This is a genomic window from Schinkia azotoformans LMG 9581, assembly GCF_000307855.1.
In the GTDB taxonomy this organism is placed as follows: domain Bacteria; phylum Bacillota; class Bacilli; order Bacillales; family Bacillaceae_J; genus Schinkia; species Schinkia azotoformans.
Map to the genome: position 1 here is coordinate 1 of NZ_AJLR01000042.1, position 115,343 is coordinate 115,343.

The 115,343-nt window shown below is 35.6% G+C and carries 131 protein-coding genes, 1 tRNA gene and 4 pseudogenes (1 of these 136 running past the window's edge); 121 read left to right on the forward strand and 15 right to left on the reverse strand.

Going from position 1 to position 115,343, the window contains the following annotated elements; translation table 11 throughout:
- The first annotated feature begins 253 nt into the window (after nt 1-253).
- The 27 genes from yfmF to glnA all read left to right on the forward strand — a co-directional run bounded on the left by yfmF (nt 254) and on the right by glnA (nt 30,751).
- Nucleotides 254-1,528 (forward strand): EF-P 5-aminopentanol modification-associated protein YfmF, encoded by a 1,275-nt coding sequence (yfmF, locus tag BAZO_RS05675; RefSeq protein WP_039957073.1) that lies wholly within the window; start codon nt 254-256, stop codon nt 1,526-1,528.
- A gap of 2 nt (nt 1,529-1,530) precedes the next feature.
- Nucleotides 1,531-2,814, forward strand: a complete 1,284-nt coding sequence (gene yfmH, locus BAZO_RS05680; protein WP_003330375.1) for an EF-P 5-aminopentanol modification-associated protein YfmH — start codon at nt 1,531-1,533, stop codon at nt 2,812-2,814.
- Between the two features lie 52 nt (nt 2,815-2,866).
- Entirely contained in the window at nt 2,867-3,586 is a 720-nt protein-coding gene (gene ymfI, locus BAZO_RS05685) for an elongation factor P 5-aminopentanone reductase (protein ID WP_003330376.1), read from the forward strand.
- 58 nt (nt 3,587-3,644) lie between these two features.
- Nucleotides 3,645-3,893 (forward strand): DUF3243 domain-containing protein, encoded by a 249-nt coding sequence (locus BAZO_RS05690; protein WP_003330377.1) that lies wholly within the window; start codon nt 3,645-3,647, stop codon nt 3,891-3,893.
- Between the two features lie 174 nt (nt 3,894-4,067).
- On the forward strand, nt 4,068-4,862 hold the full coding sequence (locus BAZO_RS05695; RefSeq protein ID WP_003330378.1) for a DUF3388 domain-containing protein: 795 nt from the start codon (nt 4,068-4,070) through the stop codon (nt 4,860-4,862).
- Between the two features lie 26 nt (nt 4,863-4,888).
- Complete coding sequence (locus BAZO_RS05700; protein WP_235786709.1) at nt 4,889-5,824, forward strand: helix-turn-helix domain-containing protein; 936 nt, start codon at nt 4,889-4,891, stop codon at nt 5,822-5,824.
- Between the two features lie 133 nt (nt 5,825-5,957).
- On the forward strand, nt 5,958-6,536 hold the full coding sequence (gene pgsA / locus BAZO_RS05705; protein ID WP_003330380.1) for a CDP-diacylglycerol--glycerol-3-phosphate 3-phosphatidyltransferase: 579 nt from the start codon (nt 5,958-5,960) through the stop codon (nt 6,534-6,536).
- A gap of 17 nt (nt 6,537-6,553) precedes the next feature.
- Nucleotides 6,554-7,795 carry a competence/damage-inducible protein A gene (locus tag BAZO_RS05710; RefSeq protein WP_003330381.1) on the forward strand — a complete coding sequence of 414 codons (1,242 nt, stop codon included), beginning with the start codon at nt 6,554-6,556 and terminating at the stop codon, nt 7,793-7,795.
- 179 nt (nt 7,796-7,974) lie between these two features.
- Nucleotides 7,975-9,018, forward strand: a complete 1,044-nt coding sequence (recA, locus tag BAZO_RS05715) for a recombinase RecA (RefSeq protein ID WP_003330382.1) — start codon at nt 7,975-7,977, stop codon at nt 9,016-9,018.
- Nucleotides 9,019-9,312: 294 nt separating this feature from the next.
- Nucleotides 9,313-10,872 (forward strand): ribonuclease Y, encoded by a 1,560-nt coding sequence (gene rny, locus BAZO_RS05720; protein ID WP_003330384.1) that lies wholly within the window; start codon nt 9,313-9,315, stop codon nt 10,870-10,872.
- A gap of 105 nt (nt 10,873-10,977) precedes the next feature.
- The gene (locus BAZO_RS05725; RefSeq protein WP_003330385.1) at nt 10,978-11,778 is read left to right on the forward strand and encodes a TIGR00282 family metallophosphoesterase; all 801 of its coding nucleotides are present in this window, start codon (nt 10,978-10,980) and stop codon (nt 11,776-11,778) included.
- Nucleotides 11,779-11,888: 110 nt separating this feature from the next.
- Nucleotides 11,889-12,149: a stage V sporulation protein SpoVS gene (spoVS, locus tag BAZO_RS05730; protein WP_003211281.1), complete on the forward strand. Its 261-nt coding sequence runs from the start codon at nt 11,889-11,891 to the stop codon at nt 12,147-12,149.
- A 146-nt stretch (nt 12,150-12,295) separates the two neighbouring features.
- Nucleotides 12,296-13,228 carry a dipeptidase gene (locus BAZO_RS05735; protein WP_003330386.1) on the forward strand — a complete coding sequence of 311 codons (933 nt, stop codon included), beginning with the start codon at nt 12,296-12,298 and terminating at the stop codon, nt 13,226-13,228.
- Between the two features lie 220 nt (nt 13,229-13,448).
- Nucleotides 13,449-15,188 carry a 2-oxoacid:acceptor oxidoreductase subunit alpha gene (locus tag BAZO_RS05740; protein WP_003330387.1) on the forward strand — a complete coding sequence of 580 codons (1,740 nt, stop codon included), beginning with the start codon at nt 13,449-13,451 and terminating at the stop codon, nt 15,186-15,188.
- 1 nt (nt 15,189) lies between these two features.
- Complete coding sequence (locus BAZO_RS05745; RefSeq protein WP_003330388.1) at nt 15,190-16,056, forward strand: 2-oxoacid:ferredoxin oxidoreductase subunit beta; 867 nt, start codon at nt 15,190-15,192, stop codon at nt 16,054-16,056.
- A 210-nt stretch (nt 16,057-16,266) separates the two neighbouring features.
- Nucleotides 16,267-17,814, forward strand: a complete 1,548-nt coding sequence (gene miaB, locus BAZO_RS05750) for a tRNA (N6-isopentenyl adenosine(37)-C2)-methylthiotransferase MiaB (RefSeq protein WP_003330389.1) — start codon at nt 16,267-16,269, stop codon at nt 17,812-17,814.
- Nucleotides 17,807-18,274, forward strand: coding sequence for a YlbF/YmcA family competence regulator (locus BAZO_RS05755; protein ID WP_003330390.1), 468 nt, complete (start codon nt 17,807-17,809; stop codon nt 18,272-18,274). The genes miaB and BAZO_RS05755 overlap by 8 nt, the downstream gene beginning before the upstream one ends.
- A gap of 214 nt (nt 18,275-18,488) precedes the next feature.
- Nucleotides 18,489-19,052, forward strand: a complete 564-nt coding sequence (locus tag BAZO_RS05760) for an outer spore coat protein CotE (RefSeq protein ID WP_003330392.1) — start codon at nt 18,489-18,491, stop codon at nt 19,050-19,052.
- Nucleotides 19,053-19,247: 195 nt separating this feature from the next.
- A complete protein-coding gene (mutS, locus tag BAZO_RS05765; RefSeq protein WP_003330393.1) occupies nt 19,248-21,869 on the forward strand; it encodes a DNA mismatch repair protein MutS in 2,622 nt (873 codons plus the stop codon).
- A gap of 8 nt (nt 21,870-21,877) precedes the next feature.
- The gene (mutL, locus tag BAZO_RS05770; RefSeq protein WP_003330394.1) at nt 21,878-23,752 is read left to right on the forward strand and encodes a DNA mismatch repair endonuclease MutL; all 1,875 of its coding nucleotides are present in this window, start codon (nt 21,878-21,880) and stop codon (nt 23,750-23,752) included.
- 108 nt (nt 23,753-23,860) lie between these two features.
- Nucleotides 23,861-24,817, forward strand: coding sequence for a tRNA (adenosine(37)-N6)-dimethylallyltransferase MiaA (gene miaA / locus BAZO_RS05775; protein WP_003330395.1), 957 nt, complete (start codon nt 23,861-23,863; stop codon nt 24,815-24,817).
- Nucleotides 24,818-24,849: 32 nt separating this feature from the next.
- On the forward strand, nt 24,850-25,086 hold the full coding sequence (hfq, locus tag BAZO_RS05780) for an RNA chaperone Hfq (protein ID WP_003330396.1): 237 nt from the start codon (nt 24,850-24,852) through the stop codon (nt 25,084-25,086).
- Nucleotides 25,087-25,219: 133 nt separating this feature from the next.
- Entirely contained in the window at nt 25,220-26,170 is a 951-nt protein-coding gene (gene spoVK / locus BAZO_RS05785) for a stage V sporulation protein K (RefSeq protein WP_003330397.1), read from the forward strand.
- Nucleotides 26,171-26,278: 108 nt separating this feature from the next.
- Nucleotides 26,279-27,574 carry a GTPase HflX gene (hflX, locus tag BAZO_RS05790; RefSeq protein ID WP_051015774.1) on the forward strand — a complete coding sequence of 432 codons (1,296 nt, stop codon included), beginning with the start codon at nt 26,279-26,281 and terminating at the stop codon, nt 27,572-27,574.
- A gap of 18 nt (nt 27,575-27,592) precedes the next feature.
- The gene (locus BAZO_RS05795) at nt 27,593-28,861 is read left to right on the forward strand and encodes a methionine gamma-lyase family protein (protein WP_003330399.1); all 1,269 of its coding nucleotides are present in this window, start codon (nt 27,593-27,595) and stop codon (nt 28,859-28,861) included.
- A gap of 106 nt (nt 28,862-28,967) precedes the next feature.
- On the forward strand, nt 28,968-29,363 hold the full coding sequence (locus tag BAZO_RS05800; RefSeq protein ID WP_003330401.1) for a MerR family transcriptional regulator: 396 nt from the start codon (nt 28,968-28,970) through the stop codon (nt 29,361-29,363).
- A gap of 53 nt (nt 29,364-29,416) precedes the next feature.
- Complete coding sequence (glnA, locus tag BAZO_RS05805) at nt 29,417-30,751, forward strand: type I glutamate--ammonia ligase (RefSeq protein ID WP_003330402.1); 1,335 nt, start codon at nt 29,417-29,419, stop codon at nt 30,749-30,751.
- Between the two features lie 25 nt (nt 30,752-30,776).
- Here glnA and BAZO_RS05810 read toward each other — a convergent pair whose 3' ends face one another.
- Together BAZO_RS05810 and lexA are read right to left on the reverse strand one after the other, a co-directional pair.
- Complete coding sequence (locus BAZO_RS05810; protein WP_003330403.1) at nt 30,777-31,067, reverse strand: hypothetical protein; 291 nt, start codon at nt 31,065-31,067, stop codon at nt 30,777-30,779.
- 94 nt (nt 31,068-31,161) lie between these two features.
- Entirely contained in the window at nt 31,162-31,785 is a 624-nt protein-coding gene (gene lexA / locus BAZO_RS05815; protein ID WP_003330404.1) for a transcriptional repressor LexA, read from the reverse strand.
- 167 nt (nt 31,786-31,952) lie between these two features.
- On the opposite strand from lexA, the gene BAZO_RS05820 reads away from it, so the two are divergent.
- From BAZO_RS05820 to BAZO_RS05855, 8 genes are all read left to right on the forward strand, one after another.
- On the forward strand, nt 31,953-32,195 hold the full coding sequence (locus BAZO_RS05820) for a DUF896 domain-containing protein (protein ID WP_003330405.1): 243 nt from the start codon (nt 31,953-31,955) through the stop codon (nt 32,193-32,195).
- A 126-nt stretch (nt 32,196-32,321) separates the two neighbouring features.
- Nucleotides 32,322-34,328 (forward strand): transketolase, encoded by a 2,007-nt coding sequence (gene tkt, locus BAZO_RS05825; protein WP_003330406.1) that lies wholly within the window; start codon nt 32,322-32,324, stop codon nt 34,326-34,328.
- Between the two features lie 171 nt (nt 34,329-34,499).
- The gene (sirA, locus tag BAZO_RS05830) at nt 34,500-34,952 is read left to right on the forward strand and encodes a sporulation inhibitor of replication protein SirA (RefSeq protein ID WP_003330407.1); all 453 of its coding nucleotides are present in this window, start codon (nt 34,500-34,502) and stop codon (nt 34,950-34,952) included.
- Between the two features lie 88 nt (nt 34,953-35,040).
- A complete protein-coding gene (locus tag BAZO_RS05835; RefSeq protein WP_003330408.1) occupies nt 35,041-35,253 on the forward strand; it encodes a YneF family protein in 213 nt (70 codons plus the stop codon).
- Nucleotides 35,254-35,375: 122 nt separating this feature from the next.
- On the forward strand, nt 35,376-36,446 hold the full coding sequence (gene mnmH, locus BAZO_RS05840; protein WP_003330409.1) for a tRNA 2-selenouridine(34) synthase MnmH: 1,071 nt from the start codon (nt 35,376-35,378) through the stop codon (nt 36,444-36,446).
- Between the two features lie 305 nt (nt 36,447-36,751).
- Nucleotides 36,752-37,459 carry a cytochrome c biogenesis CcdA family protein gene (locus BAZO_RS05845; RefSeq protein ID WP_003330410.1) on the forward strand — a complete coding sequence of 236 codons (708 nt, stop codon included), beginning with the start codon at nt 36,752-36,754 and terminating at the stop codon, nt 37,457-37,459.
- Nucleotides 37,460-37,552: 93 nt separating this feature from the next.
- A complete protein-coding gene (locus BAZO_RS05850) occupies nt 37,553-37,915 on the forward strand; it encodes a response regulator (RefSeq protein ID WP_003330411.1) in 363 nt (120 codons plus the stop codon).
- A 72-nt stretch (nt 37,916-37,987) separates the two neighbouring features.
- A complete protein-coding gene (locus tag BAZO_RS05855) occupies nt 37,988-38,479 on the forward strand; it encodes a CcdC family protein (protein WP_233276076.1) in 492 nt (163 codons plus the stop codon).
- A gap of 45 nt (nt 38,480-38,524) precedes the next feature.
- On the opposite strand, the gene BAZO_RS05860 is transcribed toward BAZO_RS05855, so the two are convergent.
- On the reverse strand, nt 38,525-38,950 hold the full coding sequence (locus tag BAZO_RS05860) for a DUF2621 family protein (protein WP_003330414.1): 426 nt from the start codon (nt 38,948-38,950) through the stop codon (nt 38,525-38,527).
- Between the two features lie 146 nt (nt 38,951-39,096).
- Between BAZO_RS05860 and BAZO_RS22650 the strand changes: the two genes are divergently transcribed.
- The 5 genes from BAZO_RS22650 (at nt 39,097) to BAZO_RS05875 (ending at nt 41,065) form a co-directional block, all read left to right on the forward strand.
- The gene (locus BAZO_RS22650; RefSeq protein ID WP_169315873.1) at nt 39,097-39,249 is read left to right on the forward strand and encodes a hypothetical protein; all 153 of its coding nucleotides are present in this window, start codon (nt 39,097-39,099) and stop codon (nt 39,247-39,249) included.
- A gap of 128 nt (nt 39,250-39,377) precedes the next feature.
- A tRNA-Sec gene (locus tag BAZO_RS22280) sits at nt 39,378-39,474 on the forward strand.
- A gap of 172 nt (nt 39,475-39,646) precedes the next feature.
- Nucleotides 39,647-40,621: a tyrosine-type recombinase/integrase gene (locus tag BAZO_RS05865; RefSeq protein WP_003330415.1), complete on the forward strand. Its 975-nt coding sequence runs from the start codon at nt 39,647-39,649 to the stop codon at nt 40,619-40,621.
- 13 nt (nt 40,622-40,634) lie between these two features.
- The gene (locus tag BAZO_RS05870) at nt 40,635-40,868 is read left to right on the forward strand and encodes a hypothetical protein (RefSeq protein WP_003330416.1); all 234 of its coding nucleotides are present in this window, start codon (nt 40,635-40,637) and stop codon (nt 40,866-40,868) included.
- Nucleotides 40,868-41,065 carry a hypothetical protein gene (locus BAZO_RS05875; RefSeq protein WP_003330417.1) on the forward strand — a complete coding sequence of 66 codons (198 nt, stop codon included), beginning with the start codon at nt 40,868-40,870 and terminating at the stop codon, nt 41,063-41,065. The genes BAZO_RS05870 and BAZO_RS05875 overlap by 1 nt, the downstream gene beginning before the upstream one ends.
- A gap of 257 nt (nt 41,066-41,322) precedes the next feature.
- Here the strand turns inward: BAZO_RS05875 and BAZO_RS05880 are convergent, their stop codons facing one another.
- On the reverse strand, nt 41,323-41,865 hold the full coding sequence (locus tag BAZO_RS05880; RefSeq protein WP_003330418.1) for a helix-turn-helix domain-containing protein: 543 nt from the start codon (nt 41,863-41,865) through the stop codon (nt 41,323-41,325).
- Nucleotides 41,866-42,098: 233 nt separating this feature from the next.
- Between BAZO_RS05880 and BAZO_RS05885 the strand changes: the two genes are divergently transcribed.
- The 35 genes and pseudogenes from BAZO_RS05885 to BAZO_RS06055 all read left to right on the forward strand — a co-directional run.
- Nucleotides 42,099-42,569, forward strand: a complete 471-nt coding sequence (locus BAZO_RS05885; protein ID WP_003330419.1) for a hypothetical protein — start codon at nt 42,099-42,101, stop codon at nt 42,567-42,569.
- Between the two features lie 43 nt (nt 42,570-42,612).
- Nucleotides 42,613-42,927, forward strand: coding sequence for a hypothetical protein (locus BAZO_RS05890; protein WP_003330420.1), 315 nt, complete (start codon nt 42,613-42,615; stop codon nt 42,925-42,927).
- Nucleotide 42,928: 1 nt separating this feature from the next.
- Nucleotides 42,929-43,645 carry a helix-turn-helix domain-containing protein gene (locus tag BAZO_RS05895; RefSeq protein ID WP_003330421.1) on the forward strand — a complete coding sequence of 239 codons (717 nt, stop codon included), beginning with the start codon at nt 42,929-42,931 and terminating at the stop codon, nt 43,643-43,645.
- A 78-nt stretch (nt 43,646-43,723) separates the two neighbouring features.
- Nucleotides 43,724-43,939, forward strand: coding sequence for a hypothetical protein (locus BAZO_RS05900; RefSeq protein ID WP_003330422.1), 216 nt, complete (start codon nt 43,724-43,726; stop codon nt 43,937-43,939).
- A 60-nt stretch (nt 43,940-43,999) separates the two neighbouring features.
- Complete coding sequence (locus tag BAZO_RS05905) at nt 44,000-44,200, forward strand: hypothetical protein (RefSeq protein WP_003330423.1); 201 nt, start codon at nt 44,000-44,002, stop codon at nt 44,198-44,200.
- An 18-nt stretch (nt 44,201-44,218) separates the two neighbouring features.
- Entirely contained in the window at nt 44,219-45,928 is a 1,710-nt protein-coding gene (locus tag BAZO_RS05910; protein WP_003330424.1) for a DUF3987 domain-containing protein, read from the forward strand.
- 641 nt (nt 45,929-46,569) lie between these two features.
- On the forward strand, nt 46,570-48,225 hold the full coding sequence (locus BAZO_RS05915) for a hypothetical protein (RefSeq protein ID WP_003330425.1): 1,656 nt from the start codon (nt 46,570-46,572) through the stop codon (nt 48,223-48,225).
- A 281-nt stretch (nt 48,226-48,506) separates the two neighbouring features.
- Nucleotides 48,507-49,112, forward strand: coding sequence for a hypothetical protein (locus BAZO_RS05920; RefSeq protein ID WP_003330426.1), 606 nt, complete (start codon nt 48,507-48,509; stop codon nt 49,110-49,112).
- A gap of 256 nt (nt 49,113-49,368) precedes the next feature.
- A complete protein-coding gene (locus tag BAZO_RS21115) occupies nt 49,369-50,025 on the forward strand; it encodes a type II toxin-antitoxin system PemK/MazF family toxin (RefSeq protein WP_003330427.1) in 657 nt (218 codons plus the stop codon).
- A gap of 808 nt (nt 50,026-50,833) precedes the next feature.
- Nucleotides 50,834-51,307, forward strand: coding sequence for a hypothetical protein (locus tag BAZO_RS05930; RefSeq protein WP_003330429.1), 474 nt, complete (start codon nt 50,834-50,836; stop codon nt 51,305-51,307).
- Nucleotides 51,308-51,407: 100 nt separating this feature from the next.
- Nucleotides 51,408-51,614 carry a hypothetical protein gene (locus BAZO_RS05935; protein ID WP_003330430.1) on the forward strand — a complete coding sequence of 69 codons (207 nt, stop codon included), beginning with the start codon at nt 51,408-51,410 and terminating at the stop codon, nt 51,612-51,614.
- Between the two features lie 131 nt (nt 51,615-51,745).
- Nucleotides 51,746-52,018: a hypothetical protein gene (locus tag BAZO_RS05940; protein ID WP_003330431.1), complete on the forward strand. Its 273-nt coding sequence runs from the start codon at nt 51,746-51,748 to the stop codon at nt 52,016-52,018.
- 166 nt (nt 52,019-52,184) lie between these two features.
- Complete coding sequence (locus tag BAZO_RS05945) at nt 52,185-52,472, forward strand: hypothetical protein (RefSeq protein ID WP_003330432.1); 288 nt, start codon at nt 52,185-52,187, stop codon at nt 52,470-52,472.
- A gap of 196 nt (nt 52,473-52,668) precedes the next feature.
- Nucleotides 52,669-52,902 carry a hypothetical protein gene (locus BAZO_RS22925; RefSeq protein WP_235786707.1) on the forward strand — a complete coding sequence of 78 codons (234 nt, stop codon included), beginning with the start codon at nt 52,669-52,671 and terminating at the stop codon, nt 52,900-52,902.
- A gap of 120 nt (nt 52,903-53,022) precedes the next feature.
- Entirely contained in the window at nt 53,023-53,514 is a 492-nt protein-coding gene (locus tag BAZO_RS05955; RefSeq protein ID WP_039957058.1) for a phage terminase small subunit P27 family, read from the forward strand.
- A complete protein-coding gene (locus BAZO_RS05960; protein ID WP_003330435.1) occupies nt 53,507-55,201 on the forward strand; it encodes a terminase TerL endonuclease subunit in 1,695 nt (564 codons plus the stop codon). Before BAZO_RS05955 ends, BAZO_RS05960 begins: the two co-directional genes overlap by 8 nt.
- A gap of 17 nt (nt 55,202-55,218) precedes the next feature.
- The gene (locus BAZO_RS05965) at nt 55,219-56,451 is read left to right on the forward strand and encodes a phage portal protein (RefSeq protein ID WP_003330436.1); all 1,233 of its coding nucleotides are present in this window, start codon (nt 55,219-55,221) and stop codon (nt 56,449-56,451) included.
- Nucleotides 56,441-57,058 (forward strand): HK97 family phage prohead protease, encoded by a 618-nt coding sequence (locus tag BAZO_RS05970; protein ID WP_003330437.1) that lies wholly within the window; start codon nt 56,441-56,443, stop codon nt 57,056-57,058. The genes BAZO_RS05965 and BAZO_RS05970 overlap by 11 nt, the downstream gene beginning before the upstream one ends.
- A 66-nt stretch (nt 57,059-57,124) precedes the next feature.
- Nucleotides 57,125-58,234 carry a phage major capsid protein gene (locus BAZO_RS05975; RefSeq protein WP_003330438.1) on the forward strand — a complete coding sequence of 370 codons (1,110 nt, stop codon included), beginning with the start codon at nt 57,125-57,127 and terminating at the stop codon, nt 58,232-58,234.
- Between the two features lie 9 nt (nt 58,235-58,243).
- Entirely contained in the window at nt 58,244-58,585 is a 342-nt protein-coding gene (locus tag BAZO_RS05980; protein ID WP_235786708.1) for a head-tail connector protein, read from the forward strand.
- Nucleotides 58,582-58,902, forward strand: a complete 321-nt coding sequence (locus BAZO_RS05985) for a phage head closure protein (protein WP_003330441.1) — start codon at nt 58,582-58,584, stop codon at nt 58,900-58,902. The genes BAZO_RS05980 and BAZO_RS05985 overlap by 4 nt, the downstream gene beginning before the upstream one ends.
- Nucleotides 58,903-58,913: 11 nt before the next feature.
- A complete protein-coding gene (locus tag BAZO_RS05990) occupies nt 58,914-59,261 on the forward strand; it encodes an HK97 gp10 family phage protein (RefSeq protein ID WP_039957079.1) in 348 nt (115 codons plus the stop codon).
- On the forward strand, nt 59,258-59,569 hold the full coding sequence (locus tag BAZO_RS05995) for a hypothetical protein (protein WP_003330443.1): 312 nt from the start codon (nt 59,258-59,260) through the stop codon (nt 59,567-59,569). Before BAZO_RS05990 ends, BAZO_RS05995 begins: the two co-directional genes overlap by 4 nt.
- Entirely contained in the window at nt 59,569-60,135 is a 567-nt protein-coding gene (locus BAZO_RS06000) for a major tail protein (protein WP_003330444.1), read from the forward strand. The genes BAZO_RS05995 and BAZO_RS06000 overlap by 1 nt, the downstream gene beginning before the upstream one ends.
- Nucleotides 60,136-60,138: 3 nt before the next feature.
- A complete protein-coding gene (locus BAZO_RS06005; RefSeq protein ID WP_003330445.1) occupies nt 60,139-60,495 on the forward strand; it encodes a hypothetical protein in 357 nt (118 codons plus the stop codon).
- A gap of 216 nt (nt 60,496-60,711) precedes the next feature.
- Entirely contained in the window at nt 60,712-63,042 is a 2,331-nt protein-coding gene (locus BAZO_RS06010; protein ID WP_003330447.1) for a phage tail tape measure protein, read from the forward strand.
- Complete coding sequence (locus tag BAZO_RS06015; protein WP_003330448.1) at nt 63,035-63,580, forward strand: distal tail protein Dit; 546 nt, start codon at nt 63,035-63,037, stop codon at nt 63,578-63,580. Before BAZO_RS06010 ends, BAZO_RS06015 begins: the two co-directional genes overlap by 8 nt.
- Before the next feature lie 3 nt (nt 63,581-63,583).
- Nucleotides 63,584-63,991 (forward strand): phage tail fiber protein, encoded by a 408-nt coding sequence (locus tag BAZO_RS06020; protein WP_003330450.1) that lies wholly within the window; start codon nt 63,584-63,586, stop codon nt 63,989-63,991.
- Nucleotides 63,992-64,006: 15 nt separating this feature from the next.
- Complete coding sequence (locus BAZO_RS06025; protein WP_003330451.1) at nt 64,007-65,095, forward strand: hypothetical protein; 1,089 nt, start codon at nt 64,007-64,009, stop codon at nt 65,093-65,095.
- Between the two features lie 12 nt (nt 65,096-65,107).
- Nucleotides 65,108-66,427: a phage tail family protein gene (locus BAZO_RS06030; RefSeq protein WP_003330452.1), complete on the forward strand. Its 1,320-nt coding sequence runs from the start codon at nt 65,108-65,110 to the stop codon at nt 66,425-66,427.
- Nucleotides 66,427-66,639 carry a phage distal tail protein gene (locus BAZO_RS06035; RefSeq protein WP_003330454.1) on the forward strand — a complete coding sequence of 71 codons (213 nt, stop codon included), beginning with the start codon at nt 66,427-66,429 and terminating at the stop codon, nt 66,637-66,639. Before BAZO_RS06030 ends, BAZO_RS06035 begins: the two co-directional genes overlap by 1 nt.
- Nucleotides 66,639-67,463 carry a phage tail spike protein gene (locus BAZO_RS06040; RefSeq protein ID WP_003330455.1) on the forward strand — a complete coding sequence of 275 codons (825 nt, stop codon included), beginning with the start codon at nt 66,639-66,641 and terminating at the stop codon, nt 67,461-67,463. The genes BAZO_RS06035 and BAZO_RS06040 overlap by 1 nt, the downstream gene beginning before the upstream one ends.
- Before the next feature lie 134 nt (nt 67,464-67,597).
- Nucleotides 67,598-67,795 carry a hypothetical protein gene (locus BAZO_RS06045; protein WP_003330456.1) on the forward strand — a complete coding sequence of 66 codons (198 nt, stop codon included), beginning with the start codon at nt 67,598-67,600 and terminating at the stop codon, nt 67,793-67,795.
- Nucleotides 67,796-68,005: 210 nt separating this feature from the next.
- Complete coding sequence (locus BAZO_RS06050) at nt 68,006-68,365, forward strand: phage holin family protein (protein ID WP_039957083.1); 360 nt, start codon at nt 68,006-68,008, stop codon at nt 68,363-68,365.
- Nucleotides 68,362-68,763, forward strand: a pseudogene (locus BAZO_RS06055) (M15 family metallopeptidase); the annotation flags it as partial. The gene BAZO_RS06050 and the pseudogene BAZO_RS06055, both read left to right, overlap by 4 nt.
- A gap of 273 nt (nt 68,764-69,036) precedes the next feature.
- On the opposite strand, the gene BAZO_RS06060 reads toward BAZO_RS06055, so the two are convergent.
- The 3 genes from BAZO_RS06060 to BAZO_RS06070 all read right to left on the reverse strand — a co-directional run bounded on the left by BAZO_RS06060 (nt 69,037) and on the right by BAZO_RS06070 (nt 70,779).
- Complete coding sequence (locus tag BAZO_RS06060; protein ID WP_003330460.1) at nt 69,037-69,414, reverse strand: PH domain-containing protein; 378 nt, start codon at nt 69,412-69,414, stop codon at nt 69,037-69,039.
- A gap of 54 nt (nt 69,415-69,468) precedes the next feature.
- Nucleotides 69,469-70,263: a hypothetical protein gene (locus tag BAZO_RS06065; protein ID WP_003330461.1), complete on the reverse strand. Its 795-nt coding sequence runs from the start codon at nt 70,261-70,263 to the stop codon at nt 69,469-69,471.
- A gap of 312 nt (nt 70,264-70,575) precedes the next feature.
- Entirely contained in the window at nt 70,576-70,779 is a 204-nt protein-coding gene (locus BAZO_RS06070) for a helix-turn-helix domain-containing protein (RefSeq protein ID WP_003330462.1), read from the reverse strand.
- A gap of 158 nt (nt 70,780-70,937) precedes the next feature.
- On the opposite strand from BAZO_RS06070, the gene BAZO_RS06075 reads away from it, so the two are divergent.
- The 8 genes from BAZO_RS06075 to BAZO_RS22295 all read left to right on the forward strand — a co-directional run bounded on the left by BAZO_RS06075 (nt 70,938) and on the right by BAZO_RS22295 (nt 73,836).
- A complete protein-coding gene (locus BAZO_RS06075) occupies nt 70,938-71,189 on the forward strand; it encodes a hypothetical protein (RefSeq protein WP_003330463.1) in 252 nt (83 codons plus the stop codon).
- A 1-nt stretch (nt 71,190) separates the two neighbouring features.
- A complete protein-coding gene (locus BAZO_RS06080; protein WP_003330464.1) occupies nt 71,191-72,414 on the forward strand; it encodes an FtsK/SpoIIIE domain-containing protein in 1,224 nt (407 codons plus the stop codon).
- Nucleotides 72,399-72,521: a hypothetical protein gene (locus BAZO_RS23175; RefSeq protein ID WP_268869813.1), complete on the forward strand. Its 123-nt coding sequence runs from the start codon at nt 72,399-72,401 to the stop codon at nt 72,519-72,521. The genes BAZO_RS06080 and BAZO_RS23175 overlap by 16 nt, the downstream gene beginning before the upstream one ends.
- Before the next feature lie 18 nt (nt 72,522-72,539).
- Entirely contained in the window at nt 72,540-72,998 is a 459-nt protein-coding gene (locus BAZO_RS06085; protein ID WP_003330466.1) for a hypothetical protein, read from the forward strand.
- A gap of 132 nt (nt 72,999-73,130) precedes the next feature.
- Complete coding sequence (locus BAZO_RS22285) at nt 73,131-73,301, forward strand: hypothetical protein (protein WP_157382075.1); 171 nt, start codon at nt 73,131-73,133, stop codon at nt 73,299-73,301.
- Nucleotides 73,298-73,450 carry a hypothetical protein gene (locus BAZO_RS22290; protein WP_157382076.1) on the forward strand — a complete coding sequence of 51 codons (153 nt, stop codon included), beginning with the start codon at nt 73,298-73,300 and terminating at the stop codon, nt 73,448-73,450. The genes BAZO_RS22285 and BAZO_RS22290 overlap by 4 nt, the downstream gene beginning before the upstream one ends.
- A gap of 40 nt (nt 73,451-73,490) precedes the next feature.
- Nucleotides 73,491-73,685, forward strand: a complete 195-nt coding sequence (locus BAZO_RS06090) for a hypothetical protein (RefSeq protein ID WP_003330467.1) — start codon at nt 73,491-73,493, stop codon at nt 73,683-73,685.
- Nucleotides 73,672-73,836, forward strand: coding sequence for a hypothetical protein (locus BAZO_RS22295; protein ID WP_157382077.1), 165 nt, complete (start codon nt 73,672-73,674; stop codon nt 73,834-73,836). The genes BAZO_RS06090 and BAZO_RS22295 overlap by 14 nt, the downstream gene beginning before the upstream one ends.
- A 315-nt stretch (nt 73,837-74,151) precedes the next feature.
- Here BAZO_RS22295 and BAZO_RS06095 read toward each other — a convergent pair whose 3' ends face one another.
- Nucleotides 74,152-74,370 (reverse strand): helix-turn-helix domain-containing protein, encoded by a 219-nt coding sequence (locus tag BAZO_RS06095; protein WP_003330468.1) that lies wholly within the window; start codon nt 74,368-74,370, stop codon nt 74,152-74,154.
- Nucleotides 74,371-74,731: 361 nt separating this feature from the next.
- Between BAZO_RS06095 and BAZO_RS22300 the strand changes: the two genes are divergently transcribed.
- On the forward strand, nt 74,732-74,881 hold the full coding sequence (locus BAZO_RS22300) for a hypothetical protein (RefSeq protein ID WP_157382078.1): 150 nt from the start codon (nt 74,732-74,734) through the stop codon (nt 74,879-74,881).
- A gap of 545 nt (nt 74,882-75,426) precedes the next feature.
- Here BAZO_RS22300 and BAZO_RS06100 read toward each other — a convergent pair.
- The 4 genes from BAZO_RS06100 to BAZO_RS21595 all read right to left on the reverse strand — a co-directional run bounded on the left by BAZO_RS06100 (nt 75,427) and on the right by BAZO_RS21595 (nt 76,906).
- Nucleotides 75,427-75,918, reverse strand: a complete 492-nt coding sequence (locus BAZO_RS06100) for a tyrosine-type recombinase/integrase (protein ID WP_003330469.1) — start codon at nt 75,916-75,918, stop codon at nt 75,427-75,429.
- Nucleotides 75,909-76,040, reverse strand: coding sequence for a hypothetical protein (locus BAZO_RS23180; protein ID WP_268869814.1), 132 nt, complete (start codon nt 76,038-76,040; stop codon nt 75,909-75,911). The genes BAZO_RS06100 and BAZO_RS23180 overlap by 10 nt, the downstream gene beginning before the upstream one ends.
- 115 nt (nt 76,041-76,155) lie before the next feature.
- Nucleotides 76,156-76,335: a helix-turn-helix domain-containing protein gene (locus BAZO_RS06105; protein WP_003330470.1), complete on the reverse strand. Its 180-nt coding sequence runs from the start codon at nt 76,333-76,335 to the stop codon at nt 76,156-76,158.
- 466 nt (nt 76,336-76,801) lie between these two features.
- The gene (locus BAZO_RS21595) at nt 76,802-76,906 is read right to left on the reverse strand and encodes a YjcZ family sporulation protein (protein ID WP_081585647.1); all 105 of its coding nucleotides are present in this window, start codon (nt 76,904-76,906) and stop codon (nt 76,802-76,804) included.
- 1,125 nt (nt 76,907-78,031) lie between these two features.
- Between BAZO_RS21595 and BAZO_RS21600 the strand changes: the two are divergent.
- From BAZO_RS21600 to BAZO_RS06260, 32 genes and pseudogenes are all read left to right on the forward strand, one after another.
- Nucleotides 78,032-78,750, forward strand: a pseudogene (locus BAZO_RS21600) (group II intron maturase-specific domain-containing protein).
- A 707-nt stretch (nt 78,751-79,457) separates the two neighbouring features.
- A pseudogene (gene ltrA / locus BAZO_RS22935) lies at nt 79,458-80,153 on the forward strand (group II intron reverse transcriptase/maturase); the annotation flags it as partial.
- Nucleotides 80,151-80,540: a group II intron maturase-specific domain-containing protein gene (locus BAZO_RS22940; RefSeq protein ID WP_268869815.1), complete on the forward strand. Its 390-nt coding sequence runs from the start codon at nt 80,151-80,153 to the stop codon at nt 80,538-80,540. The pseudogene ltrA and the gene BAZO_RS22940, both read left to right, overlap by 3 nt.
- A 229-nt stretch (nt 80,541-80,769) precedes the next feature.
- Nucleotides 80,770-81,403: pseudogene (gene ytaF, locus BAZO_RS22945) on the forward strand (sporulation membrane protein YtaF).
- 136 nt (nt 81,404-81,539) lie between these two features.
- A complete protein-coding gene (locus BAZO_RS06130; protein ID WP_003330474.1) occupies nt 81,540-81,899 on the forward strand; it encodes an LCP family protein in 360 nt (119 codons plus the stop codon).
- A gap of 32 nt (nt 81,900-81,931) precedes the next feature.
- Complete coding sequence (locus BAZO_RS06135) at nt 81,932-82,618, forward strand: DUF1232 domain-containing protein (RefSeq protein ID WP_051015776.1); 687 nt, start codon at nt 81,932-81,934, stop codon at nt 82,616-82,618.
- 23 nt (nt 82,619-82,641) lie between these two features.
- Nucleotides 82,642-83,238, forward strand: coding sequence for an undecaprenyl-diphosphatase (locus BAZO_RS06140; RefSeq protein WP_003330476.1), 597 nt, complete (start codon nt 82,642-82,644; stop codon nt 83,236-83,238).
- Nucleotides 83,239-83,270: 32 nt separating this feature from the next.
- Complete coding sequence (locus tag BAZO_RS06145; protein ID WP_003330477.1) at nt 83,271-83,705, forward strand: FtsW/RodA/SpoVE family cell cycle protein; 435 nt, start codon at nt 83,271-83,273, stop codon at nt 83,703-83,705.
- A 26-nt stretch (nt 83,706-83,731) separates the two neighbouring features.
- Complete coding sequence (locus tag BAZO_RS23380) at nt 83,732-83,977, forward strand: hypothetical protein (protein ID WP_411844590.1); 246 nt, start codon at nt 83,732-83,734, stop codon at nt 83,975-83,977.
- 785 nt (nt 83,978-84,762) lie between these two features.
- On the forward strand, nt 84,763-85,350 hold the full coding sequence (locus tag BAZO_RS06150; protein WP_003330480.1) for a TetR/AcrR family transcriptional regulator: 588 nt from the start codon (nt 84,763-84,765) through the stop codon (nt 85,348-85,350).
- Between the two features lie 156 nt (nt 85,351-85,506).
- Nucleotides 85,507-86,298: an enoyl-CoA hydratase/isomerase family protein gene (locus BAZO_RS06155; protein ID WP_003330481.1), complete on the forward strand. Its 792-nt coding sequence runs from the start codon at nt 85,507-85,509 to the stop codon at nt 86,296-86,298.
- Between the two features lie 43 nt (nt 86,299-86,341).
- Nucleotides 86,342-87,520 carry an acetyl-CoA C-acetyltransferase gene (locus BAZO_RS06160; RefSeq protein ID WP_003330482.1) on the forward strand — a complete coding sequence of 393 codons (1,179 nt, stop codon included), beginning with the start codon at nt 86,342-86,344 and terminating at the stop codon, nt 87,518-87,520.
- A gap of 67 nt (nt 87,521-87,587) precedes the next feature.
- A complete protein-coding gene (locus BAZO_RS06165) occupies nt 87,588-88,424 on the forward strand; it encodes a 3-hydroxyacyl-CoA dehydrogenase family protein (protein ID WP_003330483.1) in 837 nt (278 codons plus the stop codon).
- A 61-nt stretch (nt 88,425-88,485) separates the two neighbouring features.
- On the forward strand, nt 88,486-89,634 hold the full coding sequence (locus BAZO_RS06170; protein ID WP_003330484.1) for an acyl-CoA dehydrogenase family protein: 1,149 nt from the start codon (nt 88,486-88,488) through the stop codon (nt 89,632-89,634).
- 99 nt (nt 89,635-89,733) lie between these two features.
- Nucleotides 89,734-91,248 (forward strand): class I adenylate-forming enzyme family protein, encoded by a 1,515-nt coding sequence (locus tag BAZO_RS06175; RefSeq protein WP_003330485.1) that lies wholly within the window; start codon nt 89,734-89,736, stop codon nt 91,246-91,248.
- A gap of 405 nt (nt 91,249-91,653) precedes the next feature.
- On the forward strand, nt 91,654-92,385 hold the full coding sequence (tatC, locus tag BAZO_RS06180; protein WP_003330486.1) for a twin-arginine translocase subunit TatC: 732 nt from the start codon (nt 91,654-91,656) through the stop codon (nt 92,383-92,385).
- 3 nt (nt 92,386-92,388) lie between these two features.
- A complete protein-coding gene (locus BAZO_RS06185; RefSeq protein ID WP_003330487.1) occupies nt 92,389-93,147 on the forward strand; it encodes a gluconate 2-dehydrogenase subunit 3 family protein in 759 nt (252 codons plus the stop codon).
- A 16-nt stretch (nt 93,148-93,163) separates the two neighbouring features.
- The gene (locus BAZO_RS06190; protein ID WP_003330488.1) at nt 93,164-94,879 is read left to right on the forward strand and encodes a GMC family oxidoreductase; all 1,716 of its coding nucleotides are present in this window, start codon (nt 93,164-93,166) and stop codon (nt 94,877-94,879) included.
- A gap of 23 nt (nt 94,880-94,902) precedes the next feature.
- On the forward strand, nt 94,903-95,112 hold the full coding sequence (tatA, locus tag BAZO_RS06195; protein WP_003330490.1) for a twin-arginine translocase TatA/TatE family subunit: 210 nt from the start codon (nt 94,903-94,905) through the stop codon (nt 95,110-95,112).
- Between the two features lie 559 nt (nt 95,113-95,671).
- The gene (gene purL / locus BAZO_RS06200; RefSeq protein WP_003330491.1) at nt 95,672-97,894 is read left to right on the forward strand and encodes a phosphoribosylformylglycinamidine synthase subunit PurL; all 2,223 of its coding nucleotides are present in this window, start codon (nt 95,672-95,674) and stop codon (nt 97,892-97,894) included.
- Nucleotides 97,895-98,033: 139 nt separating this feature from the next.
- A complete protein-coding gene (locus tag BAZO_RS06205) occupies nt 98,034-98,222 on the forward strand; it encodes a hypothetical protein (RefSeq protein ID WP_003330492.1) in 189 nt (62 codons plus the stop codon).
- 884 nt (nt 98,223-99,106) lie between these two features.
- A complete protein-coding gene (locus BAZO_RS06210; RefSeq protein ID WP_003330494.1) occupies nt 99,107-99,709 on the forward strand; it encodes a 50S ribosomal protein L25 in 603 nt (200 codons plus the stop codon).
- Nucleotides 99,710-100,159: 450 nt separating this feature from the next.
- Nucleotides 100,160-100,609, forward strand: coding sequence for a DinB family protein (locus tag BAZO_RS06220; RefSeq protein ID WP_003330495.1), 450 nt, complete (start codon nt 100,160-100,162; stop codon nt 100,607-100,609).
- 203 nt (nt 100,610-100,812) lie between these two features.
- Complete coding sequence (locus BAZO_RS06225) at nt 100,813-101,922, forward strand: ABC transporter ATP-binding protein (RefSeq protein ID WP_003330496.1); 1,110 nt, start codon at nt 100,813-100,815, stop codon at nt 101,920-101,922.
- The gene (locus BAZO_RS06230) at nt 101,912-102,715 is read left to right on the forward strand and encodes an ABC transporter permease (protein WP_003330497.1); all 804 of its coding nucleotides are present in this window, start codon (nt 101,912-101,914) and stop codon (nt 102,713-102,715) included. The genes BAZO_RS06225 and BAZO_RS06230 overlap by 11 nt, the downstream gene beginning before the upstream one ends.
- A gap of 1 nt (nt 102,716) precedes the next feature.
- On the forward strand, nt 102,717-103,520 hold the full coding sequence (locus BAZO_RS06235) for an ABC transporter permease (RefSeq protein ID WP_003330498.1): 804 nt from the start codon (nt 102,717-102,719) through the stop codon (nt 103,518-103,520).
- Entirely contained in the window at nt 103,517-104,590 is a 1,074-nt protein-coding gene (locus BAZO_RS06240) for an ABC transporter substrate-binding protein (protein WP_003330499.1), read from the forward strand. The genes BAZO_RS06235 and BAZO_RS06240 overlap by 4 nt, the downstream gene beginning before the upstream one ends.
- A gap of 302 nt (nt 104,591-104,892) precedes the next feature.
- Nucleotides 104,893-105,033, forward strand: a complete 141-nt coding sequence (locus BAZO_RS22310; protein WP_157382080.1) for a hypothetical protein — start codon at nt 104,893-104,895, stop codon at nt 105,031-105,033.
- Nucleotides 105,034-105,050: 17 nt separating this feature from the next.
- Entirely contained in the window at nt 105,051-105,512 is a 462-nt protein-coding gene (locus BAZO_RS06245) for a cytochrome c oxidase subunit II (protein WP_003330500.1), read from the forward strand.
- A 14-nt stretch (nt 105,513-105,526) separates the two neighbouring features.
- Entirely contained in the window at nt 105,527-107,233 is a 1,707-nt protein-coding gene (locus tag BAZO_RS06250; protein ID WP_003330501.1) for a cbb3-type cytochrome c oxidase subunit I, read from the forward strand.
- A gap of 86 nt (nt 107,234-107,319) precedes the next feature.
- Nucleotides 107,320-107,955 carry an SCO family protein gene (locus BAZO_RS06255; RefSeq protein ID WP_003330502.1) on the forward strand — a complete coding sequence of 212 codons (636 nt, stop codon included), beginning with the start codon at nt 107,320-107,322 and terminating at the stop codon, nt 107,953-107,955.
- Complete coding sequence (locus BAZO_RS06260; RefSeq protein ID WP_003330503.1) at nt 107,955-108,527, forward strand: hypothetical protein; 573 nt, start codon at nt 107,955-107,957, stop codon at nt 108,525-108,527. The genes BAZO_RS06255 and BAZO_RS06260 overlap by 1 nt, the downstream gene beginning before the upstream one ends.
- A 41-nt stretch (nt 108,528-108,568) precedes the next feature.
- Here the strand turns inward: BAZO_RS06260 and BAZO_RS06265 are convergent, their stop codons facing one another.
- On the reverse strand, nt 108,569-108,748 hold the full coding sequence (locus BAZO_RS06265) for a DUF3896 family protein (RefSeq protein ID WP_039957070.1): 180 nt from the start codon (nt 108,746-108,748) through the stop codon (nt 108,569-108,571).
- 213 nt (nt 108,749-108,961) lie between these two features.
- On the opposite strand from BAZO_RS06265, the gene BAZO_RS06270 reads away from it, so the two are divergent.
- Together BAZO_RS06270 and BAZO_RS06275 are read left to right on the forward strand one after the other, a co-directional pair.
- Entirely contained in the window at nt 108,962-110,161 is a 1,200-nt protein-coding gene (locus BAZO_RS06270) for an MFS transporter (protein WP_003330504.1), read from the forward strand.
- Between the two features lie 119 nt (nt 110,162-110,280).
- A complete protein-coding gene (locus tag BAZO_RS06275; protein ID WP_003330505.1) occupies nt 110,281-110,841 on the forward strand; it encodes a YkoP family protein in 561 nt (186 codons plus the stop codon).
- Between the two features lie 19 nt (nt 110,842-110,860).
- Here the strand turns inward: BAZO_RS06275 and BAZO_RS06280 are convergent, their stop codons facing one another.
- The gene (locus BAZO_RS06280; RefSeq protein WP_003330506.1) at nt 110,861-111,709 is read right to left on the reverse strand and encodes a metallophosphoesterase; all 849 of its coding nucleotides are present in this window, start codon (nt 111,707-111,709) and stop codon (nt 110,861-110,863) included.
- Nucleotides 111,710-111,835: 126 nt separating this feature from the next.
- Between BAZO_RS06280 and crcB (BAZO_RS06285) the strand changes: the two genes are divergently transcribed.
- From crcB (BAZO_RS06285) to BAZO_RS06295, 3 genes are read left to right on the forward strand one after another with little or no spacing between them, the layout of a single operon-like run.
- On the forward strand, nt 111,836-112,192 hold the full coding sequence (gene crcB, locus BAZO_RS06285) for a fluoride efflux transporter CrcB (protein ID WP_003330507.1): 357 nt from the start codon (nt 111,836-111,838) through the stop codon (nt 112,190-112,192).
- Nucleotides 112,189-112,551: a fluoride efflux transporter CrcB gene (gene crcB, locus BAZO_RS06290; protein WP_003330508.1), complete on the forward strand. Its 363-nt coding sequence runs from the start codon at nt 112,189-112,191 to the stop codon at nt 112,549-112,551. Before crcB (BAZO_RS06285) ends, crcB (BAZO_RS06290) begins: the two co-directional genes overlap by 4 nt.
- 14 nt (nt 112,552-112,565) lie before the next feature.
- Complete coding sequence (locus BAZO_RS06295; RefSeq protein ID WP_003330509.1) at nt 112,566-113,351, forward strand: arylamine N-acetyltransferase family protein; 786 nt, start codon at nt 112,566-112,568, stop codon at nt 113,349-113,351.
- A 51-nt stretch (nt 113,352-113,402) separates the two neighbouring features.
- On the opposite strand, the gene BAZO_RS06300 is transcribed toward BAZO_RS06295, so the two are convergent.
- Nucleotides 113,403-115,343, reverse strand: partial view of a cation-translocating P-type ATPase gene (locus BAZO_RS06300; protein ID WP_003330510.1) — the 3' portion only. Its footprint extends 690 nt past the window's final position; the window shows 1,941 of its 2,631 coding nt (coding positions 691-2,631); its start codon lies off the right edge, out of view — the gene reads right to left on this strand; the stop codon is at nt 113,403-113,405.

Below are 115,343 nucleotides of genomic sequence, written 5' to 3' on the forward strand. Positions count from 1 at the left end.
TAGCAATTCTTAGTTGACTTATCGTAGGGAGGAGACCTGAAGTTTGCTAGGCGATAGGCGCTGGAGCTAGACAATGATGTGAACTCCATTCGGGGTTCTTTTTTGCTTTCACTAGAAATAATTAGTAAGATAGCATTATATTGGGAATACTTATGAGTTTATTTTCGTAAATTTAGACAAAACATAGTGACATATAAGTTAGTAATAGTTATTGAAGCGTGTAGCTAAAAGAGGAGGAAATTAGATGAATCTTATGAAGGAAGAAAGTGTACAATTGGATGGATTTACACTTCATGGGATCGAAACGTTAAAATATAAAACGAATACAATCGTTCTTAAGATGAAGGCCCCACTACAGGAAGATACAGTAACGACAAGAGCGCTTCTTCCCTATGTTCTACAAAGTGGTACTGAAAAATTCCCTTCCACTCTTAAACTGCGAACGAAACTAGATGAACTATATGGTGCATCATTAAATATTGATGTAGCTAAAAAGGGTGAATACCAAATCATTACGATTAGAATGGATATCGCCAATGAAAAATATTTAACAGATCAAACACCATTATTAAAAAACGGATTGGAACTTATCGCTGAGATTCTTTTATCACCTGTTATGGAAAATGGCGTTTTCTTAGGTTCCATTGTTGAAAAAGAAAAAAGAGCACTGAAATCTCGGATCCAGGCTGTATATGATGATAAAATGCGATATGCCAATATGCGCCTCATTCAAGAAATGTGTGAAGAAGAGCCCTATCGCTTAAATGCTCACGGAAATATCAATGACCTAGATAAAATATCAGCCCAAGTATTATATGATTATTATCAAAATGCATTACAAAATGATGAAATCGATCTTTATATCGTTGGTGATATCAATTTAAATTCTGTGAAGGAAGCAGCTGAAAAGGCATTTCGTTTACCGGCTAACCGTGAAAAGCGATTCGTTAAAACGAATGTCGCTCACAAAAAAGTAAGCGATGTAAAAGAGATTATCGAGGAACAGGATATTAAACAAGGAAAACTGCATATTGGCTGCCGTACAAATGTAACGTACCATGATGATGATTACTTTGCCCTGCAGCTCTATAATGGTATTTTTGGCGGTTTCTCTCACTCTAAGCTATTTATCAATGTACGGGAAAAAGAAAGTTTAGCGTATTATGCTGCATCCAGGTTCGAAAGCCATAAAGGGCTATTAATGATCATGAGCGGGATTGAGTTTGCCAATTATCAAAAGGCCGTCAATATTATTAAAGAACAAATGGAGGAAATGAAAAAAGGCAATTTTACGGATGATGAATTCTCCCAAACAAAAGCAGTCTTAAAAAATCAAATTTTAGAAACGATTGACACTCCGAATGGATTAATAGAAGTGCTTTATCATAATGTTGTTGCGGGATTCAGCCGCCCTTTAGATGATTGGCTAACAAAAATTGATGAAGTTACTAAGGATGAAGTGGAAGCGGTCGCTAAAAAAGTCAATCTTGATACGATTTACTTCCTTAGGGGATTGGAGGGAGCATAAACATGGAGAAAATTGTTTTTGATCAACTTAAAGAAACCCTTTTTCACGAAAAAATGGCCAATGGATTAGATGTCTATCTCCTGCCTAAAGAGGGTTTTAATAAAACCTATGCTACGTTTACAACGAAATACGGTAGTATTGATAATCGCTTCGTACCAATAGGTGGGTCGGAGCAATTGAAAGTACCGGACGGAATTGCTCATTTTTTAGAGCATAAGCTTTTTGAAAAAGAAGATGGCGATGTATTCCAGCAGTTTAGCAAACAGGGTGCCTCTGCCAATGCTTTTACATCATTTACGAGAACGGCCTATTTATTTTCAAGTACTTCCAACGTGAAGGAAAATTTAGAAACCTTAATAGATTTCGTGCAAAGCCCGTATTTCAGTGATCAAACCGTTGAGAAGGAAAAAGGGATCATTGGTCAAGAAATTACGATGTATGATGATAATCCTGATTGGCGTGTTTATTTTGGCTTGATTGAAAATATGTATAAAACGCATCCTGTTAAAATTGACATTGCCGGTACGATTGAATCGATTTCGAAAATTAACAAGGATCTGTTATATACTTGTTATGAAACGTTTTATCATCCGAGCAATATGCTCCTGTTTGTCGTTGGTCCTATTAATGAAGAGGAAATGATGAAGTTAATCAGAGATAACCAAAACAAAAAAGAGTTTAAGGAAGCAAAAGAAATTAAACGCTTTTTTGAGGACGAACAAGTTGAGGTGGCAACGGCGAAACAAGTATTAGAAATGCCGGTTCAAACCCCAAAATGTCTTGTTGGTTTTAAAGCAAAGAATCCTACGCGTTCTGGGAAAGAGTTATTAGAGCGGGAGTTAACAATAAATGTTTTATTTGATTTATTATTCGGAAAAAGCTCGGAAAATTATGAGCAGCTTTATAATGATGGTTTAATCGATGATAGTTTTTCTTTTGATTACACGGAGGAATACGGCTTTGGTTTCGCGATGATCGGTGGCGATACAGAAAATCCAGAGCAGCTTGCGGGCCGTCTAAAGGATACCATGCTTCATTTTGATATTAACAGCATTTCTGAGGATTATTTATCAAGAATTAAAAAGAAAAAAATTGGTTCCTTTTTGCGTGCTTTGAATTCACCTGAGTACATTGCCAACCAATTTACAAGGTATCAATTTAATGAAATGAATTTATTTGATATCGTGTCTGTATTAGAAGGGATTCAAATATCCCACTTACAAGAAGTGGCTAATGATCTTTTTGATGAGAAGTGTTTTACCATTTGTGAGGTAGTACCTAAATAAAGAAAAGTGCGCCCATGATATATTTGGGCGCTTTTTTGACGGAGGAACCTATATGGAAAAATGGGCGTTAATTACAGGGGCCAGTGGCGGAATTGGCCAAGCCATTGCACGGACTTTAGCGAATGAGGGGGGATATAATCTTTACTTACATTATCATCAAAATGAACAAGGAGTTCATGAGTTGGCAGGCAGTTTGTCAGTACAATCTAAATTCATCCGTGCCGATTTATCAAGTGTAGAGGGATTTTATCAGTTAACTAAAGCTATCACTCATTCCGTCGATGTGTTAATTTTAAATGCCGGTCTCAGCCATGTTGGATTAATTACGGATGTAACTGATGAGGAAGTACAAAAAATGGTTCAGCTCCATATTACAAGCCCTTTTTTAATCGCAAAGCATACTATCCCTTCTATGGTAAGGAAAAAGTATGGAAAAATCATTGTGATTTCTTCTATTTGGGGTTCAGTTGGTGCGTCCTGTGAAGTCCTTTATTCAATGGTAAAAGGCGGTCAAAATACATTTGTTAAAGCATTAGCGAAGGAATTGGCACCTTCGGGTATTAATGTGAATGGCATTGCCCCAGGAACGATCGATACAAATATGCTGACGTTTTTTTCCGATCAGGATAAACAAGCGATGTTAGATGAAATACCGATGGGGCGATTTGGGAGACCAGAAGAAATTGGCCATGCCGTTTCCTTTCTAATCTCAGAAAAATCCTCCTATATAAACGGTGAAATTTTAAACATAAATGGTGCATGGTTTACGTGAATAATTTCTTGAGAACTTGGCATTATATAAAAGAACAAATCCTTAAGGAGTGATTATGATGTCAGTACTCGATAATTTTGAACAGTGGAAAGACTTTTTGCAAGACAGAATGAACCAAGCTAAGAACAACGGTATGGATCAAAACACAATTTCAGACATTGCAGCTGAAGTTGGAGACTATTTAGCTGGTGAGGTTCAGCCAAAAAATCCAGAGCAAAAACTGTTAGCAGAGCTTTGGAATGTTGCTTCTGAAGAGGAGCAACAGGCAATTGCTAATATAATGGTAAAATTAGTGCAAAAGTCATAATGAGCTCTTTTTTACAGGCTCATCCTTTTAAGAGAGGCTTCTAAAATAGAACCTCTCTTTTGCGTTTTTTGTCGGGATTTGTTTATTATTCTTTTCTATTCCAATAAAATCATTTATTATAGTAGTAGTTGAAAAGCAAACAGGAAAAATCAACCAGAATAAAGGAGGAAGTCCATGGAAAAAGAAGAGTGGTATTTAGAGTATGAGATTGTTGTCAATCGTCCAGGACTCCTTGGTGATATCTCGTCTTTATTAGGTATGTTATCCATTAATATTGTTACAATAAATGGTGTAGAAACTATGCGCCGCGGACTTTTAATTAAATGTGAAAAACAACAGCAAATTGAACGGCTCGAATCCATTCTTAATACAATTGAAAATATAAGAGTAACGAAATTGCGAAAGCCCACATTAAGAGACCGTTTGGCAGTAAGGCACGGCCGCTATATTCATCGTGAAAAGGATGATAAAAAAACATTTCGGTTTGTGCGTGCTGAAATTGGAATTCTCGTTGATTTTATGGCTGAACTGTTTAAGAAAAACGAGCATAAGTTAATTGGCATTCGTGGAATGCCAAGGGTTGGAAAAACTGAATCAATCGTTGCTGCAAGTGTGTGTGCTAATAAAAGGTGGGTATTTGTGTCTTCAACATTATTAAAACAAACCATCCGCAGTCAATTACTTGAAGACGAGTATTACAATGACCATCTGTACATAATTGATGGGGTTGTGTCTTCTAAGAGAGCACCGGAAAAGCATTGGCAGTTAGTCCGGGAAATTATGCGAATGCAGGCAGTAAAGGTTGTGGAACATCCTGATATTTTTGTAAGGCATTCTGAATATACGCTAGACGATTTTGATTACATTATTGAACTTAGAAATGATCATGATGAGGAAATCACATATGATGTTGTCGACCAACAACTTTCTACTGATTCCGGCTTTGGCTTCTCAGCCTTTGATTTTTAACTTTATTCACGAGAAATAAATGGATGGTGTTATCATTGACTGAACTGGGAAAACGTTTAGAGGAAGCTCGAAAACAAAAAAACATGACCCTAGATGAATTACAAACGATTACTAAAATACAAAAAAGATACTTACAAGCAATTGAGGCTGGAAAATATGACATCCTTCCCGGGAAGTTTTATGCAAGGGCCTTTATTAAGCAGTACGCTGAAGCTGTTGGGATAGACCCAGATAAACTTTTTGATGAGTATGCCTCAGAAGTTCCGAAAACTGAAGCAGAAGTGTCAAGTGGACTATCAAGAGTCCAAAAGAAACAAACCTCTGTTTCGAATACTTCTTCCCTGTTTTTTTCCTTGCTACCAAAGATATTGGTTGTTGTCTTGGTGATTAGTGTGCTCGTTTTTATTTGGTTATTTTGGCAAAAACTAGATCTAGCAGATAAAGACGAAGGAAATGCCAGTGGGCCTGTTGTTGAAAGTCAAGAGGATGAAAATGTAACCATTGTAAATCCAAATGATGCAAATGAGGCCCCTGAAGAGCCACAACAGTCGGAAGAAGTACCGGCTGATCTTGATGAAACACCGAATGGAACAGAGCAAGAAGTACCAGAAGTAGAAACGGTACAGCAACAATTAGTACAGGTTGACCAGCGAAATGGGAATTCCCCTACGACGACTTATGAATTGAAAGGTGCGGAACAATTTACAGTTGAATTGACCTCAACAGGTAGAAGTTATGTCGGGATTAAAAATGGTATGGGGAAATCCTTTTATGGCGCTGAACTAAAAGAGGGAGAGAAAGTTTCTTATGATTTCTCCGCAGAACAAGAAATTGAATTTAACATTGGGCGGACTTTAGACGTGGCTGTTAAAATTAATGGACAGGATTTTGAATACCCATTTCCACCAAATGAAAAGGTACATCAAAAAATCAAGATTATATTTAATAAAGCAACACAATAATGGTGATTTAGGCTGTCTAAAATGTGTCTGGCATCCACGAGTAATACCAAATGTAGCTACGTACTGGTATTGTGGATGTCAAAGTTTTTAGGCAGCCACTTTCATGCACAAATAAATGAACGGAGGAACAATCTTGAATTTACCTAACAAAATTACAATTTCAAGAATCATACTTATTCCAATTTTTTTAATTTTTATGCTGGTTCCTTTTAATTTTGGTGAAATATATATTATTAATGAATCCACCCCTGTTTCTCATTTCATTGGTGCACTTATTTTTATACTCGCGTCTACAACAGATTGGATCGACGGCCATTTAGCGAGAAAGCATAACCTTGTTACGAATCTGGGAAAGTTTCTGGATCCATTGGCTGATAAACTGCTTGTTTCTGCTGCGTTAATAGTATTAGTTGAATTACAGCTTGCTCCTTCATGGATGGTGATTGTGATCATTAGCCGTGAATTTGCTGTTACAGGGTTACGATTAGTGGCCGCCGGGGAAGGGGTAGTAATGGCAGCGGGACAAATGGGGAAATTGAAAACTGTTTTTCAAATTATCGCGATTTCCGCTCTTTTACTTCATAATGTTCCTTTTATTGGCTTTGGAATTCCTTTAGGTGATATCACTTTATGGATCGCTGTTATTTTAACAATTATTTCTGGTTGGGATTATTTTGCTAAAAATATGCACGTTTTTAAAAGCTCAAAGTAAAAGGGGGGAATACTTTAATGAATGCTGAGATTATTGCTGTTGGAACGGAGCTGCTTCTAGGTCAAATTGCCAATACGAATGCTCAATTTCTTTCGATAGTGCTTGCCCGTATTGGAATAAACGTATTTTATCATTCTGTTGTCGGTGATAATCAAGCACGGTTAATTGAAGTGATTGAAACAGCAAACAAAAGGTCGGATTTAATTATTTTTACAGGTGGACTTGGGCCGACCAAAGATGATTTAACGAAAGAAACAGTGGCTTCAGTTCTATCCCTAAGGCTAGCCGAGGATTCAAATGTTCTCAATAAGATTGATAGCTATTTTAAGAGACAAAATAGGCAGATGACTGAGAACAATAGAAAACAAGCTTTAGTTATTGAGGGTTCAACCGTTCTTCAAAATGATTTTGGAACGGCGCCCGGTATAGCTTTATCTAAAAATGATCGAATTTATATGCTTTTTCCTGGACCACCATCTGAATTAAAACCGATGTTTAACAATTATGGTCGGCCTTTTTTGCTTGAACAACTCGAAATTAAGGAGCATATCGAATCAAGAGTCTTAAAGTTTTTTGGTATTGGTGAGTCACAGCTTGAAACTGAGGTTTTGGACTTAATTGATGCCCAGTCCAATCCTACAATCGCCCCTTTAATAGAGGATGGGGAAGCGACTTTAAGGCTAACGGCTAAGGATTTATCCTTCGAGAAAGCTACAAAGATGCTCGATGAGGTTGAAAGGGCAATTCAAAATCGTGTCGGTCAGTATTTTTATGGATATAACGGCTCGACCCTTTATAAGGAAGTCTTTGAGTTATTGAAAACAAAGAAGATGACAGTTTCAAGTGCTGAAAGCTTAACCGGCGGTGGTTTTGCAAATGAATTAACTAATTTTGCGGGGTCCTCTAGTGTTTTCAAAGGAAGCATTGTCTGTTACGATACAGAGGTTAAACGAAATATCTTGAAGGTCCCAAATGACGTTATTGCGGCTCACGGAGTTGTAAGCCAGGAATGCGCCCAATATATGGCCGAAAATGTTAGACAATTATTAAATACCGATATTGGAATTAGCTTTACGGGGGTAGCAGGACCTGATAAACAAGAAGGGAAGCCGGTTGGAACTGTATTTGTTGGTATAGCTATCAATGGGAAAAAGACAAAAATTTTTACGCTAAACTTAGCGGGGAGCCGCAGCGGGATTCGAACAAAATCCGTAAAGTATGGATATTTCCATTTATTAAAAATTTTATCGAGAATCTGAAAAATTAAAAATTCAGAGGGTTTTCCTTCTGAATTTTTAATTTTGCTCTAGAGAAAATTGGATTTCTTTATACTTTTTACCATGAAAATTTAACGAATAAACGTTCGATAAAAAGTTGGCAAAATGAAAAAAAACAGGTATGATAGTGGTAGTTTAGTAGAAGGAGGAATTAATTTTAAATGAGTGATCGTAAAGCTGCCCTCGAAAGGGCATTAAAAGACATTGAAAAACAGTTTGGTAAAGGCTCGATTATGAAACTAGGAGAGCAAGCTGAAAGAAAACTAGCAACGGTATCAAGCGGTTCATTAGCACTTGATATTGCGCTTGGAGTAGGCGGATATCCGCGTGGAAGAATTATCGAAGTGTATGGACCAGAAAGCTCAGGGAAAACAACTGTAACTCTCCACGCGATTGCAGAAGTACAAAAGCTAGGTGGTACAGCGGCGTTTATCGATGCCGAACATGCGCTTGATCCTGTTTATGCAGAAAAGCTAGGTGTAAATATTGATGAGCTGCTTTTATCCCAACCGGATACAGGGGAGCAGGCATTAGAAATTGCTGATGCTCTAGTACGCAGCGGTGCAGTTGATATAATCGTAATTGACTCTGTTGCGGCATTAGTGCCAAAAGCTGAAATCGAAGGCGAAATGGGTGACTCCCACATGGGGTTACAAGCGCGTTTGATGTCACAGGCATTACGTAAATTATCAGGTGCCATTAACAAATCCAAAACAATTGCTATATTCATTAACCAAGTTCGTGAAAAAATTGGAGTTATGTTTGGAAACCCCGAGACTACTACTGGAGGTAGGGCGTTGAAGTTCTACAGCTCTATTCGTCTGGAAGTTCGTCGTGCTGAAACAATTAAACAAGGCAACGAGATGGTCGGAAGCAAAACAAAAATAAAAGTAGTAAAAAATAAGGTAGCGCCACCATTTAAAACAGCAGAAGTAGATATTATGTACGGTGAAGGTATTACTAGAGAAGGAGAACTGATAGATATTGCATCAGAGCTTGATATTATTCAAAAAAGCGGTGCATGGTACTCCTATAATGAAGAGCGCTTAGGTCAAGGTCGAGAAAATGCAAAGCAATTTCTTAAAGAAAATCCTGACCTTTATGTAGAAATACGCGATCTAGTGCGTGCTCACTATGGATTAGATAATCCGGTGGCAGTAGCAGAAGCAGAAAACGCAGCTGCCCAAGAAGAATTATTTGAATAATTGTATTGCAAAAGAAGCGTTCGTTACAGGATGCTTCTTTTTTGTTGTCTAGCGCAAGCAGCAGGCGCTTACGCTTTTCTATGCTGCCTATAGACATTACTTGACAATGGCCATATCCACAATTACAATTAGTATGTATAATTTCACTATTTTTAGATATTGAAAATTATGGAAACTATGTGCTGTATGTTGAAATTATGATGTAAGGAGCGCAAAACTTACATCGGAAAAAGAATGAATTTGATCATTCATGAAAGAAAGATGTACAAGTCGATAGCAAGAGGAGGTGAAATGATGGACCTAATTACTATCATCTCCATTTTGCTGGCCATACTTGTCGGTGCAGTTGTTGGTTATTTTGTTAGAAAATCCATTGCGGAAGCTAAGATTACAAGTGCAGAGCATGCGGCGCAGCAAATTATCGAAGATGCTAAACGTGATGCTGAAGCATCTAAGAAAGAAGCGCTTCTTGAAGCAAAGGATGAAAATCATAAAATTCGTACAGAAGCGGAGCGAGAAATCCGTGAACGAAGGAGCGAGTTACAGAAGCAAGAAAATCGTTTGATGCAAAAGGAAGAGACTCTTGACCGGAAAAGTGAAAGCTTAGATAAACGCGAAGCAACACTTGAAAAGAAAGAAGATTCTCTTGTTAAAAGACAACAGCATATTGAAGAGTTGGAAAGCAAAATGGATGAAATGGTTCGTCAACAACAAGCGGAACTCGAACGAATTTCTGGATTATCTAAGGATGAAGCTAGACACATTATCATTGAAAATCTTGAAAAAGAGCTTTCATATGAAACTGCAGTTATGATAAAGGAAAACGAGAATCGCATTAAAGAAGAATCAGACAAAAAAGCGAAGGAAATCCTATCATTAGCCATCCAAAGATGTGCTGCGGATCATGTTGCAGAGACAACAGTTTCTGTTGTTAACTTACCTAATGACGAAATGAAAGGACGTATTATCGGACGTGAAGGACGAAATATACGGACGATTGAGACGTTAACAGGAATCGATCTGATTATTGATGATACTCCGGAAGCTGTAATTTTATCCGGCTTTGATCCGATTCGTCGTGAAACTGCAAGATTGGCTTTAGAAAAACTAGTTCAAGATGGACGTATTCATCCAGCTCGAATTGAAGAAATGGTAGAGAAATCTAGACGAGAAGTTGATGAATATATTCGTGAAGTCGGAGAACAATCTACGTTTGAGGTTGGTGTTCATGGTTTACATCCTGATCTAATCAAAATCTTAGGTAGATTAAAGTATCGGACAAGTTACGGGCAAAACGTATTGAAGCACTCTATGGAGGTAGCTCACCTAGCTGGTTTAATGGCTGCTGAATTAGGTGAAGATATCACTCTTGCCAAACGAGCAGGTCTACTTCATGATATCGGAAAAGCAATTGACCATGAGGTCGAAGGAAGTCACGTTGAAATTGGTGTTGAACTTGCAACGAAGTATAAAGAACATCCAGTAGTAATCAACAGTATTGCATCCCACCATGGTGATACGGAAGCTACATCAATCATTGCCATTTTGGTAGCTGCTGCTGATGCCCTCTCTGCTGCAAGACCAGGTTCTAGAAGTGAGACACTCGAGAACTATATTCGCAGATTAGAAAAGCTAGAAGAAATTTCTGAGTCATATGAGGGTGTAGAAAAATCATTTGCAATTCAGGCTGGTCGTGAAATTAGAATCATGGTGAAACCTGATACGGTTGATGACCTACAAGCCCATAAATTAGCTAGAGATATTCGAAAGAGAATTGAAAGTGAATTGGACTATCCTGGTCATATTAAAGTGACCGTTATACGTGAAACTCGAGCAGTCGAGTACGCAAAATAGAAAGAAGTGGTGAATTTATTCACCGCTTCTTTTGTTTTTGACAATAATAAAACATTATGTAAAACTTACAATTATTATGACTTGAAAGAAGATAGGAGTTACTAAATGAGAATTTTGTTTATTGGAGATGTTGTAGGTTCACCCGGAAGAAATATGATTAACACTTACGTACCTAAATTGCAAAAAAAATATAAGGCCCATGTAACCATTATTAACGGAGAAAATGCAGCCTCGGGAAAGGGAATAACCGAAAAAATATATCGTTCATTTTTAGAAGTTGGTGCCAATGCTGTAACACTTGGAAACCACTCTTGGGATAATAAAGAAATCTTTGAGTTTATTGAAGACGCAAAATATTTGGTAAGGCCTGCTAACTTCCCTGATCAAACACCAGGAAAAGGCTATTGTTTCTTAAACCTGAATGGAATCGAAATAGCTATCATAAATTTGCAGGGAAGAACGTTTTTGCCGCCGCTCGATTGTCCATTTCAAAAAGCGGATGAATTAATAAAAGAAATACAAAAGAGAACCAATATTATTTTTGTAGATTTTCATGCTGAAGCAACAAGTGAAAAACAGGCCATGGGCTGGTACTTGGATGGGAAGGTTTCCGTAGTAGTTGGGACCCATACACATGTGCAAACGGCGGATAACCGAATTCTTCCCAATGGAACTGCCTACATAACAGATGTAGGGATGACAGGGCCGTATGACGGCATTCTTGGGGTCGAAAGGGAGGCTGTATTAAAAAGATTCTTGACGAGTCTTCCGGTAAGATTTGAAGTAATGAAAGGCCGAGAGCAACTAAGCGGGGTTGTTGTCGACGTAGATCCGAAAACAGGAAAAGCACAAAAAATCGAACGAATATTAATAAACGAAGATCATCCGTTTTTGAGTGAATTTTAAAACTTTTTAGAAAAATAATAGGGATTAAGCAGGAATAACTGGGAATTTCGTGAATATAGTAGAGAGGAAAGATTAAATGATCTACTTATTCATACGAGGAGGAACCAGGAATGGAAATATTAAAAGTTTCAGCAAAATCTAATCCTAATTCTGTAGCTGGAGCACTTGCGGGGGTTTTACGTGAACGAGGCGCCGCTGAGATACAAGCAATTGGTGCAGGTGCCCTAAACCAAGCCGTAAAGGCGGTTGCGATCGCACGAGGGTTCGTTGCACCAAGTGGAGTCGATTTAATATGTATTCCTGCTTTTACAGATATTTTGATTGACGGCGAAGAGAGAACAGCAATTAAATTAATTGTTGAACCTCGCTAGATTTTTTTGAAAACTAAAAATAATAATTTCCGTAGGGGCGTCTATTGACTTGCAGCCAAATAAATACTAATAGTTGTTTATTAGTATGGGGTGCTTGGAGAGTTTAGACAGCCCCTTATTTTGCATGGAAAAAGGAGGACTTCCTTATGATGAAAATCTTTGATGCCCACTGTGATGTTTTGTATAAAATGTGGCTTAATAACAAAATTTCTTTCAAAGACAGTGATATCCTTCATGTAAACTATGAAAATTTAGTGTTTGCAGGAAGCAAAGTCCAATGTTTCGCCATTTATATACCGGAAAGCGTCAGGTTTGAAGATCGGTTTAATGTTGCCTTAGAAATGGTTGATATTTTTTATGAAAGAGTTTTAAATGACATCTGTCCAAAGATGAAACTGGTGCTGGAAAAAAAAGATATACTTCAACTGCATAAAGATGAAATTGGTGCAATTTTAACTTTAGAAGGTTGTGATGCAATCGGCCATGACTTGGTAAGACTAAAAACACTTTATAGGCTCGGAGTCCGTTCAGTTGGTTTGACTTGGAATCTCGCAAATGCCGTGGCAGATGGATGTCGTGAACAGAGAAATGGAGGTCTTTCGAATTTCGGGATCGAGGTGGTGCAATTAAATAATGACTTAAAAATGTGGACAGATGTTTCCCATTTAAGCGAAAGATCCTTTTGGGATACAATTGAGCTAGCACAGTTTCCAATCGCCTCACATTCCAATGTTTATTCCTTATTTCAACATCCACGCAATTTGAAGGATGACCAAATAAAGGCAATAATTGAGAAAAAGGGGATAATTGGCATCTCCTTTGTTCCGTATTTTCTTAGTGAAAATTATCAGAATACACATATTAAAGATATCCTCAACCATATCGATTACATTTGTTCTTTAGGGGGCGAAAAAAATATTGGCTTTGGTTCTGATTTTGATGGAATTGATGATACTATCAATGGTTTAGAGGATTATCGAGGCTATAAGGTGCTTGTTGAAGAGTTACAAAAACAATATTCAAATGAGCAGATTTCTAAATTTTGCTATCAAAATTTTGTAGATACCTTTCCAAATTAAACCCTACGAAATTTATATACACAAAATTGTCAAAAATGTGTTTCTAAGGGTTGATTTTTTCATTTTATACGTCTAGAATTGAATACGTTTAGTACCCTTCCATATACTGAATATTAATCAAATAGCTTAGTTAATTTTACATAGGTGCTATATGGAATCGTGCTACACTTAAAATCGTTGAAACATTTATCATAAATGTACATCAAAAGGGGTGTAAGAGATGATCAATCAACTTTCATGGAAAGTTGGCGGACAACAAGGGGAAGGAATCGAGAGTACTGGGGAAATTTTTGCTATTACTCTTAATCGATTAGGTTACTATTTATACGGTTATCGCCACTTTTCTTCCCGTATCAAAGGCGGCCATACAAACAACAAAATTCGTGTAAGCACGACCGAAGTTCGATCTATCTCTGATGATCTTGATATCTTAGTAGCATTTGATCAAGAGACAATCGATGTGAACTTTCATGAATTACGTGAAGGCGGCGTTGTAATTGCTGATTCAAAATTTAACCCTGTAATACCTGAAAACTCAAATGTAACTTTCTATTCAGTGCCGTTCACAGATATTGCTACTGAATTAGGTACTTCTTTAATGAAAAACATGGTTGCAGTTGGTGCATCATGTGCTGTACTTGAATTAGAGGTTGAATCATTCAGAGAAGTAGTTGAAGAGATTTTTGGCAAAAAAGGGCAACAAGTTGTTGAAAAAAATATGGAAGCCATCCAAAAGGGCTATCAATATATTAAGGATCAAGCAGGTGAATCGCTATCTACAATGAAGCTTGATAAGGCTGATGGTAAGAAGCGCTTATTTATGATTGGTAATGATGCAATCGCAATGGGCTTTGTTGCCGGTGGCTGTCGTTTTATGTCTGCCTATCCAATTACACCAGCTTCAGAAATTATGGAGTATTTAATCAAAAAGCTTCCAGAATACGGTGGTACTGTAATTCAAACAGAAGATGAGATTGCTGCGATTACAATGGCAATCGGTGCTAACTATGGTGGTGCTCGTGCCATTACTGCTTCTTCAGGCCCTGGACTTTCATTAAAGGCTGAAGGTATTGGTCTTGCAGGTATGACTGAAACACCTGTCGTTATCGTTGATACACAACGTGGGGGTCCAAGTACAGGATTGCCGACTAAAGTTGAACAATCTGACTTAATGGCCATGATCTATGGAACTCACGGGGAAATTCCTAAAATCGTTCTTGCACCAAGTACTGTTGAAGAAGCGTTTTTTGATGCAGTTGAATCATTAAACCTTGCTGAAGAATATCAATGTCCTGTTATCTTATTAACAGACCTTCAATTATCTTTAGGTAAACAGACAGTTGAACCTTTAGATTTCTCTAAAGTAGAAATTCGTCGTGGGAAGCTTGATCTTAATGCTGAGCTTGTTGCTGATGGGCCAGATGGAAACTTCAAGCGTTACCGTGTAACTGAAGATGGAATTTCACCACGTGTAGTGCCTGGAATGAAAAATGGTCTTCACCATATGACTGGTGTTGAACACAGCGAGATCGGTAGACCTTCGGAAGCTCCGAAAAACCGTAAAGAGCAAATGGACAAGCGTTTCCGTAAGCTCCAAAACTTAAAAGTTAAAAATCCTGTTCATAAAAATGTAAAACATGATGAAGCTGATGTATTAGTGCTTGGATTTAACTCAACTCGCGGTGGTATCGAAGAAGCAATGGTTCGTCTTGAAAATGACGGTCTTAAAGTAAACCATGCTCAAGTACGTTTAATTCACCCATTCCCAGTTGAAGAAATTCAACCGTTAGTTGATTCAGCTAAGAAAGTTGTCGTTGTTGAACATAATGCGACTGGGCAGTTAACACAAATCCTTAAGTTAAACGTAGGAAATCACAACAAGGTAGAAAGCTTATTAAAGTATGACGGAAATCCATTCCTACCTAGTGAAATTTACAACAGTATTAAGGAGTTGTTATAAGATGGCAACATTTAAAGATTTTCGAAATAGTGTAAAACCAAACTGGTGTCCAGGATGTGGAGATTTCTCCGTTCAAGCTGCAATCCAACGTGCTGTTGCCAATGTAGGTGTCGAGCCGCATGAATTTGCGCTTGTCTCAGGAATCGGATGTTCCGGACGTATTTCAGGATATATTAATTCTTATGGAATTCATGGAATCCATGGCCGTTCATTACCAATTGCCCAAGGTGTAAAAATGGCTAATAAAGATTTAACAGTTATTGCTGCCGGCGGTGACGGTGATGGTTTTGCAATTGGTATGGGTCATACTATTCACGCAATCCGTCGTAATATTGACATGACATACATTGTAATGGACAACCATATTTATGGTTTAACAAAAGGTCAAACATCACCTCGCAGTGATTTTGGTTTTAAAACAAAGAGTACGCCTAAAGGTTCTATTGAACAATCTATCCAAGCTATGGAAATGGCGTTAACAGCTGGTGCAACATTCGTAGCACAAAGCTTCTCAAGTGATTTAAAAGAATTAACTGCTATCATTGAAGCAGGTATTCAACATAAAGGTTTCTCTTTAATTAACGTATTCAGTCCTTGTGTAACTTACAATAAGGTGAACACATACGATTGGTATAAAGAAAACCTTAAGAAATTAAGTGATATTGAGGGTTATGATCCTTCAAATCGTAATATGGCAATGCAAACATTGATGGATAATCATGGTCTTGTAACTGGAATTATCTATCAAAACAAAGAACAAAAATCTTATCAAGAGTTAGTTCATGGTTATAGTGAAACACCACTTGTTCATGCTGACCTTAAGATTTCTGAAGACCAGTTCAATGAATTAGTAAAAGAATTCATGTAATATAGAAAAGCTCAAAGCTAGTTTAGCGAAGTTTACGAGTCGCTGGGTGCTGGAGCTAGACAAAAAGCTGATCCTTTGGGTCAGCTTTTTTGGTTACTGTGATGTGTGGTATTGTTAATTTGCGGTTAAACATATATACTATGTAATTGGTGTATTATTTATTCTAAAAACTTCAAAATAGGGTTCAATAAATATAGGAAGGAGATTTACATGAACGAACAACAAAGATTGCAAGGTCAACAAATAAAGACAGCTGATCCTTCGGACAAAAAATCCGAAAAGGATTATGCTAAATATTTTGAGACAACCTACCAACCACCATCATTGAAGGATGCTAAAAAACGTGGTAAAGAAGAGGTTATCGTCCATCGTGGCTACGATATCCCTGAAGATATGATGGAAGTCGGTAAAGAAAAGAAGTTCTACATTCGTACGTACGGCTGCCAAATGAATGAACATGATACTGAGGTCATGGCCGGTATTTTAACAGAAATGGGCTTTGAAAACACGGATTCTACTGAAGAAGCAGATATTATCCTATTAAACACTTGTGCAGTTCGTGAAAACGCTGAAAATAAAGTGTTTGGTGAAATTGGACATTTGAAACAATTAAAACGAGAAAAACCGGATCTAATTTTAGGTGTTTGCGGCTGTATGTCCCAAGAAGAAGGTGTTGTTAACCGACTCCTTCAAAAACATCAGCAAGTAGACCTGATTTTTGGAACACATAACATTCACCGTCTTCCACAGCTTCTAAAAGAAGCCATGTTTGGCAAGGAAAGAGTAGTTGAGGTTTGGTCTAAAGAAGGCGATGTAATCGAAAACCTGCCTAAAATTAGAAATGGTAAAATAAAAGCATGGGTTAATATCATGTATGGCTGTGATAAATTCTGTACGTACTGTATCGTACCGTATACAAGAGGGAAAGAAAGAAGCCGCCGTCCGGAAGATATTATTGATGAAGTTCGCGATTTAGCCCGCCAAGGTTATAAGGAGATTACCTTATTAGGGCAAAACGTAAATGCCTATGGAAAAGATTTTGAAGATATGAAATATGGTCTGGGTGATTTAATGGATGAAATCCGTAAAATCGACATCCCGCGTATCCGCTTTACAACAAGCCATCCACGTGATTTCGATGATCATCTCATTGAAGTTTTGGCTAAAGGCGGTAACTTAATGGACCATATCCATTTGCCAGTTCAATCTGGAAGTACAGAAATGTTAAAAATTATGTCTCGAAAATATACGAGAGAACAATATTTAGAGCTAGTTCGCAAAATTAAAGAAGCGATTCCCAATGTTTCATTAACAACCGATTTAATCGTTGGATTCCCAAATGAGACAGATGAACAATTTGAAGATACCTTGTCATTATATCGTGAAGTAGAATATGATAGTGCTTATACATTTATCTATTCCCCACGTGAAGGTACTCCAGCTGCCGATATGGTTGATAATGTTCCAATGGAAGTGAAAAAGGAACGTCTGCAACGATTAAATGCTTTAGTGAATGAAATTTCTGCTAAGAAAAACAAACAATATCAAGATAAGATTGTTGAGGTTCTTGTTGAAGGGGAAAGTAAAAACAACCCGGAAATTTTAGCAGGATATACTAGAAAAAATAAACTCGTTAACTTCAAAGGTCCTAAGTCTGCAATTGGTCAAATTGTTAAAGTAAAAATTACAGATGCTAAAACATGGTCATTAAATGGAGAAATGGTAGAAGAAACGGTGGGGGTAACTTATAATGGCTAAATTTACGAAATCACAAGTAGTAGAAAAAGCGGAAGAGCTTGCAAAATTAATTGCTGAAACAGAGGAAGTTGAATTTTTTAAGAAAGCTGAAGAAGCAATCAATAAAAATGAAAAAGTTCGCAGGTTAATGAGTGATATTAAAAGTTATCAAAAGCAAGCGGTGAATTTCCAACACTATAATAAACCTGAGGCATTAAAGAAAGTTGAAGAAAAATTGGATGCTTTAATGGCTGAATTAGACGAAATTCCTGTAGTTACAGAATTCAAGCAATCACAAGTAGTTGTGAATGATTTATTACAACTTGTTTCAAGCACAATCTCACAAACAGTAACAAATGAGATCATCTTATCTACTGGCGGTGACCTTTTACAAGGAAAAACTGGTTCAGAGCCTGGCTGCCATCAAGAGGGCGGTTGTGAGCATGATCATTTAATTCCTGAAGAAATGAAACAAAAATAGGCTCATATAATGTAGGAGATCGGCTAAATCGTCGGTCTCTTTTTTAATGCAAAAATAAAAAGATGTAATTGGGCACATATCTCAAATTCTGCGCATAGAATGAACTAAAGGTCCGAATAATTCGAGAATTTATCGATAAAGAATTTTTTTGCACACTGGTCATTCGCCCTGCATAAGATGAAATGGAACATAAGAATGAGGAGGTAGTGCTCATATGTCAACAAGAGGAGAGCATGAATTTCGATTTAGAGAGATAATTACAAAAGCAGTTTGCGGTAAAGGTCGTAAGTTTACTCAATGTACGCACACAATTACACCTTCTCACAGACCAACTAGTATTCTTGGTTGTTGGATTATTAACCATGAATATGACGCTAGGAAGGCTGGGGATCATGTAGAGATTGAAGGTTGCTACGACATTAACGTATGGTATTCTTTTAGTGACAATACAAAAACAGAGGTTGTTACAGAAACTGTACATTATACAGATGTTGTTCGTCTATCATCTAAAGATGAAAACTGTATATCCGATGATTTGGAAGTCATCGCAAGAGTATTACAGCAGCCTAATTGCCTAGAATGCTCGATTTCACCAAACGGCAATAAAATCGTTGTTCAAGTTGAACGCGAGTTTGTTGCAGAAGTCATTGGTGAAACGAAGGTTTGTGTAAAAGTTTATCCTGGTGTTGGTGAGGATGAAATTGTAGAGGATGAAATTGTAGATGAGGAGTTCGAGGATTTAAATCCGGACTTTTTAGTAGCTGGTGAAGAAGAATAGGAACTAGGAAGATACACCTTCCTAGTTTTTTTGTACTGTCTAGGATTATAATTGAGGGTAGGCAGTATAAGAAAGAATATCGAGGGCCTTTAGTCATACTTTTAAGTTCTTCCACCATTTTGAGTGGTAAGTCGTGTCTTTCTAATGCTATAATTTAAAGAGACTTTTTTTAGAAGGAATATTGGGGGATTTTACATGGCACAATATACGCCAATGATACAACAATACTTGTCAGTAAAGGCACAATATATGGATGCCTTTTTATTTTTTCGTTTAGGTGATTTTTACGAAATGTTTTTCGATGATGCCATTAAAGCGTCGCAGGAATTGGAAATAACTCTTACAGGCCGGGATGGAGGAGTAGAAGAAAAAATTCCTATGTGCGGTGTTCCGTACCATTCTGCTGAAAATTATATCAATCAATTAATTGAAAAAGGCTATAAGGTTGCAATCTGTGAACAAGTGGAAGACCCGAAGTCGGCCAAGGGAGTGGTGCGCCGAGAAGTTGTTCAGTTAATTACTCCCGGCACGGTTATGCAAGGAAAAGTTATTGATGAAAAAGAAAATAACTATATTGCAACGATTACTGATTTTAATGATGGAACATATGGTTTTGCGTATATCGACCTCACTACCGGAGAAGGTCAAATTACAATGATTACCGGTGACTGGCTTGACGTTGTCAGCGAAATTTATTCCGTTGGTGCAAAAGAGATTGTTGTTTCTGCTAATCATTCTGAGCAGCAATTACAAGAATTGAGGGATCGAGCGAATGTAACGGTCTCTGTTGAAGAGGATATTACAATTCCTAAAGTCTTGTATGAAACTAGCAATTTACTCGAACAAACAAAACTTAAGGATACGTTAGGTCGCCTTTTGCAATATTTAGTAAAGTCACAAAAGCGCTCACTCGACCATATTCAACCTGTTGTCTATTATGAAGCGAACCAGTATATGAAACTGGATATTCATTCAAAGCGAAATCTTGAACTTGTTGAAACCATCCGTACAAAAGGAAAAAAAGGCTCATTTTTATGGCTTTTAGATTCAACTGTAACAGCAATGGGTGCTCGAAGACTGAAACAATGGATTGAACGGCCTCTTCTCTCGAAGGTAGAAATAGAAAACCGTTTGAACATGGTAGAAACCTTATTGAAAAACTTTTTTATCCGCCAAGAATTACAAGAAGCTTTAAAACCTGTCTATGATTTGGAACGGCTCTCAGGGCGTGTGGCCTATGGAAATGTCAATGCCCGTGATTTAATACAGTTAAAAAAGTCATTACAACAGGTGCCTATCATTTTAGGATTAGTAGAGCAGCTTCAAAACTCTTATGCGGATGCCCTTTTGCAAAATATGGATCCCTGTGAATCGCTATTCCAATTAATCGAAGCGGGGATAAATGAAAACCCTCCACTTTCAATTAAAGAAGGGGACATTATTAAAGATGGTTATAATGAAAAGCTAGATACGTACCGGGATGCCGTCAAAAATGGGAAGCAGTGGATTGCCCAGCTTGAGATGAAAGAAAGGCAGGAAACAGGGATTAAGACACTGAAAATAGGTTATAACCGTGTGTTTGGTTATTACCTTGAAGTCACAAAAGCGAATATCCATCTGCTGCCGGAGGGACGTTACGAGCGAAAACAAACGCTCGCCAATGCAGAAAGATATATTACCCCTGAACTAAAGGAAAAAGAAGCGATCATCCTAGAAGCAGAGGAAAAAATCGTAGACTTAGAATATGATTTATTTGTTCAAATACGAGAGCAGGTCAAAACGTATATTCCAAAGCTGCAGAAATTAGCTAAGATCATTAGTGAAATTGATTGTTTACAAAGCTTTGCTCAAATCAGTGAAGAATATCAATATACGAAACCGGAGTTTTCTAATGATAGAAAAATCGTCATCAAGGAAGGCCGCCATCCGGTTGTTGAAAAAGTATTGAATTCACAAGTGTATGTTTCAAATGATTGTTATTTAGATTCAGAAAGTGAAATGCTCCTTATCACCGGCCCTAATATGTCGGGTAAAAGTACGTATATGCGGCAAATTGCATTAACCGCAATCCTGGCTCAAATCGGATGTTATGTTCCTGCACAAAAAGCAGTCCTCCCTATTTTTGACCAAATTTTTACTAGAATTGGAGCAGCTGATGATTTAGTTTCAGGGCAAAGTACGTTTATGGTCGAAATGCTGGAGGCAAAAAATGCAATTACGAAAGCGACGCAAAACAGCCTTATTTTGCTTGATGAAATTGGACGAGGTACATCAACGTACGATGGCATGGCATTAGCGCAAGCGATTATTGAGTATATTCATCATGAAATAGGGGCAAAAACATTATTTTCTACCCATTACCATGAATTAACGAGCCTTGAACAATCACTTGAAAGACTAAAGAATGTACACGTTAGTGCGATCGAAGAAAATGGAAAAGTGGTCTTTCTTCATAAAGTAAAAGATGGTGCTGCAGATAAAAGTTATGGGATCCATGTTGCCGAGTTGGCAGAACTTCCTGAGAGATTAATCAAACGAGCCAAAGAAATATTGGACGAGCTTGAACATGGACATAAATCAAACGAACCACCTGTTCCGACTAAGGAACCTACTATTCGGACTGATGAAGATGCGGGGCAGCTGTCATTTTTTACTGTCGTTCAAGAAAAACAAGATCGGAAACCAAAGCATACCACCAATAAACAGGAAGAAGATGTACTAAAAACATTGCAGTCCATTAATCTGTTGGAAATGACACCGCTTGATGCAATGAACGAGCTTTATAGACTGCAAAAATTAATGAAGTCAAAAATTTAGGTGATATTGTGGGAAGAATAAAGCAATTAGATCATCAATTATCCAATAAAATCGCAGCCGGAGAAGTAATTGAACGACCAGCATCTGTTGTTAAAGAACTTGTTGAAAATGCAATTGATGCAGGTTCTACTAGAATAGAAATTCATGTAAAGGAAGCCGGATTATCGGAAATTCGAATTATCGATAATGGTGATGGCATTGAACCGGAAGATTGTTTGTTGGCATTCGAGCGCCATGCTACAAGCAAAATCAAGGATGAAAATGACTTGTTTCGAATTCGGACACTTGGGTTCCGCGGAGAGGCCTTACCAAGTATTGCGTCTGTTTCTGTATTGGAAATGAAATCCTCAACAGGTGAAGGACCAGGAACGTATATAAAGCTAAAAGGTGGACATATTGAAATCCATGAATCGACGGCCAGTCGAAAAGGAACCGAAATCATTGTAAGTAATTTGTTCTTTAATACACCGGCACGATTGAAATATATGAAGACCGTCCATACTGAATTAGGTAATATTACGGATTATCTCAATCGAATTGCTCTCGCTCACCCGGAGATTTCCTTGCAATTAACACATAATGGCAATAGAATCCTATTTACTAGCGGAAATGGCGATGTCTTACAGGTTCTAGCCTCAATCTACGGGATGTCGATTGCCAAGCAAATGCTTCCATTAAAGCTTGAAAGCATTGATTTTGAGGTGAAAGGATACATCGCCAGACCTGAAGTAACAAGGGCATCAAGAAACTATATCTCAACCATCATTAACGGTCGTTTTATTAAAAATTATGCACTCGCAAAAGCAATTCAGGAAGGGTATCATACACTATTACCAATAGGCCGCTACCCAATTGTATTGCTAAATATTGAAATGGACCCATTATTAGTTGACGTCAATGTTCATCCAGCTAAGCTCGAAGTACGCCTTAGTAAAGAACATGAACTATGTGACCTAATTACTGAGGGGATCAAGACTGCTTTTCGAAAACAAACGTTGATTCCAGATGTTTTAAAACCGAAAAAAGAGCCTAAGCGGCCTGTGTCGGAGCAACAAACGATATCGTTTGAGCACAGATTCCCTGACACCCTTATAATGGAGCGGCCACTGCAAGAGGTAATCGAAACCAAGGCCAATCCATTTCATGAACCAGCAGAAGAAGTAGAAGCGGAAGAAGAGGCTTTTGGTCATGATGAAGGTAGTATCGATGTAGATATAAAAATTCCTGGCCAGGATTCAGATTTTGACCTTCCTAGCGATTTTGACTTTGCTTCTTTAAAACCGGAGATTGTAGAGCCTGAACGTGTTCCACCGCTCTATCCAATTGGACAAATGCATGGAACCTATATTTTGGCCCAAAATGAAAAAGGCTTATATCTTATCGATCAACATGCTGCTCAGGAACGGATTAAATATGAATATTTTAAAGAAAAAGTAGGGCAGGTTGAACCGGAAGTTCAAGAATTGTTATTTCCATTAACCCTTGAATATTCTAAAAACGAAACTTTTATTATTGAAGAACATCTAAGTCTTTTAAAAAGTGTGGGTATATTTTTAGAGCCATTTGGCGGAGGAAGCTATATCATTCGTTCCCATCCACAATGGTTTCCAAAGGGTGAGGAAAAAGAAGTCATTGAAGAGATCATCCAGCAGGTCCTCACTAAGAAAAAAGTAAGCATTCATGAATTGCGCGAAGCAGCAGCGATTATGATGTCTTGTAAAGGATCGATAAAAGCGAATCGACATCTACGTAATGATGAAATCTTCGCTTTACTTGAAACATTGAGAAAGACAACGGATCCGTTTACTTGTCCACATGGAAGACCGATTATTATTCACTTTTCGACGTATGAGATGGAAAAGATGTTTAAACGGGTGATGTAGAAAAGTTCTTTTGCAATCTAAAAAGGTGAATGAAAGTTTGTATTAATGCCAACAATTGTTTATTATGGATTTAGAGACCATTTCTTACTTACTAAGGTGACCTTTATAATGAAAAAGAAAGTAATAGCGATTATCGGGCCAACAGCAGTTGGAAAAACAAAAATGAGTATTGAATTAGCTAAAGCGCTTGACGGTGAAATCATAAGCGGAGATTCAATGCAAATTTATCGGGGGATGGACATTGGTACAGCGAAGGTAACTGAAGAGGAAATGCAAGGCATACCCCATTATCTTATTGATATTAAAGATCCTCTTGAGGAATTTTCTGTTGCAGAATTTCAAGGCCGGGCAGCTAATTTGATTGATGAGATTAGCGGGAAAGGAAAAACACCTATTATTGCCGGTGGAACAGGACTTTATATCCAATCTATTCTTTATAATTATAATTTTTCAGTTGCAGAATCCAACCCTGAATACCGTTTATTCCTAGAAAAACGGATTGAAACAGAAGGAATCGATGGTGTATATAATGAACTGAGGATGATTGATCCTGAAAGCTGTGATCGAATCCACCCCAATAATGTAAGGCGTGTGATCAGGGCGTTAGAAGTATACCATGAAACGGGTTTAACGATGACTGAGTATCTACAAGAGCAGGAATATGAAGCCCCTTATGACCATCAAATTATCGGCTTAACAATGGAGCGCAGTCTCCTTTATGAACGTATAAATAAAAGGGTAGATATGATGGTGAACCAGGGCTTGATAAAAGAAGTAAAGGCATTGTATGAAACTGGAATTAAAGATTGTCAATCGATCCAAGCAATCGGTTATAAAGAGCTATATGATTATTTTAATGGAAAAGTTTCAAAGGAAGAAGCCATTGAGCTATTAAAAAGGAATTCAAGGAGATATGCGAAAAGGCAGTTAACTTGGTTCCGAAATAAAATGGATGTCGAATGGTTCGATATGTCTGGGGCTGTTTTTGATGCTAATCTATTTGAACAGAAGATTCAAGAAATTTTAAAATTAGTAGCAGGAAAGCTTCAGCTTAAAGCGAAATAGATTATTAAAGAAAGAGAAGAGGAGGACTGTTCATGAAACAATCCATAAACATTCAAGATCAATTTTTAAATCAGCTTCGCAAAGAAAATATTGCCGTTACCGTTTTTTTATTAAATGGTTTCCAGTTGCGAGGCACAATAAAAGCATTTGATAATTTTACTGTTTTATTGGATACAGAAGGAAAACAGCAAATGATTTATAAACATGCTATTTCCACTTTCTCACCTCAAAAAGCTGTGCAAATTGATTTAGAGGGAACACAACAATAATTATGAAAATAAGGCTGCTATCCTATTAAAGGACGCTGCCTTATTTTTTTTTGATTTTTTCACTTTTTTATAGGCATTTGTCACAATTTTTCCATCTCTAACGTATAATATTCATGAATGAGAGGTGACTCATATGGAGCAGCCAGTAACATTGAATAAAAACGGTCAGATTAACATTGTGTTAAACAATGAGAATAAGACATTTAAGATTACGAAGGTTTCAAAGTCACTTGAAAAACAGCAGGAAATGATCCATTCCAAGCATGAGCCGCTCAAAAGAATTGAAGCTGAAATGAGTGTTCTTGTTGGAATGGAGGAAATGAAAAAAATTATTAAAGAAATTTATGCATGGATCTATATTAATAAAGTTAGGGAAGAACATGGTTTACAAGCGGGGAGCCAAGTACTACATATGTTGTTTAAAGGCAACCCGGGAACAGGAAAAACAACAGTAGCAAGGTTAATCGGAAAATTGTTGAAAGAAATGAATGCCTTATCTAAAGGACATTTAATTGAAGCTGAACGAGCAGATTTGGTCGGTGAATACATTGGCCATACTGCTCAAAAAACGAGAGATTTAATTAAAAAAGCGATGGGTGGCATTCTGTTTGTGGATGAAGCCTATTCCTTGGCTCGTGGTGGTGAAAAGGATTTTGGCAAAGAGGCGATCGATACCCTTGTAAAAAATATGGAAGATAAGCAGAATGCCTTTATCTTAATTTTAGCAGGGTATGCAAAGGAAATGGATCAATTTCTTAATTTAAATCCCGGCTTGCGCTCTCGTTTTCCGCTCGTTATCGAATTCCCTGACTACACGGTTGACCAGTTAATGGAAATTGCTAAGAAAATGATGACAGAACGCCAATACGTTTTTTCGAAGGAAGCAGAGTGGAAGCTAAGGGAGCAACTGCAAAATATTAAATATAATCGGTCTCCCCATGTTTTTAGCAACGGAAGGTATATTCGGAATGTGATCGAAAAAGCAGTTCGCACCCAGGCAATGCGGCTTTTAATGAATGATTCCTATGAGAAAACAGAATTAGAAACCATCTTGAGTGAAGATTTAGTTTTTAGTGACTTATAAGGAGTAGGCTGAACAAAACTTCAGCCTACTCTTATTTTAGTAATTCTCATGCAAAGTAGGAACACTAGATGAAAATGTTAGTTAATTTTGTTATATTTAACTTTATTGATGATATTTAATAAAAAAGGCAGGGACTATACTTTGATTGAAAATCAAACTCAAAAAGAACGTGCGTTATTAGTAGGCTGTCAGTTGCCTAACATGGATGATGAACGATTTTTATATTCATTGGACGAATTAGCCTCCCTTACGAATACTGCTAAAGGTGAGGTGATGATGAGTCTTTCACAAAAAAGAAATAAGGTTCATTCTGCAACCTATATTGGAAAAGGGAAAATTGAAGAAATCTCAGCATTGGAAAAGGAATTGGAAATTGATCTAATTATATTTAATGATGAGCTTTCACCATCGCAAACAAGAAATTTATCGGAAAAATTTGAAGCAAGAGTGATTGACCGGACCCAACTTATTCTCGATATTTTTGCATCTAGAGCGAAATCGAAGGAAGGGAAGCTGCAGGTTGAGCTTGCTCAATATGAATATTTGCTGCCAAGGCTTGCAGGGCAGGGGCTTGCTTTGTCACGCCTTGGGGGTGGCATTGGGACAAGAGGACCCGGTGAAACAAAGCTTGAGGCTGATCGCCGTCATATACGTCGCCGTATCGATGAAATAAAAGGACAGCTCCAAACGATTGTGGAGCACAGAAATCGTTACCGGGAACGAAGAAAGAAAAATCAAGTATTCCAAATCTCACTTGTGGGTTATACGAATGCCGGAAAATCGACGATCTTCAATCGATTAACGGAAGCGGGTTCCTTTGAGGAAAATTTATTATTTGCGACACTTGATCCAATGACAAGGAAATTTTTATTACCGTGTGGATTAACAACATTGCTTACAGATACAGTAGGATTTATTGAGGATTTGCCAACATCTTTAATCGCAGCCTTTCGCTCAACACTCGAAGAGGTTAAAGAAGCGGACTTAATATTGCATGTTGTGGACTGTTCCAATCCTGATTATTTTAACCATGAAAAAACAGTCTATCGAATTTTGGAAGACCTTGATGTGAAGGATATTCCGATTTTAACGGTTTATAACAAAAAGGATTTGGTGACTACACAATTTGTTCCATCAACAAATGATATGGTTTTTATTAGTGCCTACGATCAAGCGGATTTAAACACTTTACAGGAAAAGATTGAAACAAAAATCATCAGCCAAATGGAATTTTATCATTTGTTCATTCCAGGAACTGAAGGACGTTTGTTAGCGCAGTTAAAATCAGAGACAGTTTTATTGGAGCAGCTATTTAATGAACAAAAAGAGCTTTATGAATGTAAGGGATATATTAATCCAAGCTTGGCTCTTTACCAACAGACGAAAGATTTACATTTACAATAAAAGAATTGGAGATTTATTATGTACGAAAATTTTAGTTATGGAAATAAGATTAAAGAAGTCGTTAAACAAATTGAAGACAAAATCAAACCGGTTCATTGGGAAGTAGACAAAATCGTCGAGAAAAATCAATATCGTGTATTAGAATCGTTCCGGAATCAAAATGTCGCCGATTTCCACTTTAATCCTTCGACAGGATATGGGTATGATGATACTGGCCGGGATACGCTTGAAAAAGTATATGCCGAAGTATTTGGTGCAGAAGCGGGTTTAGTGCGTCCGCAAATTATTTCAGGGACGCATGCGATTTCGCTTTCTCTTTTTGGTGTATTGAGACCTGGTGATGAACTGCTTTATATTACCGGAAGACCGTATGATACACTAGAAGAAATCGTTGGAATTCGCGGTAATCAAAATGGTTCACTTAAAGAGTTTAATATTTCCTATCAGACAGTACCATTAACAGAAGTCGGAGAGGTTGACTTTCCAAGCGTTTCAAAAGCGATTAAACCGAATACAAAATTAATTGGAATCCAAAGATCAAAGGGCTATGCCACTAGACCATCTTTAACAATTGAACAAATACAGGAAATGATTCGGTTTGTAAAAGAAATTAAACCGGATGTCCTTGTTTTTGTTGATAACTGTTATGGAGAATTTGTAGAAGAACTTGAGCCTTCTCATGTAGGGGCTGATTTAGTTGCGGGCTCCTTAATTAAAAACCCTGGTGGTGGTCTGGCGAAAACTGGAGGATATATTGTTGGGAAAGAAGCGTTGGTGGAGCAATGTGCCTATCGGTTAACGGCACCGGGGCTCGGTCGAGAAGCGGGTGCTTCTCTTTATAGTTTACTAGAAATGTATCAAGGCTTTTTCCTTGCACCACATATTGTTGGCCAAGCATTAAAAGGTGCCATTTTTACATCAGCACTGTTAGAGGAATACGGATTCAATACATATCCTAAATGGAATCAAAAAAGAACAGATCTTATTCAATCCGTTCAATTCCATAACCGTGAAATGATGATTGCCTTTTGCCAAGCCATTCAATTCGCTTCACCCGTCAATGCCCATGTAAGACCGGAACCAAGCTATATGCCTGGTTATGAAGATGATGTCATTATGGCTGCAGGCACGTTTATACAAGGTGCCAGTATTGAATTGACTGCTGATGGACCAATGAGACCACCATTTGAAGCCTATGTTCAAGGTGGGCTTACCTATGAACATGTAAAAATTGCTCTTATCACAGCTATTAACCAATTAATGGAGAAACAACTAATCAATAAATAATTCTTATGTTAGGAAACCTAACATCAAATTGACACGTAACCTAACATCGTGTAATATAAAAACATCAATTGAGCTAAGGAAATATCGTTTGAAAGGGGCACCCGTAATGAGTGATGGCATTCGCCGAACGCTTGCCTTATTCCCTATAGGAATCGTTATGCAACTTACTGAATTGTCCGCACGTCAAATCCGTTATTACGAAGAAAATGAATTAATTCATCCAGCAAGAACAGAAGGAAACAGAAGGATGTTTTCATTTAATGATGTTGATCGCTTATTAGAAATCAAATCATTGATTGAACAAGGCGTGAATCTAGCTGGAATTAAACAAATTTTTGCAGTGAAAACGGATGTTAAGTTTAGTGAAAAAACTGAACAGTCTGCTGAGGTTAAGCAGGAAGTGTCGGATGCTGAATTAAGAAGACTGCTCCGTAAGGAATTAATTCAAGCCGGTCGCTTTGGAAAACAGCAGAAGAATGGAACTTCAAGCTTCTTTTATTAAGGATGTAGTAAAATTTTAACCATATATACATTGACTTTTGGGAGGAACTAGTGGTGGCAAAATTTTCAAAAGAAGATATTAAAAGATTGGCAGAAGAACAAAACGTAAGATTCATTCGTCTGCAATTTACGGACATGCTGGGAATTATTAAAAACGTTGAAATCCCTGTAAGTCAAATTGACAAGGCTCTTAACAACCAAATGATGTTCGATGGTTCTTCCATTGAAGGGTTTGTACGTATTGAAGAGTCTGATATGTATCTATATCCTGACTATGATACTTGGATGGTATTCCCATGGACTGCTGAAAAAGGGAAGGTTGCACGTTTAATCTGTGATATTTACAATACGGATGGTACACCATTTGAAGGAGATCCTCGTGGAAACTTAAAACGTCAGCTAAGAAGAATGGAAGAGCTTGGTTTTACATCCTTTAATATTGGACCTGAGCCAGAGTTCTATTTATTTAAGTTAGACGAAAAAGGGGAACCTACATTAGAGTTAAATGACAAGGGTGGATACTTTGATTTGGCTCCAACCGATCTTGGTGAAAACTGCCGCCGCGACATCGTTTTAGAGCTTGAGGAAATGGGATTTGATGTTGAAGCTTCCCACCATGAGTGCGGACCGGGTCAACATGAGATCGATTTTAAATATGCTGAAGCTGTTAAAGCATGTGATGATATTCAAACTTTCAAATTAGTGGTAAAAACAATTGCTCGTAAGCATGGATTACATGCAACTTTTATGCCGAAACCAATTTTTGGAATCGCTGGTTCCGGTATGCACTGTAACGTTTCTCTTTTCAAAGGAAAAGAAAATGCGTTTTTTGATGAAAACGGCCCATTACAGTTAAGTGAGACTGCTTACCATTTTATCGCTGGTACAATGAAACACGCGGAGGCATTCACAGCTGTTTGTAATCCAACTGTAAATTCATATAAGCGTCTTGTACCTGGATACGAGGCTCCATGTTATGTAGCATGGTCAGCAAAAAATAGAAGCCCATTAATCCGTATCCCATCTGCAAGAGGAATGAGTACAAGAATTGAAGTTAGAAGTGCCGATCCATCTGCAAATCCATATTTAGCAATGACTGTAATCTTGGCATCTGGACTGGATGGAATTGAAAATAAACTAGTTGCTCCAGGCTCGATAGACCGTAATATTTATGTGATGGACAAAGCAGAACGGTTAGAGAATGGAATTATTGATTTACCATCCAACCTTGGACTTGCACTAGAAAAGCTAAAAGCAGACGATGTTATTATGGATGCTTTAGGTGGACATATTTCAGAACACTTCATTGAGGCAAAAGAAATTGAGTGGGATATGTTCCGCACGACAGTTACTGCCTGGGAACGCGAACACTACATGACACATTATTAAAAATCAGAACCCACCCTCAATACCGTTACTGGTGTTGAGGGTTTTTATGATTCCGAAAAGAAATAAAAAGTGTTTTCAAAGATGCATAGGAACCAATAGCTGCATAGCCATAGAACCACCCCATAAAGATTCCGGCAAACAGATGGTGGCGATGACTTATAAAAATGGAGAAGATTAATCCTACGACAAGTGCAACTGTTGGTACATATTTTTTTGGTACATTGACAAAGGTTTTAATAAGCTGAGTAATGCTCATTACAATCGGTACGGCAATAACAGCATCCCAAAAGTTTGTATGTATCGTTGGGAAATCCATAATAAAAATGCACCTCCTATGAATAGGATTTCATATTATTACAAAAATAAACACCTTAAAAAAATATCTAAGGTGTTAAAAGGCTTTTATTAAATTAATCAATGTTTCGATAAAGTCCAATGACTTTACCAAGTATCGTAACATTACGCACAATAATTGGGTCCATAGATGAATTTTCCGGCTGCAAGCGAATAAAATCTTTTTCCTTGAAGAAACGTTTAACAGTAGCTTCATTTTCTTCCGTCATGGCTACGACGATTTCACCGTTATTAGCAGTATGTTGCTGGCGAACGATGACTAAATCACCGTTAAATATCCCTGCCTCAATCATGCTTTCCCCTTCGATCACAAGAATAAAAAGATTGCCATCATGGGGAACTAATCTTTCAGGTAGAGGGATATAGTCCTCAATGTTCTCTATCGCCGTAATTGGAATACCTGCGGTAACTTTTCCGATAATAGGAATATTTACAATTTCACCTTTAGGATTAATATTTGTGTCTTCATTCATTAGTATTTCAATAGCCCTTGGTTTCGTTGGGTCCCTACGAATATATCCTTTTTTTTCAAGTCTAGCTAAATGGCCGTGAACGGTAGAGCTTGAGGCTAATCCGACTGCTTCACCAATTTCTCTAACCGAAGGTGGATACCCTTTCTCGCTTACCTGCTGTTTTATAAATTCAAGGATATCTTGTTGTCTTTTCGAGATCTTTGTCATAATTTAACACCTCATTCATCCCATATATTAATAGAATTATAACAAACTTGGCAACAAATTACAAACATAAGTTCGAAAGTTTTTCGTTTCAATATGGATTTCTGGACATTATGAAAACATTGTAGTAAAAATAATGAAGAATATTGGAGAAAAAGGAGCAAATTACATTGATTTCTAAGGAGAAACTAAATCGGATCAATCAACTTTCTAAAAAGTCTAAAACAGAGGGCCTTACCAAGGAAGAAACGATCGAACAGCAAAAGCTGAGAGAAGAATATATAAAGAATTTCCGGAAACAGTTTAAGGATACACTTCACAACGTAACCGTTGTTGACGCAAAAGGAAATGATGTAACACCGGAAAAACTACGTGCGAGTAAAAAGCAAAGAAATAATTCAAGACTTCATTAATTTTAGATAAAATATAGCCTATTAACAAAGAATAAAGGTATAATAGTGTTGGAATTTTGTTGAACTATTGGTTTTTGCAGTATATTATGGAAAACGAGTATTAAAACGTGGAAGGATGAAAACTCAATGTCATTATCTATCGAACAATTAGCGATCAGTTCGATTCGTACATTATCAATTGATGCAATCGAGAAAGCAAACTCAGGACACCCTGGTATGCCGATGGGTGCCGCTCCAATGGCCTATAGGCTTTGGACAAAATTTATGAAACATAATCCGGCAAATCCCGAATGGTTTAACCGTGACCGTTTTGTATTATCAGCAGGTCATGGCTCAATGTTGCTTTATAGTTTACTACACCTTTGTGGATATGGTCTATCCATTGATGATTTGAAAAATTTCCGTCAATGGGGATCAAAAACTCCAGGGCATCCTGAGTATGGTCATACAAAAGGTGTTGAAGCAACAACAGGTCCACTTGGACAAGGTGTTGCAACAGCAGTAGGGATGGCAATGGCTGAAAGACATTTAGCTGCAAAATATAATAAAGAGAACTTTGAGATTATCAATCATTTTACATACAGCATCTGTGGTGATGGCGATTTAATGGAAGGTGTTTCTGCTGAATCAGCATCACTAGCAGGACATTTAAAGCTTGGTCGTCTAGTTATTTTATATGATTCAAACGATATCTCTTTAGACGGCGACTTAAACCGTTCTTTCTCTGAAAACGTAATGAAGCGTTATGAAGCCTATGGCTGGCAGGTTTTACGTGTAGAAGACGGAAACAACCTTGATGAAATCGGGAAGGCGCTTGAAGAAGCACGTGCAGATTTAGATCGTCCAACTTTAATTGAAGTAAGAACGACGATCGGCTACGGTTCTCCTAATAAAGCTGGGAAATCAGCTTCACACGGTGCGCCACTAGGTCAAGAGGAAGCAAAATTAACAAAAGAATCCTATCAATGGACATTTGAAGAAGATTTCCATGTACCAGAAGAAGTATATGATCATTTTAATAAAGAAGTAAAAGAAGCCGGCAGCCAGCATGAAGAAGCATGGAACAAACTATTTGCTGATTATACAAAAAAGTATCCTGAGTTAGGTCAACAATTACAATTAGCTATCTCTGGAAAACTTCCTGAAGGATGGGATAAAGAACTACCAACTTATGAAGTAGGAAGTAAATCAGCTAGCCGTGATTCATCCGGCCAAACGATAAATGCGATTGCAAAGGCTGTACCACAATTTTTTGGTGGTTCTGCAGATTTAGCAAGCTCAAACAAGACAGCTATGAAGGAACAAGGTGATTTTTCTTCCTCCGATTATAGTGGACGTAATATCTGGTTTGGGGTTCGTGAATTTGCGATGGGTGCAGCATTAAATGGTATGGCATTGCACGGAGGCGTTAAAGTATTTGGAGGAACATTTTTTGTCTTCTCTGATTATCTGCGTCCAGCCGTTCGTTTAGCAGCGCTTATGGGCTTACCAGTAACCTATGTATTTACACATGACAGTATTGCTGTTGGGGAAGATGGACCTACACATGAACCAATTGAGCATTTGGCAGCTCTTCGTGCGATGCCAAATCTTTCAACAATCCGTCCAGCAGATGGCAATGAGACAGTAGCAGCTTGGAAGGTGGCACTTGAAAGCGAAAATAGACCAACAGCGCTTATTTTATCTCGTCAAGGTCTGCCAACTATTGAAGGTACAGCTGATCATGCCTATGAAGGTGTTAAAAAAGGAGCTTACGTTATAAGCAAGGCTGGAAAAGAAACAGCTGACGCTCTGATTTTAGCTACAGGTTCTGAGGTACAACTAGGCATTGAAGCACAAAAGGTTCTTAAAAATGAGGGTATTGATGTGTCTGTCGTAAGTATGCCGGCATGGGACCGCTTTGAAGAGCAATCTTCTGAATATAAAGAATCAGTTTTACCAAAGAATGTTAAGAAAAGATTGGCAGTTGAAATGGCTTCTTCATTTGGATGGAATCGTTATATTGGTGATGAAGGGGACATTATCGCTATTGATAAGTTCGGGGCCTCTGCACCAGGCGAGAAAATAATGGAAGAATACGGATTCACTGTTGAAAATGTAGTAGCAAAAGTAAAAGCAATGCTTGGAAAATAAAAATAACATGGGAAGGCTGACCCCAATAAAAGAGTCAGCCTTTTCTTGTGACTTATGAGTTTCTCTTCTTTACGACAAAACTAGTGGATTCTTTCAGCAGTAGTTGACAATCATTTCTCTCTACTTCGTCTATACTTTGTAATAGAAATGGTAGAGTAGGGGGAATATTGAATGAGGAACTATTATATCTATCTTCTTAAAGAAGATGTAGCCTACGAATATTTTGGAAAAGAAATCTTAATATTTAATTTATTCCTTGAAAAATTACAAGAGCAGAGTCCAGCGCATTTACAAATACTGTTAAATCAAATTCGCTATATTACTAATCCGATATCGGTTATTGAAATCAACAGATATATTGAAAAAAATTTACCTGTAGAAGCGGTTTATAAACAAAACACAACTGAATTTTTATATCATGCGGCAAATACTAGTAAAAATTATTCTTATGCGAAGCTTGAAATTTTCAATCGTTATTTAAAATTGTCATCTGAGGGCAGTTATGACGCAGAAACACACTTTTTCGAGGTGCTTCGCAAATATAACTCATGCTTTTTAGCAATGGATTTTGAGAACCGCCATTTTGGGTGGTTAAACCCGATTAAGCAAGAACGGTACATTTAATAAAGTAAAATTTTGAAAACTATTGTGTATTCGTGGATGTTCTAGTACACTGTAAAAATAGGACAACTATGAGGAGGAAAGATTTTTTATGTGGTATGCAGTTACAGCTATTCTGGCCTTATTAGCAGGTGTTGCGATCGGCTTTTTTATTGCCAGAAAATACATGGAAAATTATTTGAAAAATAATCCACCAATTAATGAACAAATGCTAAAGGTTATGATGGCGCAGATGGGCCAGAAGCCTTCTCAAAAGAAAATAAATCAGATGATGTCACAAATGAACAAGCTTCAAAAGAAATAATAGTGAACGTCTAAATAGGGGCTATCTCGTAAAGAGATGGCTCCTTTTCGATTTGATAAGGAACTGCTCCAAGTACTATAATGGGGGAGTAGGATTAAATATAAATTAAAGGATGACATTTTATGCAAGTTTCTATACCAACGATTTCTATAATAGATGCATTGAAAGAGGATGCTATCTTTATCGATGTAAGATCTCCTGGTGAATATGAGGAATTTCATATCCCAAATGCGATCAGTGTCCCCTTGTTTTCAAATGAGGAAAGAGCACAGGTCGGGACAACTTATAAACAAATAGGCCAAGGGAAAGCCATTGAATTAGGGGTTCAAATCTTTTCAAAAAAGCTGCCTGAATATTATCAAACATTTAAGAATATAGCGAACAATAATAAACATAAAAATATTATTGTCTATTGTTGGCGTGGTGGGATGAGAAGCGGAACTGTTGTTTCTTTTCTTGGGACGTTAAAGCTCCCATTAATTCAACTCGTAGGTGGTATCCGCGAGTTTAGGAAGTTAGTTCAAGCTGAGCTTGAATACTTTTCAACTATCGAAAAACAATATATCGTTCTCGAAGGGAATACGGGTACACACAAAACAGATATATTAGAAGCTCTCCAGAAAGAAAACTATCCGGTATTAGATTTAGAAGGTCTTGCTGGCCATCGTGGGTCGACTTTTGGAGGAATTGGCTTACAACCGAAATCACAAAAAGAATTTGAACGTGATTTAGTTTTTCGATTAAGGGAATTACAGGATTCACCATATTGTATTATTGAGGCTGAAAGCAAACGGGTCGGCAGAATTATCCTTCCTGATTTTATTTTAAAAGGAAAAGATGCGGGAGTAAGAATTCATATTCATTCACCAATTGAAAGCCGGATCAAAGCTATTTGTGACACATATCAATTTGAAAATTATCACGACGAATTTATTCATGCCATCGAAATTCTAAAAAAACGAATGAAACCTAATTTGTATAATCAAATTACGGAAAGTTTTAATAATCGCCAATATGAGTTGTTTGTAAAGCTTATATTAGAAGAATATTATGATCCAAAATATACTTTTGCTGCAGATCAATATGAGACACCTGTTCGTTTTGTACAAATCCAGGGTCTAGAAGACGGCATAGAAATTGTTAAAACTGAATTAAATTCAATCGTGAAAGGAATGGGGCTGTTAACAACATAATGTTGGCAGCCTCTTGACACAAAACTTTTAGATTAAAATGTTATGAATTTCACTGTAGATTTGGTAGACTAGTATAGACGTAATTTGTAAACTTTATTCAGTAGAAGTCAACCTCTTCCAAAAGTGAGAAGGATGAATTAAATCCAGTATTAAATGCAGTGTGGGTTTAAACCCTTACTGAATAAAGTTGAGCCTCCGGCGGATGCCTCAGATTTTCAGAGGTAGTTTTTCGAGCTTGCTCGAAAAACTCTGGGCACAAATACGCCAAGGCGCATTTGAACTACTTTTTAGGAGTTGTTTAATGAATGGCTGACGTAAACGTTTTTCTAGCGTTTGGAGCAGGATTTTTATCTTTTATTTCACCTTGTTGTTTACCTTTATATCCTGCATTTTTATCTTACATAACAGGTGTTTCAGTAACTGAATTAAAAGAAGAAAATGCGATGATGCAAAGACGGACGATGCTCCATACCATATTCTTCTTAATCGGTTTCTCAAGCATATTTATTATGTTAGGGATGTCAACTTCCTTTATCGGAAAGTTTTTTATGCAATACAATGATTTAATTAGACAAATCGGTGCAATTTTAATTGTCTTTTTCGGCTTTGTCATTGTTGGTGTGCTGAAACCCGATTTTTTAATGAAGGATCGTAAAATAGCCTTTAAAAATCGGCCTACAGGCTTTATTGGATCGATCTTAATCGGAATGGGCTTTGCAGCAGGCTGGACGCCTTGTACAGGACCTATTTTAGCAGCTGTTATCGCTTTAAGTGTTTCCAATCCTGGATCAGGTATGTTGTATATGATCGCCTACACACTTGGATTTGCAATTCCATTTTTCATTCTGTCATTTTTTATCGGAAGAATGCAGTGGATTAAGAGAAACAGCGTTAAAATTATACAAATTGGCGGTTATGTCATGATTGTGATGGGGATTTTCCTATTCTTTGACTGGATGACAAAAATTACGACATATTTAATAGGGATTTTTGGTGGGTTTACTGGATTTTAATTGTGGTAAATAATGAATGAGTATAATATAATGTACTAGTCTTATTTTTTATAAAGATATTATGTTGCAAAAGTTTTGTAGGGAGATGAAAAAATGGCTAGAATATTAATTGTAGATGATGCGAAATTTATGAGAATGACTCTTACAAATATTTTGCAAAAAGGGAATCACCAAGTTGTCGGTGAAGCTGACAATGGTCGCATTGGAATTGAGTTATATAAAGAACTTAAGCCAGACATCGTAACGATGGATATTACTATGCCAGAAATGAATGGTTTAGAAGCTGTTAAACATATTAAATCATTGGATCCAAATTCAATCATCATTATGTGTTCTGCGTTGGGTCAACAAAAACTTGTTGTAGAAGCGATTGAATCTGGTGCCAAAGATTTTATTGTCAAACCGTTCGATGAAAGCCGAGTTCTTGAGGCAGTATCTAGAGTATTGGAAAAATAAAAATAGTTCATATAACCACTTTTAGATCCAGTCTTCGGTCAATAAGTGGTTTTTCTATCCTATGGTGATGAAATGAGTGATAATAGCATGTTAATGGCGGTATCTACAGTTGGCGCTTTAATGATGGCTGTATTTGCATTGTTTGTACGAATGAAGGCTGCCAAAAAGCCAACTAATGTAAAAAAAATAATCTTGCCACCCGTTTTTATGAGTACAGGATTCCTAATGTTTACTGTCCCTATGTTTCGGGTGACACCAGCCGAAATCCTTGAGGCCTTTTCAGTTGGTATGCTTTTTTCCTTATTTTTGATTAAAACCTCAAAATTTGAGGTGCGTGATAATCAAATTTATTTGCAAAGATCAAAAGCGTTTATTTTTATTTTAGTTGGGTTATTGTTGTTGAGGATTATTTTGAAATCCATTCTTGGGCACTATATTTCACTAGGGCAGACAAGCGGAATGTTTTTTATTCTCGCATTTGGCATGATCCTGCCATGGAGAGTAGCTATGTTATATTCGTATAAAAAACTTGAAAAAACATTACCAGAAAATAAAAGGTTATAGAAAAAAGAGGTTTACCGCTCGGTTAACCTCTTTTTTGATGAAATGTTAAAATAAACTTTCGTATGGCGTAATATCGATTTGTTTTTTTTCTAAAGTTTTTCGTAAAAATTTATGGTCACGCTTTGGTGTTGCTTGAATATAACCTTTTACGATTAAGCTTTCTGTAATCGCATCGGCTTTTTCCTCTAAAGCGAGTTCTCCTATTTTAGCTGCAATCTTCTGTCTTGCGACATCCCGGAAAAGTTCAGGAACCGGTTTAACAAGCTCCTCTAGTAATTCTTTCTCTTTATCCGGCCATAGATGCTTTGTTTCTTTAATATAATGTTCTTCCCAATCTATAATCGATTTTCCGTCTTCTTTCGGCAGACGTTTTAAGAATTTCCGAAACATAAAAAAGCCGCCAATAAAAAGCATAACGACTAAAAAGACAGTCCAAAAAAGAATGAGCCACTGTGTCCAATTTGCAAACATATTTTCACCTCTAATTTATCCGAACTATTGCAATCCTTATTTTATCAGGATTTTGGGAATAAAACCAATACTATCTATGATTATGTAAGTGATGAATAAATATTGGCAGAAACAGGGACTCTATAATTGTGAAGGGAGTGATTACCATGACGAATAAAAAACGACGTAATAACCCACAAGGTGGGAGCCAAAAAGGAAAACCATACAGTGAGGCAGTGAGTGCAGGTGATAACGTAATGGCTGCTGAAGAAATGGAGAAAGCTATTAATCCAACAAGAACTAAAATGAGCGATGGTTAAATAAAAGAGTGGTATAAAACGTCGTTATTTGAGCGACGTTTTTTTAGTTATTTTAAGATAATATAGATGCTATTTCATTGCTTAAATCTATCAAAACTAGTATAATACAAAATGTAATATAATTCGATGGGGTCGGATGGGGTACTGGTGTCCTCCGCGGTCTTCAAAACCGTACGTGACCGCCGTGCGCGGTCAGGTGAGTTCGATTCTCACACGGTCCCGCCAAACCAAGTCTTTTAATGTTTTCATTAATTACATAGTGTAAATAAACATACACGGATTCTTTGTTTAAAAATACGTTAGACCGTGTAAGTCCGCAAGTAGTAATCCGTACAGGTTACTAAGGACATGTTTATTAAAATCATCCTCTACAAAATAACTTTGTGGAGGTTTTTTTATGCAAAGAATTGGACGTACAACTAACCGCAAATATTCAAGAAATTCCACAGGAAAATCAATTCGAGTTGATCTTAATTTAACTCTTGAGGAAATGTTTGAACGTTTTATTTCATTCAAGCAGACCGAAGGACTCCAAGAACGAACTCTCAATGATTATTACATGCACTTTACATTCTTAATGGATTTCATAGGCAAAGACATCACAAGAGATGAGATCACAGAAGACCTGTTTTTGGATTATTCGTCTTATATGATTCATGAAAGAGGTTTGGCTCCCCATACAGTAAATCTGAGAATCCGAACAATGAGAGCCTTTATCCGATACTGCTTTAAAGAAGGGTGGATTGATTATCCAATTCATGAAAAATTCAAGCCAATTAAAGTTGAAGAAGATACTTTGGAGTCATTAACACCTGCTGAATTAAAGGTATTGTTTTCAGTGGTAGATACTTCTACTTATGCAGGGTTTAGGGATTTAGTAATGTTACATGTTTTATTGGATACAATGGTCAGAATTTCTGAACTATTAGCAATGAAAAGAGAGAATGTTGATTTGAAAGCAGGGTTAATCAAACTTGAAGCATCTGGAACAAAGAAAAAGAAATATAGGTATGTTCCATTAGCATCTAAATCAATTAAATTACTTCAAGAATACATTGCTGAATCTGCTGATTTTAATGAAGAAATCTTATTTCTAACTTACGATGGTAGACCAATGAATGACCATACATTTAGGTCAAAAATGAAGGAATATGGTGAATTAGCAGGGATTAAAAACAAACGTGTTTCGCCACATACCCTACGTCATTCTGGGGCGCTTCTATACATCTTAAATGGAGGAGACCCCTTTAGTCTTCAAAAAATCCTGTCCCATAGCGATATGAGTATGGTTAGAAAATATATCCAAATGACAGATACAGACGTGAAAAGGCAACACAACCAATTTAGTCCTTTAAGAAGTGTATTCAAATAAGGGAGGAGTCACAATGTCCACAAATAAAAAGTTTCCAGTTGCAAAGCATTTAAGCGATGGAGAATACCAGTTACTACTTACTGTCTATGCGAATCATAATCGTTCAATGGGTTTAGAGAAAAGAAAGGATTATACACTTTCCGATATTGTCAAAGTAAAGAGAAATCCTAAGGAAAAATGTCTTGAAGTTTATTACGGTAACGGTGACTGGTGGCATTACTCAGCAGTAGATGGGAGTTGGTATTGATGAAACGTTTAACAATTGATATTAATGAATCTGAATACGAGCGATTAAAGGAAATTGCAAATGATAACAAATCAACAGTTTCCAAATTATTAGGGGCATTTGTGCAGGATTTAACCGATTCAGACCGTAGAGGCGGCAGTGATGAGCATTACAAAGCCTATGACTGGCTAAATAGAGCAATGTTGAAATACAGATGAAAATTCAATTGAGACACGATGTCACGATTAAGCAAATAGAAAAAGGAGATAGGCGGCAACCTATCTCCATGTGTACTACAAAAGCACAAATTTGTTTTCGGTGAGAGTGATAACGATAAAGGGGGACGAAATTTCATCCTCCAACTGAGTGACATTATGTAGGGCTGTTAACAAAGATACAATCTGCAACTGCGTGAGATAATCTCACGGTTTAAAAGGGACTTATTAACCCGATTAAATTAAAAAAGAAGATGACACTATTCATCATCTTCAACGCTATACTCTTCACGGAGCCTTTTTATTTCATTATTTAAATTCTCAACTATAAGCTTTTTTAATTCTTTATTATTCATCATAAATTCTGCAATCGTATTTACTATTATTGGACTTTCAAATGCAAAAGTACGTTTTATTTTCTTAAACTCATCTTCAGAAGATTCTTCTATCAAATCTTCTCTAATATTTGTTTCAATGGTGAACTGTAATTCCGTAACTTTCCCTAATTTTGTTCTAAATGATTTTCCAGCTAATATTCCAGTATTCCTTTTATTATCATTTTTATCATTATTAGCATTATTATCTTTTTCATCCTGCTCACTAATACTTATATATTTGCTAGTTTCATCATCTGGAATACCCAATACTTGGATTATTCTTTCCATTACATTCATGCTGGGATATCTTTTACCATTTTCAATATGAGAAATTTGACTTTGGCTTACTCCAACTTTTTCAGCAAGATCAATTGCGGTTATATCTGCCTTTTTTCTGTATTCCTTTATTAATTCACCTAAACTCATAATCAAACAACACCTTTTATTCGTAATATTATTAACTATATTATAACAAAACTATAAATAAAACTCAAATGTAAAAATATTTTTAAATATTACTTGTAATATTATTTGTAATAATGTAATATAAGAATATACCACTTGAAAGGACATGATATAGAAAAAAGAAGCACGAATTAGTTGATCTGTCGGTTTAGTCACTGTAAAACTAAAAATCTATTAAAGTGGAGGAAATTAAAATGAGAGCAGAAGTAGATGTTATTAGAATGGGAAACTATAAGTTTGTAATGGAATTAGATACTGGTGGAGATCCAGATATTCCATACACATTATGGATTTATCATAATAGAAAGCCGTTGTATTATGCAAACGAATACGGTAGACAAGTACATAAAGAATTTCAAAAGAATTACAGTAAGGCTCATTTAAAAAACTTTTGTAATAAATTTGTAAATGATGCCGAATACAGGATATCTATTGTTGGTAAAGAAAAAATCAATGCATCATTAGCATACAAAATAGCTGAAAACTTCATCTTTTCTGATAGCGAATTGGCTGAAAGTTATATTAAGTTCCTTAAAGGTTTAAAACATGCACCAGACGGGGATGAACATGCTAAAGAAATCGACATTATTCTTGCCGAATATGGAGAAGATGATCTATCTTACGACTTACGTGAAAAGGAAAATAAAGCACAGGGAATTTGGTAATTAAAATAAATTAACTAATGGAAATTACAGGAGGAAAAATAAAATGAATAATAACTTTATTGGAGTAAAGCAATTTGACGAATTAGTAAGTGTAATTAATGACAAGTCACTTAAATTATGTGGAATTAATACGGAATTAGCAAAGGAAATCGAATCTCAAACATCATACTCACCAGAATCATATAAAGTAGCATTTGAAACATTAGCAAAACATGTACGAGGATGGGCAGAAGCACATAATGATGGAAGCCTTTTGTTTTCTTTAGTTATGGAATCGAATGAAGATTTAGAGAACGATGAAGATGCTTTTGCTTTAATACAGCATGGATTAAGTAAACAAGAAATGGAGGTCAATTAATATGCAAAAATACACTATGCAAATTTTTAACAAGATTATGAATCATGAAGATTGGAAGGAAATTGGACAGGCTTTAAAACAGGAACGTGAAGAATGGGGAATTGGTATTACAAAGTTAGCTGAAATGCACGGTACTTCTGCATCAAGAATTAGAAATTTTGAAAATGGTTTGCCAGTGCAAATGTCCAAACATCTTGAGCAATGTTACAAGTTGGGACTTGAAAACTATAAAAATAGTATTTCTAAACAAGTTCAACAAGATAGAAAAATATTACAAATTTACGAGGGTGATTTTGATCAATTTAAAGAGAAATTTTATGAATTCCGTTATGAAGCTGAAAAATGGGAACATATATTACATGGTTTTATAGGTGGAAATAAGTTAGAAAATGCTTTCTATGATTGGATAGATAAGCAACAACAATATGTGGATTCTGGGCAAGATGATGAATTTGGAATTACAAATGAACTTTATGGAGATTTAGACGAATTAAGGGAACATTTTAGTTATTTGCTTGAAGAACCAACTTTAATATCTAAAACAATGTTTGAAGCAAAAAGCAAGAAAAATGCTGATTTACTTAATCAACTACTTGAACAATTCAGATTATACATGATTGCAAAGTCAGATGAACAACGACAACAAGCTGAAGATATTTTTCGTGGAAACTTCACAGAACTGTATCAAAGATTTAATAAACAAAAAATAAGTCAGTGAGAGTTTGCCGACAACCACTGACCATTAAAAATTAATTAACTACTGAAATTATATCAAAATTAAGGGAGAAATGAAATTATGAATAGCCAAATTAAAGCAAAAGTAAAAAAGGCAATTGGAAATCAAGTTATTGAAAAGGATTATAAGTGTCCAAATTGTAATTCTGATGTAAAGGTGAAGATTATTTTTAAAGAAGACAAAATAATTTGTACAAAATGTAGGTCGGATTTTCCTATTGATGATGGGACTTATAAAATTATCGAACAACAATTTAAAAAGATGGGGATTTTTTAATAAATACATACACAATCTTGGGGGGATTCGTCCCCCATCCAATATAAAGGAGAAAGACTAATGACTAATTTAAAAGTTAAAGAACGATTTTATTTTTCATATTCAAAGAAGGAATCTGACTTCCTTAAAGAAAAGGGACTATTTTACATAACAAAAGCAATTCATCCCCAATCCAATGTGTGCTTTACGATGTGGGATAGAAATGAAGATTTATTAACAATATTAAAGGAATTTAACCAATTACATAAAAACGTAAATTAATGAAAAGGTGGAAAATTAATGGAAAACACGCAAACTGAATTTCAATACAAATATGATTACGATTGGGATGTTTTGTTAAAATCGAAAGATGGTCATAAGTGGTTTTATTATTTTAATAAAAAAGATGAAAAACCAATTTATAGTGACTATGAAAAACAAATCTTAGAGGAAGAACGTGAATTATATAAGGAAGCACAAGAAGCATGGATTCAATTGGAGATAGAAAAGCAAGAAGATCCGTTGTATTGGGAAAATTATTTCCATCAATATGAGGACTTTATGACAGATGAGGAACTTAAAATTGTTTCTGATTTGGCTAGACCTACATCATCAAAGTTAGAACGGGAATCTGATATAAATTACATAAACGATGATAATCAAGTTGAAAACATAAAATTTCCTATTGAAGTTCTTCCTAATGTAGTGAAGAAATACATAGTTGCGTCTGCTGAGATTACACAACAGGACGTAGAAATATTTGCACTTCCTTCATTAATTGGTTTAGCAACTGCAATAGGTACATCAAGAAAAGTTGCAACTAATAAAGACTATAAAACTTTACCCATTCTATATGGGGTATTAATAGCAAATCCTGGGGCAGGGAAATCACCAGCAATAAGTAAAGCATTAGAGCCATTAGAGGAATTACAAAAAGAAGCATTTGAGCAATATTATAAAGATAAAAAACAATATGAAATTGATTTAGAAAATTATCAAAAGGGAAGAAAAAAAGCAAAAGATGAAGATTTTAATGAAGAAGCACCAGTTCCACCAAAATTAAAAGAATACTTAGCAAATGATGCAACAATTGAAGCAATCACAAAATTAATGGAAAACAACCAAAAGGGTATTGTTAGTATTCAAGATGAATTTGAAGGATTCTATAACAGTTTGAATGGTTATAGAGCAGGAATTGGTGCAGATTTACAAAAATGGTTAACTATCTGGAATGGTGGAATGTTAAAAGTTGATCGGCAGCAGCAAGAGCCTAAATTTATCAAGGAGACATTTTGTTGTTTGATTGGAGCCATGACTCCAAGTGGAATAGCAAGAATTGCAGCTAATGGTAACACAGATAATGGGTTCCTTGATCGAATACTGTTCTGCTGGATAGATTCTAATAGATCATTTAAAATCACAAAAGAGTCAATGCCTGAACAAATCAAAAATAATTATTTTCAGTTATTCAAAGAATTGACGGAATTGAAATTCAAAAAGGATAGAGATATTCCATTAAATGATGGTGCTTTTGAAAAGTATGATTCCTATAATGATAGATTAGCAGAAATTGCAGGAGAAGATGAGAAATTACAATCAATTCATTCTAAGATAATGATGTATCTTGTCCGTTTTGCACTTATCATACATCTTTGTGAGCAACAAAAAGAATTTGTAAAGCATGAAGAAATTCAGGCTGAATCAATGGATAAAGCAATTCAACTATGTGAATATTTTCGAGGACAACAGTACAAAATCTATGACAAGTTAACAACAAGTGAAAGTGAAATCCTATTTGATAAAGCACTGAAGGCAATTAAAAAGAAGTCATACAAGGAAGGTAAAGATTTTCTTGTTAAAAGAAGAGATATCTATAAAAATATGAAAATAAAAGTTGAAAAATTTAATGAAATCGAACCTATTCTAATTGAACATGAAATTTTGAGTGTAAAGGATAAAAATTCAAGAGGTACATTGGTATATTTTGTGAATCAAGATAAATTAAAATAAATGATTGTCCCTCAACTGTCCCATCGCATAAGAGACAGTCAAAAGCCTATTGTTTCAAGGGTTTAGAGGGGATTGTCCCACTGTCCCTATTGTCCCTATACAAAGATACATATGTACACTGTCACAAAAGTACTTATAGGCATTTTTGAATATATATATATATATATTTACATATATAGACACTATTTTTTAATTTTCATAAGGGGACAATAGGGACAAATTCATTTTACATACTTCAATCCCTTGTGGCTCTATGGGTTTAGTTGTCCCTGTCCTTTTGAGACATAAGGGGACAATAGGGACAATCTATAAAATTACCGAACTATATAACTTGTCTGTAATTATAACATTTATTGAATCTAATTGGAATAGATAGTTATAAAAATAAATGAAAGATAGTTAAGAGAAGGGCGGTCACATTCGAGAAAGGCACTCGAATATTCCCTTGCATGTTCAAATGCTTACGCATTTTCACATGGATTGGATTTTTAAGCAATGGTTCAACTTCAGTTTGAATCAGAACAACAAAATTGTGGTAAGTATACAACCAACAATACAAGGGTGACAAGTACCCATAAAGGAATGATTTGTAATGAATAGAATGAGCGAAAAATTAATGAAAATTTGGAGGAATTATTCTTATGACATTTTTAAAAGAGAAAGATATTATCAAATTCAATGAGGAACAAAAGGAATTAAGAGAAAATTTACCTAACCTTTATCAAGCCATGCTTCAGGCGGTTAATGGTGACGATTATTATTTACAACTCCATATTGTGCCAAAGAAACATTTTTATACTGTCAAAGGTAAACGAAAAGCCAATGACTATATGACGTTTCATGAGCCAAAATTGAAAGCATTAATACATAAATTACATGCTAAATACTGTGACAATAAAGCAAGTGTAATATCTGGGCGGTACGGATCAACTAAACTTGGTGTAATTACATCTCAACAAGTATTTGAAAAAGAGGAAGTTACCATGATGCTTATTAATTATCTGACATGGTTTCCATCACAGATCATTGAAATTTATGAAGATGAATTTATCAAGGTTCCATCTGTTGAGGATTTCAAAGGGGAAAATGATGAGCATTCCAATAACAAACTATTAAACTACATAACTAATTTTTTTGAAATGCAGGTTGTAGTACCAACTTTGAATAAAAATAAAAATGTTAAACGTAGAATGATTAATGGGCAGACATATTACGTAAAGGAAAATGATTTAGAAATCACATCATTTGAGGACTTAAAGACTCCATTTAAAAATAATAATACGAATGATGATGAGCCGCAGGATATTACGGAAATTTTAGATGCTAGAGATCGGGTACATACATATTACAAAACAGAATCACAGGAGTTTATTGTTAATAATTACAGGGATGTATTGACTAAGAATCAAAATGAAAAGTTAGATTTATTGATTCATGCGGTTAAGTCTAGAATGGTGCATATTGATGATTTGTTCAAGGATGCTCTTGTATTAAATAAAGAAGCAGTCGGTCGAATTTTATTTGTTGATAAAGAAAATAATTATCGGCAGCCAGCAGTGACAAATATGCTTAACTCCATGAGAAAAAGAATGAATAAGGCAAAAGTGAAAAAAGGAATTAAGTATAACTTGATTAGAAGTGATTATGCTAAGTTTCCATTATTTCCAGCTAAAGACAATAAGAAGTACAAAGAGAATCAGATTGAATCCAAATACATAATTAAAGAATATCAAATTAATGACTTGTATGAAGATGTCCGATTTTATAAGGATGAGCAAGTTATTCCTGCATTTGAGATTGAACGGTTAAGAAATAATGAAATTACTGTGGATGAACTATTTGAAAAGTACATGATTGATCTGGATGTAGCCAAACAAAAAGATGGGGCAGTAAGTGCATATAAGCCAGTTGACAGAGATTTACATTCAAATGATGAGTTGTACATATTAACTGAGGATGAAATTAATAAATTATTTCATTCGCATTGCAAAATGATATTAGATGGAATAAGAAGCGGTTCAATTAAATTTGTAGATGATAATGGAATGAAGAGAGCCACAACCGATAAATTGAATCCGATAACAATTGAAGAATTTAATATATTAGTAAATAGACCATTGGTGTTAATGGATAGTAAAAACAAAGAAATTGAAATAATATCCAATAATTTAAATATGAGTTATTTTAATGTTAATACCTATTATATTAAGGAATCTAAGTGTTTTGTGATTGATAAAAAGAGTAAGTACAAATATATAGATGCCAGTGTATTTTCCAAATTAAAACAAAGTTGTTAAATTTTATTATTATTTTGTCATAATATATTATGAAGGATTATAATAACCTTCGTTTTTCCCTTATTTATTCATTTTTTAGGCACTGACTCAATTGGGTTGGTGTCTCTTTTTTGTTCTTTTACAACTGAATATTTATTCTGCAAATGCAGACTCAGGGAAAGAGTTATCATCCTCCTAATTTAAATATTGTTGGACAAATGTCCAACGGATGCTGAAGGAGAGTTCTATTTTGGGACTCTTTTTTTTATGCGGAAAAACAATCTTATAGGAGGAGTATTAAAATGGAAACAAATGAAGTTAGAAAAGTTGGAAATGTATACATGGATGGTGACGTTATATTAGTATCGATTCCAGAATTAGATTTTTGTAAAAAGTATCGGGCGAATACCAAAAAAGGATTAATTTACAATACTGAAAAAGGCAAGTATTTGAAGATTAATCAAAATAAACGCTTTAAATATCGTTATTCAACTTTTACATATTATGTTGGGGAGAAGAAATACAAAAAAAGACGTTCTGTTCATGCTTTGATTTATTCAGCAGCAAATGGTACGAAATGCGAATGGTGGCTTTCTCTAGGATTGGAAGTTAATCATGGAAAAATGGGTAAAGGATTTGATGGAATAAAGAATTTATCCCTTTGTTCGAGAAAACAACAGTATCAAGAAGAGTTTGATCCTGATATTAAAATAAAAATGAGAAACAAACGCAGATTGACCAAAGATGAAGTAATTACTATTAAAACAGATTGGTTAACTACTGATAAAGATGAACATAAAGCAAAGCCTAACTTTTGTAATAAATGGTCAGAGGAATTAGGATGCAGTTATAGTTGTATTGAAGATATATTGAATGGTAAGACCTGGGCAAAAATTAAAGTTGCTTAATACATACGTAATAACCTTAAACTGTTACGAATAGGCTAATACAAACAGTTTAAGGAAGTGATATATATATGAGTATAGGTTGGTGGACAGCCGCTTTAATTGGTATTGGATTAACTTTACTTGCAATAGCATCAATACCTTTGTAAAAGGCATCTCTTTGTGAGGTGTCTTTTGTTTATTACATAATATTACAAGTTATAAAGGATTTTCCTCTAATCTTGTCGAATAATTGATATGATTGGAGGTGAAAAAGATAATGGATTGTCTAGAATTTTTAGGTTTGCCTACGGTTTTACACAAAGAAAAGAAATTGAAAGAAATGGATAGTAATGAAAAGTCTAAATTGCTTCAGCAACAAGAAAATTCTATTATATTGAATTGGGATTCGTGTGACATTGAAACACAAAATCGCTTGAAACAACAATTAGGAAGTATTGATAAACAAATACTTCATTATGATCAATTACTTTCATTTTCAAATTGGACATTTTCAAAATATACTTATGAAGAAAGAAAACAAAAACAGATGTATCAATGGGATATTTTTTATTGTGAATTAGGTCATAATATTGGAACGGAGAAGAATAAAACAAGACCTGTATTAATTATTCAAAAGACAAAAGGATATTTGAATGCAAAGACCATAATGATTGCTCCTATAACTATTGGTGAAAATTTTACGAATCTTTATAAACATGAAATTCTTATTGACCACACTGAAAGAGGAAAGATTCGTGGGAAAATAGATTTGTCCCATATAAGGTCAATTGACCGATCACGTTTAGATGAGAAGTATTCAGATAGACTATTAAAAGAAAATGAATACATTTCTAGATTTGGTAAAGGTAATTATGAGACAACGCAATCAAAGGTAAATAAAGCATTAAAAAGATTATTTTCTATTGACGAATAAGATAAATATTGGTATTCTAATTATAGAATATTTGCCATAGGGCAGTGGATAAGTGTTTTGGTGCGAAAGCACTGTGGAGATTAAGACATCACATTAATTTGTGGTGTCTTTTTCGTTGTACAACCAAATAAAGCAATATACAAAGATAATCTGGACTGGATTGTCTTTGTATTTTTGTAAAAGGAAAGGGAGAAAAGGCTCCCAATCCGTTATTTTTTGTTTCTTTTCTTTTTGTTTCGATGCTTCTTTGACGATGTTATTATCTTACATATAGTCAGTAAAGCAATGATAATTTCCAAAAATTGCTTTACTAATTCCAAAAAGTTCATTATATCTACTCCTTTAATCTAACCAATAAAATAAAAAAGAAAAATAGGGGAAAGGGTGAAATCTAAAAAAAAACGAACAAATCACAAATAAATGTGGAAATTGTTCGTTTTGATTACTCTCTTATTGATTTTTTGGACACAGTTGTACAAATTTTTGTACTACTATTCTTAAAAACACCCATTCTTCCTTAAAAAAGGATTCGACTTTTTGGATAAATAACCCATTCAGGATGTTAGTATTTCACTAACATCAATTTTGATTAATAAGTCAATCAACATCACTTTAAGCTGCATAGCAAGTGATTAATTTAGATAAAACCTTTTAAAATTTTTAGATTTCGCCCTTAAATCAAGTTTAATTTAATAATCGACATTTTACAACTGTTTTTATGAAATATTTTCATTGAATTACAGGATTCTCCAAATGTTTGTAGAATATTGAAAGTGTAAGTATTTTACAATATGAGGAGATGGGATTAATGGATAACGAAAAAGATGATGAGTTAATGAAACTTCTTAAAGAACAAAAGGATCGAGAAAAAGAACGTGATGTATCTGCGGATGAAGCTACTGATAAATATATTAGGTCTACTAAAAAACTAATTGAAAATATCAAAGAATATTTAACTCCATATATTGATGAGGGAATGTACACGGTAAATGAAAGTAAATTTGGTAACAAATTAACAGAATTAAACATAGAAGATTCGATTGGTAACAATGTGGTATTTAGACCAAGATATAGTTACTTACCTTCAGCAAATAATATAGGTATGGTTGATGTTACCAGCTTCAAAAATGGAAATAATCAAGGAACTATAGAATTTCATTTATATCCTAATGAAGATTTTTATCGTATAAATAGTGATAAACCATTGGATAAAGGTGTAAAAATAGATAAAGAATCCTTCCTTACCTTTTTAACAGACTTATTTAAAAAGTTATATCTGTAATTATTGTGGTCACTCTCTGTGGCTGAGTTTTTAATTTTATTTGCCCATTAAAAGGTAAATTAAACCTTCCTGTCAAATATTAAAGGCAGGAGGGATTATTATGGTTTATAATTATTATTTCTTAATCACATACGGAAAAGATAAAATCTTAGTATTGGCTGAAGATGGATATCAAGCTGTAGAAATTTGGGTTAAGTCAAAAAGGAAAAAATTAGAAGATGAAGGAAGGGCATTAATATTTAGTCCCGATAATTATATTGTTGAAAAATTAAATAGAGAAGATTTTGTATTAAAGGCATCCAATTAAATACATGGTTCATTTTACAATAGGAATCGAACAGTTTAAATTATTTTGCCCGAAGAGGCGTGAATTGTCGCATGAGTATCATTATTTGTGCGACTTTTATACTTATCACTTAATTTAAGGTGTGATATCTAATGTCAGTACAAAAGCGAAAAATCCCAGTTTTAAAAGGCGAAGATGCGAAAAGATTTTTGGAACGCAAAGCTAAAGTAGATGAAAAAATAAAAAATACATCGGAAACTTTTAAGAAATTGTCTCTTAAAGATGTATTTAAGGACAATCGGGATAAAATTATTGAATTAGCTGAAAGTAATACGGTTAGGAATGAAGACGGGTTAACCGTGTTGACAGATGAAGAAAGAAAACAATCTATGGATTATAGAAAACGTAGTTGGGAACGAGATTAAATATATCTGTCCTCCGAGAATGACGGGGACATTAATATGTAGAATATCATTCATGAGTAAGGCAAATTTAATAATTTATGATTATTGGACTCCATTTTTTACAGTGGTGTCTTTTTTTATTTAAAAACTTTCAGTGGGCAAATTTTATTCAAAGGGAGAATGTAAGATGATTAAACACATAGATAGTGAATTACAACAAGTATTAGCTGACATGTATATCAATGTAAAAGATAAAAGTAAAACAGATAATGTGCTTGAAGAAGCCCAAGAACTCATTGAAGAGTTTGGAGATAGTGCTTTATACGATGTGTACAAATTGGTTAAGAGTGCAAAGCTACCTGACGGTGAATCGGAATATATTTACGGTTGCCTGTGCGGAGGGTACGGTTTTAATATGGCTGATTTTTTACAGGCAGTTGAAGATGGCATTAGAAATGAGATGAGCAAACAATGATCGAGGTATTGGAAGAGAAATAGTAATGCTTAAGTCATGTCAATATTGTCATAGCATACATGACACCAAATATGATTGTCCAAAGAAACCTAAGAAAAGTCGTAGTGAGGATAAGACAACTGATGCGGATAGATTTAGATGGAGCAGTGTGTGGCAAAAGAAAAGGAAGCAGATTAGGGAATCAAGGGATATGCATATGTGTCAAGTGTGTATACGTGAATTATATAATACTTCAATCAAGTATAACTATACTGATATACAAGTACATCATGTCATTGGATTGCAGGAAGGTGAAGAGGGTTGGGATAGAAGATTAGACAATTCAAATTTGATTTCTCTTTGTCCATATCATCATGGTATGGCAGAACATGGAGAAATAAGTAAGCAGGAATTGTTTGAAATAATAAATGAGCAGGAAAACAAATGGTAAATACCCCCCATATTCTGATAAATTATTTTATAAAAGTTTTCTACAACGACGATGCCCTCACGGTCACTAAAAATTCCGAAATGGGTAGTATTGGAAAATAAAAGAAAGGTAGGTGATAACGTGGCAAGAGCATCTAAGCCAGTTGATTTACAAACTGCACACTTAACAAAGCAAGAATACACCGAAAGAAAACAAGCAGAGGAACAATTGAAAGGTAATGATGACTTAGTTTATAAGCCACCAAGCCACCTTTCAAAAGAAGAAAAGAAGGTTTATAGGTTTATTGTCAAGGAATTACAGTCAAGTGGAATATTAAATAATTTGGACATTACAATACTTGAAACTACAGTTGATGCCATTGTTAGAATGCAAGAATGTAAGAAAATAATAGATGAGCATGGGCTTGTAACTGTCAAAGACGAGGGTGTTATTATTAGAAATCCTGCAAGTATAATCTATAAGGATTATAATGCAATATTCAATAAATGTTGTATGGAATTAGGATTAAGTCCTTCTGCCAGGTCTAAATTAGCAGTATTAAATGTTAAAAATGACCAAGATAAAAAAGATCCATTGCTGATGGTAATAAATGGTAGTGGTGCCGATGGGTAATATTAAAGATAGTAAAGCCTATCAGTATTGTCTATGGTGCTTAGAGGATGATAATCAATTAGTTGGTAAATATGTGAAAAAACAAGCTAAAGCATGGATTGATATTGTGAATGGTCATAATGAAGAGGCTAGTATTGATGAGAAAATGTTCAATAAGGTTTGTGGGATATTAAAATTAATGGTGCATCCAGACTTAGGTGTTAGTATTTATGAGGGCATGGAAAATTATCAATGGTTTTTTGTTGTAGCTACACTTTGTACTATCAATAAAGAAGATAATGCTAGATATTATGAAACAAGTTTACTTGAAATCAGTAGAAAGAATTATAAGACATTCGGTAGTGCAATTGTATTTATTATTGGCATGTTGCTTGAGCCAAAGTTTTCTCGGTTATTTAGTGTAGCACCTGATTATAAATTATCGTCTGAATTGAAGTTAGCCGTTAGAAAAATCATTAAATCAAGTCCATCATTAGAGGATAGATTTAAAATTAAACGAGATATGGTTGAATGTAAACTAACTGATATTGAATACACTCCATTAGCTTATTCTAATGATGGAATGGATGGTAAATTAGCAAATATTTTCTTAGCGGATGAAGCGGGAATATTGGACGATTATCCAATCGAGGCAATGAGATCATCACAAATAACATTAAAGAATAAATTAGGAATTATTATTAGTACACAATATCCAAATGACAATAATGTGATGCTAACTGAAATTGATTATGCAAAACGTGTATTAGATGGACTTGTTGAAAATAAAAGATATTTTAGTTTACTGTATGAGCCTGATGAGGAAATCAGGAAACAATGGGAACATAATGATTTGGTTATTTATCAATCGAATCCTGTTGCAGTAGATAATAATAATGTATTTAAAGCCATAGTTGATAAAAGAACTATGGCTATTTTGTATGAATCAAAACGTGAGAATTATCTATGTAAGCATAACAATATCAAGTACAAAGGCATTGGTGCAGATGGCTATGTATCAAGTGATCAAATTAAAGCATGTAAAGCAGATAAAGAGTGGGATTGGAAAGGAAAGTCTGTTTACATCGGTGCTGATGGTGCCGAAAGTTATGACAATTCTTCAATTTGTATGCTTGGATATGATGAAAATACTGGTTTTGTGCATTCAAAAACATGGTGTTTTATTCAAGAGGATTACATTGAAGATAAAAGTAAACGTGAAAAATTCGACTATAGAAAATCAATTCAAGATGGTAATACAATAGTTTGCGGTGAAAGTGTACTTGATTATGCTCAATTTGAACAATTTGTAGTTAATTTACAACATGAATATGGAGTAAATATTGTTGGGATTGGGTACGACATACGAAATTTAAGAAATTCTGCTCAAAAATGGGATCGTGATCATGGGTTGGTAACGATTGAAGTAAAGCAACATAGTAGTGTTTTACATCCAACAATTAAATGGCTTAAAGAGTTGATATTAGAGAAAAGATTCTCATATTATAACAATTTGGTCTATGAAAATAACTTTACTAACTGTAGACAAACAGAAGATACAAACTTAAATAAGTACATAAACAAAAAAGTAAGTGTTAAGACCGCAGGTAAAGTAGATATGGTTTTTGCAACCATTAACGCACTATATCTGTTGATGGATGATGTAATTATTAATCCAGAATCAGATTGGTCAATACAAGTTATTTAGTAGAAAGGGGTGAGAAAATGGGATGGATACAACGTTTTAAAGAGTGGCGAGAGTATGAAATGAGAGCAGCAACACTAGAGGAATTGATTCTTCAAGCAGGAATTGGTGTTGATACAATTACGAAAGAACAAGCACTAAACATACCTTCTGTAGCTGGTTGTGTTGAAATCATTAGTAATACAGTTGCCATGTTGCCAATTAATTTATATAAGGATGAAAATGGTCAAGTTTCTATAGTTGATAATGATGTTCGGGTACGATTATTGAATGATGATACCAAAGATACCTTAAATGCTTATCAATTTAAGAAACAATTGATTGAAGATTACTTATTAGTTGGTAATGGTTATGCGTATATAAACAAGGATAGAAACAAAGTAAAGAGCCTCCATTATGTTGATGAGGTTAATGTATCTGTTAATAAGAATGTTGATCCAATTTTTAAAAGTTGTGATGTTCTTGTCAATGCCAATTTGTATCGAGACTTTGAGTTTCTAAAGTTAACTAGAAAAACAAAAGATGGTGTCACAGGTAAAGGAATTGTCAATGAACATAATGACATGCTTTCAGTTGCATATTTAACTATGAAGTATGAAAAGATATTGCTCAAAACTGGAGGCAATAAGAAAGGGTTTCTAAAGTCACAAAAGAGATTAAGTGAAGAAGCATTAACTGCATTGAAAACAGCTTGGAATAATTTGTACAAAGACAATACTGAAAATGTAATCATTCTTAATGACGGAGTGGAATTTCAGGAAGCATCTAGTACATCTGTAGAAATGCAGATGAATGAGAATAAGCGTACAAATTCAGCAGAAGTAAGTAAATTATTTAGTGTTCCAATGGGGTTACTTGAAGGAAATGTCACCGATGACCAATACAAAAACTTTATCAAACTATGTATATTGCCGATTCTGAAAGCATTTGAGACTGCTTTAAATAAAGATTTGTTACTTGAATCAGAGAAAGAACAATATTATTTTGCATTTGATACGAGGGAATTATTAAAAGGCGATATTGAAAAGTTGTATCGTGCTTATGAAATTGCAATTAAAAATGGTTTCATGCAATGGGATGAGGTTAGGTATGAGTTAAATTATCGGCCATATGGATTGAACTTTATCAAACTTGGGTTGCAAGATGTTCTATACAACGTGGAAACGAAAGAAATTTACACTCCTAACACGAATAAAACATCTAATTTAGATAATTTACCTGCACCAGAAAGGGGTGATAAAGTTGAAAATTGAAATTAGGAATGACTCTGTGAAATTAGAAGGTTACGTCAATGCAGTAGAAAGATTTAGTCGCCAGATTCCTAGTATTAGAGGGAAGTTTATTGAGCAAATTGTTCCTAAAACTTTTGAAAGAGCATTGTCAAAAGGAAATGATGTTGAATTAAGATTTAACCATCGCCCAGATAGAGTATTAGGCTCAATGAAACAAGGGAATTTAACACTTTATGAAGATAACATTGGACTACGTGCCCAATGTATTGTTACTGATCAAGAAGTCATTGAACTTGCTAAAAAAGCAGAATTACGAGGTTGGAGTTTTGGTTTTGTCGCTACTAAAGACCGTTGGGAAGACGGGGATGGAATACAAAAGAGATACATAGAAGATATGGACTTATTGGAAGTTAGTTTACTTTCAGTTACACCTGCTTATGTTGGAACTTCTGTCGAATCTAGAAATGGAGAAACTTACATAATTGAGTCAAGAAATGAAGAATTTAATGCAACAGTTGAAGATTTAACAGAACAAATTAATGAAGATAGGGAAGAACCAAAACCAATTGATTATTCCTTAATTGAACAAGAAATTGAATATTTCAAGTTGAAACAAAGAGGATGCTAGTAAATTAGTATTCTCTTTTTATTTTATTAAAAAATATTAAGCCAATAGGCAGAAAGAGGTTATAACATGAAGGAATTAATTGAAAAGCGTAATGCATTAGTTGAAGAGATGGAAGGATTATTAAATACCGCTAAAACTGAAACAAGAGCCTTTACTGAGGTAGAAACTAGTCGTATTGAAGAAATTAAGGCTGAAATTAGAGGACTTGACAACACAATTAAAGCTGAGGAGGAATTAAGAGCAATGGAGAAAAAGGTTGAGATCAAAGAAGAAAAGCAAGTAGAACAACGTGCATTAGATGAGGCTAATTTTATCAAGTTTATTAAAGGTGAAGAACGTGCTTTAGATGTTGCAAATAATGGTGGGGTTATTCCAACTACAATCGCTAACCGTATCATTGAAAAAGTAAAGGAATTATCACCAATTTATTCAATGGCTACTGTTTTTAATGTAGGTGGTGATTTAGTATTTCCTGTTTATGATGAAGTAAATTCAAGTATCGGGGCAGCTTATTCTGATGATTTAACTGAATTAACAGAAGGTACTGGTAAATTTACAACTGTAAAACTACAAAACTTTATTGTTGGTACCCTTGCAAAAGTATCTAAATCTTTAATTAATCGTACTGATTTTGATTTAGTTTCCTTTGTGATTGGTAAAGTTGCACAATCAATTGCTGATTTCTTAGAAAAAGAATTGATTGTTGGTACAACAGGAAAAATGGAAGGTATCGCTTCTACTACAAATACTGTAACAACTTCAACTGTTGGTAAAGTTGTTGCTGATGACTTAATTGATCTACAAATGGCAGTACCAGAAGTATATCAAGGTAAAGCCGTATTTATTATGCACAAAAATACATTAAAAGGATTACGCAAATTAAAAGATAATGATGGTAATTACCTATTAACAAAAGATGTTGCAAATGGTTTCGGATGGAATTTACTTGGTCGATCAGTTTATATTACTGAATCTGCTGATGAAGTTGCAACAGGAAAGAAAGCTATTTTCTATGGTGACATGAGTGGTCTTTATGTAAAACTTGCTCAAAATGTTGAAGTTCAAGTATTAAACGAGAAATTTGCAACTCAACATGCTATCGGTGTAGTTGGTTATCTTGAAGCTGACTCTAAAGTTGTAGAAGGTCAAAAGATTGCAGCATTAGTAGTACAGTAATTAATTTAAATGCGGTGGTATGAGTTTTCACTTGTACCACTGTATTTTTTAATGGGGTGGTGCAATGTGAAAATTAGTGAAATTACAACACAAAATATTAAAGACTATGCACGAATTAGTTTTAATGATGATGATGAATTAATCAGTAATATTATGATTGCAGTTAAAGCGTATATCAAAAGTTATACAGGATTATCTGATGAAATAGTAGATACAAAAGAAGACTTGTCAATTGCTTTTATGATTTTATGTGCAGAAATGTACGATAACCGAGAATTTACAGTCCAAAAAGATAAGGTTAATGTTGTTGTCCAATCTATATTAGATTTGTATTCGGTGAATTTATTATGAATGCAGGATTATTTAGGAACAAAATAGTTATCCAATCGTTTTCTGAAAAAAAAGATGAACTTGGACAAATTTTAAAAGAATGGACTAATACTTATAATCTATGGGTGATGATTAGGACTATACAAGGGACTGAATATATTGAAGCATCTGCTACACAAAATCAGGATACAACACGTTTTGTAATTCGATTTATGAAGAATATTGAGCCAACTATGAGGATAGTGTACAAGAATAAAATCTATAATATTATCAGCGTTATCAATGATGATGAAGCTGATAAGACATTAACCATTATTGCGAAAAGTGGTGATAGTTAATGGCTATTAGTATTGATGATTTATCAAAAGAAATTGCTAAACAACTTGAACAATATGCCAATGTGATTGAAGAGGAAATTGTAGTTGCTTCTGATGAGGTAACAAAAGAAGCGGTTAATAAATTAAAGCAAGAAAGTCCTAAATTAACTGGTGATTACCGCAAAGGTTGGACAAGAAAAAAAGAAGGTAATGGGTATGTAGTACATAATAAAACAGATTATCAGCTTACTCATTTACTCGAAAATGGGCATGTAAAACGTGGTGGAGGTAGAGTTGGAGCTAAAGTACACATAAGACCTGTAGAAGAAGAAACAATTAATGAGTTTGAGCAACGGATTGAGAAGGTGATTAAGTCATGACATTAATCGAATTAAAAAATATCCTTGATGCTACAGGATATCCTGTGGCTTATTCACATTTCAATTCTCAACCAGTAACCCCATACATTTGTTATTTATCAACTAATTCTTCAAATTTTATGGCTGATAATAAAGTATATTCCAAGTTTAATAATGTCCTAATTGAATTATATACGGATAAAAAGGATTTACAAGCAGAAAGAAAACTTGAGGATACTTTAGATCAACATGACATTCCTTATGAAACATCTGAATTATTTATTGATTCAGAGCAGTTATATCAAAAATTATATGAGGTGAATTTATAATGAGCGAAAATAAAGTACAATATGGTTTAAAAAATGTGCATTATGCAACATATACGGTTAATGCAGGTGTAATTACTTATACTACACCAGTAAAAATTCCCGGTGGTGTTAGTTTAACTCTTAACCCAAGAGGGGAATTAGTGGAATTTTATGCCGATGATATGCTTTATTACTCAGCAAGTAATAATCAAGGTTATGATGGAACACTATCTATTGCAGCAATTAATCAACAATTTGCAATTGATTGTTTAGGCGAGGAATTAGATGAAACAGACGGAGTTTTAACAGAAAAGTCTTCAGGTAAAGGTAAACCATTTGCCTTATTGTTTGAATTTGATGGAGATCAAAAGGCGACTCGTCATGTTCTATATTCTTGCACTGCAAACAGACCAAATGTAACAGGGAATACGAAAACAAATACTGCTGAACCACAACCTAGTGAACTAACGTTCGTTGCAAGTCCTAGAGAGACAGATTTAGCAGTAAAAACTAAGACTACTGCAACAACAACTGAAGGAATTTACAATGCTTGGTATTCTTCAGTTTACGAAAAAGCAGGTGCTTAATAAATGGAAAAAACAGTAACAATTGATGGAAAAAAAGTAAGATTTAAGTCAACTGGTGCAACTGCTTTAAGATATAAAGCACAATTTAAGAAAGACTACTTTTCTGAAATTCTAAAATTAAATCAGCTTAGTAAATTAAAAGTTGATAAGAATAGTCAGCTAGATTTAGATAATGTTGAATTGGATAATGTTGACTTCGAAGTTTTTTTTAATATCACTTGGTCACTCGCTAAAACTGCTGATAATTCTATACCTGATCCATTGACATGGTTAGATGGGTTTGACGTGTTTCCAATTTTAGATATTATCCCAGAGTTAACAGATATGATTGTGGAGAGTATACAAGCTAAAAAAAAGTAGAGAGTGGGGCGGGCAGTGGTGAGGAGATTACTACTGATACGCTCCTTATTTTATGTAAAAGATGCGGATTAAATATTGAAGATATGGAAGACATGACAATTGGAATGTGTATGGATTACATTGATGAGTTTGTTGAAATGAATACATCAAATGAAGATAAAGTTAGAATGGCTAGGCAAGCGGAATTTGATTCTTTTTAAAAAGTGAGGTGAGAACATGGCGGGAAAAATTAAGGGAATTACAATAAGTATTGGCGGTGAAACGACTGGACTTCAAAAGGCATTGAAAGATGTGAATAAGCGTAGTCAAGACTTATCAAAAGAATTAAAATCTGTTGACCGTCTACTTAAATTAAATCCAAATAATGTTGAGTTAGTTGCCCAAAAACAAAAATTATTGACTGACCAAATACAAGCAACAAAAGATAAATTGGATCAATTAAAACAAGCTGAAAAACAAGTGCAACAACAATTTGAACGTGGTGATATTAGTGCAGAACAATATAGGGAGTTTCAGCGTGAATTGGTTGCAACTCAAGGAAAATTAGATGGTTTAAAAAATAAATTAGCGGGTTTAGAACAAGAACAAAAAAACGCTGCTGAATCTACTAAACAATTAGAAACATTATTCAAATCTACAGGAAAAAGTGTTGATGATTTTGCAGATGTTTTAGGTAATCAACTAACTAGAGCGATTAAAAATGGTACAGCAAATTCTAAACAGCTTGATGATGCGTTACAAAAAATTGGACAAGAAGCACTTGGAACAAATGTTGATTTAGACAAAATGAGAAAGGCTTTAGCATCTATAGATGATGGTGCTTCAATAAAGAGCGTAAAAAAGGAATTAGGTCAATTGTCCAAAGAGGCTGAACAAGCCGAATCATCCGTTAAAGAGTTAGGGAATGAATTAGCAGGATTAGCTGGTGGACTTGTAGCCGGTGGTGGAATAGCTGGTGTTGTTAGTCAAGCACTTGATACATCAGGTATTAATACTAAAATTGATATCATATTTGACGTGCCGGAAGAATCTAAAAAGGCTGTTAAACACGCTGTTATGGATATACAAGCATATGGGGTGGATGCAGAAGCAGCGTTAGAAGGTGCTCGTAGACAATGGGCACTTAATAAAAATGTGAGTGATGAAGTAAACCGTTCCGTTGTAGAAGGTGCAGGAGCAATTGCATCAGCGTTCAGTGGTATTGATTTTACTGAGTTAATTCAGGAAACGAATGAAATATCAAGTGAATTAAAAATTACTAACGAGGAAGCATTAGGACTGACAAATGCGCTGTTGAAGATGGGATTTCCTCCCGAACAATTAGATATCATAGCGGAATACGGTGGACAATTACAAAGAGCAGGTTATAACGCAGAAGAAATTCAAGCGATATTGAAAGCTGGTGTAGATACTGGCAGTTGGAATATTGATAATCTTTTGGATGGATTAAAGGAAGGTCGTATTCGTGTTGCTGAATTTGGTGAAGAAGTACCTAAAGCTTTATCTGAATTAATTGAAGGTACTAATATATCTTCTGAGCAATTGCAAAAATGGGGTAGAGATGTAGCAAAAGGTGGAGAAGATGGCTCTATAGCAATGAATGAAATTGCAAATGCTTTAAATAGTATTGAAGATGAAACCAAAAAGAATCTTATCGGAGTACAAATTTTTGGCACGATGTATGAAGATCAAGGACAAAACGTTATTGATACATTATTGAATGCAAATGCTGAAATAGTTGATTTAAAGCAGAATCAAGAAGGCTTAAATGACACTATATCAAAGATTGATGCAGACCCAGTAGTTAAAATGAAACAGGCTATGTCCGATTTAAAAATAGCATTAGAACCAATACTATCTGTTATCGCTTCTGTAGTTTCAGCAATAGCAGGATGGATTTCAGAAAATCCAAAACTAGCAGCTACAATAACTGCAATTGTATCAGCGATTGGTATCATTTCAGGTGCAGTATTAGCATTAACACCCATCATTTCTGCAATTACAAGTGCTTTACCGATACTTGGAGTAGCATTTACTGCATTAACTGGACCCGTTGGAATTGCAGTGGCATCAGTATTAGGAATTATTGCTATCGGTACAACGCTGATTAAAAACTGGGACACAATTAAAGAAAAAGCATCAGCATTAAGGGAGAAAATTGCCAATTTATTTAAAGGCATTAAGTGGGAACTCCCAAAAATAAAACTTCCGCATTTTAGTTTATCAGGTAAATTTGACTTAATGCCACCTGACATTTCTGTTCCAAAAATAAAAGTAGATTGGTATAGGGATGGAGGTTTATTCCCTGCCAATAGTCCACGTTTAGTAGGTATGGGTGATGCAAATGTACCAGAAGCAGCACTTCCTTTATCTGATGCAGTTCTAGGAAAAATTGCAAGTATGATTAGTGACAGAATGAATGGTGGCAACGGTGGAAATGTCATTGTTCAACAAATGGTTGTACGTGAGGATAATGATATTAAATTAATAGCAAGAGAGTTATTTAATTTAGTCGAATTACGGAAAAGAGGTGTTGGCATTGTCTAAAGGATTAACATTCAAAGGTGTTCATTCGTCTGTATTCGGGTTACTAATGAGATCGATAAATAGGCAGATTCTACCTTCCTTTCGTGATGAATACGTAGAAATAAACGGTCGCCCAGGTACTATTTTGTTAAGTGATGAACCAGGCGATATCATTCGTGAGGTAACATTTGGGTTACCAGTTATGACTACTGAAGAATTACGGATTAAATCACGTCAAATAGCAAATTGGCTCTACTCGACTGATAAAGAAAAATTGCAGTTTGATGATGAGGAACAGCATTATATTGGGAAAGTTGCTAATCAAATCGACTTAACAGAGCAAATGAAATTTGGCGAATTTACTGTGTTATTTAAGTGCGAACCTTACGCTTTAAGTGAACAGAAAACCGTCAAGCACATCATAAATACGAGCGGACAAACACTAACTTTTGTTAACAATGGAACAGTTAGAACACCACCAATTATTAAGATTAAAAACACTGGAAGTTCAACAATCAATGGATTTACGTTAGAGGTAAAACATGTGGAAGGAGTGTAGCGTATGGATGCAGTAGGTAACATGTCAAATTATTTAAAAACAGAACTGTTAAAAGCCTGTTTGAAAGGACAAACATTTACGGGCAAGAGTCAGCTTTATTTAGCGCTTTATACCTCTGATCCCATGCCTGATGATGACGGTTCGGAGGTTAGTGGAGATAAATATAGTAGAAAAACAGTTAACTTTTCAACTCCAGCTGATGTGGACGGGCAAATAGCAGTCATGAACACAAATAAGATTGAATTTGCCGTTGCAGATGGGGACTATGGCAGGGTGACACATATAGGCATACGTGATGCAACCACGGGTGGGAATTTACTGTTTTTCGCTCAATTAGATGCTCCTATTGAATATATAGACAACACAGGAATATTGCTGCAACCAAGTGATTTGATTGTTTATTTAACATAACGGGGGTGAATCGGCGTGCCAATAATTAATATAGGCAGTGCACAAGAATGGAATGACTTTGCATCAAGTGATATAGGTAGTACCTACTCTACCGATGCTAATGAATTATACACTCTAAACATAACTTCTGATATTGACTTTTCAGGTGTAGAATTAGTACCTATATTATTTAATAGTGCACCTACAGGTAAAGCAACGCCAGCAAAATTGGTTATCAATGGAAACGGTCATACAATAAAAAATATCAGTCTACCGCTTAACACGTTTGAAAAGTCTACAGGTATCTTATATATATTGCGTATAAACGTTCAAATTGATTTTACTATTAGGGACTTAAGAGTGCTAAATATAGATATGAGGACCAGTAGTATATGTTCACCATTTTTTATAAGTTCTTTTAGTAAGGGTGGCAAATTATATAATGTTCATACACATGGTAAGCTTGAGGGTAGCTATGTTGGGGGCATAATATATCTTGATAGTTCTGGTAATATTGGCTCGTTTGTTAAGGATTGCACCACTAACATACAAGCTAAGGCTAGTAGTATGTTTGCCGGTATTTGCATTGCTGGTAATACCGGTAACTATCCTGCTGAGATTATAAATTGTCACACATATGGCACCGTTGAGTTGTCAGGTAATAGATTTTATGGCATTTGTAATTACGGTAGATGTTATTCCTGTTCATCACACTTTCATTTGAAGGGTACAGCAGTATCAGGAATGTCATTTCTTGTAATGGGCATCGCGGACGGCACATCCACTGATTGTTATGCTACTGGATTATATGAATTAACAGACTTATACCCCGTATACGGCATTTCCAGCGGCTCGATTAGATGTTACTGTACAACTACTTTTAATGGTGGTGGCACCGTTTATCCTATTGGGGATACCCCGGTGTACAGCGTATCACTATCACCAAGTATAAAAGCGGTAACTATAAACGATTGGGGTGCATCTACAGAACCTTCCAGTTGCTATGGTTTAGATACTCAGGAACGAATAACTCCTAATCCAGGTAGAAAGTTTTCAAAAACCGTATCACTTAGTGAAGCAATGACACGTGATTTCTATAAATCCAAACTCAAGTGGGATATTTAAGGAGGTGATTACATGCCTTTCCTAAACCACCCAGCTATTATAGATAATGCAAACTATAGGAATATGACGTATGCTACTATATTTAAGTACAGCGGTGAATATTACTTGTATAATGGTGGTAGTATAAGTGTTGAAAGGCGCAGTATACTTGATGCAGATGGAGAACCAACAGGTGATGTACTTGAAACGTTGTACTGTTACCAGTATGATACACTATATAAAGCTACCTCCAATGGGTACTATTATACATGGATGCCCAGTAGTACTAAACTTACTGGGGTACCGTTTAGTGATATAGAATTATTATACTGCTCTTTTGATTTTAAATGTTATGACTATACTGTTAAACCGTCCATCACTACAGTATTACACTATAAAGAGGAATTTGATAATTTTGCACATGGGTTTTTATATTACTGGATGGATGGTGATACATTCCCCGTTGCAAATACCCATATACAACCATTGGGTGATCAGTTTGTGGCATCGGAAACCTGGTCTATAGATGATGGTAATGGTTTCCCATATAAGGACCATACACCACCGTTAGGTGAACAATTTGTAATGGACTATACATGGCTAATCAAGAATGGTTATACATTTCCGTATCACAAAGATGGTCCACCTATTTTTCTATCTAAACCACTAACCAGTAGAAAGGCGTACGTGTTGGTTGAGGAATCAACCGACTTAAGCGCCAGCATGTTTTTTGATGATAAATGGTACAAGTTTATAGATTTTATTGACGTATTTCCTGTTTACACCGGTACTGCTGACGAGGGAATTACACATCATTATGGTGGAACACCGTATTATAAAAACGGAACACCGTATTATTTTCTTGCAAGTGGTATAGAAATGCTTGGTATGAAAGGTGGTTACGGTGGTTATTCTGATGAAATAATTCGTACTGTTAATTTAAATAACTATATGTCAGCTAATGTTAATTTTTATTACACGTCAGAAAAACCGAAATCAAATAAGATAATCTTAAAAGGTATCTCCACATTACAATCTGCTCTACAAACTTTCGACGGAACAACAATAGAAGAAATATCAGCGACAATTAAAAGTATCTGCAAATTCTTAGCACGAAGTAAACGAGTATCAATTGAACCAGTTAAATTTGAAGCTCAACTAGAACCGGGTGATGAAATTATTATCGACTCCAACTTCATGATAGCAATTAAAAACGGCACAGAAAATGTATCTAATCAATTATTAGGACGTTTTCCAATGCTACAAGCGGGCGAAAATATTATCATTTATACTGACAATGAAGTAGAACGAAATATTGAGTTGACAATTGAACAGAAAGATAGGTGGCATTAATGATTTTAATTTTTAATGGTATACTTAATCCTAGTGAAGAACTTGTTATTAATCTACAAAACTATACGGCTAAAATTGGCACTCTAAACGCATTAAAATCACTCTCATTGAGTGATTTTTTAGTGTTTCTTGAATCTGGAACAAATCAAGTCACTTACACTGGTAATACACCTGTCTTATTATCTTTCGAATATAACGAGAGGTGGCGATAATGCTTTTAAAAGTACGTGATACAAATTTGGATTTAGTTGCCATTTTACATAAAATAACAAACCCTATAATCAGTGAACGAATTAACGCTGATTTTTTATTTTCTTTTTCTGCTTATGTGGAAAAGGAAAAAATGCCTTACATCACGGCTGATAACATCGTGGAAGTAGAAGATAATTATTTTAAAATGGCTTATTTTAGACGAAATGGAATCAGTACCGATGTTGTGTGTGAGCATGTTAGTTATGAATTAACCGAATATGATGTTGAAGTTGATACAGTATTTAGTGGAACCCCAATAACCATTTTAAGCCAGTTGCTAACAAATACACCATTTAGTGTAGGTACTGTCGATGTATCAGAATCTATATCATTTAAAGTCGTTAATAAATCTACAGTACGTAAGATTTTATTAGATTACGTTGCCCACTTAGATGCCGAATTGATATTTGATAAGTTTACTATTCATCTAGTTTCAAAGCGTGGAACAAACAAAGGTGTACAGTTTAGACGTGGAAAAAACTTATTAGGTATCACAGAAGAAATTGATACTCGTGGCGGTGGTTTACGAATCGCTTATGAGGTCGACATAATCGATTTAAGTCATATGCCTAATTTTCCTTATTTACGAGAGTTAGAAAAGGCTGAATTGGGCGATATCGTAAAAGTAATTGATGAAGACATGCTAATCGACATCAATGCTCGAATTGTAGCAAGGGATTATAATCCGTTTCGGAAAATAAATCCGAAAGTGGAGATCGGTAATTTTATCAGAGACTTAGGCGATAGCTTGGTAAATAAAAGTAGTGATATAGCAATTTTGTAGTTATGGAAGAACAAGTTTTTATCTCACTCAAACTCAAGCCGATGAGATTACGGAATAATAGGAGTGGATACTAACAAGATTCTTACTAAACCATTACCTAAGAAACCTAAATTAAAAAAGAAGGTGAATTAAGGATGATTACTTTAAAACTAAAAGACCTCGAAAACAGTATAAAAGAAAATAATTCAAAACGAGAACACATTATTAAAAAGTTTGAAGAAAAAACTAAGCAATCCAGTACGGTAAAAGGAAGAGTTAGACCTAAACATCCTACTGAGTCTAAGATACTTTCAATGTTCTCAAAGAAGGAAGATGATTCCAATGTAGATTAAATTTAATTCAGATAAAGAAAGAGAACAGTTTATCAAATGGGTAGAATCAAAAGAAAAATGTAATTCACCAAATATTATTAGAGTTCGTGAAGGTGTTAAGGCAGTAAGGGAATTACGTAAAAAAGGATTGTTGTAACTAAGGCGGTGTGGATATAAACCATATCGTCTTTTTATTTTGTCCAGAATGGGAAGGAGGTAGTTCATTTGCAAATGATACAAGGATTAGAGATTACAGATGTTGTAGGAAATATATGGTATTTGGTATTGGGATTTATTTTATTTGACGTTGTAACAGGTCTTTTAGCAGCAGCAGTAGAAAAGAAATTAAACAGTTCGATTAACTATGTGGGGTTATTAAGAAAAGTTGGTGAGTTTGTTGCACTGGCTTTTTTAGTGTTTGTGGATGCTTACACGGGTTCAAATGGTTATATTATCAAGCTTGGTGTCGGAATGATTGTGGCTTATGAAGGACTCAGTATTATAGAGAATTTCTCTAGAATGGGAATTGATATAAAATTTATCACCAAGTTTTTCGATAAAGATAAAGTTGGAAAAGGTGATGAAAAATGACATTAACTTATTATAAACGTAACCTAGAAAACATTGATAAATTAGCTGACCATACCAAAATTGTAGCGTTAAAGTGGCATGATTATCTTGTGAAAAATGATATTAACATATTGATCTATGAAACAATTAGAACTGTAGAAATGCAACGTGAGAATGTCCGTAAAGGTGCATCTAAAACAATGAAATCATATCATTTAGTCGGTCAAGCCTTAGACTTTGTTCCTGTGGATAGTAAAGGTCAATCAGATTGGAAGGGTTATGATAATCCTAAAATAAAACAAGCAATTATTGAAGCAAAAAGACTTGGTTTTGAATGGGGTGGAGATTGGAAAAGTTTCATTGATAAGCCACATTTACAATTCAATCATAAAGGTTATGGGACTGATACTTTTGGTAAATATACCGAATTAAAGAATGGAGAGGATGAACTCTTGAAACTTGAAAATTATCAATGGGATATGTTAATTACTAAATTAAAGAAATGTAAAAATGATGCTGAATTTAGTTCCGAACAATGGATTGATAAAGCGGTAAATCGGACAATGACAGTTAGTGAATTAGTCTGGTTGCATTTTGTAATTGATGATCAGATTTAATCGAATTAGGGCAACGTGGATATTTATTTATCTTTGTTGCCCATTTTTTCGTTAATGTAATAAAAACTATCAACTTTACATTCTAATATATAAAGCCAATGCTTTTTGAACATCATAAATTGCTTTATCTTTACCAAATCTCTTGTCAAATGGAGTTTGTGAGCCAGAAACCCAAATTTTTAATTCCGCATCAAGATCAAACGTACCTGCGGTTTCTACGCTGAAATGAGTAATGTTTCTATAAGGAATTGAATGATATTCAACTTTCTTTCCTGTCACACCTTGCTTATCGACCATGATTAATCTTTTATCTGTGAAAATCATCATATCACGAATGATTTTGTATGCCTTTTCGATTATTTCATTCGGTGCTAAAATTATTTCTAATTCTTTTTCGACTTCTTTCACATTAACTTCCGAAGCATTACCCAGTAAACCATCTAATAATCCCATACTTTAAAACCTCCCTAGTTTTGTCCTTTCTATTCTATCATTGCGTTTCCAAAATTAGGAGTATTCTTGTATATGAATCTCCTTGTTACTACAGTCGAATAATTCGGCTTTATTCACTAACTTAATTTTTGTACAAGACTTAATATCGAATTGATCCCCAATCAAATATTGTTCTTTATTTAATGGGCGTAAAAGATACCACATTGAATTGTTATCGTCCGTTATATAAAAATGTTTTTGTTTTTGTCTAAAAGGCTTAGTTTGAAATAATTTCGTAAACATGAGTGATAGTAAAACAGATAACATTAAATAAAGAATAGTAAAAGCTATGAAGTTATCAAGAAATAATTGGATATTGGAAAAAGTAACAGTAAGTTCACTTTTTAAAGAAAGTAATAATGTTTTTCCAAAGAAATAAACAACTGAAAATATCAAAAACAATAAATAAATACTGACTAAAGTCTCAGCATATTTCTCAATCTGCTTTTTTATTTTTTGATTAATTCTTTTCTCAATAAAGGGTCTAGTATAGGTAGTTTCAGTTAGACAGAAAAATATGGCTCCACTTAAATAAAAAAGGATTAAACCAAGATTAATATTAAAAGGAATACCGATACTGATAATTGTAAAACCTAAAAGTAGAAACGTGATAAAAATACAACTTAAAAAGTAGTAGTATAAAATATATATCGCATCTGCTTCCTTTGAAAAAAATTTTCTTTCAAAACCAGTAGCAGTAAAAAATGTAATTGGTCTTAATTTAAGAATTGATAAAAAAATTAAGATAAAAGTAGTTGGTACCCCAAATCCATTAGTTGTTAAAAAATTTAATAATGTCTGAATCTCCAAAACTAATCATCCTTTCTAAGAAAATACATTTGTAACCAATATTCGACAAATGTATTTATTTTCCTTTAAAAGAATAATTGTTCTTACTTTATACAGAAATGCTTGTTCTTTTGCTAGTACTGATACTACTAGATTTCAGCACAATTTAAATAAACTTTAAATATCAATAATAGACTTGCATAATTGCCTTGTCCCAAAACATAAGCTATTACTAGCATAAAGCGTAGTATTAGCTTTTAGTCTATATAACCGTCAGATAGTACCGTCAAAATGGCGGTATTTTTGTTTGTCCACACAGTCATAGAACTATGACTAATCTTCCTCATTGTATTCATATAAATCATCGACTCTCACATCTAAAAATTTAGCCAATTTAAAAAGTTTTTCCGTTGTTGTAAAATTCTTACCCTTTATTAGGTTGTTAAATTGTTGCGGTGACATATCAATTTGTTCAGCTACAAACTTCTTCATATATCCTCTTTTTTTCACGATTTCCTCTATTTTAGGAATCAACATTTTAAATTCCCCTTTTTTGGCTTTTCTATCTAATTCAACAGTGTATCGTAATTCCCTTTTATCGGGCACTAACTACCGAAATTTATTAATTAAAATAAAGTAATATTTTAATCATACCGATAATATCATTTACCAATAACCAAATGGGAGTTGGTAACATGAGTAAAAACAAATGGGTTCGGTCAATCAGCTTCAATCATACAAATCCAGATGATATTAGGCGATTAGATTTCATTGGTAAGAAATCATTTAGTGGAGTTATTAAGAAATTAATTGATGAAGAAATCAAACGTAAAAGTAGTATTACCATTAATAGTAAATCGGTAGTATCAAATAGTAGTATCGGTACACCACAACAAAAGCAACAAGTAGTACCACAACCATATAATCCGATGCTAAGGGGAAATTAACATGATAATTGAATCAATATTGGCAGGCAGTGTTTGGATTGGTGCTGAGTATTTGAAAAGTGGTTATGGTGGTAGTGAAAAAAAGAAATTAGATCGTATCTTTAGAAAATGTGGATTGTATGTAAAATATGGCGGTAAAGAAGATACTCCAAAATTATTACGGGTTTCAAAGAAAGAAAGTTTCACTGAGTACATTTACAGGATGCCAGAGGGATTATCATTTCATGATTTTGAGAAGAAAAAGCAGGTGATTGAGGATTCATTGAATAGTAAGAACACACCTGAATTTTCGTTTTCTATGATTCGTGAGTTTGATTTTAGGGGCAATTATGTAAAGCAGATACAAACACTCATGAAACCTAAAAACACGCTTAAAGAGGTTTATATAACGTATGACAGGGTACTAAAAATTAAAGTTTTTAATGAGCCGTTAACTGATTATTTACCTTATGAAAAAGTACCAAAATGTGCCGATTGGGAAATTCCAATTGGTGTAACTCGAACAGGTTTCATTAAACATTCATTTGAAAAAATTTGCCATATGGTCGTTGCGGGCACAACACTATATGGAAAAAGTATTTTCTTAAAGAATGCTATCACAACATTATTATTAAATCATCCAAAGCATGTATCGTTTATTTTGATTGATTTGAAGGGTGGATTAACATTCCAAAGATTTAAGGATTGTCCACAGGTTATTAGTATTGCTAGTAATGCTGAAGAATCATTAGAAGTGTTAGAGATGGTTAATAATCAAATAGATGAAGTAATGGACTATTTAAAGCAAAACAAGTTTGAAAATGTACAGGAAGCTGGCATTAAAAACAGGTGCTTCATTGTTGTGGATGAAGGAGCCGAACTTTCACCAAATATTGAAAAAGATAGTGATTTAAAAAAGATCAAAGGAAAATGTGAAACTATATTATCAAGGGTTGCAAGGGTATCAGGTGCATTAGGTTATAGATTAATTTACGCAACTCAAACACCTTATAGTGAAGTATTAAACCATAATATTAAACAGAATTGTGATGCTAAATTATGTTTCAAATTACAAAGTGATAAGGCTAGTGAGGTCGTATTAGGTGAAGGTATTACGGATGCGGCACATTTGCCATTTATCAAGGGAAGAGGGGTTTACATTACTGACAGGAAGCATACTGTTCAGACTCCTATGATTGAGAATGACTTTATAGAGGGAGTGGTTGAAAGATGTTTAAATTCGTAGTCGGATTCTTTTGCGGTGTATTTTATTTGACTCTTTATGCTTCCGAAAATCCAGACACAATATTGTTAAAAGCAGGAACGCTTATTAAGGCTATATTCTTAGATTAAATGAAAGGGTGGTTAATAATGATATTAACTCATAAGATTCAAACTGTAGGAACAATTGGTGAGTTTATGTCTGGTGAATATCGTGTTCAACGCACTGTGAATAAGGTAAATAAACGACTAGTTAAGTTAGGTATAAAAGTGTTAGTAACAGTTGTTGCAGGTAGTTTTATGCTTGATATTAGTTTACCAATGGCATTTGCTCAAGAAATTACACAAGAGGCAATTCCAGTTAATGCAATGACAGATTCATTTGGTATTACAGTTAATAAAGCATTACAACCGTTGATAGATGTTTTAAAAGAACTTGCTAGACCAATAGCAGGGGTAATGGTCACGGCAGGTTGTTTGAGGTATATGATAGGTCAACAGGAACAAGGAATTGACATGATACAAAAAGCGGCAATAGGATATATACTAGTCATGTTAAGTCCGATGATCTTGAATATCATTACTGGTGTTGGTAATTCAATAGCATAACAAAGAAAGACAGTTAGATTAATCTCTAGCTGTCTTTTTATGATTTTCTATTAATTAATTTATGTTTTTACAATTATTTCAAAATAACTTATTATGTAGAAGCATCAAAATAAGAATTGGAGGAAATCAACCATGAGTACACAACAAGATTCTGAAGAAAAAGGTAAAAAGCCAACTAAAAGTAAAGAGAAGGAAGTTAGAATAAAATACAGAATTTTTCTTGGAGAGTTTACATTAGATGAATATTTTCAAAAAGAAGTAAATTTAATAATTGCCAAAATGAAGCAAGAGGGAAACAAATGATCAAACAACAGGAAGTAAAGGTAAAAGAACAGAAGAAAACTAAAAATAAAGAAGATGAAATTATTATTGAGTGTTATTTTCTTGGTGAGTTTACTCTCGATGACTACTATCAGAAACAAGTAAATTTAATACTAGCAAAATTTAAATAGTGGCATTCAACCTTATAAAACTTGAAAAAGGTGATTGAAAATGGAGAAAAAAATTACAGAAAAAACCATAACAACATCACTGGGTGCTGAAATAAAGATTAGATTGTTGAATGAGCCTAGTGAAGAAGCATTGAAAAACTTTGCAAAAGCGGTTATAGAATATATGACCGAACTAAATTATAAAAAGAGTGTCGAATTAGAAAAGAAAAAAGGAGTTAAATATGCAGATGATTAAAAAGCAAAAATCATCTGATTATAAAATTATTAAGGAAATAACCGAAAATGATAAGCAGGAAATTGATAAGATATTGAATAGTGATGAATTTTATAAGGTATTTGAATATTTGATGGAAAAATACACCTATAGGGAAGAGAAGTGTAAATGAGGACAATTATTACAGAAAATGATTACAAAATAATAAAGACTATAAAAAAGAAGAATTACACCATTAATTTTGTGGAACATAATTTACCTAAAAAAGATATCAACGAATTATACAAATTAATTGCAGAATTGTATTATAATCAAGCCATCAATTACGACCGAACATAAGGAGTAGAAAATTAGAAAAAATGAAAAAGATTAATATTGTATTTGAAACAAAACCACCAACAAATAAAACTGAGCAAGATATAAAAATAATAAAGGATAAAGCATATGATATATTAATTAGAGAGTTAAAAAGTAAAACCGCTAAGAATTAATTTTCTTGGCGGTTTTCTTCGTTTATATATTCAATAACTTCCTCAATTCTACAATTTAATATCCTACAAATATCATCAAGTATCTTCATTGATATATACTGATCCTTACTGATTTTTGCAATTGTTGCAGATGAAGTTTTAACTGCTTTTTGTAAATCCGATTTACTCATTCCTTTTTTATGGAGAGTTGCCATTAATGGGGCATAGGAAATCATTTTGTACACCTCCTAATTTAAATTTCTTTATGTATATGCTTGTTTTCTTTACTTTATTATATCAAACCTTTAGAAAAATAAAAATAAGGGGTTGACGGTAATATTTAGTAAAGTGTATAATTACTTTAGAAAGTTAAAGGTTTGATTTAGAAAATATTTATTAGGAGGTTTTAAAGTATGATGATTAAGACTTCAACTTGGAGATCACTTTCAGCTAGAGAAAAGACAATTATGTTATTAGGTGCTTCAATGTGTCATAAAGTTATCAGATAATTTAAACAACACTGTGATACAGATAACAGAATTAGGAAGGATTGGAAGTTATAATAAAATAATTACCAAATAAAAGGGAGAGATAGGAATGGAAATAACAAGATATGATGTATTATTGATGGAACAAAATCACTTATATAATGAAATGGCTAAATGTAATGATATTGAACAGGGTGCTAAATTAATGATGAGATTAGATGAAATTGATGATGAAATTTATGAAATAAAATGGTCGTAATTGTACATAGGCACTAAGAAATAGGTGCTTAAAAAATATTAGTAATAAAATTGTAGAAAGTAGCATATATTTAATATTTCAACTTGAAATTGATTTGTTGGTAAAGTTATAATTGTACTTAGAGGATGATAAAACAACCGCACAGGTTTAACAGTAAAATCCGTGTATGTTGTTAGTGAAAACATTGATATAATGGGATTTGTAGGAATGATATTTTTATGATTATTCCTCCGCGGTCTTCAAAACCGTACGTGACCGCCGTGCGCGGTCAGGTGAGTTCGATTCTCACACGGTCCCGCCAAACCTTACATATCAAGGGATTGAAGCTTCTCGCTTGTGATGCAGCAAGCCTAGATTCGATCCCTTTTTAAAACCCGGGTGCCATTTGGGTGCCAAATGAGCAAGTTGGATATTCGTGATCATCTTCGTCATCAAATATTTCAACAGCCTGTTCCTGAAAAGAAGGAATGGCATGGCTGTATATATCTAATGTGATTCCAATTTTGAGTGGCCTAATCGTTCGCTGACAATTTTTGGATGCACACCTAAACGGGCCCCGTATGGCCTGCTGTGTATATTATTGGGTAATAGATAGTGCTCGATTTTGCTGCTTCAAAAAGTTGTTCTAATTCCTCTTTTGTATAGAAAGTCGGTCTGAATTTTTGGGGCTTTGGTGGCTTGGTCTTCATGGTGACATTTTTGTTCACAAACTCCCAATCTACCGCATCATTTAATGCTTGCGATAACAATCGATGATGATGTTTGACTGTTTGAGCAGATAAATCCTCTAGTTTATCTACATAATAATTCTGTAGTTGTAAAGAGGTTAACTCTTGTAGCTTGATATGTCCCAATATCGGTTTTAAATGAACACGGATGATTTGCTCATACCCTCTGTAGGTATTCGGTGAAGTATTTGATTTGACATACGACTTAAGCCAATAATCTAGATAATCACTCAAGGACAGGTCCTCTTTAGAATCATCGTTGTTGCCTACTTCTTTTTGAAGTTCTGCTATAGGAAGATCTAGAGCCACTTTGGCATCCCTTTTAATTTTGAAGTTTTTTGTACCTTTCGCTTTCGATTTCCTTTCGTACCCACTTCAATTGTAATATAATAGGCACCTGTCTTTTTGTCTTTGGTTATGTGACCAGTCATAGGTCAACTACCTCCTTGAAAAGACTGGGCACCTAAACTCGAATCACCATTATTAATATGACTTGGTGTTTATTAGTTTAAACCTTGATGGAATGAGTTAGGAGCCGTACTATTTTTATTTTTCTCCCTCTAACCATTTCTGAATAGATATTTTTGGTATGAGAATTCTGGTACCAACTCTCACCGTATGAAACTCCCCAGAATTTACGAGCTCATAAGCTTTTGCTCTGCTGATTCCTAAAAACTCCATGATATCTTTAACTGTTAGCACATCCTTTAAATCTTCATATCGCATCCCAATTCCTCCTTATAACATAAAAAAACACCTTGAACTAGTTGCTTTTAGGCAACTAAGCTCGAGGTGCTTCCTCTGAGTTTATATATTTGATTATTAAAATTTTGTTAAATTCTTTCTATAATGTAATTATATTCATAAATAGGATAGAAATGCGATAGTTTTGTATAATGGAAATTCAGCAATAAAAAGGTCGTCTGTGATGAACAATAACATTTTTTCTAATAGGTTTATAAATGTGTCGAGGCACATCTACTATATTTAAACGATTTACATGAACTACTGGATGGACAATAGGATGAACACATGGAACAAAACGGTCTCGAACTACAAATCTTGGTGGGCAAAAAATGGGGCGTGTATACATAACTTTACACCTCCGGTAATGAGTTTTAATAATAGGAAGCACGTTTAGAAAAGTACTTCCTATTATGGGAATAGAGGTTGGATTAGACTTTAAATAATACTAATAACCTCCGCCAACAAAGGCTGTTCCAACGATAATCAATAAGATGAAAAGTACAACAATTAAAGCAAAGTTTGTACCCATCATTCCACCACCATAACTCATAGAAATCACCGCCTTTTTTAGAAGATAGTACATGTTATGTAATTTTTGTCCTTCCGGATTCGGACAAAGGTGGAAAATATTTTAAACTAAAAATTCATTTTTGATGTTACTCATTCCGAACCTGATGTACAGCAGATTAATCCCCTGTTTATTGAAGTAACGAGGTGCTTATATATAGTATCCGTTTCAGATCCCTTATATGGTGCACCTTTTAACATAGTTTACATGTAACCGTAGAAAGGTGTTTAAGGACTTGACTTGGAGCCTCTGTGGGCATGATTGGTCTTGAAAGGCTGAAGCCGTTGTTTCATCTGGCAAACGAGCCTATCATACCCACCCCTCCAAGTAAAGTCCTATCGTTGTTTACGTTGAAAACTATAATTACTTACTATATATAATGCTTCTACAAAGATACAAATGTGGCATTTTCCGTATCTTTACTTACGTTAAATACGGTGGGAAATCATACTACATATAAGATGCAGCTTAGTGGTAGAAGAATTGTCAAAAAATAAAAAGACCGGTAGGTTCAAAAAAAGCACTCATAATAATGAGAGCTTTTTTGTTTAGTGCGCCCAGCATGGGTGCAGCCTACAGGGTGAAAGTCCCGAGCCGTGAAGGCAGAAGTAACGGTTAGCTTAACGCAAGGGTGTCCACGGTGACGTGGAATCTGTGAAGGAAGCGAGCGGCAAACCCCCGGTCTGAGGAACACGAACTTCATATTAGGCTAAGTATCATTGGGTGAGTCTGCTAGACAAGATAAAGCCCCTTCTGCCGAAGGTGATACGGAGTAAATGAAGCAGATAGGTGGAGGGAAAGATTGCACTCTTACCTGGGGAGGTCTGACTGATAAGCCGAGCACACTCGGTAACCTATCTAGCGATGGATAGCTGAACAGTCAGAAGTCAGCAGAGGTCATAGTACTCAAACAGCTTAAGATGTTTTGGGGAAGGACTGAACATTTAGGAAGAATATACACTAGGACGTTCACTGTCTATGATGATACAGACAATCCAAACGGACTTACTTAAGGGAGGAAACGGTGAATTCCGTAGGGGACTTTAAGAGGGTGGAATAAACAGTGGCACAAATAGAAGGTATATTCACGCGAGGAGAAGTATCGATATGATGAAGAAACTGTTGTCACGGGACAATCTTCTAGCAGCTCTACATCGAGTTGAAAAGAATAAAGGCAAACACGGAGTAGATGGGATGCCTGTAAAATTCCTACGAGCGCATCTTCTACAAAACTGGGATGAACTCCGAAATTCTATTGAAGATGGAACCTACGAACCGATGCCAGTCAGACGAGTCGAAATCCCGAAACCGAATGGTGGCGTAAGATTGTTAGGTATTCCTACCGTGACCGACCATGGAAACGAAAGTTTCTTGGGTTCAGTTTCACTTTACACCATTCCCCAAAGATTCGTATCGCAAAAGAAAGCATAAAGAGGGCAAAACGCAAAATCAAGGAATTAACATCACGGTCAAAACCCATACCCATGGAGGAACGCATTGAAAAGATTAATGAACACCTAGTGGGATGGTGTGGATATTTTGCGCTGGCGGACACGCCAACTCCCTTTAAACAACTCGATGAAATACTTAGAAGAAGACTCCGCATGTGCCTTTGGAAACAATGGAAATTGCCTAAAACCAAAACAAAAAGGCTTATATCCCTTGGGGTTCCGAAGGAAAAAGCCTATGAGTGGGGAAATACCCGCAAGAAATACTGGCGCATCTCCAAAAGTCCTATCTTACACACGACGCTTAATTTAGAATTTTGGCGAAACCAAAAGCTAAAAAGTCTATTAGTTAGATACAACTACTTACGTCATACTTAAATGAACCGCCATATACCGAACGGTACGTATGGTGGTGGTGTGCTGTGAAAGGCACATCAGAGATGGGGGAAGGTCCCTCGATGGAGATTGTACCAGGCAAATCCATCAAACAACCCTAAGCTGCTGCAATAAAGAGTTGTGGTAGTAAGCGTCTAGGGAAAAGGTTGTATTAAAACAATCATGTGAGATATACAAAGATGAACGAAAGTGAATCGCTGAAGAAGTATCGATAACGTAAAGTTTTGTCAAAACTTGTTGTTCACCACTAGACAAGGATAAGAGCGGAAGATAACCTGGAAAGCTGACTGTTCGGCAAACGGTATTAAGGCGACATGAGTGTATATCAGGCTCTGATGTGAAACACAGGAACCTGCATCACGATGTTAAGCGAAAAGTCACAAGCTACAGAAAAGCAAGGTCGAAATAGCGAAGCGTGGTACAGGGGCGGAGGTGCTCGTAGTAGTAATGAAGTTGCTGTAATGGCAATGGAGCGAAGGGGCACCATCATTCAACTCAATATCTGATAACAACTGTGGAAACAGGAGGATTTGATGAAAGAGAGTAAGCCATTTAAAATCTCAAAACATATTGTACTAACAGCCTTTAAAAGAGTAAAAGCGAATAGAGGTAGTGCGGGAATTGATGGACAAGACATAAAGGAATTTGAGATTAATCTCAAAGGAAACCTTTATAAAGTTTGGAATAGAATGAGCTCCGGTAGCTATTTTCCTCCACCAGTTAAGTTAGTTGAAATACCCAAGAAAACTGGAGGGAAACGAGGACTAGGTATTCCAACAGTCGAGGATAGAGTCGCACAGATGGTAGTTAAAATGTATCTAGAACCAAAGGTTGAACCGATATTTCATGAAGACCCTTATGGATACCGTCCAAATAAATCAACCATTGACGCTATTGGACAAGCAAGAAAAAGGTGCTGGAAATATGACTATGTCATTGAGTTCGATATTAAAGGATTGTTTGATAATATTGATCATGAATTATTAATGCGAGCTGTCTAAAAGCACGAGAAAGAGTCATGGATAAGGATTTATATCGAAAGATGGCTCAAAGCACCATTTATGGATTCAGAAAATCGTAAGATTGAAAGAAATTTGGGGACACCGCAAGGTGGAGTAATAAGTCCAGTTCTTGCGAACTTGTTTATGCATTATGCGTTCGATGTGTGGATGGTTCGAACAAATCTACGAGCGCCATTTGAACGGTACGCAGATGATGCCATCATACACTGCAAATCGGAAGAAGAGGCTCAGGACATACTGAGAAAACTCAATCAGCGGTTAAAAGAATGCAAACTGGAATTACATCCGGAAAAGACAAAGATTGTCTACTGCAAAGATAAGGATAGGGTAAATGAGTATCCAGTTACGGAATTTGACTTCTTGGGCTACACTTTTCGAAGGATTTTCATCAAAGACAGGTTAGGAAGACTACAATTTAATTTTCTTCCATCAGTTAGTAAAAAGTCCGGGAAATCCTTCCGTAGCAAGATAAAGGAAATGAATATTCATAAGTTCACTGGTTGCAATATCGAAATCATAGCAGAGATGATAAATCCAATGATTAGAGGTTGGCTCAACTACTTTACTAAGTACAATCCATCAGCAGTTAAATACTCAATTGATTGTGTAAATCGGAGATTAACCAAATGGGCAATGTGTAAATATAAGAGATTTAGGGGACATCGAAAAAGAGCCGAAACATGGCTTAAAGGACTTGCGAAAAGAGAACCCAGCATGTTTCCACACTGGGTTCTTGGAATGGTTCCTTAATGGCTGAATGATATGAGCCGTATGAATCGAGAGATTCACGTACGGTTCTGTGAGAGCCTCTGGGTGAAACTCCCGGGGGCTACTCGACTGAGAGGTCGGGGACTAAAATTCTCCTCCTACTCTATTGAAAAGGATTTTCGTTGACTTAATGTCAACATTTTTTTAAATAGACATGCATTTTTTGTCAATTTCATTTATACAATGTAAAAAAGTTGAAGGGGTGTATAAATTGAATTGGCTTATTATATTAGCATTTGCTGTTTCGTCAAGTATAGATAATTTAGGAGTAGGAATTTCTTATGGGATACGAAAGATACAAATTAGGATGGGGCCTAATATTTTGATAGCTGTCATTTGTTTCCTCATGAGTATGGCTGGAATCTCATTTGGACTTTGGTTATCAAATATCCTTCCAGGGATGCTCCCTATGATTTTCGGAGCTTTTTTACTTTTTTTATTATTGGTATTCGAATAATATTATTGTCTGCCCCTCGTAAAAAGGGAAATTCGGAGGAAGTAAGTGAGTGAACTAAACAGCCAATAAGTATTAAAGGAATTCTGCGTAATCCTGAGGTTGCCGATGCAGATAAATCCGGTGATATTGGCTGGGGGAAGCAATCATACTCGGTGTTGCATTATCCGCAAATGCTCTTACCAATGGATTAGGAGCTGGATTACTCGGTCTTTCTCCGCTAGCGATTTCTTTAACCGCTGCAATTGGCAGTTTCATCAGTGTTTGGGCAGGAGTAAATGTAGGGTCTAAATTAGCAGATGTTCGGATTGGTTCATTTACTGTGGGGCAATTTGGAACGATTATAAGTGGGGTAATTATATTGATTATTGCATTTACAGCATTTTTTTAGACTCAAGTTTTAAAGACAAAAAGTTTTTATTTTGGCTTTGTTAAAAGATATTATTGATAATGTTGACAAAGAGTCAACAGTGGGCTATATTTCTAAATGTCATAATTGTTTAATTTAAGTGATTGGTGATGTTGATATGAAGAGAAGTCAGACGAGTATAAGCAAATTATTAAGAAACATTTTTTTATTAGCTGTTATTTTAGGAATCACTATAGCAACTTATAGTATCTATCAATATAATCAAAATCTCCCTAAAATACTTGGGGTTGCCGATCCATACATTGATACAAATGTAGATGCTAGTACAATTCTTGCAATTGGAAAAGGTCTAATAGCGGGTAAATCCCAACCGGTAGAGACAATACGGATTCCTATAAATGATTCCTATGTGAATGACCGTGTCAAAGTAGGAGCAGTTTTAAAAATTGATTTCAATAAAAACAAACAAGCTTTAACAGACTTTTTAGCTGAAGATACCGAAAGTAATTTAGAGTAGGAGTAAATCGAATAATGAAAGGAAAGTTGAGTATGTCTGAAAGTGGCAAAGATAACAGTCTTGGTTTGCTATTAAAAGATTCATTAAAGAAAAAATCATTGTCGATGCGGAAGCTTGGCGAACTAACTGACATTGATACTGCTACTATTTCACGAATTATTAACTGTAAAAGAAAAGCAACTCCAGATCATTTACAAAAGTTTTCTGAGTGCCTTGACATTCCACTTGATACTTTATTTACAGCTGCAGGTTATCTACAAGAGCAAAAACAAAAAAAGGTCTATTCAAATGATATCAATGTATCAATAGAGTACATTCAAAATTTCCTTGAAACTTCTAATCTATTAAATAAGAAATTCTCGATTAAAAACGTTGAAAGCCAGCTGGCGATGTACGAGCAATTTTCTCAAACCGAAGAAGGTAAAGAAACCATTATTAATGGATTTGAAGAGAAGGTAAAAAAATTAGGTAGCATGGGGCCGTTTATTAATCAATTACAGCAAATGTATGCAAAATTTTGTTCCATGAAGGCATCGCCGCCGCAATTAGCGGTACTTGGCAGTGCACTGTTATATTTCATTTTGCCTGTCGATGTGGTCCCTGATTATATTCTCCCGGTAGGTTATATAGATGACGCAATTGCTGTACAGCTTGTACTCGATCGATTCGCGAAAAAATTTCAAGGAAACCCCAATGGAAGTAGTGATAGTTTTGAATAAATATAGAGATGAGGATTTTATAGATGAATGTTGAAATATTCCAAGCAATTAATCAGCTAGCAGGAACACATCCGATCTTAGATGCCACTATGGTTTTTATTACTGAAAAAGCTCTGTATATTTTTGCTTTCACATTATTGTTTATGTGGCTTTTTGGAAATGAAAAATATAAATATACAGTTGTTTACGCTGCTCTTACGGGAGCACTTGGCCTAATTATTAATTTTCTTATTAGTCAAATTTACTTTGAACCTCGACCATTCGTAACGCATCATGTGAATATGTTAATCCCGCATATTGCGGATGCCTCTTTTCCTAGTGATCATACAACAGGTGCGTTTTCATTGGCGCTAGCTATTTTCTTGTGGCATCGAAAAATTGGCTTCATTACGGTATTATTTGCCGCTTTAACAGGTTTTTCACGCATATATGTAGGTCATCATTATCCGTTTGATGTTCTTGGGAGTAGCCTTGTTGCGCTTTCGGTCAGCCTAATAGTTTTTAAGGCTTCAAGTTTTCTCAAGCCGATTCCGAATGCGATTATGTATATTTATAATAAATTACTCAGAGAGCCTAAAAATTCACCTTTTGAACAAAAAGATAGTGGAAGCTATAAATAGTAGCTTCCTGAAATTAGGTGATTGGTGTGTAAATGAATTCAGAAATTATTTGGTATAGAAGATTAGATAGTGTAATTCTTTTTATTTTAATATCATTTTTTATATTAAGCTTAGTTTTTATTTATAGCAGTCAGCAGACAGGTCAATATGGTACTCAAAACTTTGCAATGAAACAAGGAATCAATTATATGATTGGTTTTTTAATATTAATTTTCGTTGCTAAACTTGATATAGATCAAATTGAACGGATAACTTGGCCTTCCTATATTGCTTTATTTTTTATTATTGTTGTTTTGAATTATTCACCGAAATCGATCGCTTATCCAGTATTAGGGGCTAAAAGGTGGTTTATGATTCCTTATGTAGGATCCATTCAGCCTTCTTTGTTTGTTTATCAACAGCCAGACACTGGGATGGTTTTGCTATATTTTATTGCCATCGGAAGCATGCTGTACTTATCTGGATAAATAAAAAGATACTTGCTGCTTTTTTCATTACTTTTTTACTTTTCTTGGGATTGCTCGTATATTTATATTTCCTTCAGCCAGATGTTATTTATAGTCAATTAATCCCCTTGCTTAAGCCCCATCAACAGGAGCGAATCATTGGGTGGTTAAATCCAACTGGAAACTATAATCAGGCATATCAGGCTAAGAAATCTTTACTTGCAGTTGGAAGTGGGGGATGGAGGGTACTACGGTCTTCGACTATCGATTCACTGAAAAACACTATCCTTTAGCCCCATTTAATAAACCGGTAGGGAGTGATAAAATGAAGTTTCGAGCCGGTCATTTTTTTCGGGCTGTTTTACTAGCTGCTTTTGGATTACTATTCATAAAGCTTCATATTGTAAAAAAATGTCCTCTACAATAATTATTATTGTGGAGGTTTTTTGTTGTGAAAAAATTCGGGCGTACAATCAACTGTAAATACACAAGAAATTCCTCAGAGAGATCCATAATTGCGGAAAAGGACACTAGTGAGAATTTAACCTCTGCAGAAAAAAACTGATTTGCTCCTTATTAGTATTGTAGCACTTTCAAACACATTTTTGTTTGGGCAATAAGAGAAAGTAGTGCAAGCCTATTCAACAGGGGACGTCCATTATACGTTAGCCAAAAGCACTCATTTTCAGTCAAACGGTTCTACTGTAGAAGAAATACATACTACTTAATGAAGCTATTAGGATGCACCACGTATCTTATAAAATCATCAGAAGTTGGTAAATTTCCAAATGTGTCGCGTACAGATGGTGAACATTGGAGAATTTTAAGAAAATATTTCATTGTCAATTTATAGCAATCAAAGAAGTGTCAAAGAGACAATGCGGATGAATGATCTTATAGTGTTAGCGAACAGTCACTGTTACTGTTCGCTAATATGTTTTTTTTGACTTAAGAATGTTATGAAAATTCAAACAAATACTTGATATTTAAATTTTAACCCATTAGAATGTAATTAAATGATAAGAATATTATAAAAATATGCACTTAGTTTGATGGGAAGGGGGAAAAGGTGTTAAACATGAGTTTACGTAAGCAAAAAACAGAGAAGAAACGTATAGAGATGCTACGTTCAGCAGCAAAGATTGTCAAAGAAAAAGGGTATGATCGTGCAACAATGGATGATATAGCAGCGGAATTATTAATGACAAAAGGATCACTCTATTACTATTTTGACAGCAAGGAACAATTAGTATTTCAGTGTCACGAATTAATTTTTAATGAGGCAATTACGGTAATGGAGGAAATTAGCCGAATGGATTTACCGGCTCGCGCAAAAATAGAGAAAGCGATTATAACCCATATTAAATTTCTAATAAATGAAAGAGATATGTTTAATATGATTATTCAACCTGAACAATTATTTATTGAAGAAAACCATCTTCGAAGTGTCTTAGAGCAAAGGGAAAAAATTACTTCAATCATTGATAGAATCATTGAGGAAGGTCTGAGCAAAGGTGAATTCTCGGTATCAGATCCAAAAATGGCACGAATGATGATTTTAGGAGCAATGAACTGGATTCAAACATGGTATTCTACTGATGGGAAATATAGCGAAAAAGAAATTGCAAATATTTATTCAAACTCTTTAATAAAGTTACTTCTATAGAGGATTCTGTAAGTAAAGCTGATAAGATTAATTTTCCTAATTTTCAGTAATTTGCGCTAGACGTTAAGGATAGTTAATCCAAACTTTGTAAGGGTAATGTTTAATGTTTTATTAGTTAGTATAAGAATAATCGTCGTTTAAAAGGAAGGGAGATGCATGTTGAAAGAAGTAAAGCGTAACTTCGTTATGTACGAGATTAATGGGTTTATTTATACTCTGACAATTGACAATCCTCCATTAAATGTTCTTACTGATGAATTATTATCAGAAATAGATGACGTTATCAATGAAATATTGGCCCAACCAATATGCAGGGTTTTAATCATCCGTGGTAATGGTGAAAAAGCTTTTGTGGCTGGGGCAGATATTAACCAATTTCCTACTCTTAATGAGGAAAGCGGTAAGCATTTAGTTGAAAAAGGAAAAGAGATTTTTGATAAATTAGAAAATGCACCGTTTCCTGTGATTTGTGCCATTAATGGATTTGCATTAGGAGGTGGTCTGGAATTGGCGCTCGCTTGTGATATACGAATAGCAGAGCAGAAGGCAAAATTGGGTCTCCCAGAAACAGGCCTTGGGATTTTGCCAGGATATGGAGGTACTCAGCGTCTTAGTAGACTGATTGGACCTGGAAAAGCAAAAAAAATGATGTTTACAGGTGCTGCCATTAGTGCTGAGGAGGCGATTAATTATGGATTAGTAGAAGAAGTTGTTCCGAATGGTGAATCCTATGAAGCTTCCGTTCGTTTAGCAAAGCAAATAGTAAATAATGCCCCTTTGTCGATATCAAATGTAAAAGCTGTAGTGAATAGAGGATTAGATGTTTCCTTAGCAGAAGGGCAGGAATTGGAAACTAAATATTTTGCAAGTCTTTGCCTTACCCAAGATATGAAGGAGGGGGTTAAAGCATTCATGGAAAAACGAAAGGCGGACTTTTCGAGAAGGTAGTAGGGCATAAAAGTATATGAAAAGATCGATAGGAGGAATAGTAATGAGTGAAGTATATATAGTTGATGGCGCTAGGACAGCTTTTGGAAAATTTGGAGGTTCTTTTACTAATATGAGTGCAACAGAGCTTGGGACTGCTACAGCAGTTGAGGCTATGAAACGGTCAAAGGTAGTTCCGGAACAGATTAACCATGTTATTTTCGGAAATGTTATTCACACCCAAAAAAGTGCCCCCTATCTTTCTCGCCATATTGGGTTGTATAGTGGTATACCGCAAGAAGTGCCGGCTTTAACATTAAATCGTTTATGCGGTTCAGGAATGCAGTCTGTTGTTTGTGCCGCACAACATATTTTAGTAGGGGATGCCAATATTGTATTGGCTGGTGGTGCAGAAAACATGTCACAAGCACCATTTTCCAATTTTACGCAAAGATTTGGCCCGAAAATGGGGAATTTATCATCGGAGGATATGCTTTTAGCAACCTTAACTGACCAATATACGGGGAAAGGGATGGGGATGACTGCTGAAAAGTTGGCAGAAATGTATGAAATCTCTAGAACAGAACAGGATTTGTTTGCAATTGAATCCAATAAACGAGCAGCAAAAGCAGCAACAAATCAAATCTTTGCAGAAGAGATTGTGCCTGTCAAGGTAAAGACAAGAAAAGGTAGCATCATGATTTCTAAAGATGAACATCTTAAACCGGATGCAAGCTTAGAATCTATGAGTCTACTCAAACCATCCTTTAAGCAAGATGGTACTGTCACTGCAGGGAATGCGTCTGGAATTAACGATGGTGCAGTATCTTTGATTGTTGCAGGTAAGAACGCTGTTGTTGAAAATAACCTAAAACCAATTGCAAGAATTGTATCTTGGGCCGTGGCTGGTGTTGACCCTTCGATAATGGGGATTGGTCCAGTTCCTGCCATTAAGAAAGCATTGGAACGCGCTGAGCTTACACTAGCTGATATCGATGTGGTAGAAGTAAATGAAGCCTTTGCGGCTCAGTATCTCGCCGTGGAAAAAGAATTAAGTTTGGACCGTGAAAAAACAAATGTAAATGGAGGCGCAATTGCTCTAGGTCATCCAGTAGGAGCAAGTGGAGCGCGAATATTACTATCTTCTGCCTATGAATTAAGACGTCGTAATGGCAGATATGCTGTTGCGAGTTTATGTATTGGCGGTGGGCAAGGAATCGCAATGGTAATTGAACATGTCTAACCTGCAAATCGTCTCGATTAGTTAAGATGAATTTCCCTAGTTTTTTCGTTAAAGAGGAGGAGTAGAAATGAAAATTGGTGTAGTTGGATCAGGAATTATGGGTAATGGAATCGCCCAAGTCTTTGCAACGAGTGGTTATGAAGTTGTATTAGTGGATGTTAACAAGGATGTGTTAACTAAAGCAAAACAGATAATCTCAAAAAACTTAGAGAAGCTTGCTCAAAAGAAAACGGAAATTCAAGTGGATGAAATTGTAAATCGTGTCGCATTTACAACAGACAAAAATCATTTAAAGAACGCAGATCTTGTGATCGAAGCAATTATTGAGAATATTGAGATAAAGCTAGCTTTATTTAAAGAGCTTGATGAATTATGTGAACAGAAAACAATTCTGGCTTCTAATACATCCAGTTTGTTAATTTCAGAAATTGCTTCCGCAACAAATCGTCGTGACCGTGTATGTGGTTTGCATTTTTTCAACCCAGTACCATTGATGAATCTAGTAGAAATAACGGGTACGGAGGAAACGTCTAATAAAACACTAGAAAAAGCAGAAGAGTTTGTTTCATCAATCAATAAAGAAAGTATACGTGTGAATGACACTCCTTTATTTGTAGTTAATCGCCTTCTTGTTCCGCTGATTTGTGAAGCTATTTCTCTAGTGGATGAAGGTACAGCATCTCCGGAGGACGTTGATAAAGGTATGATGCTAGGGGCTAATCATCCGATTGGACCACTTCGACTTGCGGATATGATTGGATTAGATACGATGCTACATATACAAGAAGCATTATATATTAAAACCCAAGATTCAAAATATAGAGTCCCAGAATTGTTAAGAAAAATGGTTGCAGCAGGAGAGCTAGGACGAAAAAGTGGCAAAGGGTTTTATCTATACTCATAGCCTTTATAAGGATAGATAAAAATAAAGGAGTTTAGACTAGTTTGAAAATGGAGGTTTGAAAATGGAAGCAACTTTTTTTACGGAAGAACATCAAATATTTCGAAATTCACTGCGAAAAATGCTTGAGAAAGAAGCATATCCCTATTATAACCATTGGGATAAAGAGCAAAAGATTCCAAGGGAATTTTGGTTGAAGATGGGGGAAAATGGATTTCTTTGTCCGTGGATTGCAGAAGAGTACGGGGGATTAGGTTTGGACTTTACGTATTCAATGATTTTAATTGAAGAACTTCAAAAGGTTGGAGCGGGATTGGCTTCTAGTATGACGCTTCACACTGATATTGTAAGCCCTTACATTTTATCACTGGGAACAAAAGAGCAAAAACAAAAATGGCTGCCAGGATGTATAAGTGGTGAAGTGATTACAGCGATTGCCATGACTGAACCTGGAGCTGGCTCGGATTTAGCCAACATCAAAACAACAGCAAGGCGTGAAGGGGACTATTACATAGTAAATGGAGAAAAAACGTTTATAACAAATGCTATTTATGGGGATTTAGTTATCTTAGTTTGCAAAACAGATCCAAAAGCTTCCCCTTCCCATAGGGGAATAAGCTTGCTACTGGTTGAAAATGGGACGGAAGGCTTTAAAAGAGGAAAGAAGCTGGACAAAATTGGGCAGCATTGTAGTGATACTGGAGAACTCGTTTTTGAGGATGCCAAGGTGCCTGTTTCTAACCTGCTGGGTGAAGAGGGGAAAGGGTTTTATTATTTGATGGACAAATTACAGCAAGAACGGTTAGTGGTTGCGATTGAGTGTCTAGTTGAAGCGGAGGAGATGCTGCGTTTGACGATTGATTATGTGAAAAATCGTCAAGCCTTTGGTACCTTAATTAGTAAATTCCAAAATACACAGTTTAAAATTGCGGAAATGGCGACAGAAATCGAGCTTGGTCGTTCCTTCATTCATCGAGTAGTTGAGCGACACGCAAAAGGTGAAAAGCTAATTAAAGAAGCATCTATGGCAAAGTGGTGGATCACTGAAATGACAAAACGGGTTGCTGCAGAATGTCTACACCTTCATGGTGGATACGGCTATATAGAAGAATATGAGATTGCTAGACGTTATCGGGATACTCCTGTTGCAAGTATCTACGCAGGATCCACTGAAATTATGAAAACCATTATTGCCAAACAACTAGATTTATAACTTCCAATAAATTGAAAATAGGTTGTAAATGAACTGGAAGCCAGAATGGTAGAAGTGTGGTTGACTAAATCAGTACAATTTTGAAAGGGGTTATGATCGATGTTTGTATTCGAAAAGTTGGCAGAACATTCAAAGGTGCAATCTGAAAAGGTGATTACAACATTTCAAGGAAGAGAAACTACGTATGGCCAATTTTACCAACAGGCAAAGAATTTAGCGGGTTATTTTCAAATAAAAGGTTATCAAAAAGAAGATAAAATTGCTTTATTACTTAACAATTCGGACTATTTTTTAATATGTTATTATGCATGCCAACTAGGTGGTTTTACGGTAATACCTATTAATACAAAATTAACAGTTCCGGAAATTGAATATATATTGACTCACTCTGCAGCAAAAGCGCTTATTTATGATGATCGTCTCAACGAGATTATTCATCAGCTTAATCTTGAACAATTTGAGAATCTGTTGGCAGTTGGGAAGGATTCTACCTTTGAAAACATTCTTCTTGATAATTCTATACCCTTTCAGGAAGTATTAGTAGATCAGGATGATACCGCCATTATTTTTTATACATCTGGTACCACAGGAAAACCAAAAGGTGTAATGTTGTCGGCAGGTAATGTTAGGGCTATCATCCAAATTTGGGGGGAAGCGTTGGAGCTGAAAACAGAAGATCGTATGCAAATTTCAACACCCCTTTTTCATTGTGCTGCTACCCACTGTTTTAGTGTACCGGTAATCTATAAGGGAGGCACCGTTGTAATTGAAGAGGCCTTTTCACCTGAAAAAACGCTAAATACGATGGAATTAGAGAAGGTGACGATATTTTTTGGAGTTCCAGCAATGTATAGCATTATATTAAATATGCCTAGGATGGCGGAAATAGACTTATCAAATTTACGATTATTTGCATACGGTGCCGCACCGATGCCGTATGTATTGGTTCGTCAAATAAAAACGCAATTCCCAGACATCAAGGTGCAGAATTTATATGGACAAACGGAAAATTCCCCTGGCGCAACGACGCTAAAAGATCATTATGCGCTCAACAAAATTGGTTCAGTCGGTGAAATGCTGCCACGGACAGAGGTTAAAGTGGTCGATCCAGAAGGCAATGCTGTGCCAGTAGGTGAAGTAGGCGAAATTATTGTTAAAGGGCCGCAAGTCATGAAAGGTTATTTTAAAAATGAAGTAGAAACAAAAATAGTACTTAGAGATAGCTGGATGTATAGTGGCGATTTAGGGCGTTTTGATGAAGACGGTTTATTGTATATTGTTGACCGTAAAAAAGATATGATTATTCGTGGCGGAGAAAATATTTATCCAATAGAGGTTGAAGAAGTATTATATCAAATACCGGAAATATTAGAAGCTGCGGTGATCGGCATACCACATCAAGTATATGGAGAAGTGCCAAAAGCGTATATCGTTTTAAAGGAAGGACAACAGCTTTCGGAAGAGCAAGTCGTTTCTTATTGCAAAACAAAATTGGCTAAATATAAATTGCCTGTAGAAGTTGTGTTTATGAATACACTTCCACGTAATGCCAGTGGGAAGGTATTAAAGCATACTTTGAGAGGGAATCCGAAATCTGTAATTGAAAATCAATAAATAGGATGAATTTGTAAATCACCTTCCCAACAAAATAGGACTCGAATTTGAGTCATATAGCTATACGGTTAAAGTAATACCTCCCCTGAAGCTTTAGTGAACGGTCACTTATCAATTTTTTTACTTTATTTAATGTCGAAGTGCATAGCGCCTGTCGATTATAAGTTAGATATGTACTGCTAATAATAGAAACTCCTTATTCAAGCAAGAATTTTAATTGTTTGTACTAGGGAGTTTTTTTCTTTAAGTAAAAAAACAAAAAGTAAATATTTTTATATACAGTATGGGGAATATTGTAAGTATGTCCTTAATACAATGATTGTAAATTGAAAGTCAACCTTTTCCATCGTGCTTTTCAAGTTTCATAGTTCAGTAGCAAAATATTATCGTAAAAAGGTGATTTCTATGGAACATATTGAGGAGGAATTGACACTAGTTGAACATTTATCTGAATTAAGAAAACGTCTGATTATTGTGATTAGTGTTTTTGTAGTGGCTTTAACTATTGGTTTTCTTATTTCTCAAAAACTATTGAACTATATTAAAAAAGCTGCATCTGTTTCGATTGATTGGAATGTCTTTGGATTTACCGATGGTTTTTTGATTTATTTTAAATGCGCTTTCATTGTTGCCCTCTTATTTACTTTACCAATTTTTCTCTATCAGACATGGGCTTTTGTTAAACCAGGATTAACCGAAGATGAGTCAAAAGGGACTTTACTTTACGTGCCGCTTTCTTTCTTCTTATTTATCATTGGAGTTGCTTTTAGTTATTTTGTTGTGTTTCCATTGGTTCTAGATTTTATGTCAACAATCAATCAAAATATCGGAGCGATGGAAACCTATGGAATAGCCCAATATTTTACGTTTATGTTTAATGTTGTTTTTCCAATTAGTATTATTTTTGAAATGCCAGTTGTCGTTTTATTTTTAACAAAACTAGGAATCTTGGACCCTGATAAATTAAGAAAGATGAGAAAGTTAGCCTATTTTGTGTTAGTGGTTATTGGTGTTTCTATGACACCACCAGATGTTGTTTCAGATTTATTAATCATCATACCTCTATTCCTACTATTTGAAATCAGCATTCTCTGTTCAAAGTGGTCTATTAAGAAAACTAAAAAAACGGAGGGGTAATCAATGGAAAACAAAGAGGAACAAAAAAGGTATAGCAGAAGAAACTTTTTGAAAAATTCAGGGTTAACCATTGGTGGTCTGGCAGTCGGCGCTGGTATTGGCAGTCAGTTTCGAAAGACAAAGGAAGTTGAGGTAACGAAAGAAGTTCCAGTAGAGAAGATTGTAGAAAACAATGCCAATCGCGCTTTGATGTATTTTAGTCCACAGCAATTTAGAATTGCCGAGGCGGCAGCGGAAAGAATCTTTCCAGAAGATGAGCTTGGGCCCGGTGCTAAAAAGTTAAATGTTGCCTATTTTATTGACCATCAATTAGCGAGTTCATGGGGTACAAGAGGTCGAGAGTATACAATGGGTCCATTTTTCAAAGGTGAAGCGACGCAAGGTTATCAAGGTCATTTAAATCGTCAGCAAATTTTCGATATTGGCTTACAAGGTCTTCATGATTACAGCCAAAAAACCTTTCAAAAGCCATTCGAGCAACTAACTGCAGAAGAACAAGATCAAGTTCTCATTGCCTTTGAGCAAGATCAGGTTGAATTAAAAGGAATTTCCGCATCTTCTTTCTTTGCCCAATTAAGAACGGTCACAATTGAAGGTGTGTATGCCGATCCAATGTATGGTGGGAATAATCAAATGGAAGCATGGAAAATGAAAAATTATCCAGGACACCAAATGACCTATGCGCAAATCATCGATTCCGAGGAATTTCAAGTTATTAAGCCGCAAAGTTTAAATTCTCAGCATCAAAATCATCAACATTAGAGGAGGAAGTGATCATATGGCAAAGGAACTACCTAAAACCGATGTTGTCATTGTGGGCCTTGGCTGGACGGGAGGAATTATTGCTGCGGAATTGGCGAAAAAAGGCTACAAGGTTGTTGGATTAGAGAGAGGTAAAGAGCGCAAGACAGAAGATTTCTTAATGGGCCATGATGAACTGCGCTATGCAAGTCGGTTTGAATTAATGCAGGATTTATCAAAAGAAACGATTACCTTTCGAAACAACACAAAAATGAGAGCGCTACCAATGCGCCAATATGGCTCGTTTTTATTAGGCGATGGGGTAGGAGGAGCCGGTACCCACTGGAATGGGATGACGGTACGCTTCCTTCCATACGATTTTGAAATTAAGACAAAAACGATTGAACGTTATGGAAAAGACAAAATTCCTGCGGATATGACTCTTCAAGATTGGGGCATTACTTGGGATGTAATCGAACCCTATTTTGATAAATTTGAACAAATGTGTGGGATTTCAGGTGAAGAGAACCCACTTCATGGTAAACGCTCGAACCCGTATCCAACGCCACCAATGAAATCGACACCTGCTATAAATCTATTTATGGAAGGTTCTAAAAGTCTAGGTTTACATCCATATCGCCTACCGTCAGCTAACCTATCAGAAAACTATAAAAATCCTGATGGAATTGAACGGGCAGCCTGTCAATACTGTGGCTTCTGTGAGCGGTTTGGCTGTGAATTCGGTTCTAAGGCTGATCCAATTGTAACCGTTATTCCAGTCGCAAAGCAAACTGGTAATTTTGAACTTAGAACTAATGCAAATGTTACTAAAATTATTCATGATGGGAAAAAAGCAACAGGTGTAATATACATCGATACGAATACGGGAGAGGAAATCTTTCAGCCAGCAGAGGTGGTCTCTGTCACAAGCTACGTATTGAATAACGTGAAGTTACTGCTCATTTCACAAATGGGAACACCTTACAATCCGGATACGGGTCGTGGTGTTGTTGGTAAAAACTATGCTTATCAAACAATGGGTGCATCGGCAGTAGGATTTTTTGAAAATAGGGAATTTAATACGTATGCTGGTGCTGGTGCGCTAGGTGCGGCACTTGATGACTTCAATGGTGATAATTTTGACCATTCCGATTTGGAGTTTATCCATGGTGGCATTATTTCGCTTTCGCAAACAGGGAAAAGACCAATTGCTAATAATACGACAAAAGATGCAGAACGAAATTGGGGCAAAGATTTTAAACAGCAGTCAGTTAAATATGCAAACCGGACATTAAATATTGGTTCACAAGGTGCATCGATGCCATATCGTCATCATTTTCTAGATTTGGATCCTACTTATAAAGATGCCTTTGGGCATCCTCTTCTCCGAATAACATTCGATTTTGAAGAACAGGATCGAAAATTGATTGAATTTACGGGTACTCAGGCAGGGAAAATTATGGAGGCAATGGGAGCTGATCATGTTATTACCAGTAACAAGCGGGGACCTTATAACATTGTTCCATATCAATCAACCCATAATACCGGTGGAGCCATCATGGGGGCTGAACCGGAAACAAGCGTACTTAACAATTATTTGCAAATGTGGGATTTTCATAATGTCTTCATTCCTGGTGCGAGTGCATTCCCACATAACTCCGGCTACAATCCTACAGCGACGGTTGGAGCACTGGCTTATCGTGCTGCTGAAGGAATTGAAAAATATTTGCAACAAGGTGGATTGCTAGTTTAATAATACAAAGGAGTTGAGTACAGATGATGAATATTGGTGTTCCCGGTTTAATTCTAATTCTCGCAATTGCCCTAATTATTTTTGGTCCATCAAAATTGCCTCAGTTAGGCAAAGCGATTGGAGAAACATTAAGAGAATTCAAGTCATCGACAAAAGAAATGGTCGACGAAGTAACAGATGAATTTAAAATGGACGAAGAAAAAGAAAAGGCGAAGATAAAAGCGTTGAAATAGAATAACATATCCAAAAACAGGGCAAACGTTTGGTGATTGCTCTGTTTTTATTAGCGAATAGTCACCATCGGGGTCAAATTAATACACGACTATGTGCTAGCAGCGAATTACCGGTTAATGTTGATTTTTTACTTTTGTTAGATGAATGAATTTTATTAAAAAGGGAGCAAAGTTGTACCTTGCTCCTTAAATAACTGTAATAACTCTAGCTTAGCTCAGCTTTTTCTTTTTTTTATTTTCTTGAATATAAAGACACACACGGTTTCTGCCCTTTGTTTTTGATGTATAGAGTGCCTGATCAGCCATCCAGACAATTCCGTGGGATTCATAGGTGAACTGCACCTCCAGTTGTTAGATGGTGTCTAACAATTGGGGTGCAGTTCATACAGAAGGTTTTTTATTTATTTTCCTTGTATTGTCAAAACCTGTCGTTGTGGCTATGATATAGTGGACAGATGAAGGTAAGTGTTGCAGAAGATATCGAAGAAGCGAGTATCTTAGTTGAAAAAAATAAGCCTTATTTACCAAACAATTTAAATTATATTGGAGGGAGCTATTGATGTCGCAACATAAAATTAGCCCGGAGCGAATTGAAAAGGAACAAATATACAAGGAAATGGGGTTAACAGATGAAGAGTATCAACTAGCGAAGGATCTATTAAAACGTCGTCCGAACTATACGGAAACGGGTATTTTCTCTGCTATGTGGTCTGAGCATTGCAGCTACAAATCATCGAAACCATTACTTAAAAGGTTCCCAACAAAAGGAAGTCATGTTTTACAAGGACCTGGTGAAGGTGCTGGGGTTGTTGATATTGGAGATAATCAAGCGGTTGTTTTTAAAATTGAAAGTCATAATAGTCCGTCTTTTGTCGAGCCATTTGAAGGTTCGGCAACGGGTGTGGGCGGAATTATGCGTGATGTCTTTTCAATGGGAGCAAAGCCAATTGCTGCGATGAATTCATTACGTTTTGGCAATCTAGATAATGACCGTACAAAAATGTTATTTTCTGAGGTTGTACGTGGGATTGCAAGCTATGGCAATGTGATCGATGTTCCAACTGTTGGCGGCGAGATACAATTTGATGAGCAATATGAAGAAAATCCATTAGTCAATGCGATGGTTGTTGGACTCATTTCTCATGACGATGTGCAAAAAGGTGTTGCCGCTGGTGTTGGTAATGTGGTTATTTATGCTGGAGGGGATACCGGAAAAGACGGAGTTGGTGGTGCATCGTTTTCCTCAGATGTTGTCGAGGCTGGAAAAGAAGAGAATAAATCTGCAGTCGCAATCGGTAATCCACATATCGGTAAAAAATTAATGAATGCATGCTTAGAAGTCATTCAATCGGATGCATTAGTTGGTATTCAAGATATGGGTGCGGCAGGATTAACATCATCTGCGAGTGAAATGGCAGCGAAAGCAGGTACGGGGATTGAGATGAATCTTGACCTTGTCCCACAGCGCGAAGAAAGTATGAATGCATATGAAATTATGCTGTCTGAATCACAGGAGCGTATGTTATTAGTCGTGAAAAAAGGTCAGCAGCAGGAAATTCTTGATATTTTTGCGAAACATGATGTGGATGCGGCAGTGATCGGTGAGGTTATACAGGAGAAAACCTTCCGTATTAAGCAACACGGTGAGATTGTTGTAGATATTCCTGTCAATATTTTAGCTGATGAGGCACCTGTCTATCATTTACCATCAAAAGAAGCGGCATACTATCAAGAATTTCAAGCGATGGAAAATGAAGTTCCTACAGTAGAAGATCATCAAGCGATGTTAAGACAACTATTACAGCAGCCGACAATTGCGAGCAAGGAATGGGCATACATGCAATATGATGCAGAGGCACAAGGAAACACCATTGTCGGTCCTGGATCTGATGCGGCGATCGTGAAAATCGATGGTACGGATAAAGCAATTGCGATTACGACGGACTGTAATTCTCGTTATATTTATTTAGATCCAAAAGTTGGTGGACAAATTGCCGTGGCAGAAGCAGCACGTAATCTTGTTTGTTCTGGTGCAAAACCACTTGCAATTACAGATGGCTTGAACTATGGTAACCCAAATAATCCAGAAGTATTTTGGCAAATGGAAGAGAGCATTGATGGTATCAGCGAGGCATGTCTTGCTCTTCAGACACCCGTTATTAGCGGTAATGTTTCCATGTATAATCAATCAAAAGACGAAGCGATTCTTCCAACACCTATCATTGGTATGGTCGGACTAATCGAAAATACAAAATATGTGACACCAAACCATTTCCAAAATAATGGTGACCTTGTTTATTTAATTGGAGAAACGTTCCCTGAATTCGGTGGCAGTGAACTGCAAAATTTGATTGCTGGTAAATATTTAGGAAAAGCCCCTGTGATTGATTTACAAGTGGAAGCGAACCGTCAAAACATACTTGCGACTGCAATTAAAGAAGGTCTTGTAGTATCTGCACATGATCTATCTGAAGGCGGTCTTGCTGTTGCCTTAGCTGAGAGTTTGTTTAATGGACAAGGTTTAGGTGTTGAAGTTAGGTTAACTGGTGACGTAACGGTAGCGTTATTTAGTGAATCACAATCAAGATTCTTAGTAACTGTAAAAGCAGAAAACAAAGAACAATTTCAAAATCTATGGACAGAAGCGAGACAAATCGGCTCGGTAACGAACGATGGGAAATTAATTGTTTCTGTAAACGGTGAACATGTGATTAAAGATACCGTTGATGAACTTCATAAACTTTGGAGTGAAGCAATTCCTAGGTTAGTAACTGCTAAATAAATTTGTGAATGTGTTAAATAACTTTTTGGTAGAGCACGGTACCCTGTGAATGGGCCGTGCTCTATCTGTTAGCAGAGTTAAAGTTGGAAGACAGTTTAGGATTGCAGCCTCAGCAAAATTCATAGCTAGGAGTTATTCAATGAAAGTATATAGTCTAAAAAGGCAATTTAAAGGTTACAAAAAGGAGACAGAGTTTTATTTAATAAGTGAATCAGAGTTTATTGGTGTTAAACAATTCGTGCTGAGAACGAAAGAACTAACGAATACTATCATAATCAATGAAAGCGAACTTCTTAAGAATTTTACTTTCATCAGAGAAATCTTTTAAACTGGGACAGGATGTGTCTGGTCTGCAGCTAATGCACTTAAGCGAACATTCGCTGTGGCTTGTTGATTGATTTAATGTCGAAGTGCCTGGCACCTGTTGACTAAATTAATATCACTCGCTATTTTAACGTTTCTCGGAACGTATGAACACTTCGATTTAACTGACCTAGGAAAACGGAAGTATTACAACACAGGGCTAGGGCACCGTTTTTTCATTAATGATAAACTAGGAATTGACAGTTTAGATGCCTTCCCCGTAAAGTTGCTTACGCTGCAAATAAAAACGGAGGGTACTAGATGCAATTCATTAATAATCTACTACTAGATATGGAACTAGATACTATATTAGTAAAATATCTTTCGATTATCATCTAGTATCACGTTTTGCACCGAGGAAATGATTGAGAAATTTAAAAAAGTACATTACCTTTCCGATTACATTATTCAAAAGGAATGGGAAATTGCTGAATACAATGCCGAAAATCAAATAGATCGGAACAATCCTGTGAATGGTAGGGCCCTTACCAATATCGGCGTTTTTAGGGCGTATATTAAGAGTTTGGACTAAGAGTATTCCAGAATCTATCTGGGGCTGATTTAAGAAATATGGTAGAAGAATCAAGCGACAAAGCCTTGATTGGCGAAAGAAGCTATTGAAATCCTTCGCTACGTTAAAACAGCGGTGAACTGACCCCATTTTTTCATATGTTTTTGTTAAATTTGAATAATAATAGATGCATAAAGAAGTTGCAAAGTTTGAAAAATTTGATAAAAAACATACAATTTACTATAATGAGGTTGTTCATATTTATTATGTACATATTAGACATTCTATCATTATGATTATCTCAATGTCTAAAATTCTGAAACGGAAGGTGACGTGCTATGAGTAAAGAGTTAGTCGCGGAAGTAAGAAAGGATTTTAGAAAATCAGCCTCAAATCAATTGAAAAGTAAAGGCCAAATTCCCGCGGTTGTTTACGGAAAAAAACATGAACCAAAAGCAATATCTGTTTACAAGGGAGATTTATTGAAATTATTAAGACAAAATGGCAGATATGCGATTCTTTCTCTAAATGTGGGAGGAATTGATGAGAAAGTGATTCTAGGAGACTATCAAGTAGACCCTCTCACTAAAGAAATAATTCATGCCGATTTTCTTTATGTGGATTTAACTAGTGAAATTAACACGAAGGTCCCTGTTGTAATAAAAGGAGAAGCGGAAGGTGTTAAAGTGGGAGGGATCCTACAACAAGTGCTTTATGAACTAAACATTTCAGCGAACGTAAAAGAAATTCCAGAGGAAATTTTAATAGATGTAACAAACTTGGAAATTGGTGATACGTTGAAAATAGCCGATATAAGAGAAAGTTATCGTTCCATCATACTTAACCATGAAGACGATGAACTAATTATTTCTGTGATCCCTTCAAGGCTTAGCGTAGGTGCTAAAGAAGATATGAATGAATCTATACCACAAACTGTATAAATTGGGGAAAAGAATGGTGCTCGTTTATTGGCACCATTCTTTTGTTTGACTGGGACAGAGGGTCGGGAACTGTGTCCCGAAGAGGCTGAATCGTATAATATTTCGTAATTTACACTTTCTTCTGTTAATATTGATATATAAAACATTGTTGAAAAAGAGGTGCTATTGTTATGTCATATACGGGGGTTATCATTTTTAGTATAATCATAGCTGCCGTTGTCATAGGTTTGACAATTTGGATAACAAATAAGGCGTATGAAGTGCTACCTTCTGTAAGTAAAGTAGATCCACTCCCTAATGAAAAAACGAGAGAAATATCAGAGAATACTAGGTTCGATTGGGATAATTGATGAAAGGTGCTTGCGCTCGTGCGTGTAATGGGGAGCAGGCACCTACACCTGAAGGGACAGATTTCGTGATCTGCTTCGTGGATCGAGAGGAGGATATAATTTGAAAACAATTCAAAGAATGTATGAGCATTTGCATTGGGCAAATCTTCATATTTTTGACGCATTGCAAAATATTAAAGGTGATAAGCAAGAGGTATGCGGATTATTTTCCCATATTCTATCAGCTGAAAAAGTTTGGTTTACTAGGTTACAAGGTATAGATGGCCCCCAAATTCCATTATGGCCCGAAATGAATATGGTACAATGTGCCGAACTTATAATGCAAATTGAGATGACTATTACAACCTATCTTACTAACTTAAAAGAGTCGGATTTGGATCAATCACTATTATATAAAAATAGTAAAGGAACAGAGTTCACTAATTCGGTTCGTGATATATTAACGCATGTAGCAATGCATGGACAGTATCATCGGGGTCAAATTAATACACGACTACGCGCTAACGGCGAAGTGCCAGTTAATGTTGATTTTATTACTTTTGTAAGATAATGGACCTTTTTGAAGAATTGTAAAAGTATTTGACCCTTGTCGACTAAATATAATAACAACAGGACCCACCACGCCTCTTAACAATGCGGACAATGGTGGGTCATTTTATTCTAAGGAGATTTTAAAAGCCGGGTGTAGTCAGTGTTCTAGTTTTTTTAGTATAATAGTGGCGAATTTATTTTTTGGCATAGGAAGTGTTTTTATTGACGAATATTCCAATCATACGCTTTGAAAATGTAACAAAGCAATATGATGATGACGATGCTGTTCTTGTTAACGTTAGCTTGGAGTTTGAACGAGGGAAGTTTTACACACTACTAGGGCCATCTGGTTGCGGTAAAACAACAATCCTTCGCTTGATAGCTGGATTTACAGAGCCTTCAGCGGGCAATATTTATTTTAATGGCAAAAATGTCAATCAAGTTCCCGCAAATAAAAGGCAAGTCAATACTGTTTTTCAAGATTATGCATTATTTCCGCATTTGAATGTGTTTGAAAATGTAGCATTTGGTTTGAGAATTAAAAAAATGAAAAAAAGTGAGATAGAGAAAAAGGTTCATGAAGCCCTGCAATTTGTGAACCTTAAAGGGTATGAAAACCGTGAAATTAAAGAAATGTCTGGTGGACAACGGCAGCGTGTAGCCATTGCTCGTGCGATTGTGAATGAACCGGAAATTATTCTTTTAGACGAGCCTCTATCAGCGCTTGATTTAAAATTGCGCACAGAAATGCAATATGAGTTGCGTGAACTGCAACGCCGTCTAGGCATTACCTTTATTTTTGTTACTCATGACCAAGAAGAGGCTCTTGCGATGTCGGATGAAATTTTTGTCCTTAATCAAGGAAAAATTCAGCAGAGCGGTACCCCAAATGATATCTATGATGAGCCTATTAATCGATTTGTTGCTGATTTTATTGGGGAATCGAATATTATAAATGGCAAAATGATTCGAGATTACGAAGTAGAATTTGTTGGAAAAAGATTTGAGTGTGTTGATAAAGGTTTACATGATAATGAACCAGTTGAAGTAGTCATTCGTCCAGAAGATCTTGAAATTACCTCAATCGAACGAGGGAAATTACAAGTCCGAGTAGATACGCAACTATTTAGAGGTGTACATTATGAAATAAGCTGCTATGACAAGGATGGAAATGAATGGCTCGTTCATTCGACTAAGAAAGCAACAGTTGGAGAAGAGATCGGTCTCTATTTTGAGCCTGAAGCCATCCATGTTATGCGTTTTGGAGAGAGTGAGGAAGAGTTTGATCGCCGTTTAGAATCATATGAGGAAGGAGATTATGATGAATTCTAAATTAACACGTAATCTTTATATGATTCCTTATGCTGGTTGGATTGTACTCTTTGTCATTGCACCGATTTTTTTAATACTTTATTATTCCTTCTTTGATATTGAAGGACATTTTTCACTGATCAATTATCAAAAATTCTTTACGTCTGTTTATTTACATATGACATTGAGCTCTTTTTGGTATGCATTTTTAATTACTGCCTTTTCTTTATTCATTGCATACCCAACTGCTTTTTTATTAACGAAAACGAGGCATAAGCATCTTTGGCTTTTATTAATTATTACACCTTCGTGGATTAATTTATTATTAAAAGCCTATGCATTTTTAGGAATTTTCGGTACGTACGGAATGACAAATCAATTTTTAGAAATCATTGGCGTCGGTACCAAGCAGATCTTATTTACGGATTTTAGTTTTATATTTGTTTCGGTTTATATATTTATTCCATTTATGATTCTGCCTATTTTTAATGCATTAAATGAATTAAATCCAACTTTAATTGATGCTGCCAATGATTTAGGAGCATCGAAATGGACAACGTTCCGAAGAGTGATTTTTCCACTTACGTTGGACGGTGTAAAATCGGGGTGTCAAGTTGTCTTTATTCCTGCTCTTTCTTTGTTTATGTTAACAAGATTAATAGCTGGAAACCGCGTGATTACCCTTGGTACTGCGATTGAACAACATTTCCTTGTGACACAAGACTGGGGAATGGGAGCAACCATTGCTGTATTTTTAATTATTATTATGTTTTTAATTATGAGCGTAACTGGCAATAGAAAGCGTGGTGTATAAGGTGACTCAAAAATTAGCACCTATTTCAAAGCTTTATTTACTGGTTATTTTTGTTATTTTATATACGCCGATTTTCTTTTTAGTGTTCTACTCTTTCAATAGTGGTGGAACAATGTATGACTTTGAAGGCTTTACCCTTGATTGGTATAAAGAATTATTTAGTGATACGAGGCTTCTCATTATCGTGCTGAATACGATTGTAGTAGCATTATTATCTGCACTGTTAGCAACCATCATTGGTGTTTTTGGTGCTCTTGCTATTTATAACGTTAGAAAGAGAAAGACAAAGCAAGCTTTATTATCATTAAATAATGTGCTGATTGTCAGTCCGGATGTCATTATTGGTGCATCGTTTTTGATATTATTTACAGTTGGTGGAATGAAACTTGGATTTATCTCCGTGTTATGCTCGCATATTGCTTTTAGCATTCCCATTGTTGTGTTAATGGTTTTGCCTAAGTTAAATGAAATGAGTCCGACATTAATCGATGCGGCAAGAGACCTAGGTGCAAACGAATGGGATGTACTGACAAAGGTTATTCTTCCCTATATAACACCGGGCATTATGGCTGGCTTTTTTATGGCCTTAACGTATTCGTTTGATGATTTTGCTGTGACGTTTTTTGTAACAGGAAATGGCTTTAGTACGCTTTCTGTTGAAATATACTCATTGGCCCGTCGGGGAATTTCCTTAAATATTAATGCATTGTCAACTGTACTATTTTTATTTACAACATTATTAGTTGTCATTTATTATTTTATTTTACAAAAAAATAAACCAAGAGGAATGGGGGCTAGAAAATGAAAAGATTAGTCCATTCGTTATTGGTAGTTGTCGTAGCATCCGTCGTTTTATTAGTGTTGCTAGATCAATTAAATTCATCCCAGGGGTATTCAAGTGGAAATACGTTAACCATTTATAACTGGGGTGATTATATTGACGAGGAGCTGATCACTCGTTTTGAGAAAGAAACGGGTATTAAAGTGATCTATGAAACCTTTGATTCAAATGAAGCGATGATGACAAAAATCGTTCAAGGCGGTACAACCTATGATATTGCAGTTCCTTCCGAGTACACGATAGAAAAAATGAGGGAAGAAGACCTGTTGATTCCACTTGATCATTCCAAGTTGCCAAATTTAAAGTATATTGATGAACGTTTTATGGACTTGCCGTTTGATCCTGAAAATAAATATTCCATTCCTTATTTTTGGGGGACCGTTGGAATCGTCTATAATCCAACATTGCTGGAAGGGATGGAAATAACAAGTTGGAATGATTTATGGGATCCAGCATTGAAAAATCAAATTCTTTTAATTGATGGTGCTAGAGAAGTAATGGGAATGGGGCTAAATAGTCTTGGGTATTCATTAAATGATACGAATAAAGACCATTTAATGGAGGCAAAGGAAAAACTGGATCGACTGACGCCGAATGTGAAGGCGATTGTTGGTGATGAAATCAAGATGCTCATGGCAAATGAAGAAGCCGCGATTGGACTTGTGTGGTCAGGCGATGCAGCTGATATTATGTCGGAAAATGAGAATTTAGACTATGTAGTACCGGAAGAAGGTTCCAATCTCTGGTTTGACAATATGGTTATCCCTAAAACGGCTAAAAACATCGAAGCTGCCCATCAATTTATCAATTTTATGCTTGACCCAGAAGTTGCAGCACAAAATACTGAATATGTGAGCTATTCAACACCAAATAAGGAGGCTTTGAAATATATGCCTCGGGATATGGTAACGGATGAACGCTTCTATCCATCACCTGAATTAACGGAAAAACTTGAGGTTTATGAAAATCTTGGCAAAAAGAACTTAGCTTATTATAATGCCCTGTTTTTAGAATTTAAAATGCATCGGAAATAGGCAAGGAAATAAATACGTGATGACGAAAAACTGCACAGTGAACTCTCACTGGTGCGGTTTTTTAATCCTTTTTTTCATTTATCTCCCAAAAAAATTAAATTTTTTTAATTTTTTTATTTAGCTATTGACAAAGCTAAAGATGTTGTCGAACCCTTGAGTTTACTGGGTTTTCATAGTGTTAAAGTGGCATATAGCCGTCGTTATTTACCAAAAATTGATAATTGACTGTGATTTAACGCACATTATTGAAAATGATTTGCAATTAATATGGAGGTAGAAAATCATTTGGGAGGTGGAGTTCGATGGCTACAACAAAAAATACTCAAGAGGTAGTCAAAGAGGGCCGCGAGGGAATAGGAACCTTTATCGGGGTAGGGATTGTTGGCGCTGTAATTCTAGTTACGTATATTGCAATGTACGGACTATATATGGCGAGAATTTAGAAAGGAGATAGGTGAACATGCATAAATCGGAAAAGATTTGGCTGACGTTAAGTTTCGGTATGATTATGGGTTTTATGATTCTTACTGGTTATCAGGCCTTTGCATTAGGAATGGGGACACCATCTGGTCAAACAACACTTGATCCACAAAAAGTGGATCAAACAGCTCCATTTGATAAACCTGGTGTTACACAGATTGGAGAAAATGAATACGAAGTGGTCATGACATTACAAATTTTTAGCTTTACACCAAATAAACTTGAGTTTCCTGCAGGATCAACAGTTCATTTTAAGTTAACTTCAAAGGATGTTGTCCATGGATTTGAAGTCGCGGGAACAAACCTAAATGCAATGGTAATGCCAGGCTATGTTCAAGAAATCACACAGAAGTTTGATAAACCTGGTGACTATTTAGTTTTATGTAATGAATACTGTGGTGCCGGACACCAATTAATGTCAACAACCATCACGGTTAAATAAAAGGGGGGAGTTACATGCAACCTACATCATCAACGGCAAATATGTCAAAGCCGTCATTTAAAGAAAGATCAAATCAAATGCTTGGCGCAATACCACAAGATGCTATTATAACAAAATCATATTTATTTGTCGCTTTTACTGCGGTACTATTAGGTGGACTGTTAGGACTATTACAAGGTTTAAACCGTGCAGGCTTACTTCAACAAATGCCGCTTGGATTAAACTATTATCAAATATTAACAGCACACGGTTTATTATTAGTCGTTATCTTTTCAGCAACGTTTGTAATTGGTTACTTTTATGCAGGTATGTCACATACATTAGGAGGACTTCTTCCTAAAGTTAGAAAGATCGTATGGACTGGATTTTGGTTGAAAATTGTCGGAACTGTAGTAGTAGTAATTCCGGTATTAATGAATGAAGCTTCAGTTATGTATTCATTCTATCCACCTATGAAAGCACACCCAATGTTCTATTTCGGGTTAGTATTTGTAGTATTGGGTGTATGGGCAGCTGCTATTGGGGCTTTTATTCAAGTAGCTTCTTGGAGAAAGAATAATCCTGGAAAGCATGTACCGATTTTCTCTTTCTTTGCTACTGGGGTATTTATTCTATTAGTAGGCGCAACATTAATGGTTGCAGTTGAAGTATTATTCATGATTATTCCTTGGTCTTTAGGATGGGTTGATACAATCAATGTTATGGTTGCTCGTACCTTATTCTGGGCATTCGGTCATACTGCGGTTAATATCTGGTATTTAACAGCTGTATCTGCTTGGTATGTTATTGTACCAAAAATTATCGGTGGTAGACGCTTTAGTGATATGCTGACTCGTGTCGTAATTATTGCACTAGTAATTATGAACATCACTGGTGGATTCCATCACCAAATTATTGATCCAGGTATTTCAGAACCGATTAAATTTATGCACGTATTCATGAGTTTAGCAATTGGTTTCCCATCTTTAATGACTGCTTATGCAATGTTTGCTGTAATGGAGCGTACAGGTAGAGAAAAAGGTGGAAAAGGTGCTTTTGGTTGGTTTAAAAAGTTACCATGGGGCGATGTTCGTTTCTTAGCTCCATTTATTGGAATGGCTGCCTTTGCTCCAGCAGGTGCAGGTGGTATTGTTCAAAGTACAAACCAATTAGATCAAACTGTGCATAACACGATGTGGATTGTCGGACATTTCCACTTAACATTAGGTATGTCTGTAGTTATGACATTTTTTGGTGTAAGTTACTGGTTAATTCCGCATGTTTCAAAACGTATTTTAACACCGGCTATGAATAAATTAGGTGTCTTCCAAACAATCCTTTGGACAATTGGTATGGTGATTATGTCATTCTCAATGCACTATATTGGATTATATGGCGGATCACCACGTAGAACATCTTATACAACATATTTCGATCATCCGATGGCCTTATCATGGGATCCATGGATGTTAGCAGTTGGTATCGGAGCAGTTTTATTATTCACCGCTGTTTGTATTCAAGTTTTTGCAGCATTCAATCTTATGTTCTTTGCACCAAAAGGTGTTACAGAATTCCCAATTGGTGAACCACAAAGTGATGATGAAAAAACACCATATTGGACAGAACGTTGGGGTATCTGGGTTGTATTAATGATCATTACAATTGCAATGGCTTATACTGTACCATTAGTTGAAATGATTGTGAATGGCCCTCCAGGATCACCACCATTCAAAACTTGGTAATAATTAAAATAGAGAGGTAGCTCGATTTTTATGGGCTATCTCTTTATGCTAAGTAAGAGAAAACTATAATTCAGGAAGTGATCTCCGTGATCAAAAATCGCCATACGACAATAGCTTGTTGGCTCGTTATAATATTTGGAATCGGCTTGTTTTTTATCGGAACCGACGGATTTAGTGCGTTTACTGCTGAAAAGGCAAGGGTAAATAAATTGGTCGATGAGAAACCAAAGTTCCCAAGTGTCACACTAGAGGATAGTAAAGGTCGTACCTATTCATTCAGTGAATTTGAAGGAAAAAATGTATTTATTACGTTTCTTTACACATCTTGTGGATCGGTTTGTCCGCAATTAGAAAAAAATATGTCACAAGTTTATGAAAAGATCCCGAAAAAATACTTTGATAAGGACATTGTATTTTTAAGTATAAGTTTTGACCCAACTAGGGATGACCCAGCTACATTAGAAAAATATAGAGAACTATTTAATAGTGACGGGGAAACATGGAGGATGGCGAGAATTAATGATCAAGCCGAATTAGATTCCCTGTTAAAATCCTTTGGAGTCATTGTAATACCTGATAAAAACGGAAATTTCTCGCATAACTCTGCCTTTTATTTTGTAGACAAAAAAGGGAGTTTAACACATGTAATGGATTATAAAAAAATTGATGAAGCAGCACAAACAGTAATTGATATTCTTGAAAAGGAAGAGGGGGATAAATAATGGAACAATCCAAATATGGTTTAATCTTATTTATTTTCCTTGCTATGCCCCCTGTTGCTTACATTTTGGAATCCGTAATGGCATTGCATATGCATATGCAAATGCCGATGCTAGTTATAGCTGGACTGTTAATGGCTCGTTTCTTTCAAATACGTTTTCCACAATTTTTTGAAAACTGGAATCAAAATGGTATACCCGGAATTTTATTATTTATCATTATAATTGTGTTTTGGATGATGCCGAGGACCATGGACGAGGCATTAACCGAATTAAGTGTTGAGATATTTAAATTCATCAGTTTACCGTTTTTGGCCGGAGTTCCGCTCCGTGACAGCTGGAAAAAGCTAAGTGAAAAAATTAAAAATGGTGTAATCATTCTGTTTACTGTTTTATTTTTATTAATGGGATGGCTGTATATTTACTCTCCTGTTCAATTGTGCAACAATTATTTGCAGATTGAACAAATAACCCTTGGTTGGGCTTTCATTACGACAAGTATTGGGTTGGTCGTTTATTTGATTTACATTACAGTCGTTGATCGTTCGAAATATGAAATTGGAAATAATGAATAATCATATAAATGAAAAAAAGGAGCTTGTGCAAGAGCTCCTTTTTAATTTATATTTCCTCGCTCAAAGTGATTCATTTCTGTTAATTCGATAATATAATCATAATTCTGGATTGAATTTTGGACTGATTCATACTCCTCCCTTGTTAAATCCTTTTTTTCTAATCTTTCTACTAATTTTCTTTTATTTTCTTCAAGATTGACGATAATATCTTTATAGTTCATATTTCAACATTCCTTTCCAAATCAGGGGTTTGAAAGCGCTATCTATTTCTATATATATTTTAATTTACGAAGCAGTAAAATTACTGATGGTCCTGTTGCGAATTGGTGACATATTGGTTACGAATTTAGCAAAATTAATCTTGTATTTTTGAAATCATGCTTTATAGTTAATACATATAGACAGTTGTCAAGACAGGAGGAAAGACGTACAAGATGGGAGAAAAAACGATTTCAAGAAATAAAGTATTAGGAATTGCTGGACTGGGTTGGATGTTTGATGCAATGGATGTTGGCATGCTATCATTTATCATTGCTGCCCTGAAGGTAGACTGGGGTTTAACACCGCAACAAATGGGTTGGATCGGGAGTATAAATTCGATCGGTATGGCTGTTGGTGCTTTTGTATTTGGTATATGGGCAGACCGTATTGGTAGAAAAAATATATTTATTATAACCTTAGTCTTATTTTCGCTAGCCAGTGGACTTTCAGCTTTTGCAACAACACTTTCAATCTTTCTCATATTGCGGATTTTCGTTGGGATGGGACTTGGCGGTGAATTGCCAGTAGCCTCAACCTTAGTATCTGAAATTGTCCCGGCGAAGGACCGTGGTCGTATTGTAGTATTGCTTGAAAGCTTTTGGGCTGTGGGTTGGTTGATTGCGGCACTAATTTCATACTTCGTTATTCCGGCTTTTGGTTGGAGAATAGCTCTGTTATTAAGTGCCTTACCTGCTTTATATGCTATTTATTTACGATTAAATCTGCCTGACTCCCCGGCATTTTCACCTAAAAAGAGTGAAAAACGGACAGTATTGCAAAATATAAAGGATGTTTGGTCGAAAGAGCATGCCCGTTCCACGTTTGTCCTGTGGACGGTTTGGTTTACGGTTGTTTTTTCTTACTATGGAATGTTCCTATGGTTGCCAAGTGTTATGGTTATGAAAGGTTTCAATTTGATCCAAAGTTTTGAATATGTGGTGATCATGACACTTGCGCAATTGCCTGGATATTTTACAGCAGCATGGTTTATTGAACGAATCGGCCGTAAATTTGTACTAGTTACTTATTTATTAGGCACCGCTGCATCAGCTTTTGTATTTGGAACAGCAGAATCGACCGCTTTATTAATCGGCTCCGGGATATTATTATCCTTCTTCAATCTTGGGGCATGGGGCGCTTTATATGCCTATTCTCCGGAACAATATCCGGCAGTGATCCGTGGAACTGGTACAGGAATGGCGGCATCTGTTGGCAGAATAGGAGGCATCTTGGGACCGCTTTTAGTAGGTTCTTTAGTAAGTGCCGGCTATTCAATTGGTTTTATTTTCTCAATTTTTTGTGGAAGTATTATTATCGGAGTTTTGGCTGTCGCTTTTGTTGGACACGAAACACGACAGATCGAACTTGCTTAGAAAAAAGAGTTGCAGTCTAGATTGCAGCTCTTTTCTTTCCTAATTTTTTCAAAAATAAAATGCCCCTAAATGTAAAAAAATAAAATGAAATGAAGAAAAAGCGAAGGAGAGCTGGCAATATGCGGGGCTACGTTCTTTCGATTTGGAACTTTTTTGATCCTTTTTATTTTTTCTGTACACGTCTAACATTTCCTCCGCGAACAGGTACGGAAAGCAATATTTTCAGGGTTAGACTAACAAAATACAAAGGAAGAGAAGTCGTTCTTACTGATGGAACAATCATCACGAAAAATGATATTTTAGTTAAAATCCACCTTCACAACGTGAAACTATTAAGGGAATTATTTGAAATAAAAAGTGAATTAAGAAAAGCAAAAATTCTTTACCGCCATGTTCAAGAGTCACTGCCAGGGATCGAGTATTTCATTCGAAACAGCAGTTTTTCAAATGAAATTAAAGGAATTGTTGGTATCACCCATTTAAATAAAAGCTGTGAACGGCTTGGATTTGAAATTTTTGATATTTCTCATCCTATCTATAAATGGTTTAAAGTGTTTGCTTTTTTGCCAATCGAAATTCTATCCAGCGCAAATCATTCCATTCTCAATAGTTTAAAACATCAAACACCAAAATATTTATTTATGTCAAGAAATACACTAAACAAAATGTATCGAATCTAAAAGAAAAAGCTGCTCATGATTAAATAGCAGCTTTTTTAGGTCTTAAAGGCAGTTCGTGAAGGGTAATTTCTGGTCGGCTTCCGACACGGATATTAACTCCCGTTTGACCTAGTCCTTCATTGATATAGTAAGGCTTCCCATCTTGTAAATGGAGCCCCTTTGTAATATTCATTCTAGCGAGTTTCCCCATTTTTACTAGGTGATAGGCTTTTGGGTAGCAGATTTGCCCCCCGTGGAAATGGCCAGATAGCAAATAATCAAAATGATAATCCTTCATATGCAACACGATATTTGGATCATGGGTAAGAACTAATTTTGTACCGGAAACGATTCCTTTGTAAGAAGCGTTAATATCGCTACGTTTTGTCTTAAAGTCGTCAATGCCAATGATGTTAACTGGTTTACCATTTACATAAATGACATCATGTTGATTGATCAAAACCTTGCAGTTATATTGTTCAAGAATTTCGATTAGCTTTTGTTGGTATTTAGGTCGCAGAAAGTAATCATGATTTCCTAAAACCGCATAAATCCCATGCTTTGGATTCAGTTTGTTCAATGTTTCAAGGTAGGGAGCTAGTTTAGGAATGGTTCGTTTACGATCTAAAAAATCACCAGTTAGTGCAATTAAATCAATCGGTTCGTCTTTTAGCATTTCATAGAGATCGGTTGGAGAAATCGAAATATTTTCAAGATGCAAATCTGATAGCTGTAAAATTTTTAACTTTGGATGCTGTGGTACAAGTTTTTCATTTAATTTTATCTTGTTTATGACAACATCTTTCGTGTTATCATGGGCTTTTTTAAATAAATTATTAAGAATATAAACAAGAAATAGGATGAGGACAGCAAGTAATAAAAATTCCAAGTGGCTACGCACCTCCATATAAAAATTATACAGGATGGGAACAGGAATTTTTACATGCAATAGTTGGAAAGCGTTTTTCTTCTTAGTATAATTAAAAAAGCTTAACGGAAGAAAAGGTGCTTTTTTATGCAAATTTTACTAGTCATGATCGGTGGTTTTTTAGGGGCAATAGGCAGGTTTAGTGTCGGAGAGTGGTTTAATCCAAATCAGGGTTTTCCTTTTGGAACTTTACTCGTAAACCTTATTGGATGCTTTCTTCTAGGGTGGCTTTTAACTTTTATGAGCCGTCACAGCAAAAATTACTCTTACCTAACTTTGTTTCTCGGAACTGGGGTAATTGGCTCTTTTACAACCTTTTCAACATTCTCTGTTGAAACGATTCAATTATTCAAACAGGGACTTGTTGTTCTCGGTTTGCTTTATGTACTCATAAGTATATTTTTCGGCTTGTTATTAGCCTATTTGGGGAGCAAATTAGCATGATCTGGATCATTGGGTTTGGTGGTGCAATTGGTGCAGCTGTACGCTTTTTATTAAGTGATTTTATTAATAAAAGGTGGTCTAAAAAACTAGGTAGGTTTCCGGTGGGAACATGGATCATTAATATTTCCGGCTCTTTTTTACTTGGTGTAATCGCTAATTATCATTTGTCAAACAGCATAGAGGATTGGGTTTGGTATTTTGTTGGAGTTGGATTTTGCGGGGCATATACTACTTTTTCCACATTTGGCTTTGAAACAATTCGGTTGATCGAAGACAAAAAAATTAAGATTGCGATTGAATATATACTATCATCATTGGTAGTAGGGATTGCATCAGCTTCAGTAGGTTTTATAATTTGATTTGGAGGTACGGTATGCCTGATATTAATGCTTTATTTCGCAAAAGAATTGGTTTACCTGAGGATGAGATTGTAAGGTTTGAAATATTAGATAAGGTTCTTGAAAAAACAGCGAAATCAATTCCCTTCGAAAATATATGTATTATTAATAAAAATACAAGTGATATTTCGAAGGAAAGCCTAGTTAATAAAATTCTTGATAGGAATGAAGGCGGCGTCTGTTATGAGTTGAATCCTATTCTTTATTTGTTTTTACAGGAAAATGGCTTTGATGTCTCCTTAGTTCGTGGGGCTGTTTATGATCATTCAGCGCAAAACTGGGCGCCTACGGGTCTTACCCATGTTACAATTTTATTAAACCTTAATAATCAAACCTTTGTATTGGATACTGGTTTTGGAGGGAATTTACCTTTAAAACCTGTTCCATTGAACGGGCGAATGGTTCATTCCGGTAATGGCCAATTTCGAATTAAAAAGCAGAATAGTGAGTATGGAGATTATGTTTTTGAAATGAAGTTAAAGCATAAGGATTCTGACTGGAAGCTAGGTTATGCTTTTGATACGAAAAGTATCATTCGCGACCTCCCTGAATTAAATGCCGTTAAACAGGTCATCTCTGAAAGTGAGCATTCGGCCTTTAACAAGGCCCCTTTGATGACAAAAATTACAGACAGCGGAACAGTCACTTTAACCGGTTCTTCATTAACAGTATGTACAGATGGAGAAATGAAAAAAGAGGATATTGCTGAAACACAATATCCAGATCTAGCCAAAAAACATTTTGGTTTGTCGGTTAAATAGTAAAATAGCAAAGGGGTACCCGAAAAATGGGTACCTCTTCTCTATAATGTCTTAAAAAATTCTTTTCCATGCTTTAGAAAGCTCGCTGAAAATGATTGGGACTAGAGATAGCGTTAGTACGAATAACCAGTCCTTTAAAGAAAGGATGTGTAGGTCGAAGATATCGTTAAAGACCGGTACATTCACTAATAGGGCTTGAAGTGCAATACCTACGAAAATAGACACTAGTAAAAACTTATTTGTAAATAGTCCCACTTCACGAAGTGACTTTTTAGTACTCCGCAAATTCAAGGAATGGAATAATTGAGCAATACTTAGTGTTACAAATGCCATCGTTTGGGCATGAACGAGTGCATCCTTCGAAATGTTGCTAAAGTCGATTGAAAAAATCGATGGTGCGCCAGTGTAATAATTTAATCCTGTAACAAAAGCAAATAAGGTTAAGGAACCGATTAATAATCCGTAAAGTAGGGTAAACATTCCGCTGCCATGGGCAAAAATACTTTCTTTAATGGAACGTGGCTGTTGATCCATAACATCTGGATCATCAGGATCCAGCCCTAGTGAAATGGCAGGCAATGTATCTGTAATTAGATTGATCCATAAAATATGAATAGCGGATAGGGGAGCCGGCCATCCAAGAAGAATAGCGATGAAAAGCGTTATAATTTCCCCTAAGTTACATGATAGGAGGAATAAAATCGATTTTTTAATGTTTTGATAAATATTTCGACCTTCTTCAACGGCAGCAACGATCGTTGCAAAGTTATCATCGGTTAATACAATATCCGCTGCACCTTTTGCGACGTCAGTACCGCCTTTCCCCATTGCAACGCCAACATCAGCTTGTTTTAATGAAGGAGCATCGTTTACCCCGTCCCCCGTCATTGCAACAATTCGCTCATTCGTTTTTAAAGCTTTCACAATTTTTACCTTATGCTCTGGTGACACCCGCGCAAAAACACGGATTTTGTTAACCTTCTCGCATAACTCTGATTCACTAAGTCGATCGATCTCGGATCCTGACATAGATTCGATCTCCTCGTTTGCAATTCCAAGATCTTTAGCAATTGCGAACGCTGTTTTTTGGTTATCCCCGGTAATCATGATCGTTTGGATACCGGCTTGTTTGCACTGTGCTATGGATGCTTTTACTTCTTCTCTTGGCGGGTCGATCATTCCGGTTAGGCCTAGAAAAATTAGTTCTTTTTCCAAATCCTCGCTTGTCATGCTGTTATCGAAGGTTGGAATTTCCTTGTAGGCAATCGCAAGAACACGTAATGCTTCAGCAGACATTTCATTGGCAACATTCTTAATTTTATCTACTTCAAGGGTAGTCACTCGGATTTTGGGTAAAATGCTTTCTAATGCACCCTTCACCATTACAAAATAACGGCCACCATGGTGGTGAACGGTTGTCATCATTTTACGGTCGGAATCAAAAGCTATTTCAAAAATTCGCTCATAATTTTTATCAAGAATTTGTTTTTCAAATCCAGCAACATGAGCCGCAGCAACAAGGGCGATTTCGGTCGGGTCGCCAGAATGTTCCTCCTCAGTAAAAACGGCATCATTACAAAGAGCCATTGCTTCAAAGAAGCGGGAGTATTCCCTTTGCTTTAGTAATGGTGAGTTCATGGAAAGATAATTTCCGTTAACATAGACTTTTGTCACGGTCATTTTGTTTTGGGTTAGCGTCCCTGTTTTGTCAGAACAAATAACACTAACAGCACCAAGAGTTTCAACCGCCGGCAGTTTTCGAACAACAGCTTGTCGTTCGATCATTCTCTGTACGCCAAGAGCAAGTACAATCGTAACGATGGCAGGCAACCCTTCAGGAATGGCTGCAACCGCCAGACTTACAGATATCAAAAACATATCAAGAACATCTCTGCCTTGAAAATAGCCGATTAGGAAGATGATGACTGACACAATGACGGCACCAATTCCGAGAATTTTCCCAAGCTCTGCTAATTTTTTTTGAAGCGGTGT

Excerpts from the sequence above, each read along its gene's own strand:
- ymfI (WP_003330376.1), top strand. The coding sequence starts at position 2,867 with ATGGAAAAATGGGCGTTAATTACAGGGGCCAGTGGCGGAATTGGCCAA.
- BAZO_RS05880 (WP_003330418.1), bottom strand. The coding sequence starts at position 41,865 with ATGAGTTTAGGTGAATTAATAAAGGAATACAGAAAAAAGGCAGATATA.
- BAZO_RS06130 (WP_003330474.1), top strand. The coding sequence starts at position 81,540 with ATGAAGAGAAGTCAGACGAGTATAAGCAAATTATTAAGAAACATTTTT.
- BAZO_RS05850 (WP_003330411.1), top strand. The coding sequence starts at position 37,553 with ATGGCTAGAATATTAATTGTAGATGATGCGAAATTTATGAGAATGACT.
- BAZO_RS05885 (WP_003330419.1), top strand. The coding sequence starts at position 42,099 with ATGAGAGCAGAAGTAGATGTTATTAGAATGGGAAACTATAAGTTTGTA.
- BAZO_RS05745 (WP_003330388.1), top strand. The coding sequence starts at position 15,190 with ATGGCAACATTTAAAGATTTTCGAAATAGTGTAAAACCAAACTGGTGT.
- BAZO_RS21595 (WP_081585647.1), bottom strand. The coding sequence starts at position 76,906 with ATGAGTTATGGTGGTGGAATGATGGGTACAAACTTTGCTTTAATTGTT.
- BAZO_RS05945 (WP_003330432.1), top strand. The coding sequence starts at position 52,185 with ATGATTAAACACATAGATAGTGAATTACAACAAGTATTAGCTGACATG.
- BAZO_RS05795 (WP_003330399.1), top strand. The coding sequence starts at position 27,593 with ATGTACGAAAATTTTAGTTATGGAAATAAGATTAAAGAAGTCGTTAAA.
- BAZO_RS05995 (WP_003330443.1), top strand. The coding sequence starts at position 59,258 with ATGACATTAATCGAATTAAAAAATATCCTTGATGCTACAGGATATCCT.
- BAZO_RS05710 (WP_003330381.1), top strand. The coding sequence starts at position 6,554 with ATGAATGCTGAGATTATTGCTGTTGGAACGGAGCTGCTTCTAGGTCAA.
- BAZO_RS06030 (WP_003330452.1), top strand. The coding sequence starts at position 65,108 with ATGCCTTTCCTAAACCACCCAGCTATTATAGATAATGCAAACTATAGG.
- BAZO_RS23175 (WP_268869813.1), top strand. The coding sequence starts at position 72,399 with ATGTTTAAATTCGTAGTCGGATTCTTTTGCGGTGTATTTTATTTGACT.
- BAZO_RS23180 (WP_268869814.1), bottom strand. The coding sequence starts at position 76,040 with ATGACTGGTCACATAACCAAAGACAAAAAGACAGGTGCCTATTATATT.
- BAZO_RS05760 (WP_003330392.1), top strand. The coding sequence starts at position 18,489 with ATGTCAACAAGAGGAGAGCATGAATTTCGATTTAGAGAGATAATTACA.
- BAZO_RS06060 (WP_003330460.1), bottom strand. The coding sequence starts at position 69,414 with ATGGGATTATTAGATGGTTTACTGGGTAATGCTTCGGAAGTTAATGTG.
- BAZO_RS22290 (WP_157382076.1), top strand. The coding sequence starts at position 73,298 with ATGATCAAACAACAGGAAGTAAAGGTAAAAGAACAGAAGAAAACTAAA.
- BAZO_RS05740 (WP_003330387.1), top strand. The coding sequence starts at position 13,449 with ATGATCAATCAACTTTCATGGAAAGTTGGCGGACAACAAGGGGAAGGA.
- BAZO_RS06175 (WP_003330485.1), top strand. The coding sequence starts at position 89,734 with ATGTTTGTATTCGAAAAGTTGGCAGAACATTCAAAGGTGCAATCTGAA.
- BAZO_RS06230 (WP_003330497.1), top strand. The coding sequence starts at position 101,912 with ATGAATTCTAAATTAACACGTAATCTTTATATGATTCCTTATGCTGGT.
- BAZO_RS06155 (WP_003330481.1), top strand. The coding sequence starts at position 85,507 with ATGTTGAAAGAAGTAAAGCGTAACTTCGTTATGTACGAGATTAATGGG.
- BAZO_RS22925 (WP_235786707.1), top strand. The coding sequence starts at position 52,669 with ATGTGTCAAGTGTGTATACGTGAATTATATAATACTTCAATCAAGTAT.
- BAZO_RS05905 (WP_003330423.1), top strand. The coding sequence starts at position 44,000 with ATGACTAATTTAAAAGTTAAAGAACGATTTTATTTTTCATATTCAAAG.
- BAZO_RS21115 (WP_003330427.1), top strand. The coding sequence starts at position 49,369 with ATGGATTGTCTAGAATTTTTAGGTTTGCCTACGGTTTTACACAAAGAA.
- rny (WP_003330384.1), top strand. The coding sequence starts at position 9,313 with ATGGACCTAATTACTATCATCTCCATTTTGCTGGCCATACTTGTCGGT.
- BAZO_RS05870 (WP_003330416.1), top strand. The coding sequence starts at position 40,635 with ATGTCCACAAATAAAAAGTTTCCAGTTGCAAAGCATTTAAGCGATGGA.
- BAZO_RS06245 (WP_003330500.1), top strand. The coding sequence starts at position 105,051 with ATGCATAAATCGGAAAAGATTTGGCTGACGTTAAGTTTCGGTATGATT.
- BAZO_RS06295 (WP_003330509.1), top strand. The coding sequence starts at position 112,566 with ATGCCTGATATTAATGCTTTATTTCGCAAAAGAATTGGTTTACCTGAG.
- BAZO_RS05755 (WP_003330390.1), top strand. The coding sequence starts at position 17,807 with ATGGCTAAATTTACGAAATCACAAGTAGTAGAAAAAGCGGAAGAGCTT.
- BAZO_RS06035 (WP_003330454.1), top strand. The coding sequence starts at position 66,427 with ATGATTTTAATTTTTAATGGTATACTTAATCCTAGTGAAGAACTTGTT.
- BAZO_RS22310 (WP_157382080.1), top strand. The coding sequence starts at position 104,893 with ATGGCTACAACAAAAAATACTCAAGAGGTAGTCAAAGAGGGCCGCGAG.
- BAZO_RS22295 (WP_157382077.1), top strand. The coding sequence starts at position 73,672 with ATGCAGATGATTAAAAAGCAAAAATCATCTGATTATAAAATTATTAAG.
- crcB (WP_003330507.1), top strand. The coding sequence starts at position 111,836 with ATGCAAATTTTACTAGTCATGATCGGTGGTTTTTTAGGGGCAATAGGC.
- BAZO_RS06190 (WP_003330488.1), top strand. The coding sequence starts at position 93,164 with ATGGCAAAGGAACTACCTAAAACCGATGTTGTCATTGTGGGCCTTGGC.
- miaB (WP_003330389.1), top strand. The coding sequence starts at position 16,267 with ATGAACGAACAACAAAGATTGCAAGGTCAACAAATAAAGACAGCTGAT.
- BAZO_RS06170 (WP_003330484.1), top strand. The coding sequence starts at position 88,486 with ATGGAAGCAACTTTTTTTACGGAAGAACATCAAATATTTCGAAATTCA.
- BAZO_RS05890 (WP_003330420.1), top strand. The coding sequence starts at position 42,613 with ATGAATAATAACTTTATTGGAGTAAAGCAATTTGACGAATTAGTAAGT.
- BAZO_RS06010 (WP_003330447.1), top strand. The coding sequence starts at position 60,712 with ATGGCGGGAAAAATTAAGGGAATTACAATAAGTATTGGCGGTGAAACG.
- BAZO_RS05690 (WP_003330377.1), top strand. The coding sequence starts at position 3,645 with ATGTCAGTACTCGATAATTTTGAACAGTGGAAAGACTTTTTGCAAGAC.
- BAZO_RS06075 (WP_003330463.1), top strand. The coding sequence starts at position 70,938 with ATGAGTAAAAACAAATGGGTTCGGTCAATCAGCTTCAATCATACAAAT.
- BAZO_RS05855 (WP_233276076.1), top strand. The coding sequence starts at position 37,988 with ATGAGTGATAATAGCATGTTAATGGCGGTATCTACAGTTGGCGCTTTA.
- BAZO_RS06185 (WP_003330487.1), top strand. The coding sequence starts at position 92,389 with ATGGAAAACAAAGAGGAACAAAAAAGGTATAGCAGAAGAAACTTTTTG.
- BAZO_RS05980 (WP_235786708.1), top strand. The coding sequence starts at position 58,244 with ATGCGGTGGTATGAGTTTTCACTTGTACCACTGTATTTTTTAATGGGG.
- BAZO_RS05875 (WP_003330417.1), top strand. The coding sequence starts at position 40,868 with ATGAAACGTTTAACAATTGATATTAATGAATCTGAATACGAGCGATTA.
- BAZO_RS06135 (WP_051015776.1), top strand. The coding sequence starts at position 81,932 with ATGTCTGAAAGTGGCAAAGATAACAGTCTTGGTTTGCTATTAAAAGAT.
- BAZO_RS06165 (WP_003330483.1), top strand. The coding sequence starts at position 87,588 with ATGAAAATTGGTGTAGTTGGATCAGGAATTATGGGTAATGGAATCGCC.
- spoVS (WP_003211281.1), top strand. The coding sequence starts at position 11,889 with ATGGAAATATTAAAAGTTTCAGCAAAATCTAATCCTAATTCTGTAGCT.
- tkt (WP_003330406.1), top strand. The coding sequence starts at position 32,322 with ATGTCATTATCTATCGAACAATTAGCGATCAGTTCGATTCGTACATTA.
- BAZO_RS06210 (WP_003330494.1), top strand. The coding sequence starts at position 99,107 with ATGAGTAAAGAGTTAGTCGCGGAAGTAAGAAAGGATTTTAGAAAATCA.
- lexA (WP_003330404.1), bottom strand. The coding sequence starts at position 31,785 with ATGACAAAGATCTCGAAAAGACAACAAGATATCCTTGAATTTATAAAA.
- BAZO_RS05845 (WP_003330410.1), top strand. The coding sequence starts at position 36,752 with ATGGCTGACGTAAACGTTTTTCTAGCGTTTGGAGCAGGATTTTTATCT.
- BAZO_RS06150 (WP_003330480.1), top strand. The coding sequence starts at position 84,763 with ATGAGTTTACGTAAGCAAAAAACAGAGAAGAAACGTATAGAGATGCTA.
- BAZO_RS05900 (WP_003330422.1), top strand. The coding sequence starts at position 43,724 with ATGAATAGCCAAATTAAAGCAAAAGTAAAAAAGGCAATTGGAAATCAA.
- BAZO_RS06040 (WP_003330455.1), top strand. The coding sequence starts at position 66,639 with ATGCTTTTAAAAGTACGTGATACAAATTTGGATTTAGTTGCCATTTTA.
- tatC (WP_003330486.1), top strand. The coding sequence starts at position 91,654 with ATGGAACATATTGAGGAGGAATTGACACTAGTTGAACATTTATCTGAA.
- mutS (WP_003330393.1), top strand. The coding sequence starts at position 19,248 with ATGGCACAATATACGCCAATGATACAACAATACTTGTCAGTAAAGGCA.
- BAZO_RS06070 (WP_003330462.1), bottom strand. The coding sequence starts at position 70,779 with ATGTTGATTCCTAAAATAGAGGAAATCGTGAAAAAAAGAGGATATATG.
- BAZO_RS05940 (WP_003330431.1), top strand. The coding sequence starts at position 51,746 with ATGTCAGTACAAAAGCGAAAAATCCCAGTTTTAAAAGGCGAAGATGCG.
- BAZO_RS06250 (WP_003330501.1), top strand. The coding sequence starts at position 105,527 with ATGCAACCTACATCATCAACGGCAAATATGTCAAAGCCGTCATTTAAA.
- miaA (WP_003330395.1), top strand. The coding sequence starts at position 23,861 with ATGAAAAAGAAAGTAATAGCGATTATCGGGCCAACAGCAGTTGGAAAA.
- BAZO_RS05725 (WP_003330385.1), top strand. The coding sequence starts at position 10,978 with ATGAGAATTTTGTTTATTGGAGATGTTGTAGGTTCACCCGGAAGAAAT.
- BAZO_RS05695 (WP_003330378.1), top strand. The coding sequence starts at position 4,068 with ATGGAAAAAGAAGAGTGGTATTTAGAGTATGAGATTGTTGTCAATCGT.
- BAZO_RS06000 (WP_003330444.1), top strand. The coding sequence starts at position 59,569 with ATGAGCGAAAATAAAGTACAATATGGTTTAAAAAATGTGCATTATGCA.
- BAZO_RS22285 (WP_157382075.1), top strand. The coding sequence starts at position 73,131 with ATGAGTACACAACAAGATTCTGAAGAAAAAGGTAAAAAGCCAACTAAA.
- sirA (WP_003330407.1), top strand. The coding sequence starts at position 34,500 with ATGAGGAACTATTATATCTATCTTCTTAAAGAAGATGTAGCCTACGAA.
- BAZO_RS06205 (WP_003330492.1), top strand. The coding sequence starts at position 98,034 with ATGAAAGTATATAGTCTAAAAAGGCAATTTAAAGGTTACAAAAAGGAG.
- BAZO_RS05800 (WP_003330401.1), top strand. The coding sequence starts at position 28,968 with ATGAGTGATGGCATTCGCCGAACGCTTGCCTTATTCCCTATAGGAATC.
- BAZO_RS06050 (WP_039957083.1), top strand. The coding sequence starts at position 68,006 with ATGATACAAGGATTAGAGATTACAGATGTTGTAGGAAATATATGGTAT.
- BAZO_RS06270 (WP_003330504.1), top strand. The coding sequence starts at position 108,962 with ATGGGAGAAAAAACGATTTCAAGAAATAAAGTATTAGGAATTGCTGGA.
- BAZO_RS22650 (WP_169315873.1), top strand. The coding sequence starts at position 39,097 with ATGACGAATAAAAAACGACGTAATAACCCACAAGGTGGGAGCCAAAAA.
- BAZO_RS05860 (WP_003330414.1), bottom strand. The coding sequence starts at position 38,950 with ATGTTTGCAAATTGGACACAGTGGCTCATTCTTTTTTGGACTGTCTTT.
- BAZO_RS05935 (WP_003330430.1), top strand. The coding sequence starts at position 51,408 with ATGGTTTATAATTATTATTTCTTAATCACATACGGAAAAGATAAAATC.
- BAZO_RS06260 (WP_003330503.1), top strand. The coding sequence starts at position 107,955 with ATGGAACAATCCAAATATGGTTTAATCTTATTTATTTTCCTTGCTATG.
- BAZO_RS06005 (WP_003330445.1), top strand. The coding sequence starts at position 60,139 with ATGGAAAAAACAGTAACAATTGATGGAAAAAAAGTAAGATTTAAGTCA.
- purL (WP_003330491.1), top strand. The coding sequence starts at position 95,672 with ATGTCGCAACATAAAATTAGCCCGGAGCGAATTGAAAAGGAACAAATA.
- BAZO_RS05865 (WP_003330415.1), top strand. The coding sequence starts at position 39,647 with ATGCAAAGAATTGGACGTACAACTAACCGCAAATATTCAAGAAATTCC.
- BAZO_RS06240 (WP_003330499.1), top strand. The coding sequence starts at position 103,517 with ATGAAAAGATTAGTCCATTCGTTATTGGTAGTTGTCGTAGCATCCGTC.
- hflX (WP_051015774.1), top strand. The coding sequence starts at position 26,279 with ATGATATTTAATAAAAAAGGCAGGGACTATACTTTGATTGAAAATCAA.
- BAZO_RS06265 (WP_039957070.1), bottom strand. The coding sequence starts at position 108,748 with ATGAACTATAAAGATATTATCGTCAATCTTGAAGAAAATAAAAGAAAA.
- BAZO_RS05930 (WP_003330429.1), top strand. The coding sequence starts at position 50,834 with ATGGATAACGAAAAAGATGATGAGTTAATGAAACTTCTTAAAGAACAA.
- BAZO_RS06275 (WP_003330505.1), top strand. The coding sequence starts at position 110,281 with ATGCGGGGCTACGTTCTTTCGATTTGGAACTTTTTTGATCCTTTTTAT.
- BAZO_RS06020 (WP_003330450.1), top strand. The coding sequence starts at position 63,584 with ATGGATGCAGTAGGTAACATGTCAAATTATTTAAAAACAGAACTGTTA.
- BAZO_RS06080 (WP_003330464.1), top strand. The coding sequence starts at position 71,191 with ATGATAATTGAATCAATATTGGCAGGCAGTGTTTGGATTGGTGCTGAG.
- BAZO_RS05915 (WP_003330425.1), top strand. The coding sequence starts at position 46,570 with ATGACATTTTTAAAAGAGAAAGATATTATCAAATTCAATGAGGAACAA.
- BAZO_RS06090 (WP_003330467.1), top strand. The coding sequence starts at position 73,491 with ATGGAGAAAAAAATTACAGAAAAAACCATAACAACATCACTGGGTGCT.
- mnmH (WP_003330409.1), top strand. The coding sequence starts at position 35,376 with ATGCAAGTTTCTATACCAACGATTTCTATAATAGATGCATTGAAAGAG.
- BAZO_RS05835 (WP_003330408.1), top strand. The coding sequence starts at position 35,041 with ATGTGGTATGCAGTTACAGCTATTCTGGCCTTATTAGCAGGTGTTGCG.
- BAZO_RS06140 (WP_003330476.1), top strand. The coding sequence starts at position 82,642 with ATGAATGTTGAAATATTCCAAGCAATTAATCAGCTAGCAGGAACACAT.
- BAZO_RS05965 (WP_003330436.1), top strand. The coding sequence starts at position 55,219 with ATGGGATGGATACAACGTTTTAAAGAGTGGCGAGAGTATGAAATGAGA.
- BAZO_RS22300 (WP_157382078.1), top strand. The coding sequence starts at position 74,732 with ATGGAAATAACAAGATATGATGTATTATTGATGGAACAAAATCACTTA.
- recA (WP_003330382.1), top strand. The coding sequence starts at position 7,975 with ATGAGTGATCGTAAAGCTGCCCTCGAAAGGGCATTAAAAGACATTGAA.
- hfq (WP_003330396.1), top strand. The coding sequence starts at position 24,850 with ATGAAACAATCCATAAACATTCAAGATCAATTTTTAAATCAGCTTCGC.
- BAZO_RS05735 (WP_003330386.1), top strand. The coding sequence starts at position 12,296 with ATGATGAAAATCTTTGATGCCCACTGTGATGTTTTGTATAAAATGTGG.
- BAZO_RS06095 (WP_003330468.1), bottom strand. The coding sequence starts at position 74,370 with ATGATTTCCTATGCCCCATTAATGGCAACTCTCCATAAAAAAGGAATG.
- BAZO_RS05985 (WP_003330441.1), top strand. The coding sequence starts at position 58,582 with ATGAATGCAGGATTATTTAGGAACAAAATAGTTATCCAATCGTTTTCT.
- BAZO_RS06045 (WP_003330456.1), top strand. The coding sequence starts at position 67,598 with ATGATTACTTTAAAACTAAAAGACCTCGAAAACAGTATAAAAGAAAAT.
- crcB (WP_003330508.1), top strand. The coding sequence starts at position 112,189 with ATGATCTGGATCATTGGGTTTGGTGGTGCAATTGGTGCAGCTGTACGC.
- yfmH (WP_003330375.1), top strand. The coding sequence starts at position 1,531 with ATGGAGAAAATTGTTTTTGATCAACTTAAAGAAACCCTTTTTCACGAA.
- BAZO_RS05960 (WP_003330435.1), top strand. The coding sequence starts at position 53,507 with ATGGGTAATATTAAAGATAGTAAAGCCTATCAGTATTGTCTATGGTGC.
- tatA (WP_003330490.1), top strand. The coding sequence starts at position 94,903 with ATGATGAATATTGGTGTTCCCGGTTTAATTCTAATTCTCGCAATTGCC.
- spoVK (WP_003330397.1), top strand. The coding sequence starts at position 25,220 with ATGGAGCAGCCAGTAACATTGAATAAAAACGGTCAGATTAACATTGTG.
- BAZO_RS06145 (WP_003330477.1), top strand. The coding sequence starts at position 83,271 with ATGAATTCAGAAATTATTTGGTATAGAAGATTAGATAGTGTAATTCTT.
- BAZO_RS06085 (WP_003330466.1), top strand. The coding sequence starts at position 72,540 with ATGATATTAACTCATAAGATTCAAACTGTAGGAACAATTGGTGAGTTT.
- yfmF (WP_039957073.1), top strand. The coding sequence starts at position 254 with ATGAAGGAAGAAAGTGTACAATTGGATGGATTTACACTTCATGGGATC.
- BAZO_RS05920 (WP_003330426.1), top strand. The coding sequence starts at position 48,507 with ATGGAAACAAATGAAGTTAGAAAAGTTGGAAATGTATACATGGATGGT.
- BAZO_RS05910 (WP_003330424.1), top strand. The coding sequence starts at position 44,219 with ATGGAAAACACGCAAACTGAATTTCAATACAAATATGATTACGATTGG.
- BAZO_RS06105 (WP_003330470.1), bottom strand. The coding sequence starts at position 76,335 with ATGCGATATGAAGATTTAAAGGATGTGCTAACAGTTAAAGATATCATG.
- BAZO_RS05975 (WP_003330438.1), top strand. The coding sequence starts at position 57,125 with ATGAAGGAATTAATTGAAAAGCGTAATGCATTAGTTGAAGAGATGGAA.
- BAZO_RS05895 (WP_003330421.1), top strand. The coding sequence starts at position 42,929 with ATGCAAAAATACACTATGCAAATTTTTAACAAGATTATGAATCATGAA.
- BAZO_RS06160 (WP_003330482.1), top strand. The coding sequence starts at position 86,342 with ATGAGTGAAGTATATATAGTTGATGGCGCTAGGACAGCTTTTGGAAAA.
- BAZO_RS05810 (WP_003330403.1), bottom strand. The coding sequence starts at position 31,067 with ATGGATTTCCCAACGATACATACAAACTTTTGGGATGCTGTTATTGCC.